The following is a 94,951-nucleotide window of genomic DNA, read 5'->3' as shown; positions in this document are numbered from 1 at the left end:
TTAACCACGCTGGCCGGAGTCCGATATTGATTTGGGGGGTAAACCGGCAGGACGCCGGTTTAGCCGCACTGGGCCAGGGATGGCCCATTGCGGCGGCCCCCCAAATCAATGTCGGAGTACGGGCATGCCGAGCCTAAGCGAGGCACCGAGTGGTGGGGTAAGAGCGTTTTGCTTACTTTTGCGCTGTTCAAAAGTGAGCCGCCGTCAGGCGGAACCATAGGAGGCCGTTACCGCAAAAATGGATATGTACTCGGTCTAATCCAACACCCTGGTGCAACGTTGCACCACAGTTGTGTAGATACCTATGCTGCAGATGTACAGGACAGGTGTCGCTTGCCATGCCAGGTGTAGCGACACTTGCAGGAGACACCTGTTACATCCACCGTCGCGCCAGATGCCCTGCAAGAAATAAATGCATTCCTGCAGGCGCTGTTTTTCCTTGTGAAAACAGCTGGTTGAGTAGCAGCCTGGGTTGCCGCCAGGAGGACTGCGCCATTCGTGGCACCCCAATTGCTATAGCTTGCTTAGCCAGTCGCCGGCATAACGGCCATTGATCCATAAAAACAATAAAGTCAGGAGAACCAAATGAGCGACTTTTCGCGCCGCAACTTTCTCAAAACGGCCACCCTTGCTTCTGCCGCCGTTGCCGCCGCCGGGCTCGGTCTGTACAGCGGCAAGAGCCAGGCTGCCGAGTTCAAGCTGAAGTTTGCCAACAACATGCCCATCAGCCACTCCATGAATGTGCGGGCGCGGGAAATGGCCAAGGCGATTCGTGAAGAAACCAACGGCGCGGTGCAGATCCAGATCTTCCCCAGCAGCCAGTTGGGCAGCGACACCGATACCCTGGCCCAAGTGCGCTCGGGTGCCGTCGACATGTTTGCCCTGTCGCCGGTGATCCTGGGCACGATGGTGCCTTCAGTGCAGATCAGCGCCGTCGGGTTCGCCTTCAAGGATTACGAGCAAGTATGGAGTGCGATGGACGGTGAGCTCGGCGCGCATGTGCGGGCCGAGATCGCCAAGACCGAGACCCTGTTTGCGTTCGACAAAATCTGGGACAACGGTTTTCGGGTGACCACCACCAGTACCCGCCCGATTGCCACCCCCGACGACCTCAAGGGCATGAAGCTGCGCGTGCCGCCGAGCCCCATCATCATGTCGATCTTCCGCGCCTTTGAAGCGGCGCCGACCAGCATCAACTTTTCCGAAGTGTACTCGGCACTGCAGACCCGCATCGTCGAGGGCCAGGAAAACCCGCTGACCCTGGTGGCCTCGGCGAAACTCTATGAAGTGCAGAAGTACTGCTCCCTGACCAACCATGTCTGGGATGGCTTCTGGATGCTGGGTAACAGCGCCTCCTTCAAGCGCTTGCCCGCGGACGTGCAGGCCGTGGTCAGCAAACACATCAATACCGCCGTGCTCGCGCAGCGCGATGACCTGGCCAAGCTGCAGGGCACCATCCGCGATACGCTCAAGCAGCAAGGCCTGGAGTTGGTGGCGGCGGCGCCGGAACCGTTCCGCGAGCGCCTGCAAAGCGCCAATTATTATGGCGACTGGCACGACAAGTTCGGCGACGCCGCCTGGTCCATCCTCGAGAAATATGCCGGGAAACTGGCATGATGGTCGCGCCAGCGGCAGTGGCCCCCACGTCTACCATGCGCCTGCCGGCCCGGGCGCTTGTCTGTCTGAACACATGGACCATGCGGGCAGTCGGGTTGATCACCGTCGCGTTGATGGTGATCGAAACCTGCGTGCTGCTGGCGGGAGTGATTTACCGCTACCTGCTGCACAGTCCGCTGATCTGGTCCGATGAGCTGGCGTCTTCGCTGTTTATCTGGATGGCCATGTTTGGTGCGGTGCTGGCGCTGGACCGCGGCGAACACATGCGCATGTCGGCGCTGGTGAACAAGCTGCCGCAAGCCTGGCGCGGCTTCTGCGAGACGCTGTCGGCGCTGGTGGTGTGCCTGTTCGTGGTGATGATCATCGCCCCGGCCATGCAGCACTCCCATGAGCAGATGTCGATCACCACCCCGGCGCTGGGCATTCCCGATGGCCTGCGCGCAGCGGCCTTGCCGGTCGGTGCGGTGTTGATGCTGCTGGCCGCCGTGTCGCGCATGGCGCGGTTTTCCACGGTGCGCCAGTTCATGGCCGGGATTGCCGTGGTGGCGCTCGTGGCCTCGGTGTTGTGGATCAGCCAGCCGTTGCTGGTGGACCTGGGCAACTACAACCTGATTATCTTTTTCCTGGTGCTGCTGGGGGCCTGTGTCTTCGGCGGGATTCCCATCGCGTTCGCCTTCGGCACCGCGACCATGGCCTATCTGGCGCTGGCCACCCATGCCCCGTTGTCGATTGTGGTCAGTCGCATGGACGAAGGCATGTCGCACATGGTGCTGCTGGCGGTGCCACTGTTCGTGATGCTGGGCGTGGTGCTGCAACTGTCCGGCATGGCGCGCACGCTGATCGACTTCATGGCCTCGTTGCTCGGTCATGTGCGCGGCGGCCTGCAGTATGTGTTGCTGGGGGCGATGTTCCTGGTCTCGGGGATTTCCGGTTCCAAGGTCGCCGACATGGCGGCCGTAGCACCGGCCCTGTTTCCTGAAATGAAAAAACGCGGTTCCGAGCCCGAAGAACTGGCCGCGCTGCTGGCGGCGACCGGGGCGATGACCGAGACCATTCCGCCAAGCCTGGTGTTGATCACCATCGGCGCGGTGTGCAGCGTCTCGATTACCGCGCTGTTCATCGGTGGGCTGATGCCGGCGGTGGTGGCCACCGTGGTGATCGCGCTGGTGTGCTGGTGGCGTTCACGCAAGGAAGCAATGCCCAATGTCCAGCGTGCGCCGCTGTCGGTGGTCGCGCGCACGTTCATGATCGCTGTGCCGGCGCTGGCCCTGCCGGTGCTGATCCGAGTGGCAGTGCTGGAAGGCGCGGCCACCGCGACCGAGGTCTCCACCATCGGTGTGGCATATGTGGTGATGGTCGGGCTGGTGATGCACCTGTTCATGCGCCACATCGAGTTCAAGAAGGTCTACCCGATGATGCTCGAAGCGGCGGCACTCTCCGGCGCCATCCTGCTGATCATCGGCATGGCATCGGCCATGGCCTGGGCACTGACCCAGTCGGGCTTCTCGGCATCGCTGGTGGACCTGATCAGTGAAATCCCGGGCGGAGCCATCGGCTTCATGATCGTCACCATCGTCACTTTCGTGATCCTGGGCAGCGTGCTCGAAGGCATCCCGGCGATCGTGCTGTTCGGGCCACTGATGTTCCCGCTGGCCGAGATGCTTTCGATTCACCCGGTGCATTACGCCATGGTGGTGATCCTGGCCATGGGCATCGGCCTGTTCGCACCACCCCTGGGGGTTGGTTTCTACGCCGCCTGCGCGATCAGCAAGGTTTCCTCCGACCTGGTCATCCGGCGTGTATGGGGCTACCTCGCGGCATTGATCCTGGCGTTGATTATCGTCGCCTGTTTCCCATGGATTTCCATCGGTTTCCTTTAAGAGAGCACTTGTCATGAGCCAATCAGCCAAACAACAACTGCCAGGCGCCGCGGAACTTGGGCGCGTGGCCCTGGTGACCGGGGCCGCCATGGGGATCGGTGCCGCCATCGCCGAACGCCTGGGGCACGACGGGCATACCGTGGTGGTGGCCGACATCAACCTGGCGGCGGCACAAGAAATGGTCGCCGGGCTGGATGCCCAAGGCATAACGGCGATGGCCCTGGTCATCGACGTCGGCGACGCGCAGTCCATAGCCGCGGCGTTTGCCTTGCTGCAAGCGCGCTTCGGGCGCTGTGATGTGCTGGTCAACAATGCCGGGGTGGCCAAGACCCAGGCGTTCCTGGAGTGCGACCTCAGCGACTGGCAGCGGGTCCTGAACATTAACCTGACCGGTTCGCTGCTCTGCGGCCAACACGCGGCGCGGCTGATGCAGGCCAATGGCTGGGGGCGGATCATCAACGTCGCCTCGATCAGCGGTCTGCGCGCCAGCTTGGGCCGCACGGCCTACGGCACGTCCAAGGCCGCGCTCATCGGGCTGACCCGGCAGATGGCCGTCGAGCTTGCCGAGTACGGGATTACCGTCAACGGCATTGCCCCAGGCCCGGTGGATACCCCGCTGACGCAGAGGCTGCACTCGGCCGCGACGCGCGATTCCTATGCCCGCGCCGTACCGATGCGCCGCTATGGCACTCCGGCGGAAATGGCTGGGGCGGTGGCCTTCCTGGCATCCGATGATTCGTCGTACATCAGCGGCCATGTGATTCCGGTGGACGGCGGTTTCATGGCATCGGGCATTCTGGAGATCTGAAGGGGCGCGGTGGACAGGAGCGCGCCTGGGTCCTTATGCTGCCGGGTTCATACAAAAACAAACAAAAAATTATGAACCCCAACGCTCCAACCTCTGTGCTGTGGCACTGGCTCGCGCGTCCGCGGCGCAGTCTGGTGGCGCGCTACACCCTGCTTTCCGTGGTGGTCATGAGCATCGCCCTGATTGCCCTGGCGATTTTCTACGAGCAACTGGCCAAGGATTTGCTCAACCGCTTGACCGGTGAGCGGCTCGATGCCCAGGCGCTGTCCACGGCCAACCGTCTGTCATCGTTTCTCGATGACCGCTTCTACCAGCTGTCGGCGTTGTCCAACCACCCGAACATGCCGGACTTCATCACCGACCAGTCGCGTCCCAGCAGCGATGTGGATTCACTGCTCAAGCTCGAGGGTGACCTGCCGTTCCTGTACGGCGTGCTGTTCTTCGATGAGCACGAGCAGTTGCTCAATGTGCTGCCCGGCCAAGCGGCCTCGGGTGAACCCTACTGGACCAATTCGCAGTGGTCGGTCGCCGGTTTGCCGAGCACCCACGTCGGTGATGTCGAGGTGATCGGGCCGTTGCTGCCCAAGGCCGGGCGTTCCGGTGGATTTTTGATTCGCAAGCTGATTCGCAGCGGACGCACCGATCATGGGGCGAGTATCGCCTTGCACCTGCGCCTGGCGTCGTTGACCGAACTGCTGGTCAGCGCCGGTATGAGTGGAGTGGTCGCACCGTTGTTGCGGGTGCCGGGCGGGGTGTTCATCGATCCCACCGGGCGCGTGGTTCCGGCCCCCACGCAGTGGCGCGAGGGGCCGCAGATCCTGCCGGGTTGGCAACTGGTATTCAGCGTCCAGCCGGGGGCGATCCTCGAACCCTTGAACGATGCTCGCCAGTGGTTGTACTGGGTGGCCGCGAGCTTCATCGGGTTTATCCTCATCGTGTTTTTCACCCTGTCGCGGCAACTGCGCGCACGGGTCAGTACCCTGTTGCAAGGGGCTCACCAACTGTCGATGGGCGACCTCGGTTATCGCCTGGCGGAGCAGCCGCACAACGACGAGATCGGGCATGTCGCCAGGGCCTTCAATGTGATGGCCGAGCGTTTGGCGGCTGTGATGGAAAACACCGTGCGCAGTGAAAACCTGGCGGTGTTGGGTACGTTCGCCACCGGCGTTGCCCATGAGGTGCGTAACCCCCTGGCAACCATGAAGACCACCGTGCAAGCGCTGCTGCGGCGTGAACAGGAGCCGGAGCGGCGGATGCTGTTGAGCGATCTCGGTCAGGAAATCGATCGACTGTCCCATGTCACCAGCGATCTCCTGGAGTACGGCCGGCCACACCCGGCCCAGCCCCAGGCAGTGGACGTGGCGCAGTTGTTCGAGCGCATCGCACGGCAGGTGGCGGCGGATAGCCAGGCGCACAATATCGAGCTGCGCTGTTGGACCGAACCCGGGTTGCAGCTGTACGTCGACCCGGAGCAAGCCCAGCAAGTGCTGCTCAATCTGTGCCTGAACGCGGTACAGGCCAGTCCCGATGACCAGGTGGTGCACCTGCGCGGCGAAGCCTCGGGCGAGCGCGTTTGCATCAGCGTGCTGGACCGTGGTTGCGGGATATCCGAGGCCGACCTGCAACAGATTCGCCAACCCTTTTTTACCTCCAAAGCCCGAGGCACCGGGCTGGGCTTGAGTATTTGCCAACAACTGCTGGAGGCCAACGCCGCCCGCATGGAAATCGTCAGTACGCTGGGGGAGGGCACGCAGGTCACGCTTGATTTCCCTGGCCTCAGTGCACGCGCTAAGTGAGCCGTTGATGTCTGAAATTCACGTTTTGATCGTTGATGATGAAGAGGCGCTGGTGCGCTCTCTCAGCTATGCCTTGCGTGCGGAGGGCATGCGCATCAGCACGGCCGGCAGTGGCGAGGCGGCGCTGGAGCGGGTCAAGGGCGGGCCGGCCGACATCGACATGGTCCTGCTCGACCTCGGCCTGCCGGGCATCGATGGCCTGGCCACGCTCGACGGCCTGCGCGCGCTGCAGCCCGGGTTACCGGTGATCATGATCTCTGCGCACGGCGATACGCGTGCGGCGGTGCAGGCGGTGAAAGGCGGGGCGACCGACTACCTGACCAAACCCTTCGAACTGGATGACCTGTTGGCGACCATCGCCAGCACCCTGGCCACACCCGGGCCCGTGGCCGAGTCGGATGGCCAGCGGATGGACGCCGGCCTGCACGGCCAGAGCCCGGCGATGTGCACCCTGAGTGCGGCGGTGCAGCGCATCGCGCGCAGTTCGGCGACGCGCATCCTGCTGCTGGGCGAGTCCGGTACTGGCAAGACATTGGTGGCGCAGGCGCTGCATGCCCATAGCTCGCGGGTGGCCCACGCCTTTATCGAGGTCAATTGCGCCGCCTTGCCGGAGCAGTTGATCGAGGCCGAGCTGTTCGGCTCGGAGAAGGGCGCCTACACCGGTGCCCATCAAAAGCGTGTGGGGCTGGTCAGCCAGGCCGATGGCGGGACGCTGTTTCTCGATGAAATCGGCGAGTTGCCCCTGGCGTTGCAAGCCAAGCTCCTGCACTTCCTGGAGAACGGCAGTTACCGTGCGGTGGGGGCCAATCGCGCCAGCAACGCCGACGTACGGGTGGTGGCGGCGACCAATCGCGACCTGGCGGAAGATGTGCGCCTGGGGCGGTTTCGCGAGGACCTGTTTTATCGGCTGAACGTGATCACCGTGGACATTCCGGCCCTGCGTGAGCGCGGCGATGATGTGGTGCTGCTGGCCGAGTATTTTGCCCGGCGCCAGGCCCTGGAGGAGGGCGTCGAGGCGATCCGGTTCGAGGCGGACTGTCTGGCGGCGCTGCGTGCCCATCGCTGGCCGGGCAATGTTCGCGAGCTGAAGAACCTCATCGAGCGCCTGACCATCCTGTCCCCGGGCCGGGCGATCAGCGCGGCGTTGTTGCCGGCACCGATGCACGGCCCCGAACTGGCGAGCGAGGCCCAGGCGCTGGGCGATCAGCTGGAGCGCGCCGAGCGCGAGCTGGTGACCGATGCCCTCAGCCGGACCGCCGGGCACAAGGGCCTGGCCGCGCACCTGCTGGGGATCTCCCGGCATGCGCTCAAGCGTCGCTTGCAACGCCTGGGCATCGAGCGCTAACCGCTCAACCTTGCGCGGGGGATGAGCGCTAACCGCTCAACATCCCCGCCACCAACACACCCGCCAAACCCTTGTAGGAGCGAGCTTGCTCGCGATGGGGCAGGCACAGCCAACATCAACGGTGCCTGACACACCGCCATCGCGAGCAAGCCGCAAGCGGGCGCTCGCTCCTACAAGGGTTTGGCTGGTTCGCTTTGCCCATCCTGAGACCTTCCCCAACGCCTCTGGCACAGCCCTTGCTCTAGCAACCCGGCTGTCCAACAAGAGGCGTTGTCAACGCCCAACAGGAATTCATTGTATGTCCCTGCCCCGTCATTGGTTTCAGGTTGCCCTGGCCTTCAGCAGTGTGCTCGTGAGCGTTGCCGCCTGTGCCCAGGTTGGCCGGCTGGAGTTAGGCGTGGCCGCCGGTCAGGCCGACCTGACCATGGGCTGCCTGTACCCGATGACCGAGCGCGCCGCGATCTACGGCCAGGACAGCATCGTCGGCATCCAGGTGGCCCTGGACGAATTGCATGCCCGGCGTGAGGCGGGCGAGTTGCTGCCGCGCCTGCGGGTGATCGTCGATGACGACCAGTCGAAGGCGTCCTATGGCGTCAGCCTGGCCAAGAGTTTTATCCACAAGGACGGCGTGCAGGTGTTGTGCGGCATGGTGTCTTCGGGGGTGGCGCTGGCGGTCAGCGAGCTGGCCTACCAGGAGCGGGTGCTGATGATCGGCACCGACCATGCGTCCTCGCGCATGACCCTGGAAAACGGTCATCCGTATTATTTTCGGGTGACCAACGACACCTGGACCTCGATGGCGGCCGGTGCCCGTTATCTGCAAGCGCTGCAGAAAACCACGGGGTGGAAGCGCCTGGCGTTCATCGGTCCGGACTACGAGTACGGCCACGTCTCCCGTGATGACCTGCATGAAGCCTTCAGCCAGTTGGGCGTGCAATTCGAAGATGTCACCGAGCTGTGGCCACGGCTGTACGAGCCGGACTATTCGGCGTACATCGCCGCCCTCGAGCAGGCCAGGCCCGACATCATTGTCTCGGCCCTGTGGGGCGGCGACCTGCACGCCTTCATCAAGCAGGCAGCCGGTACCCGGTTGTTCGAAACCTCGCGCCTGGCCAACTTCGACACGGGTGGCAACTACGACTTCCTGGTGTCACTGGGAGCCAAGGCGCCGCCGGGGTTGATTCTCTCGGCCCGTCACCACAATAACTGGCCGGCCACCGAGCGCAACCACTCCTTTGTCGAGCGCTTTCGTGCCCTGAGCGGGCGATACCCGACCTACGCCGCCCAGGGCGCCTACACCGGCGTGATGGTGCTGGCCAAGGCCTATGAGAAAGCCGCCGGGGCCACCGACAGCCAGGCATTGATCAAGGCGTTGGAGGGGCTGGAGATTGCCCTGCCGGAAGACCCGGACGGTTTCGCTTCAAGGATTGACCCGATCACCCACCAGATCCAGCAAACCCAGGCGGTTGGCACTCCTGTGGCCAATTCCGATTTTCCTCCGGCGCAACTGATGCTGGGGGACTGGTCGGTGTATTCGGCGCAGGAGCTGCAGCTCGATGACGCCACGCTGGCGCGGCGACTGGCCGCACGTAAACGCAGTACCGAGGGCCAGGCACCTTAGGCCGTTCATTCATCCACCGAGACATCAGCCCATGTACAACTATAAAAAAACCATGATCAAACATCCCCTGGCCCTGGCCATCGCTGCCACGGGCCTGGCCCTGTCCTTGACCACCAGCGTCCAGGCAGCCGAGAACGGCAAGTTCCGCATCGGTATCGTGACCTTCCTCTCGGGCCCTGCCGCCGGCCCGTTCGGCGAACCCTCGGCGAATGCCGCCAAGGTACTGGTGGAAGGGCTGAACCAGGGCAAGCTGCCCGCGCCCTACAACACCATTGGCATCAACGGTGCCGAGATCGAAGTGGTGATCATCGATGAGGCCGGTGGTGCGGCCAAGCAGGTGGAAGAGTTCCGTAACCTGGTGCAGCGCCAGAAGGTCGATGCGGTGGTGGGCTACATCTCGTCCGGCGACTGCCTGGCCATTGCCCCGGTGGCCGAAGAGCTGGGCGCGATGACGGTGTTCTACGATTGCGGCACTTCGCAGTTGTTCAATGAAGACAAGACCCCGCAGTTCGTGTTCCGCACCAGCCTCGATGCGGCCGTGGACAACATCGGCGCGGCGCGTTACCTGGCCAAGGTCCGCCCGGACGCGCAGAAGGTCGCCGGGATCCAGCAGAACTACGCCTGGGGCCAGGACAGCTGGAACGACTTCACCCACTCCATGGAGCAGTTGATGCCCAAGGCCAAGGTGGTCGAGTCGCAAATGCCCAAGGTGTTCCAGGGCCAGTATGGCGCCGAGATTTCCGCCTTGTCGGTCAAGCGCCCGGACATCATCCACTCCAGCTTCTGGGGTGGCGACATGGAGGCCCTGGTACTGCAGGCCAACGCCCGTGGCCTGCTGGAGGATGCGACCGCCGTGCTGACGTGCGGCGAGTCGGCGATTGACCGCTACAAGGACCAGGCACCCAACGGCATGATCATCGGCGGCCGTGGGCCATTCGGTGCGTTTGCCCCGGATAACGAGCTCAACCGCTGGTTCAAGGGCAGCTACCAGGCGGCCTACAAGACCGACCCGACGTACCCGGCGAGCAAGATGGCCCAGGCGATTCTCGGCCTCAAGCACGCGGCGGAGAACGCCAAGGTCGAGTCGGGCAAGGTCCCGGCACCGCTGGAGATCGCCAAGGCCTTCAAGGGCGCGACCTTCGAGTCAGTCTCGGGCCAGGTGCAAATGGCTCGGGCCGGTGGTCACCAGGCGATGCAAGGCATTGCCTACGGCGAGTACCAGTACGACGCGGCGAACAAGAAGGGCGGCGTGCAGAACGTCATCGCCTTCAACGGTGAGTGCGTGACTCCGCCGGACGGTACCACCGCGCTGGAATGGATCAAGGCCGGCTTCCCGGGTGCCCAGTGCAACTGAGCCGCGCCGCGTGATTGATCCACTGTGGCGGGCCTGCGGGCGCCGCCACCTCTTTGCCAAGGTAGGACCCCTATGATGAGTCTTTTTGCGGTGCTGATTGACGGCACCATCTATGCCTCGTGGCTGTTCCTGGTAGCCGCCGGGCTCACCGTGATCTACGGGGTGATGCGCATCCTGAACATGGCCCATGGCAGCTTCTACGCCATCGGCGCCTATACCGCCGCGTCGCTGGTGGGCTGGTATTTCAACAACGGTATCGGGCCGGTGTGGGCGGGGTATCTGTTGATGCTCGGCTGTGCGCTGGTGGCCGGTCTGATCGTCGGGCTGATCATCGAGCGCGGGTTGTTGCGCTTCATGTACGGCCGCGACGAAGTGCTGATGGTGATCATCACCTACGCCTTGCTGCTGGTCCTCGAAGACAGCATGAAGATGGTCTGGGGGGTGAATCCTTACTTCGCCTATCAGCCGTATGCCGAGATGGGCCGCAGCGCCCTGGCGGGGCTCAAGGTGTCCAACTACGACCTGATGCTGGTCGGCGTATCGGTGGTGCTGGGCCTGTGCCTGTGGCTGTGGCTGGAGCGCACCCACCAGGGCAAGGTGCTGCGCGCGGTGATCCATGACCGGGAAGTGGCGATGGCCATGGGCGTCAACGTGCGCCGCATGTTCACCCTGGTGTTCGTGCTGGGCACCATGCTCGGCACGCTGGCGGGTGCCCTGACGGCGCCGGCGATTTCCGTGGTGCCGGGCATGGGCGTGGAAATCATCGTGCTGGCCTTTGCCGTGGTCGTGGTCGGTGGCATGGGCAGCATCGAAGGCGCTGCAGTCGGTGCCTTGCTGGTGGGCCTGAGCCGTGCCGCCGCCGTGCACTACGCCCCGGAATTCGAACTCTTTGTGATCTACGGCGTGATGGCGCTGGTGCTTGCGGTGCGTCCGCAGGGCCTGTTCGGCCGCGTGCTGGCGAGGAAAATCTAATATGCGCCTCAATAGAACCGAACTGATACTGCTCGGCGTCGCGCTGCTGCTGGCCGCCGGCGGCTTGATTGCGCCGCAATGGCTGGTGTTCCTGCTGACGATGGCCCTGGCCAAGTCGATGGTGGTGCAGGGCGTGGTGATGCAGATGCGCGCGGGCCTGGTGACCTTCGGCCAGGGCCTGTACTTCTGCGTCGGCGGTTATGCCGTGGGCATGAGCGGGCACTTCCTGGAGATCTCCGACCTGGCCTTGCTGCTGGTGATCGGGGTGGGCGCAGCCGTGTTGCTGGCGATGCTGCTGGGCCTGTTGATGACCCGCTACCGAGAGATCTTTTTCGCCATGTTGTCGTTGGCGTTCTCGATGATCCTGTACGGCGTGCTGGTCAAGAGCTCGGCCCTGGGCAGCACCGACGGCTTCAACGTCAAGGCCTGGAGCCTGTTCGGCTGGAGCCCGGCCCAGGGCCAGGCGCCGCTCGCGCTGTTCATCATCATCGTCGGCGTCTGCGCGGTGTTGGCGGTGTTGCTGCACCGCTACAGCCGCAGCAGTGCCGGGATGATGTGCGAAGCGATTCGCGAAAACGAAGTGCGCGTCGAGTACCTCGGCCAATCTCCCCGCTGGGTGCTGTACATGAACTACGTCGCGGCGGCTGCGGTGTCGGCCCTGGGCGGCGGTTTCATGGCGTTGTCGGCCGGGCACATCGACCCGGAAATGGCGTACTGGATCACCTCTGGCGAGTTCGTGTTCATCGCCTTGCTCGGCGGTACCGCCCACGTCGCGGCGCCCTTCATTGCGGCGATTGTGTTTGCGGTGGTGCGCACCTATGCGATCGAGCTGGTGCCCCATAGCTGGCAAATGATTCTGGGCTTCACCTTGCTGGCGATCATCGTGTTCCTGCCCAAGGGGTTGTGGAGCCTGTTTACCGGACAAGCGCGGAGGGCCAAGGCATGAACTGCATTCTCGAAACTCAAGGACTGTGCAAGGCATTTGGTGCGGTCACCGCGGCCAAGGACGTCAACGTGCGCATTCGGCCGGGCGAAGTGGTCGGTGTCATCGGTTCCAACGGCGCCGGCAAGACCACCTTTATCAACATGGTCACCGGCTACCTGAAACCCAGCAGTGGCCAGGTCCTGTTCAATGGCCAGTCGATCATCGGCCGCACGCCCCGGGCGATTACCCGCCTGGGCATGGCCCGCTCGTTCCAGGTCGCCCAGTTGTTCCCCCAGTTGAGCGTAATGGACAACCTGCTGATCGCCGTGGCGGCGGCGCAGAACCCGTTTCCCTCGCTGCTGGCGCCGATGCGCACGGCGGCGCGGGTGGCGTTGGCCGACGCGATGCTTGCGCAGTTCGACATCGCCCGCTGGCGCGATACCCAGGTCACCGCCGTGCCGCAGGGGGTGCGCAAGTTGATCGATATCGCCATGGCGCTGATTGGCGAGCCGCAGATGCTGCTGCTCGACGAACCCACCAGTGGGGTCAGTGCCGAGGAGAAAACCGCGCTGATGGACACGGTGATGCGGGTGGTCGCCGAGCGCCGGGTGACGGTGTTGTTTGTCGAGCACGACATGGACGTGGTGCGTCGTTACGTCTCGCGCATCCTCGCCTTCTACAGCGGTGAAGTACTGGCCGACGGGGTGCCGGAACAGGTGCTGGCCAATCCGCGGGTGCAGGAATTTGTCACCGGTAGCCAGAAAGTTCACCTGAGGGCCGCGCTATGAGTCTTGAGATTCGCAACCTGAGTGTGTCGATCGAAGGGGTGCCGATCCTGCACCAGGTGTCGCTGACCGTGGGCGCCGGGCAGATGGTGGGGTTGATCGGCCATAACGGCGCCGGCAAGACCACGCTGATCCGCGCCATCATGGGGTTGCTGGACGCCGACGCGGGTGACATGTCCTTTGCCGGGCAGGACCTGCGCACCCTGCCCAGCTTCAAGCGGGCGGCGGCGGGTATCAGCTATTTGCCGGAGGATCGGCGGTTGATCCCGGCGTTGACGGTCGAGGAGAACATCCTGCTGCCGGTCTGGGCCAATCACTTGGCCGACAGCCAGCGCCGCCTGGAATGGGTGTACAGCCTGATCCCGGAGATCGCCCAGTTCCGCGACCGCAAGGCCATGCAACTGTCGGGCGGCCAGCAAAAACTGGTGGCGCTGGCCCGGGCGCTGATGCCCGGCAACAAGCTGTTGTTGCTCGACGAACCCTTCGAGGGCGTGGCGCCCGTGCTGTCGAGGCGCTTGAGCGAGGTGATCGCCAAGCTCGGGCAGGAAGGTTTGTGCGTGCTGATCAGCGAGTCCGATGACACTCATTCTGCTGACCTGGTCGATGCGTTGTTTCGCATCGAGCGCGGCAGCGTGACAGTAGGGTAGGGAGCACCATGTCGACATTTACCTTTGAAACCACCCCACGGGTGATCTGTGAAATTGACGGCGCCTTGCGCCTGGGCCAGTTGTGTCGCGAGCTCAAAGCCGAGCGGGTACTGCTGGTCAGTGACCCAGGCCTGCTGCGCGCCGGCTTGCTCGATGCACCGCAGGCGGCGATGCGCGAGCAGGGCGTGCAGGTCACGCTGTACAGCGATGTGCAGGCGGATCCGCCGGTGGCCGCGGTGCTGGATGCGGTGGAAGTGGCGCGCGGTTGCAGCGCCCAGGCGGTCATCGGGTTGGGCGGCGGCAGCTCCCTGGACACCGCCAAGCTGGTGGCGCTGCTGTGTGGTCACGAGCAGTCGCTGGAGTCCATCTACGGCATCAACCTGGCCAAGGGGCCACGGTTGCCGTTGATCCAGGTGCCGACCACTGCGGGCACCGGGTCCGAGGTCACGGCCGTGGCAATCGTCACTACCCCCAGCCATGAAAAGAAGGGCGTGGTCAGCCCGCTGTTGTATCCGGACATCGCCTTGCTGGATGCGCGCTTGACCGTCGGCCTGCCGGCGGCGATCAGCGCCATGACCGGGGTCGATGCGATGGTGCATGCCATCGAGGCCTATACCAGCGTGCACAAGAAAAACGTGTTGTCCGATGGCCTGGCGGTGCAGGCCCTGCGTTTGCTGGCGGGCAACCTGGATCGGGTACTGGCCGAGCCGGGTGACTTGGCGGCGCGTTCGGACATGCTCCTGGGTTCGATGCTGGCCGGCATGGCGTTCGCCAATGCGCCAGTGGCGGCGGTGCATGCGCTGGCCTATCCACTGGGTGGGCAATTCCACGTGCCCCATGGCTTGAGCAATGCCCTGGTGTTGGTGCCCGTGCTGAATTTCAACCGTTCGGCGGCCGAGCCGCTGTACGCGCAACTGGCCTCGGCGGTACTGCCGCAGCAGCGCTTTGCCAATGCGGCCGAGGCGTGCGAGGGGTTCATCGATTTCATCACCCGCCTGGTGGCGCGCATGCCGTTCGCCCAGCGTTTGCATGAGGTGGGCGTCACGGCCCAGGACCTGTCCCGGCTGACCGAGGACGCGCTGAAGGTCGAGCGCTTGCTGATCAACAACCCGCGTCCGCTCAACCGCGACGATATTCACGCCATCTACGCCTCGGTGCTGTAGGGCGAAGGAGTGATTCATGAGTTACGAATTCAGAAGCGTACCGCGCATCCTGTGTGAAGCCGGTGCGCTGCAACAGGTCGGGCACGTGCTCAGCGGATTGGGCGCACAACGGGTGATGCTGGTGTGCGACCCAGGCATTGTCAGCCTGGGTTTTGCCGCCAGTGCGCAACAGGCCTTGCACGCTGCTGGCTGCGAGGTGACGGTGTTCGATCAGGTGGTGCCCGACCCTTCGGCCAGTGTGGTCAAGCAGGCCGCAGCCCAGGCGCGCGCGTTCAAGGTCGATGGGGTGCTGGGGTTGGGGGGCGGCAGTTCCCTGGATGCGGCGAAACTGGTGGCCTTGCTGGTCAATAGCGAGCAGTCCCTGGAAGCCATGTACGGCACCGATAAAGCGCTGGGGCAACGGGTGCCGCTGGTGTTGATGCCAACCACCGCCGGCACGGGTTCGGAGGTGACCTGGGTCTCGGTAATCACTGATGAGCAGCAGTGCAAGCAGGTGGTGTACTCGCCGCAATTGCTGCCCGACGTGGCGGTGCTCGACCCCGAGCTGACCCTCGGCCTGCCGCCCAAGGTCACTGCCGCCACCGGCCTGGATGCCATGGTGCATGCCATCGAGGCCTACACCAGCCGCACGCGCAAGAACCCAATTGCCGACAGCCTGGCCACCGCCGCCTTGGCTTTGCTGGGACGCAATCTGCCCAAGGTGCTGGCCGATGGTCGGGACGTCGCGGCACGCACGGCGATGCTGCAAGGTTCACTGATGGCGGGCATGGCATTCGTCAATGCTTCGGTGGCGGCGATCCATGCCCTGGCCTATCCGTTGGGGGCGCGCTTCCATATTCCCCATGGCCACGCCAACGCCCTGGTCATGGCACCGATCATTCGCTTCAACCTCGCCCGGGCGCAGCGCCAATATGCTGAACTGGCAGCCTATCTGCTGCCGGACCAGCTGTTTGCCGATGAGGCCACGGCGGCCGAGGCGTTTGTCCTGGCCATTGAGGCGCTGGTGCGCGACAGCGGCCTGGAGACGCGTTTGTCGAAGCTGCAGGTCGACGAACAGGCCATCCCGTCGATGGCCACGGAAGTGGTGGTAGGCATTCGCCGCTTGATCGACAGCAATCCACGGGACATGACGGAGCAGGATGTAGCGGCCATCTATCGCGCGATTTTCTAAGCAGGAGCGTTGGCCTGGCGCTGAGTGTGAATCCATTCGGCCCAGGCCATGCAACCCGGGTGGTGGTTCTGGCCTGATGCCGGGTGGGCTGGCTGAGCACTCAATGTGAAGCTACATTTTCCTCTTTGAGTGCAAGGAACAATCATGCGGATATGGATGGCAGCGCTGGGGTGTGTGGTGTTGGCGGGGTGTTCGTTACCGGCCTCGCTGGTGCCGGGGGAGCCGAACCTGAGCAAGGAGACTGCCAAGCCGCCCAAGGAATACGCGGCCTGTGTGTTGCCAGCCTGGCAGCGCGAGGTGCCCAAGGCTACCCAGACCCAGATCTCCAACGGCTGGCGGATCAACGCGCCCAGCATCATTACCGCCGATGAGATCGTCGATATCGTCAAGTACAAGGACGGCAGCAAGGTCTCGTTGTACCAGGGACCGCCGTGGGCCAAGTCGGCGGCCTTGCGCAAGGCGGTGCGCGATTGCCTGTAGCTCATGGGCTGGCTTGGGTTTCACAGACGAAATAATTGCTCTGGCGGTTTTTCGCGGTGAGGTCCTTGGTCAATTGTCTGGCCGCCGCGACGCACTGTTGATAGGCATCGGGCTGCACCCAATGTTCAACGGCAATCACCTGGCAGTCGCTGCGCGAAGCGTCGGTGCACAGGTACAGCAGTAAAAAGACCGTCATACACTCTCCCGCACGCTCGCTGGCAGAATCTGTGCCGCCAGTACCCAGTATGTACGTCTTCATGACTTAGGCCAGCCTCGCGGCCGCCATTAGTCCATCAAGGAAGTTTTCATGATCACCACCACTACCCATTCCATCGAAGGTCGGCAGATTGCGGCGTACCTGGACATCGTCAGCGCCGAGTCCGTGCAGGGCATCAATGTGGTGCGGGATATATTTGCCGGCATGCGCGATTTTTTCGGCGGGCGTTCCCAGACCCTCGAGAAAGCCCTGCGTGAAGCCCGTACCCAGGCCACTGACGAGCTCAAGGAGCGCGCCCGCAGCCTGCAGGCGGATGCGGTGGTGGGGGTCAACTTTGAAATCAGCATGCCCTCCGGCAAGGGCAGCATGCTGGTGGTCTTTGTGACCGGTACCGCGGTCAAGCTCAAGTAACCCGACTTGGGCCATTCGTCGGCGGATGGCTTTTTGAATGGGTGGTCCGGGTATGACCGGCTAGTCTGGAATCTCTTGAGGGTCTGTGCTTTTCAGGCAAACGCTTGTTTGTCGGTACCGACCTGTAGGGAGGGACGCAGAGATGAGCAATCCGTACATCGAAGATGATGGCGCTGAGTACCCGATCAACAACTGTGTGCACTGCGGGCAGACAGATTACGTCTCGGGGTTTGGCCAAGCGCCGAGCAAACCGGGTCAGGTCCGTGCGTCCACAGTGAGCAGGACTTCCAGTAAACCGTTCATGCCCAGGGTCACCGTGCCATTGCGCAAGTGATCGAAAACCCGACAGGCCCCGCCGATGTGCGGGGTTTTTTGTGCCTACGGTTTGGCGGGAGGAGGGGTGATATGCAGGTGTGTCATATTTTGTATCAATGTAACCAGGAGTGGTTGGGGTGTTTCACGTTTCTTTCACAAGCCAAAACGTAGGCTCAGCTCATCCGTTAAAAGCAAGTCTTGTCAGCCCGTTCCCCAGCGGGCTTTTTTTTGCCCGCGATAAAACTCTTCGGCTAATTGCTGTCCAACCCACGCGCACAGCAAGGTTGGCGGCATCCTCGTCTGGACACCCCCCTTCAGTAGCAGCCCATTTCTACGATTCAATACTCTGTTTGAGGTTCATGTCATGCGTTTAACTCTGCCTGCTCTGGTTCTGGGGCTTCTGGTCGCTCAAGGTGCAATGGCTTCCGGTGATGGCACCGCGGCGTTGGGTGGCGGCCTGGGTGGCGCGTTGGGCAACGTGGTGGGTCAGAAGCTCGGTGGCAGCACCGGCGCGACCATTGGCGCGGGTGTAGCCGGCGCTGCCGGTGGTGCTGCGGGCGCCCACAAGGGTAATCGCACCAAGGCCGCCATTGGCGGTGGTGTCGGCGCGGCCGGTGGTTCGGTCATCGGGCGTTCGCTGGGCGGCAAGAATGGTGCAACCATCGGCGCCGGCCTGGGCGGTGCCGCCGGTGGCGCGGTAGGTAACAGCATGGGCAAGAAGGGTCACTGATCCTTCGCTGCGATGTACCGGTAGGTGCGGGCGCCGGCTTGCGGCTTGCTCGCGATGAACGCAACGCGTTTATTCAGGCAGCATGGGTAAGCGTTGACGTCCATCGCGAGCAGGGCTCGCTCCTACAGTCAATCTGGCTGTCCGCACATTTTGCGTACGGCCGCCACAAAACCAAGATCAAACGAACGCAGCCCTAGGCAGTTCCCACAGCCAGGGTTCACAGCTCCAGTTGATCGGCGCGGATGCCGAATGCCGTGGCGATCTTTTCTCGGGTGGCGCGGCGCGGTTTGTTGACCGCCTCCTGTTGGGCAAACGCCGGCTGGGAAATGCCCAGGCGCCTGGCCACCTCTTCCTGGGTCAGGTTCAGGTGCTCGCGCCACGCGCGGATCGGGGTGGCCCCGTCGACAATGCGGCTGACCACCGAGTGTGGAATCAGCTCGGCAGTGCCGGTTTGGCTGATGTACTGCTGATAGGGGATGACCACAAAGGCCGGCTCGCCGTCCGGGCCCTTGATGATTTGAATCTCAGTAGGTGCGTTCATCGCGTTTTTTGACCTCTTGAATGCTGATCACCTGGATCGCGCCGTCCCACTCGAATAACACCCGGTAGTTGCCGATCCTGAGTCGATAGCCATAGGCATGAGGGCCCAGGGCTTTGACGTTGCTCACATCGGGCATGCGTTCGAGCAGCGTGACTGCGTCGCGTATTTTCCGTTGCTGGTCACTGTGTATCCGCAGCAGTTGCTTGACGGCTTTGCGGGTCCAGTAGATTTCGTTCATGAGAGTCTAATAAGTCTTCCATAAGTTAATCAACAGTTATCTTATAAAATAATAAGTTAACGTCTCACGCTTTCCCTGCGCTCGAGATTCACCCTGGGCCCTGCTGTCGATGTTGCGACTGGCAAATGGTTGCCCCATGTAAACCAGGCTCGTTATGCTGCTGAACCCTTTCTTCGACCGTTGCGCGGTCGATCAGGGCCATGGCCGTACCTGAGCCGTTCCTGGAATGTTGTGTTGATAACGGATCAGATGCGATGAGTGCACAGCTGGAGTTGGGCCCGATCAAGGCCGTGATTTTTGATATGGATGGTCTGTTGCTGGATACCGAGGGCATTTACACCGAGGTCACGCAGATCATCGCGCAACGCTACGGCCGCACGTTCGACTGGAGCATCAAGCAGAACATCATCGGCCGTGGCGCCGCCGACCTGGCGCGTTATGTGGTGCAGGCGCTAGAGTTGCCCATCAGTGCCGAGGAGTTCCTGCGGATTCGCGAACCCTTGATGCAGGAACGTTTTCCTCTTGCGCTGGCGATGCCCGGGGCCCGGGAGTTGGTTGAGCACTTGCAGGCCAACAACATTCCGATTGCCGTGGGCACCAGTTCTTCGAGTCAGTCCTTCGCGCAGAAAACCACCTTGCACCGTGACTGGTTCGCGCTGTTCGACACCATCGTCACCGCCGACGACCCTGAAGTCGGTGCCGCCAAGCCGGCCCCGGATATCTTTCTCACCGCCGCGCGCCGCCTGGGCGTAGCGCCTGAGGATTGCCTGGTGTTCGAGGATTCGCCATTTGGTGTCACTGCGGCGAAAGCGGCGGGGATGACCGCGGTAGCGGTGCCGGACGCGGCCATGGCTGACGAAAAGTATGCGCATGCCGACAGCATCTTGCGTTCGTTGAAGGCTTTTTCGCTGCAGGCCTATGGCTTGCCGGCACTTGAAACAGCCTGACCAGTGATCCAGGCACAACAAGACGCCGAGTAACCTGTGCAGGGTTACCCGGCGTTTTGTTGTACCTGTAAAGGCCTCAGGCGCCAAAACCACCGTCGATGGTCAAGCTGGCCCCGGTGATGTATCCCGCTTGCGGACCGGCCAGGTAGGCAACAAAACTGGCGATTTCGGCGGCGGTGCCATACCGGCCCACAGCCATCAGCGGGATCAGGCTTTCGGCGAACTCGCCGTGGGCCGGGTTCATGTCGGTGTCGACCGGGCCGGGTTGCACGTTGTTGATGGTGATGCCCCGTGGACCCAGGTCGCGGGCCAGGCCCTTGGTCAGGCCGACCAGGGCGGCCTTGCTCATGGCGTAGGGGCCACCACCGGCGAAGGGCATGCGGTCGGCGTTGGTGCTGCCGATGTTGATAATGCGACCGCCGGCGCCCATGTGCCGTGCGGCTTCCTGGCTGGCGATGAACACGCTGCGCACATTGATAGCCAGCGTCTGGTCGAAGTCTTCGAGTTTGAAATCCTCCAACGCAGCAATGGCCAGCACGCCCGCGTTGTTGACCAGGATGTCCAGCCGCCCAAAGGTTTGCACGGTGCTATTGACCGCCTGGCGGATGGCCACGGCATCGGCGCTGTCGGCCTGGATCGCCAGGGCTTTGCCGCCTGTGGCAATGATGCTGTCCTGCAGCTCCTTTGCCTTGGCGGTGGAGCTGACGTAGGTAAAGGCAACGGCGGCGCCTTCAGCGGCCAGGCGCTGGACGATGGCCGCGCCGATACCGCGGGAGCCGCCCTGGATCAGCGCTACTTTGCCGCTGAGAGGTTGAGTGGTCATGTCGATCTCCAAAGTCCCGAGGCGAAGTGTCCCGGTTGATGGAGCCTAGTATTGATTTCCCATTACCCCCTGAGTAGACCCTGATTGCGATAGTCTGTGTAAACCAAAAGTTTATAGTGGCGATCATGGAAACCTTCAGCAGTATCGAATGCTTCGTCCGTAGCGCCGAGGTCGGCAGCTTTGCCGAGGCTGCACGACGCTTGAGCCTGACCCCGGCGGCGGTGGGCAAGAGTGTCGCCAAGCTGGAGGCGCGCCTGGGTGTGCGGCTGTTTCAGCGCAGTACCCGGCGCCTGACGCTGACCGAGGCCGGTCAGTTGTTTCTCGGTGAGGTCAGCGCCAGCCTGCATACGATCCAGAATGCGGTGGCCAACCTGGCCAGCGCCGAAGGGCGTCCGGCCGGGACCCTCAAGGTCAGTATGGGCACGGTGTTCGGCCGGTTGTACATCGTGCCGTTGCTGGGGGAGTTCCTGGGGCGCTATCCGGCGATCAACCCGGATTGGCATTTCGATAACCGCCAGGTCGACCTGATCGGCCAGGGCTTCGACGCGGCGATCGGCGGCGGCTTCGAGCTGCCCCAGGGGGTGGTCGCCCGTCGACTGACCCCGGCCCATCGGGTGCTGGTGGCGTCCCCGGAGTACCTGGCACGCCAACCGCCGGTGCTCGAACCGGATGATCTGCGCCACCACGACGGCATCCTGATTCGCTCGCCGCAGACCGGTCGCGTACGTTCCTGGCAATTGACCAGTCGCCAGCAGCAACACAGCCCGCTGAACCTCAAGGTGCGGATGACCCTCAGTGACTCGGAAGCGGCCTGTGCCACGGCGACCCAGGGTCTGGGCATTGCGCTGGTGAGCATGCCGTTTGCGCTGGGTTATCTACAGGCGGGAACGTTGCAGCGGGTGTTGCCGGACTGGTACGTCGATGATGGCAACATTGCCATCTACTACGCCGAGCACAAACTGCTACCGGGCAAGACCCGGGTATTTGTCGATTTCATCATCGAGCAGTTTGTGCAGCAGCAGTGGGCTGTGCGATTCAGTGCGGTCTGAATCGCGCGGCGTGATGGTCGCGAGCAAGCTGTGCTCTCGCCAGGATCAGGCTTTCTTGATGATGTTGCCGGCGTGCAGGCCGCATTCTTTCTGGGTGGCCTCTTCCCACCACCAGCGACCTTCGCGCTCGTGCTGGTTCGGCAGCACCGGGCGGGTGCAGGGTTCGCAGCCGATGCTGATGAAGCCGCGCTCGTGCAGGCTGTTGTAGGGCAGCTCCAGCATGCGGATGTAGCCCCAGATCTCTTCGCTGCTCATTTGCGCCAGCGGGTTGAACTTGTACAGCGGGCGCTCGGCGGTGGAGAACGCGCTGTCGATTTCCAGCACGGCCACCTGGCTGCGGGTTCCCGGGCTCTGGTCGCGGCGTTGGCCGGTGGCCCAGGCGCGCACGCTGGAGAGCTTGCGGCGCAGCGGTTCGATCTTGCGGATGCCGCAGCATTCGCCGTGACCGTCCTTGTAGAAGCTGAACAGGCCTTTTTCCTTGACGAAAGGTTCCAGCTTGCTGTGGTCCGGCGACACCAGTTCGATCTGGATGTTGTAGTGCTCGCGGACCTGATCGATGAAACGATAGGTCTCCGGGTGCAGGCGCCCGGTGTCGAGGCTGAAGACCTTGACGTTTTTATTGAGCTTCCAGGCCATGTCCACCAGCACCACATCCTCGGCGCCGCTGAAGGAGATCCACAGGTCGTCCCCGAACTCGGCAAAGGCCAGTTTGAGAATGTCCTGGGCGGATTTGTTGGCATAGGTCGCGGCGAGTTCAGCGACGTCGAACGATGGGCTCATCAGGGCGGTTTCCTACAGGTCTGTGGCGCTAAGCGCTCTATATGCAGGCGATGTTAGCAAAAACCCAGGCCCGCTGGCGCGCTTGTCTGCGTTGCGCAGCGAGTTGCGACTCGCTAGAGTTCGGCAGTCCTTTTGCTCGCTCAACTCAATAATCAGTACAAATGGGAGTGTGTTGTGGAAATTGCCTGTCTCGACCTGGAAGGTGTCCTGGTCCCGGAAATCTGGATCGCCTTTGCCGAAAAAACCGGGATTGAATCCCTCAGGGCAACCACCCGGGATATTCCCGACTACGACGTGCTGATGCAGCAGCGCCTGCGCATCCTCGACGAGCACGGCCTGAAGCTGGCCGATATCCAGGAAGTGATCGGCACCCTCAAGCCGCTGGAGGGCGCCATCGAGTTCGTCAATTGGCTGCGTGAGCGCTTCCAGGTGGTGATCCTGTCCGACACTTTCTACGAATTTTCCCAACCGCTGATGCGTCAACTGGGCTTCCCGACCTTGCTCTGCCATCGCCTGGTCACCGACGAGACCGGTCGGGTCACCGGTTATCAGTTGCGCCAGAAAGACCCCAAGCGCCAGTCGGTCCTGGCCTTCAAGAGCCTGTACTACCGGGTGATCGCCGCGGGTGATTCGTACAACGACACCACCATGCTGGGCGAGGCTGATGCCGGGATTCTGTTCCATGCACCGGACAATGTGATCCGTGAGTTCCCGCAGTTTCCGGCGGTGCACACGTTTGCCGAGTTGAAGCAGGAATTTCTCAAGGCTTCGAACCGGGAGTTGAGCCTGTAACCGTCCTTGAGGACGCTATCGCGAGCAGGCTCGCTCCCACAATGGAATGTGCTCCCTGTGGGAACGAGCCTGCTCGCGATGTTTTTATAGGTTCTGCAGGGTTTCGAGCAGCACCCTCACCTTGGTGATCGACTCCTGATACTCGGCCTGCCACTGCGAGTCGGCGACGATTCCGCCGCCGCCCCAGCAGCAGACTTGGGCGTCCTTGACCAGCAGGCTGCGGATGGCGATCGAGCTGTCCATTTGCCCGCGCACGTCCAGGTACAACAACGAGCCGCAGTACAAGCCGCGACGGGTGGGTTCCAGTTCGTCGATGATCTGCATCGCGCGGATTTTCGGCGCACCGGTGATCGAGCCGCCAGGAAAGCTACCGGCGATCAGGTCCAGGGCGTCCTTGTCGGCTGCCAGCTCGCCGGTGACGCTGCTCACCAGGTGGTGCACGTTGGGGTAGCTTTCCAGGCTGAACAATTCCGGTACGCGCACCGAGCCGATGCGGCAGGTGCGGCCCAGGTCGTTGCGCAACAAGTCGACGATCATCAGGTTTTCCGCGCGATCCTTGGGGCTGGCCAGCAGTTCAGCGGCATTGGCCGCGTCTTCGGCGGCATCGCGTCCGCGTGGGCGGGTGCCTTTGATCGGGCGGGTCTCCACCTGGCGCTGGCTGACTTTGACGAAACGCTCGGGTGACAGACTGAGTACTGCACCGCCGTCGGGCAGGCTCTGGAAACCCGAGAACGGCGTCGGGCACGCTGCCCGCAGTGCGCAATAAGCGGTCCAGGCGTCGCCTTGGCACTGCGCGCGGAAACGTTGGGCAAAGTTGACCTGATAGCAGTCACCGGCCTGGATGTAGCGCTGGATGCGCTCGAATGCCTGCCGATAATCCTCAGGACTGAGGTCGGGCCGCATCGGTCCCTCGAGGCTGAAAGTCGCGCTGCTCGCTGCGGCCGGCTGGCTGAACACGTCGCGCAGGCGCTGGCGCTCGGCCGCGCTGACGTGGGGGTGAAACACCAGTTGGCTGGTGCCCAGCAGGTGGTCGCTGATCAGCGCCCAGCCATACAGGCCGAAGCGCGCATCGGGCAGTTGCAGGTCGTCTTGCGCCTGGTGGGGCAGGGCCTCCAGGTGCCGGCCGAAATCGTAGCTGAGGTAGCCGATCAGGCCGCCGGCGAACGGCAGTTCGAAAGGCGCCGGGATGGTCGCTTCACCCAATTGGCCGAGAGTGCTGCGCAAGCGTTGCAGGAAGCCTGCGCCGCTTTCATCCGGCGCGACCGCCAGCGTCGCCAGCGGCCAGGCGCTGAGCAGGTCATACCGCCCGCGCTCGGCGGTCGGCCGGCCACTGTCGAGCAGCACGCTGCCGGGAGCATGACGGATCGCCGCGAAATACTCGGCGGGGTTGGCGTGATAGGGCAGCGGGTATACGGAACAGGTCGACATGAGCGGGGTAGATCAGCCATTGAGGCGGGGTGGCGATTGTAGTCCTCTGTAGGAAATGCTCCTAGAGGGGATTGGCCATCAACAGCAGGCTGGCTCCCCCACGGACCCAGTGTGGGAGCCAGCCTGCTGGCGACAGGTGCAGCGGTTTCGGCGATCAGCCCTCGACCGCAGGAATATGCCCGAACCGGTCCTGGACAAACCGCACGCGCTCTTCCACGGTTTCGCTGATGCCCTGGGTCTTGAGCTCTTCCAGGCGCGCTTCCACCGCGTGGGTGCGCAACGTCAGCCCGCAGTCGTTGGCAATCTGGATGTTTAGCCCTGGACGCGCGTTGAGTTCGAGGATCAGCGGGCCTTTTTCCTGGTCCAGCACCATGTCGACGCCAATGTAGCCCAGGCCGCACAGTTCATAACAACCGGCGGCAAGCTTCATGAAACCGTCCCAGTAGGGCAGTTGCACGCCGTCCACCGCGTTGGTGGTGTCCGGGTGTTTGGTGATGATGTTGTTCAGCCAGGTACCGCGCAACGTCAGGCCGGTAGCCAGGTCGACACCAACGCCGATGGCGCCCTGGTGCAGGTTGGCCTTGCCGCCGGACTGACGGGTCGGCAAGCGCAGCATGGCCATCACCGGGTAGCCCATCAGCACGATGATGCGGATGTCCGGCACGCCCTCATAGCTGATGCTCTTGAAGATCTGGTCGGGTATCACCCGGTACTCGATCAGTGCACGGTCGCGGTGGCCGCCCAGGGAGTACAGGCCGGTGAGGATGCTGGAAATCTGGTGCTCGATTTCCTCATGGCTGATGATCTTCCCGGAGACGGTCCGGTAGCGCCCTTCGAAACGGTCGGCGATCACCAGGATTCCGTCACCGCCGGCACCTTGTGCCGGTTTGATGACGAAGTCGCTGTGGCCGTCGATGATCTCGCCGAGCTTGTCGATTTCCTTCTCGGTGGAGATCACCCCGTACATCTGCGGCACGTGGATACCGGCCTTGATCGCCCGTTCCTTGGTGATGATCTTGTCATCGACGATCGGGTACAGGCTGCGCTTGTTGTACTTGAGCACGTAGTCGGCGTTACGCCGGTTGATGCCCATGATGCCCCGCGCCTCCAGGGCCTTCCAGGTCTTCCAGAAACCGAACATTACGAGTCAGCCTTGAGGAAGGCTTTGAAACGCACCAGCTCGGTCAGGCGGTAACCGCGATAACGCCCCATGGCCAGCATGAAGCCCACCAGGATCAGCAGGATCGCCGGGAAGGTGAAGACGAAGTACACCAGCTCAGGCACGCTCATGATCAGGTGCGCCAGGGAGGCGGCGAACAGGGTGCCGATCGCCACTTTCATGGCATGGCCACCGCCACGTTCTTCCCAGGTAATCGACAGGCGTTCGATGGTCATGGTCAGGATCACCATCGGGAACAGCGCCACCGACAGGCCGCGTTCCAGGCCCAGCTTGTGGCTGAACAGGCTGATGGCGGCAATCAGCACCACCACGAACGTCAACACCACCGACAAGCGCGGCAGCATCTGCAGTTTCAGGTGCTCAAGGTAGGAGCGTAGTGACAGGCCCAGGGCGGTAATCACGGTAAACAGCACGATCCCGAAGCCCAACTGAGTCTCGCGGAAGGCCAGGGCGATCAGCACCGGGGTGAAGGTGCCCAGGGTCTGCAGGCCGATCAGGTTGCGCAGGATCAGGATCACCAGCACGCCGATCGGGATCATGACCATGATCATGAAGGTCTGCTGGGTTTGCAGGGGCAAGCCGTACAACGAGTACTCGAGGAAGTTGGCGTCGGTGTTCTCGTCGGTCAGCTTGGCCAGGCGAATGGCGTTCATTTCGCTGTTGTTCAGGCTGAAGGTCACGGTGGCTTTCTTGCCGCCATCGACAGTGATCAGGTTGTCATCGCCGGTCCACCACAGCAGGCGGTCGCTTGGCAGGCCCTGCTCGCCAGTCTCGGGGTTGAAGTACAGCCAGTCGGTACCGTTGAAGCTGCGCAGCCAGAGTTCCGGGGTCTGGGGCTGGTCGGCCACCAGGCGAATGGTGTGGACCTTTTCCACCGGCACGTGGGCGATGGACAGCAGCAGCTCGACGATCTTGGCCTTGTGCGCCGGCGCCGGGTCGCCCGCCAGGAGCATCTTGGCGTTGTCGTCGTTGCTGTTGTTGACCCGCTTGATCGCTTCGCTGATGAAGGTCTCGACGTCGGCCGAGTGCTGGCGGATCGGCGCGAGCAGGGCTTCGGCGGCGATCTTCTCCGGACCTTCGATGGCGATGCTGTCGCGGAAGGTCGGGCCCTTGATCTTGGGTTTATCGGCGGTGTAGCGCTTGGTCAGCACCAGGCGGTAGTACAGGGTCTGGTTGCCCTTGGCGCGGCGTGCCGACCAGGTGACCTTGCGGTTGCCGTCGACGCGGTTGACCGCCACCCCATAGTTGTTGGAGATGAAGCTTTCATTGAGGCTGACATAGTCGCGGCTCAAGGGCGGCACGAACATTTGGATCTTTACCGGGTCCTTGGCGCTGGCGACAAACTCGACCTTGGCGTCGATGTTCCACAGGTCGTCGGTGGCGTCTTCGGTCACCGGGATGCCCAGCACGAAAATCTGATAGGCCGTAACTGAAATGCCCAGCACCACCAGGATGGCGATCAGCAGTTTCAGATGAAGGGTAAGAGCGCGCATGGGTATTACTCTGCGGTGTGAACGTCGGTGGCGCAGGCGGGTTTGCCAGCAGCGTATTTAAGGCTAGGGTCGACCAGTGCATCAAAGCGTTTCAGGGCTTCGGAGCCGATCAAGAGCGGGTATTGGAATGCACTTCGGTCGGTCAAGTTCACTTCTATGCTGCGCAAAGCCGATCCCATGCAGATATCCAGCTCGATTACCGGACGTGCGGTGTACTTCTTGCCCTCTTCGGGATCGTAGTCGCCGGCGCGCCGCTTGATCTTGCTGACCCGGGCCAGCGGGCGTTCGATCGGGTGCGAGTGGGCGGCGTCGATAGCCAGGTAGAAGCGCACCCAGGACTCGCCGTTGCGTTTGAAACGCTTGATATCGCGGGCACTGAGGGAGGCGGTCTTGGCCCCGGTGTCGAGTTTGGCCGCGACTTCCAGGTCGATGCCTGACAGCTGGGCGTATTCGTTGAGGCCGTACACGGTCTTTTCACCCGCGTAGCCAAGGCTCGGCAGGCAGGACAGGCAGAGCAATAAAGGGAGGTGCTTGAGTCTCATAAATCCTGGCGCGTTGCTGTCCATTCTTCAGTTCAAGGTGACTGGCATTGCTGCACAAGCGCCTCGTGTGCCTGCCATAAAAAGATGACAGGCAAATGCGGGCGGCATTCTAGCACGGTGGTTTTCTGGTGCCAGCGCCGAGGTGGTCCTTCGATTTCGATTTATCCAAAGGGTTTATTAGACGATTGTCGACAATCACTCTATTTCCTTTGACTGGAAGGCAGGTATTGGCTAGTTTATGGCGCATTGACTCACAAGGTGTCGACAATATGCTGGATCAACTCGATCCCCCGGTGCTGGCCTCGGACGATTCGGAAACCCTTTCCGAGAACGTCTTTCGCCGCATCCAGGCGGCCATCGTCAAAGGTGACATCGCCCCGGGCAGCAAAATCTCCGAGCCAGAGCTGGCGCGCACCTACGGCATCAGCCGCGGGCCGCTGCGCGAGGCCATCCACCGTCTCGAAGGCCAGCGCCTGCTGGTGCGCGTACCGCACGTCGGGGCCCGAGTGGTATCGCTGAGCCACGCCGAACTGATTGAACTCTATGAAATCCGCGAGTCGCTGGAAGGCATGGCCTGTCGCCTGGCCGCCGAGCGCATGAGCAGCGAAGACATCGACGAGCTGCGCCGGGTCCTGGAGACCCACGAGCGCGACGAGGCGTTCCAGGCAGGCGTGGGCTACTACCAGCAGGAAGGTGACTTCGACTTCCACTACCGGATCATCCAGGGCAGCGGCAACCGCACGCTGACCCAAATGCTTTGCGGCGAGTTGTATCAACTGGTGCGCATGTACCGCATCCAGTTTTCCGCCACTCCCAATCGGCCACGCCAGGCGTTTGCCGAACACCACCGAATTCTCGATGCCATCGCCGACCGTGACGGTGAATTGGCCGAGTTGTTGATGCGTCGCCACATCGGCGCTTCAAAACGCAACATCGCCCGTCACTATCAGGACGGCGCCCACCAGACAGTCACTCCACGAGGTGAGTCATGAGTTCCAACAAGAGCACACCAGGCCAGCGTTTCCGTGATGCGGTTGCCAGCGAGCAGCCGTTGCAAGTGGTCGGCGCGATCAACGCCAACCACGCGCTGCTGGCCAAGCGCGCCGGTTTCAAGGCTATTTATCTGTCCGGTGGCGGGGTGGCTGCCGGCTCCCTCGGCGTGCCGGACCTGGGCATTACCGGGCTGGATGACGTGTTGACCGACGTCCGCCGGATCACCGACGTCTGCGACCTGCCGTTGCTGGTGGACGTCGACACCGGTTTTGGTTCCTCGGCCTTCAACGTGGCCCGCACCGTCAAGTCGATGATCAAGTTCGGCGCGGCGGCGATCCACATCGAGGACCAGGTCGGCGCCAAGCGTTGCGGCCACCGTCCTAATAAAGAAATCGTGACCCAGCAGGAAATGGTCGACCGCATCAAGGCGGCCGTGGATGCGCGCACCGATGACAGCTTCGTGATCATGGCCCGCACCGACGCCTTGGCAGTCGAAGGCCTGGAGTCGGCCCTGGATCGTGCCGCCGCCTGCATCGAAGCCGGTGCCGACATGGTGTTCCCGGAAGCCATCACCGAGCTGGAGATGTACAAGTTGTTCGCCAGCCGCGTGAAAGCGCCGATCCTGGCCAACATCACCGAGTTCGGCGCCACGCCGCTGTACACCACCGAGCAACTGAGGGCGGCCGACGTGTCGCTGGTGCTATACCCGCTGTCGGCGTTCCGCGCCATGAACAAGGCCGCCGAGAACGTCTACACCGCGATCCGTCGCGATGGCACGCAGCAGAACGTCATCGACACCATGCAGACGCGCATGGAGCTTTACGATCGCATCGACTACCACACCTTCGAGCAGAAGCTCGATGCGCTGTTCGCGGCAAAGAAATAAGGCAAACCCTGTAGCAGCTGCCGAGCCCGCGAGGCTGTGTTCGAGTCCGAAGGACTCGCCAGCTGCTACACATATACGTTGTTAATCAGAAAGAACTTGCCGATTCCCTAAAAAATTCAAGATTGGAGACAGCAATGGCCGAAGCAAAAGTATTGAGTGGCGCCGGGCTCCGTGGTCAGGTTGCCGGGCAAACCGCACTGTCCACCGTTGGCCAGGAAGGTGCAGGCCTGACTTACCGTGGCTACGACGTGCGCGAACTGGCGGCGGATGCGCAGTTCGAGGAAGTGGCCTACCTGCTGCTGTACGGCGAGCTGCCGAGCCAGGCGCAACTGGACGCCTATGTGGCCAAGCTGAGCAAGCTGCGCGACCTGCCGCAAGCCTTGAAAGAAGTCCTCGAACGCATTCCGGCCGACGCCCATCCGATGGATGTGATGCGTACCGGCTGCTCGTTCCTCGGTAACCTGGAGGCCGAGCACAGCTTCAGCGAGCAGCACGACAAGACCGACCGCCTGCTGGCCGCCTTCCCGGCGATCATGTGCTACTGGTATCGCTTCAGCCACGACGGCAAGCGCATTAATTGCGTCAGCGACGAGCCGTCCATCGGTGGTCACTTCTTGCACCTGCTGCACGATGAGAAGCCGAGCGAGTTGCACGTCAAGGTAATGAACGTGTCGCTGATCCTCTACGCCGAGCACGAGTTCAATGCGTCGACCTTCACCGCGCGGGTTTGCGCTTCGACCCTGTCGGACCTGTTCTCCTGCATCACTGCGGCCATCGGTTCGCTGCGTGGCCCGCTGCACGGTGGCGCCAACGAGGCGGCGATGGAAATGATCCAGCGCTTCTCCTCGCCTGAAGAGGCGATCAAGGGCACCCTGGGCATGCTCGAGCGCAAGGACAAGATCATGGGCTTCGGCCACGCGATCTATAAAGACAACGATCCGCGCAATGAAGTGATCAAGGGCTGGTCGAAAAAACTCGCCGACGAAGTCGGTGACACTGTGCTGTTCCCGGTCTCCGAAGCCATCGACAAGACCATGTGGGAGCAGAAGAAACTGTTCCCCAACGCCGACTTCTACCATGCCTCGGCGTACCACTTCATGGGCATCCCGACCAAGCTGTTCACCCCGATCTTCGTCTGCTCGCGCCTGACCGGCTGGGCGGCACACGTGTTCGAACAGCGCGCTAACAACCGCATCATCCGCCCGAGCGCCGAGTACACCGGCGTCGAACAGCGCAAGTTCGTGCCAATCGAACAACGCTGAATGGTGAGGGTTTGACGCAGGGATCTGAATTCAACGCAGATCCCTGTAGGAGCGAGCTTGCTCGCGATGGAGTGTCATCCACATTGGTGTCGACTGATACACCATCGCGAGCAGGCTCGCTCCTACAGTGGATTGTGTTGTTTTCGAAACTGGCGCCAGGCCCCACCTTTTGAAACTACCGTGACCGAGTCCTGACGATGAACACTGAATTTCGCAAATCGCTTCCCGGCAGCCATCTGGATTACTTCGACGTTCGCGCGGCGGTCGATGCGATCCAGGCGGGCGCCTATGCCACCCTGCCGTACACCTCTCGCGTGCTGGCGGAAAACCTGGTGCGGCGCTGTGATCCGGCGACCCTGACCGACTCGCTCAAGCAATTGATCGAACGCAAGCGCGACCTCGACTTCCCATGGTTCCCGGCGCGCGTGGTGTGCCACGACATTCTCGGCCAGACTGCCCTGGTGGACCTGGCGGGCCTGCGTGACGCGATTGCCCTGCAAGGTGGCGATCCGGCGCAGGTCAACCCGGTGGTGCCGACCCAGTTGATCGTCGACCACTCCCTGGCCGTCGAGCGCGGTGGTTTTGATCCCGAGGCGTTCGAGAAGAACCGCGCCATCGAGGACCGCCGCAACGAGGACCGTTTCCACTTCATCAACTGGACCAAAAAAGCCTTCAAGAACGTCGACGTGATCCCGCCGGGCAACGGCATCATGCACCAGATCAACCTGGAGAAAATGTCTCCGGTGATCCAGGTGCGTGACGGCGTGGCGTTCCCCGATACCTGCGTCGGCACCGATAGCCACACCCCGCACGTCGATGCCCTGGGCGTGATCGCCATCGGTGTCGGTGGCCTGGAAGCCGAAAGCGTGATGCTCGGCCGTGCCTCCTGGATGCGCCTGCCGGAAAGCGTCGGCGTCGAACTGACTGGCAAGCTGCAACCGGGCATCACCGCCACCGACATGGTGCTGGCGTTGACCGAATACCTGCGCCAGCAAAAAGTCGTCGGTGCCTGGCTGGAATTCTTCGGTGAGGGTGCATCGCGCCTGACCCTGGGCGACCGTGCAACCATTTCCAACATGGCCCCGGAATACGGCGCCACCGCGGCGATGTTCTACATCGACCAGCAGACCATCGATTACCTGAAACTCACCGGCCGCGAAGACGAGCAGGTGCGTTTGGTCGAGCAGTACGCCAAGCAGACCGGCCTGTGGGCCGACAGCCTGGCGGGCGCGCAGTACGAGCGCAGCCTGAGCTTCGATCTGTCTTCGGTGGTGCGCAACATGGCCGGCCCGAGCAACCCGCACGCCCGTGTCGCGACCTCGGACCTGGCGGCCAAGGGTATCTCCGGGCAATGGGATGACGTGCCAGGGCAAATGCCTGACGGCGCGGTGATCATCGCGGCCATCACCAGTTGCACCAACACCAGCAACCCACGCAACGTGATTGCCGCCGGCCTGCTGGCGCGCAACGCCAACAAGCTGGGCCTGACTCGCAAGCCGTGGGTCAAGTCGTCCCTGGCGCCGGGTTCGAAGACCGTGGCCCTGTACCTGGACGAGGCCGGCCTGACCGATGAGCTGGAACAGCTGGGTTTTGGCGTCGTGGCGTTTGCCTGCACCACGTGCAACGGCATGTCGGGTGCACTGGATCCGGTGATCCAGCAAGAGATCATCGACCGCGACCTGTACGCCACCGCCGTGTTGTCGGGTAACCGCAACTTCGACGGACGGATTCACCCGTACGCCAAGCAAGCGTTCCTTGCGTCGCCGCCACTGGTGGTCGCTTACGCCATTGCCGGGACCATCCGTTTCGACATCGAAAAAGACGTGTTGGGCGTGGTCGATGGCCAGGAAATCCGCCTGAAAGACATCTGGCCAAGCGACGAAGAAATCGACGCGGTGGTCAAGGCCTCGGTCAAGCCGGAGCAGTTCCGTCAGGTGTACATCCCGATGTTCGCCATCCACGAAGACACCGGCCCGAAAGTCACGCCGCTCTACGACTGGCGCGAGCAGAGCACCTACATCCGCCGTCCGCCGTACTGGGAAGGCGCGTTGGCCGGGGCACGTCCACTCAAGGGCATGCGCCCGCTGGCCGTGCTGCCGGACAACATCACCACCGATCACTTGTCGCCGTCCAACGCGATCATGCTCGACAGCGCCGCCGGCGAATACCTGGCGAAAATGGGCCTGCCGGAGGAAGACTTCAACTCCTACGCCACCCACCGCGGTGACCACCTGACCGCGCAACGCGCGACCTTCGCCAACCCGAAACTGTTCAACGAAATGGTCCAGGAAAACGGCAAGGTCAAGCAGGGTTCGCTGGCGCGGGTCGAGCCGGAAGGCCAGGTCATGCGCATGTGGGAAGCGATCGAAACCTACATGGAGCGCAAGCAGCCGCTGATCATCATCGCCGGTGCCGACTACGGCCAGGGCTCGTCCCGCGACTGGGCGGCCAAGGGCGTGCGCCTGGCGGGTGTGGAGGCCATTGCGGCCGAAGGCTTCGAGCGTATCCACCGCACCAACCTGGTCGGCATGGGCGTGTTGCCGCTGGAGTTCAAGCCGGGCACCGACCGCAAGACCCTGGGTATCGACGGTACCGAAACCTACGACGTGGTGGGCGCTCGCACCCCGCGTGCAACCCTGACCCTGGTCATCACTCGCAAGAACGGTGAGCAGGTCGAGGTGCCGGTGACCTGCCGCCTGGATACCGCTGAAGAGGTGTCGATCTACGAGGCGGGCGGCGTGCTGCAGCGCTTTGCCCAGGACTTCCTCGAATCGGCTGTCGCCGTTTAACAGAACGTGCCGCGCGGGGCGTCAGTCCCGCGCCGGCCCATTAAGGACCATCATGGCTCACGCACCTCAGATCAAGATTCCCGCCACCTACATGCGTGGTGGCACCAGCAAAGGCGTGTTCTTCAGTCTTGAAGATTTGCCCGAGTCGGCGCAGGTTCCTGGCCCGGCGCGCGACGCGCTGTTGCTGCGGGTGATTGGCAGCCCGGACCCTTACGAAAAGCAGATCGACGGCATGGGCGCCGCGACCTCGAGCACCAGCAAGACGGTGATCCTGTCCAAGAGCCTCAAGGCCGATCACGATGTGGATTACCTGTTTGGCCAAGTCTCCATCGACAAGCCGTTTGTCGACTGGAGCGGTAACTGCGGCAACCTGTCGGCAGCGGTCGGTTCGTTCGCCGTCAGCAGTGGCCTGGTCGATCCTGCCCGGGTGCCGGACAACGGCGTGGCCGTGGTGCGCATCTGGCAGGCCAACATCGGCAAGACCATCATCGCCCATGTGCCGATTACCCAGGGCGCGGTGCAGGAAACCGGTGATTTCGAACTCGACGGCGTGACCTTCCCGGCCGCTGAAGTGCAGTTGGAATTCATCAGCCCGGCGGCCGAGGAAGAGGGCGCTGGCGGTTCGATGTTCCCCACCGGCAACCTGGTGGATGAACTGCATGTGCCGGGTGTTGGCACCTTGCAGGTGACCATGATCAATGCGGGCATCCCGACGATCTTTGTCAATGCCGAGGATATCGGTTACACCGGCCGCGAATTGCAGGGCGAGATCAACGGCGATCCCAAGGCATTGGCCATGTTCGAGACGATCCGCGCTCACGGCGCCTTGCGCATGGGCTTGATCGCCAACCTCGACGAAGCGGCCAAGCGCCAACACACCCCCAAGGTAGCGTTCGTCGCGCGGCCCAGCGATTACCTGTCCTCCAGCGGCAAACCCGTGGCGGCGGGCGATGTCGACCTGCTGGTGCGGGCGCTGTCCATGGGCAAGCTGCACCACGCAATGATGGGCACCGCAGCAGTGGCCATCGGCACGGCGGCGGCCATCACCGGCACCCTGGTCAACCTGGCGGCCGGCGGCGTCGAGCGCAACGCGGTACGTTTCGGCCACCCATCCGGCACCTTGCGGGTCGGCGCTGAAGCCAACCTGGTGGACGGCGAATGGACCGTGACCAAAGCCATCATGAGCCGCAGCGCGCGAGTGCTGATGGAAGGCTGGGTGCGGGTCCCGGGGGATTCGTTCTAACCTTGAAACATAGCCCCTTGTGGGAGCGAGCGCCCGCTTGCGGCCTGCTCGCGATGGACGTTAACGATGACGCGTATCGTCTGATTAAACGCGTTGTTCTTGAGTTCATCGCGAGCAAGCTCGCTCCTACAGGGGGGAATATCATAAGAATAGGTTGTCCGTGTTAGCCCTGAACCGAGGTCCCATTTACGAACCACTGCCCGAGTGAATCGAACATGAGCGCCAACGTTGACTTAAACAACCGTCCTGACTATGACCAGGTCCTGCAGGACATCGCCGACTACGTCCTGAACTACCGGATCGAGTCCCGGGAGGCCCTGGACACCGCCCGCAACTGCCTGCTCGATACCCTCGGCTGCGGCCTGCTGGCCCTGCGTTTTCCCGAATGCACCAAACACCTTGGGCCGATGGTCGAAGGCACGATCGTGCCCTTTGGCGCCCGGGTGCCAGGCACGAGTTTTCGCCTGGACCCGGTCAAGGCGGCCAGGGACATCGGCTGCATCGTCCGCTGGCTCGACTACAACGACACCTGGCTGGCTGCGGAATGGGGTCATCCCTCGGATAACCTCGGGGCGATCCTGGCGCTGGCCGATCACCTGTCGCAAAAGCGCCTGGCCAATGGCGACTCGCCGCTGACCATGCGCGCGGTGCTCGACGCGATGATCATGGCCCACGAGATTCAAGGGGTGATTGCCCTGGAGAACTCCTTCAACCGGGTCGGCCTGGACCACGTGCTGCTGGTCAAGGTCGCCTCGACCGCCGTCAGCGCCAAACTCCTCGGCGCCAGCCGCGAGCAATTGCTGGCGGCGCTGTCCCACGCCTTTGTCGACGGCCAGGCCTTGCGCACCTACCGGCATGCGCCGAACGCCGGCTCACGCAAATCCTGGGCCGCCGGTGATGCGTCCAGTCGCGGGGTACGCCTGGCAGACATCGCCCTGCGCGGAGAGATGGGCATTCCGGGCGCGCTGACTGCCACGCAATGGGGGTTCTACGACGTACTGTTCAGCCACACCAACAAGGACCTGGCGCTCAAGCCTGCGGATCAGCGCGCCTTCAGTTTTTCCCAGCCTTACGCCAGCTACGTGATGGAAAACGTGCTGTTCAAGATCAGCTTCCCGGCCGAGTTCCATGCGCAGACCGCCTGCGAGGCGGCGGTGACCCTGCATCCGCAGGTGCGTAATCGCCTGCACGAGATCGACCGGATTGTCATCACCACCCACGAATCGGCGATCCGCATCATCTCCAAGGTCGGGCAACTGGCCAACGCCGCCGACCGCGACCACTGCATCCAGTACATGACCGCCGTACCGCTGGCGTTCGGTAACCTGGTGGCCGAGCAGTACGAGGATCAGTTCCACGCCGCGCACCCGATCATCGATGTCCTGCGCGAGAAGATGGTCATAGTCGAGGACCCACGTTTCACCCGCGAGTACCTGGAGGCCGACAAACGTTCGATCGCCAATGCCCTGCAGGTGTTTTTCAAGGACGGTTCGAGTACCGAACAAGTGCTGGTGGAGTACCCGATCGGCCATCGCCGCCGGCGCGCCGAGGGCATTCCGTTACTCGAGGACAAGTTCAAGGCCAACCTCGCCACCCGCTTCACTGCCCAGCGCTCGGCGCAGATCTTTGCCCTGTGCAAGGATCAGGCAGCCCTTGAAGCGACACCGGTGAACCGCTTCATGGATCTCTTCGTGATCTGACCGCTAATCCTGTCCCGCTGGATGCCGTGGCTGGCTGTTACCTGGCCAGCCACTTCTCCACGGGCAACTTGGTGATCGCAAACCCCATCAGCAGCACCGCCGAGTAGCCGATCAATTCCCGCGAAATCACCTGTCCTTCGTACCAGGCGCCAATCATCACCGCGAACACCGGGAAAATGATGAACACGAAAGACAGGATGATCGGGCTCAAGCGCTTGAGCAGGATGAAATACACGATGAACCCGCCCACCGACGCCACCAGTCCCAGATAGAGCAGGGCACCCCACGAACGCGCGCTGATGGCCGCGAATGCCGGGGTCTCGACCGCCAGTCCCGTAACAAACAGCAGCAGCCCGGCGATACCGATTGGCAAGGTGTTGTAGGTGATGACGCTGATGGCGCTCCCGTGTTTCTTGGTCACTACATAACACAGCGCATGCAGGATCGCCGCCGTGAGAATCGCCAGTACGCCGAACAGTTCGGCGTGGTCCAGGTGCAAGCCCTGGCTGCGGATGATCATGAACAGGCTGGCAAACCCGATGGCGATGCCGAGCACCTGGGAGGCGTAGATTTTTTCCCGCAGGAACAGCGCCGAGAACACCAGGATAAACACCGGCATGCAGCTGAACAGGAGTGCCGTGAGCCCTGACGAAACGTGCATCTCGCCATAATTGAGCAAGTAGTACGGCAGGCTGAAATACGTCAGCGTAACGAACAGGAAGAACCAGCGACTGCCCTTGGGGAACAGCAAGGGTTCGCGGCGCCACGCGGCAAAACTCAGGAACAGCGGGAAGGCGATCAGAAAACGCAGGCCGGCAGCGGTCAGCGGCGGCACGCTTTCGACGGCGATCTTGATCCCCAGCCAGGTCGTGCCCCAGCTCAGGCAGACAATCAGAAACAGCACGCTGGTGATCAATCCAGCCAGCCAGCGGCGGGGGTGTCTTTGCGGGGTATCGACGGCGATGGCGGTGGGCATGCTCGGGCACCTTGGTGTGATGGGAATTGACCGGGTCATGGAAAAGGTCTATCCCTGATTGAACCTGTTTTCAGCACGCTATTCGGGGTGGTAATGGCTGTCAAAGTAAGTATTGCCATGGTGTCAATCCTGCGGGATGCGCTCAGCCATGGAACCGGCATGAAGTACCAGCGCCTCAGCGACGGGGTAGAGCAGGGCATGGCTGACGGCGTGCTCGCGCCTGGCTGCAAATTGCCGCCCCATCGCCTGCTGGCGGACAGCCTCGGGGTAACGGTGGGCACGGTCAGTCGCGCCTATGCCGAGCTTGAGCGCCTGGGCAAGGTGGTCGCCCGGGTCGGTGACGGTACTTATGTCCGTGAGCAGGGCATGGAGCGCCCGCGTGACGGTGGATTCCGCAATGTCAGCGAGCAACCACCGCTGTGCCTGGACATGAGCCGCAATCAGCCGATTCCCGGACGCCAGGCGTTGTGCCTGAGCCAGGGGCTGCAGGCCCTGGCGAGTGATCCCCAGGCCATGCAGCGGATCAGCGGCTACACCGCGGACGCCGGTCTGCCGGAGTATCGGGCGGCGGGCGCGCGGTGGCTCGGGCACGGCGAATTTGTCGCCAGGGCTGAGCAGGTGATTTGCGTCAACGGCGGCCAGCACGGTTTGCTGTGTGCCTTGATGGCGCTGCTCAAGGCCGGCGATACGCTGGTCACCGAGCAGTTGACCTACCCAGGCTTGATCAGCGTGGCGCGCAATCTGGGGATCAAGCTGATTGGCCTGGCCATGGACGCCGAGGGGTTGCTGCCAGCGGCTCTGGACGAGGTCTGTCGCCAACACCGGGTGACGGCGCTGTACTGCACGCCGACCCTGCAAAATCCGACGGCCGCGGTAATGTCCACCGCGCGTCGCGAGGCCCTGGTGGAGGTCTGCCGGGGGTACAATCTGTTGATCATCGAGGATCAGGCCCACGCCGTGCTGGTCCAGGAGCGGCCGTTACCCCTGAGCCATTTTGCTCCGGAGCGTACGGTGCTGATCGCCAGCCTGAGCAAGGCGGTGTCGGCGGGCTTGCGGGTCGGCTATCTGTATGCGCCCCAGGCCTTGCTCAGCCGTTTGTCGGCAGCGGTGCGCGCTTCGTGCTGGATGGCCACGCCCCTGGCCCTGGAGTTGGCCACGCAGTGGATCGAAAGCGGTGTCGCCCGGCAGTTGCTGGAACAGCAAATTATCGAAATCAGCCGGCGCAAAGCGCTGGTCGAGGGCGTGTTGCAGGGCTTGCAGTACCGCACGCACGCACAGAGCCCGCATTTCTGGATCGACGTGCCCGAGCCGTGGCGCGCGTCCCAGGTCGAATCTGAGCTCAAGCGCAGCGGCTACCTGATTGCCACCGCCGAAGCGTTCGCGGTAGGGCATGGGGCCGTGCCGCAGGCGATCCGCGTCAGCGTGTGCAATTCGGTGGGGGATGATCGGTTGTTGCGCGAGGGGGTCGAGGCGGTGGTGTCGGCATTGCGGGAGGTCGGGTAGTCGGTCCGCGCGGGCAAGCCAGGCTCCTGCGAAGAGCCCGGCGCGCCTGCGCTGGCGACTCGGCTGGCTACTTGAAGCGGCGCTCGACGCCTTTTTCCACGAGGATCTTGGCGGAAATCTCTTCCACGGAAAAATGCGTGGAGTTGATGTTCGGGATGTTCTCGCGGCGGAACAGGTTTTCCACTTCACGCACCTCGAACTCGCACTGGGCGTAGCTCGAGTACCGGCTGTTGGGCTTGCGCTCGTTGCGGATGGCGGTGAGGCGGTCCGGGTCGATGGTCAGGCCGAACAGCTTGTGCTGGTGGGCGCGCAGGGCGGCCGGCAGTTGCAGGCGCTCCATGTCGTCCTCGGTCAGTGGGTAGTTGGCTGCGCGGATGCCGAACTGCATGGCCATGTACAGGCAGGTCGGGGTCTTGCCGCACCGCGACACGCCCACCAGGATCAGGTCGGCCTTGTCGTAATAGTGGGTGCGCGCGCCGTCGTCGTTGTCCAGGGCGAAGTTCACCGCCTCGATACGCTCCATGTAATTGGAGTTGTGGCCAATGGAATGCGACTTGCCGACCGAATAGGACGAGTGCTCGCTCAGCTCCAGCTCCAGCGGGGCGAGGAAGGTCGAAAAAATGTCGATCATGAAACCATTGGACGTGGCGAGAATCTCACGAATGTCCTGGTTGACGATCGTGTCGAAGATGATTGGACGAAAGCCGTCCTTTTCGGCGGCCGTGTTGATTTGTTGTACCATGGCCCGCGCTTTATCGACGCTGTCGATGTACGGCCGGGTGAATTTGCCGAAGGTAATGTTTTCGAACTGCGCCAACAGGCTTTGACCCAGGGTTTCGGCCGTAATGCCCGTGCCATCGGAGATAAAGAAAGCAGATCGTTTCATTTGCGCCTTGGGCCTTAAGCTGGTGACGATTCTTGGATATGATAGGCGCGATTTGGCGGCCCGGATTGGCCGGCATTCTCACTTATTTTCCAGGTCCAGGCCATATAGCTGGCAAATGCTCCCTTGAGCGGCCAGTACCCTGAGCTTTTCCAACACAGTTAGTGGAGAGATCACCTTGGTAGAGTACGTAGTTTCCCTCGATAAGCTCGGCGTCCATGATGTAGAGCATGTGGGGGGCAAGAACGCATCCCTGGGCGAGATGATCAGTAACCTTGCAGGTGCCGGTGTGTCGGTCCCGGGTGGCTTTGCCACGACAGCTCAGGCTTATCGTGATTTTCTCGAATTAAGTGGTTTGAACGACCAGATCCACGCCGCGCTGGATGCGCTGGACGTGGATGACGTGAACGCGCTGGCCCGTACTGGCGCGCAGATTCGTCAATGGATCATGGAAGCCGAGTTCCCGGAGAAGCTCAACGCCGAGATTCGCACCGCGTTCGCCACCCTGTCGGCCGGTAACCCGGACATGGCCGTGGCCGTGCGCTCTTCGGCCACCGCCGAAGACTTGCCGGACGCCTCGTTCGCCGGTCAGCAGGAAACCTTCCTGAACATTCGTGGCGTCGAGAACGTCATTCGTGCGGCCAAGGAAGTGTTCGCTTCCCTGTTCAACGACCGTGCCATTTCCTACCGCGTCCACCAGGGCTTCGACCACAAGCTGGTGGCCCTGTCGGCCGGTGTGCAGCGCATGGTGCGTTCGGAAACCGGCACCGCCGGCGTGATGTTCACCCTCGATACCGAGTCGGGCTTCCGTGACGTGGTGTTCATCACCGGCGCCTACGGCCTGGGCGAAACCGTGGTCCAGGGCGCAGTCAACCCGGATGAATTCTACGTCCACAAGGGCACGCTGGCCGCGGGTCGCCCGGCGATCCTGCGCCGCAACCTGGGCAGCAAAGCAATCAAGATGATCTACGGCGACGAGGCCAAGGCCGGTCGTTCGGTCAAGACCGTCGACGTCGACAAGGCCGAGCGCGCGCGTTTCTGCCTGTCCGACGCGGAAGTCAGCGAGCTGGCCAAGCAAGCGATGATCATCGAGAAGCACTACAAGTGCCCGATGGACATCGAGTGGGCCAAGGACGGTGACGACGGCAAGCTGTACATCGTGCAGGCCCGTCCGGAAACCGTGAAGAGCCGCACTTCGGCCAACGTCATGGAACGCTATCTGTTGAAAGAAACCGGCACCGTGCTGGTGGAAGGCCGTGCCATCGGCCAGCGCATTGGCGCCGGCAAGGTCCGCATCATCAAGGACGTGTCCGAGATGGACAAGGTCCAGCCGGGCGACGTGCTGGTTTCCGACATGACCGACCCGGATTGGGAACCGGTCATGAAGCGCGCCAGCGCCATCGTCACCAACCGTGGCGGCCGTACCTGTCACGCGGCGATCATCGCCCGTGAGCTGGGGATCCCGGCGGTAGTGGGCTGCGGTAACGCTACCCAGCTGTTGAAAGATGGCCAGGGCGTGACTGTTTCCTGCGCTGAAGGCGACACCGGTTTCATCTTCGAAGGCGAACTGGGCTTCGACGTCAAGAAAAACTCCGTGGACGCCATGCCGGACCTGCCGTTCAAGATCATGATGAACGTCGGCAACCCGGACCGCGCCTTCGACTTCGCGCAGTTGCCGAACGCCGGTGTGGGCCTGGCCCGCCTGGAGTTCATCATCAACCGTATGATCGGCGTGCACCCCAAGGCGCTGTTGAACTACGACGGCCTGCCTGCGGAAATCAAGGAAAGCGTCGACAAGCGTATCGCTGGCTACGACGATCCGGTCGGTTTCTACGTCGAGAAGCTGGTCGAGGGCATCAGCACCCTGGCTGCCGCGTTCTGGCCGAAAAAAGTCATCGTGCGCCTGTCGGACTTCAAGTCCAACGAATACGCCAACCTGATCGGCGGCAAGCTCTACGAGCCGGAAGAAGAGAACCCGATGCTGGGCTTCCGCGGTGCCTCGCGTTACATCAGCGAAGCCTTCCGTGACTGCTTCGAGCTCGAGTGCCGCGCCCTCAAACGTGTGCGCAACGAGATGGGCCTGACCAACGTCGAAATCATGGTGCCGTTCGTGCGGACCCTGGGCGAAGCCAGCCAGGTCGTCGATCTGTTGGCCGAGAATGGCCTGGCCCGTGGCGACAACGGCTTGCGCGTGATCATGATGTGCGAACTGCCATCGAACGCGATCCTGGCTGAAGAGTTCCTGGAATTCTTCGACGGTTTCTCCATCGGCTCCAACGACCTGACCCAGCTGACCCTGGGCCTGGACCGTGACTCCGGGATCATCGCGCACCTGTTCGATGAGCGTAATCCGGCGGTCAAGAAGCTGCTGGCCAATGCCATTGCCGCCTGCAACAAGGCCGGCAAGTACATCGGCATCTGCGGCCAGGGCCCATCCGATCACCCGGACCTGGCCAAGTGGCTGATGGAGCAGGGCATCGAAAGCGTTTCGTTGAACCCCGATTCCGTACTGGAAACCTGGTTCTTCCTGGCTGAGGGTCAAGCTTCGGCTTGATGGTGTGAACAGGTCGCTCGCTCGCGATGGTCGTCAAGGCGCGTTGCCCTGGCGTCCATCCCTGTAGGAGCGAGCTTGCTCGCGATGGTCGCTAACGATAACGCGCACATGCTGGACAAACGCGTTGTCCCGACGTCCATCGCGAGCAAGCTCGCTCCTACAGGAATAAGAGCGAGCGACCTGTTTTTGAGATTCAAGTAGGGCGGGCTCCTCCGGATGCCGCCCTTTTTTGTGCAAGAGCATTATGCAAAGCAGCAGTAACCTGTTTCCTGTCGCCTTGCTCAGCGCCGAACGTCGCGGCGATCTGAGTGAGGACGTCTATCGCCTGAAACCGGGCAACAGCCCGGACGGCACCGTTGAGCTGGCAGTGACCCGCCTGGGCATGGCCGATGAACCCGCCATGCGCGGGGTTCCGGTGATTTTGCTGCACGGCAGTTTTTCCAACCGGCGTTTCTGGTTTTCCCCCAAGGGCTTGGGTTTGGGGGCGTACCTGGCACGCGCCGGTTTTGATGTGTGGATTGCGGAAATGCGCGGGCACGGCCTGTCGCAGCGCAATCAGCACTACCGCAAGAACCGCGTGGCCGACTATGCCCGCTACGACCTACCGGCCATCGCCGCGTTCGTCCGCGAACAGAGTGGGCAGGCTCCGCACTGGCTCGGCCATTCATTGGGCGGCATCACCCTGGCCGCCGCGCTCGGGGGGCACTACCTGGAAGCGTCCGATGTCGCCAGCGCCGCATTTTTCGGCACGCAAGTGAGTCGCACCTACTGGCCGCTGAAAATTCCCCCGGTGGAATGGAGCGGACGTTTCATCCTCAAGCGTTTTGCCCAACTGTCGGGGTCTCGCCTCAAGCGTGGCCCGGAGGACGAACCGATTGGCCTGGCTCTGGAAAGCATGCGCTGGTTCGGTCTGTTCGGACGTTTTGGAGACGCCGACAAGGACTGGTGGGCGGGCTTGGCCGAAGTGCAGGTGCCGGTCCTGGCCGTCAGCGCCAGCAACGATCACCAGGACCCCGACTGGGCGTGCCGCAAACTGTTCGAGCAAATGGGCTCGACGCACAAGCAATACATTTGCCTGGGCCGCGCCCAGGGCTTTGCCGATGACTTCGGGCATGTGCAAATGCTGGTCAGCAAAGCCGCGCAAGTCGAAGTCTGGCCATTGGTCCAGCGTTGGCTGACAGACCCGCAGGCACCCGTGCAGGCGCAGACGCTCGCCACGGTCGGCGCAGACTGACGTGAACGCTCTATCAAGGGCGTTTCGTTCCTGTCCGCTTACGGCTAAGATATGACGCATTGAGCTTTTCTGGTCACTTTACGTGGCGATGCTGGTGGCGGTGTTCGCGGAAAAACGGCTTTAAACCGCAACCCTCAGCGCTCGTTTCCTTTAAGGTGACATCCTCGATTGTCTTCCTCTTTACAGGAGTTTCTCGATGAATCATTACCTCACTCCCGACCTGTGCGATGCCTATCCGGAACTGGGACAGGTCCTGGAGCCGATGTTCAGCAATTTTGGCGGCCGTGATTCCTTCGGCGGTGAAATCGTGACCATCAAGTGCTTCGAAGACAACTCGCGGGTCAAGGAGCATGCCGAGCTCCCGGGGAACGGCAAGGTACTGGTAGTCGATGGCGGCGGTTCGCTGCGCTGCGCGCTGCTGGGCGACATGATTGCCGAGAGAGCGGCCAAGAACGGCTGGGAAGGCCTGGTGATCTACGGCTGCATCCGCGATGTCGATGTCATCGCACAGACCGACCTGGGGGTGCAGGCCCTTGCCAGTCATCCGAAGAAGTCCAACCGCCGTGGTCTTGGCGAGATCAACGTACCGGTGACGTTTGCCGGTGTGACGTTCCGTCCGGGCGAATACATTTATGCGGACAATAACGGCGTGATCATCTCGCCGAGTCCGTTGCAAATGCCTGAATAAACGGCGACCAGACAGGGGTGAGGATGTTCGAGGAAGAAAACGCGCAGTGGGGGCTGGTCCATGCCCTGGTGCTGGATGGAAAAGGCGGTGCGCGTTCGATTGCCCGGACTGAACTGGATGACCTGCAACTGCAACCCCACGAAAGCCTCTGGCTGCACTGGGATCGCAGTCACCCGCAAACCCAGACCTGGCTGCGTAAATCCAGTGGCCTGAGTGAGTTCAGTTGCGACCTGCTGCTGGAGGAGAACACCCGGCCGCGCTTGCTGGCACTGCCGGACTCCGAATTGCTGCTGTTTTTGCGCGGGGTCAACCTCAACCCTGGTGCCGAGCCGGAAGACATGGTCTCGGTGCGTATCTTCGCCTCGGCCCAGCGGGTCATTTCCCTGCGCTTGCGCCCACTGCGCGCCACCGACGAATTGTTGGTGCAGTTGGCTGAGGGCAAGGGGCCGCGGACGGCTTCCGAACTGATCCTGTATATGGCCCAGTACCTCACTCACAAGGTCCAGGACCTGGTGGGCGATCTCTCGGAAGTGGTCGATGTCGAAGAAGAAAAACTGGATGCCGACGAACGGTATACCCCCGAGCACGGCTCCATTTTGCAGATCCGTCGGCGTGCCGCCGGGCTCAAGCGTTTTCTGGCGCCGCAGCGGGATATTTTCGGACAACTGACGCGGATCAAACTGCCCTGGTTTGTCGAGGATGATGGCGATTACTGGAACGAATTGAACAACAGTCTGACGCGTTATCTGGAAGAGCTGGAATTGACCCGCGAGCGGGTGGGGCTGGTGCTGGAGGCCGAAGACCGGCGTCTGAGCGTGAAAATGAGTCGCACCATGTACCGCTTCGGGATCATCACCGGGATCTTTTTGCCGATGAGTTTTCTGACCGGTCTGCTGGGCATCAACGTCGGTGGCATTCCGTTCTCCGAGAGCCCCTATGGCTTCCTGGTTGCCTGCCTGTTGATGGTCTCGGTGGCGTTGGGGCAGTGGTGGTTGTTCCGGCGTTTGCGCTGGGTATGAAGGAGCGTCATGTGACCCGGGGAATTTTGATCGCGTCTTTCACAGATATCACGAGAGGTGCGTATGCACGATCCGTTTGAACAGTCTTTGCGTGACATGCTCCAGGCATCCCCGTCCACCCGCGACGATGATGCGTGCCTGGGTCGTGTACTGAAAACCGCCAACCGCCAGGTGGGTGCCGGTGATCTGTTCAGTCTGCTGGGCCGCTGGGTGCCGGCACTGATGATTGCCCTGAATAACGGATCGGCCCATGTCTCGCCGGTTTCCCGTCGTAAACCTACCGCAAGCACTGCTGATAAGGCTGATTGAATATGGAACTTGATCTCTGGACTCAGAGCCTCGTCACGGCAATGACTGCGTTGTGGACCAAGGTAGCGAACTTCATTCCCAATCTGTTTGGCGCCCTGGTCGTGCTGCTGCTGGGTTTTGTCGTTGCCAAGTTGCTGGACACCTTGCTGTCCAAATTGTTGGCCAAGCTGGGCCTGGATCGCTTGATGGGCGGTACCGGTTTGACCAAGTTGATGTCTCGGGCGGGTCTGCAGGTTCCGATCTCGACCCTGATCGGAAAAATCGTCTACTGGTTCGTTTTACTTATTTTTCTGGTTTCTGCTGCAGAATCCCTTGGCTTGGAGCGAGTTTCGGCTACGCTCGATATGCTTGCGTTGTATTTGCCGAAAGTATTCGGTGCCGCGTTGGTGTTGCTGGTAGGGGTATTGCTGGCGCAACTGGCCAATGGCTTGGTGCGCGGCGCTGCAGAAGGGGTCGGTCTGGACTATGCTGCGGGCCTGGGGCGAATCGCCCAGGGCCTGGTGATCATCATCAGTATTTCGGTGGCGATCAGTCAGCTCGAAGTCAAAACCGACTTGCTGAACCATGTGATCGTGATAGTTTTGATAACCGTTGGTCTGGCAGTCGCCTTGGCCATGGGATTGGGTAGCCGGGAAATCGCCGGCCAGATTCTTGCGGGAATCTATGTGCGTGAGTTGTATCAGGTTGGGCAACAAGTGCGTGTTGGTGAGGTCGAAGGCCAGATCGAAGAGATCGGCACGGTTAAAACTACATTGCTGACCGACGAGGGTGAGCTAGTATCACTCTCCAATCGGATCCTCCTGGAACAGCATGTTAGTAGCCGCTAACCCGGCAAACCCTGCTAATGTATGCCGCCGCGAAATGCCCGATACCCTTGGGCCGCGGCGGACATTGACCTGACTGTCGGCCCGACTTGTTTTGAATAAACCCCAATCGCTATCCACGCGCTACGACCCCCGCGAGCTCTCTGATGAGGAGTTGGTCGCGCGCTCGCACACCGAGCTGTTTCACGTAACGCGCGCTTACGAAGAGCTGATGCGGCGTTACCAGAGAACTTTATTTAACGTCTGTGCACGATATCTTGGGAACGATCGCGACGCGGACGATGTCTGTCAGGAAGTGATGTTGAAGGTGCTGTACGGTCTGAAGAACTTCGAAGGTAAATCCAAGTTCAAGACATGGCTATATAGCATCACGTACAACGAATGCATCACACAGTATCGAAAGGAACGGCGTAAGCGTCGCTTGATGGACGCTTTGAGTCTGGACCCCCTCGAGGAAGCGTCGGAAGAAAAGACGCCGAAACCTGAGGAGAAGGGTGGACTTGATCGCTGGTTGGTGCATGTGAACCCGATTGACCGGGAAATTCTGGTGCTACGATTTGTCGCAGAGCTGGAATTTCAGGAGATCGCAGACATCATGCATATGGGCTTGAGTGCAACAAAAATGCGGTACAAACGCGCTCTAGATAAATTGCGTGAGAAATTTGCAGGCATTGCTGAAACTTAGTTCGGCGCAAATATCTCTTACGTGTAGGCAAGTTCTGATAGACTTGCCGCCGAGTTGTCCCCCGGTTTGCGGGACTGCTTTACAATCACCAGATGGGGATTTAACGGATGAAACTGAAAAACACCTTGGGCTTGGCCATTGGTTCTCTTATTGCCGCTACTTCTTTCGGCGTTCTGGCACAAGGCCAAGGCGCAGTTGAAGGCGAGCTGTTCTACAAGAAGCAGTACAACGATAGCGTCAAGCACATCGAAGACGGCTTCAACCCAGGCGCTCGTATCGGTTACTTCCTGACCGACGACGTTTCGATCGATCTGAACTACGATCAGACTCACCACACCCGTTCGAACGACGGTACTGGCAACCAGAAGATCAAAGGTGACACCGGCTCCCTGCTGGGTACCTACCACTTCGGTCAGGCTGGCGTAGATTCCCTGCGTCCGTACGTTTCCGGTGGTTTCGGTCACCAGAGCCGCACCAGCGTCAAAGCTGACGGTCACAGCGGTCGCGATCAGTCGACTCTGGCTATCGTTGGTACCGGCGTTAAGTACTACTTCACCGACAACCTGTTCGCTCGTGCCGGCGTTGAAGCTGACTACGCAATGGACAACGGTAAGTGGGACTACTCCGCCCTGGTTGGTCTGGGTGTGAACTTCGGCGGCAACGCCGGCGCAGTAGCTCCAGCTCCAGTTCCGGCACCGGCTCCAGAGCCAGAGCCAGAAGCTCCAGTTGCTGAAGTGGTACGCGTTGAGCTGGACGTCAAGTTTGACTTCGACAAATCTGTTGTTAAGCCAAACAGCTACGCTGACGTGCAGAACCTGGCTGACTTCATGAAGCAGTACCCACAGACCACCACCGTGGTTGAAGGTCACACTGACTCCGTAGGTCCAGACGCTTACAACCAGAAGCTGTCCCAGCGTCGTGCTGACGCTGTTAAGCAAGTTCTGGTCAAAGACGGCATCGACGCTGGCCGCGTTAGCTCCGTTGGTTACGGCGAATCCCGCCCAGTTGCTGACAACGCAACTGACGCTGGCCGTGCTGTTAACCGTCGCGTAGAAGCGCAGGTTGAAGCTCAAGCTAAGTAATTAGCTCGCAGCTCGCGAAAAGCCCGGCTTAGGCCGGGCTTTTCTTTGCCTGCGATTTACTGCCTGGGGTTACAACGCTGCGCTGGACGGCCATGGCAACTGTGTCACGGACGCCGGCAGGCTCTGATCCAGGGCTGCAGAGGCGGCCACGGCACCTATCACCAGGATCGCTGGGCTTTTTAACTGGAAGCTGTAGGCATCTTCTTGCATGGCTGTAAGGTTGCTCCGGCATTCGCGTTGGTTCGGCATTGAAGCGTTTTCAATCATTGCCACTGGCGTATCCACTGCCATCCCGCCGTCCAGCAACTGCTGGCGAATTTCCCCGAGTTTTGCCACACCCATGTAGATCACCAGGGTGGTCCCGCCCTGGGCCAGGGCGCGCCAATTGAGCTCGCTGTCGTCCTGGGTATGGGCTGTCACCAGGGTCACCCCCCGCGCAACGCCGCGCAGGGTCAAGGAAATATCGCACTGTGTGGCCCCCGCCAGGCCGGCGGTGATGCCATTGACCAGTTCGACCTCGATCTGCCGTTCGCGCAACCACTGTGCTTCTTCACCACCCCGGCCAAATATGCACGGGTCGCCCCCCTTGAGCCGCACCACGCACTTGCCCTGGCGGGCATAACGCAGCATCAACCGATGGATAAATGCTTGTGGGGTCGAGCGGCAGCCACCGCGTTTGCCCACGGCAATGACCCGCGCCTGGGGGCAATGTTGCAGCACAGCTGGGTTGACCAGGTCGTCGATCAACACCACTTGTGCTTCGCTCAATGCTCGTACCGCCTTGAGGGTCAGCAATTCAGGGTCACCCGGGCCTGCACCCACCAACCAGACTTTTGCGCTCATGTTGCATTCCTCACGAGGTGATTGCGGCTGGCCGCACTTGGGCGGCCAGCAGACGCTTGATTTCCGGGACACAGGAGCCGCATTGCGTGCCGCAACCCAGTTGTTGTTTCAGGCCTTGCAGGTCCAGGCCACTGCGAATGCCCGCGCACACTGCGCTGTGGCTGACGTTCTTGCAGTTGCACAGGGTTTTCTGCGCGCCAGAGTCGGCACCGGCAGCGCCCGGCGGAGCGCTCAGGGGGGCCAGCAGCCAGGGCCGCAGTTGCGCATCGACGCGACCTTCCAGCCACAGGTTCTGCAACCAGTGCCGGGCCAGCGTTTCCCCGGCCAGGCGGATCGCGGTGATGCGCCCCTGTTCGATACGCACGCGCTTGCCAATGGCGCGACGCGGATCGTCGTAGGCCAATACCGGGCCCTGGTCCAAACCAAGGTGCAGGTCGATCTCCTGCAGCCGTTGCGGGGTCGGCGCCTGGGCGCAGGCGGCGCGTATCAGCAGTGCCGGCCGCTCACGCCCGGCAAGGCTGAGGCTGACGTAGGCAAAGTCCTCGCATAGCGGACGCAGCGCCTCGAAGTGCTGTTGAACATTGCCCTCGACCAGGGCGAAGAACTGCCACGGCAACTCAACGGCTTCAATCCGTACGCCGCTGTGTTTCAGCTCGGGCTGTTTGGACAGCGGGTCGAACGCCGGCTGGGTCAGCACGTTCACGCCGCCCTTGAGGAAGCGGTCGCCCCAGTGCATGGGTAGAAAGGCCTGCCCCGGGCGGACCGAGTCATCACTGGCGAGCTCGACGATCACGCTGCCGCGGCGACTCTTGAGGTTGACCAGGTCGCCGGCATTCAAGTGTTGGCGCTGCAGTTCATCCGGGTGCAGGCTCAGGAGCGCTTCGCTGACATGGCCAAACAGCTGCGCCGCGGTGCCGGTGCGGCTCATGCCGTGCCATTGATCGCGCAGGCGTCCGGTGATCAGGGTCAGGGGAAAGTGCGCGTCGCGTTGTTCCTTGGCCGCGCAAAACGGCTCGGCGATAAACTGCGCCCGCCCGCTAGCCGTGGGAAATATCCCGTTCACGTACAGGCGCGGCGTACCGCGGGTGGCGCCTTGTGGGAAGGGCCATTGCTGCGGACCCAGGCGGTCGAGCAAGGCGTGGCTGATGCCCGACAGGTCCAGGTCGCGTCCGCAGGTCAGCTGTTTGAATTCATCGAACAGTTGCCCAGGGTGATTGAAGGCAAACAGGCTGGCCTGACCCGGACGCAGGTATTTCTCCAGGCGTTGGGCGAAATCCACGGTGATGGCCCAGTCCGGGCGTGCTTCGCCGGGTGGGGCAATGGCCCGGCGAACGTGGGAAATCCGCCGCTCGGAGTTGGTCACCGTGCCTTCCTTTTCCCCCCAACTGGCGGCTGGCAGCAGCAAGTCGGCGAAGGGCGCGGTTTCGGTGGTGCTAAAGGCTTCCTGCAACACTACGAACGGGCACGCCTGCAAGGCCGCGCGCACGTTCTGTTGGTCGGGCAGGGACTGCGCCGGGTTGGTGCAGGCGATCCATAGCGCTTTGATTGTGCCGTTGTTGACCTGCTCGAACAGTTCGATGGCGCTCAGCCCGGGGGTTTCCGGCAGCGTGGGCACGCCCCAATAGGCGGCTACCTCGGCGCGATGCCCGGCATTGCTGGCCTCGCGGTGGCCTGGCAACAGATTGGCCAGGCTGCCGGTTTCTCGCCCGCCCATGGCATTCGGCTGACCGGTAAGGGAGAAGGGGCCTGCGCCTGGGCGGCCGATTTGTCCGGTGGCCAGGTGCAGGTTGATCAGTGCGCTGTTCTTCGCGCTGCCGGCAGTGGACTGGTTCAAGCCCATGCACCACAGCGACAGAAAGCTCGGCGAGGTGCCGACCCATTGCGCGCACTGCTGCAACTGCGCGACGCTGATGCCGCACAGTTGCGCCACCATGGGGGGCGTGTAGTCGCGCACCAGGTTCTTCAGTTCGGCCAGGCCTTCGGTGTGGGCCTGGATAAAGTCGCGGTCGATCCAGTCTTCCCACAGCAGCAGGTGCAAGATTCCGTGGAACAGCGCGACATCGGTGCCCGGCAGAATCGCCAGGTGCAGGTCGGCCAGGTCGCAGGTGTCGGTGCGTCGAGGGTCGATGACAATCACCTTCATCTGTGGCCGACGGGCCCTGGCTTGCTCAAGGCGGCGAAACAGTACCGGATGGGCGTAGGCCATGTTACTGCCGACGATCATCACGCAATCACTCAGTTCCAGGTCTTCGTAGCTGCAGGGCGGTGCATCGGCGCCCAGGCTGCGCTTGTAGCCCACCACCGCCGACGACATGCACAGCCGCGAATTGCTGTCGATGTTGTTGGTGCCCACCAACGCCCGCGCCAGCTTGTTGAAGGCGTAGTAGTCCTCGGTCAGCAGTTGCCCGGAGATGTAGAACGCCACGCTGTCCGGGCCGTGCTCGGCGATGGTTTGGGCAAACACGCTGGCGGCGTGGTCCAGGGCGCTGTCCCAGGTGGTGCGGGCGCGGGCCAGGCCCTTGCCCAGCCGTAACTGCGGGTACAGCGCGCGGGCCGCCAGGTCACCGGTCAGGTGCAGGGTCGAGCCCTTGCTGCACAGTTTGCCGTAGTTGGCCGGGTGCGTCGGGTCGCCGCTGACGCCGAGGATCTGCTCGCCGTCATGCTCGATCAGGACGCCGCAGCCCACCCCGCAATAGCAGCAGGTCGAGGCAGTCGTCTGGCGCTTCATCATGACGCTTCCTGCAGTGTCAGGTCCTGGTCACCGGCAGCGGTCAACGCTGGTTCGCCAAACATCAGGTGATCGCGGATCGCGGCAATGCCCTGCTGTTCGCGGATCTGCTGGAAATACCAGCCGCCATCGACGGTATCGCCGTACAGGCAGGCACCGACCAGCACGTCATCCTTGATCACCAGTTTTTTGTAGATCCCGTCGATCGGGTCGCGCAGGGTGATGGTCTCGGTGCCTTCGCCGCCCATGAAGTCGCCAGCGGAGAACAGGTCGATGCCGGTGACTTTCAGCTTGGTCGAGGTCACCGAGCCTTTGTAGGTGGCAAAGCCCAGCTGTGCCAGGTGGTTGGCGCAGACCTTGGCCTGCTCGAACAACGGCGCCACCAGGCCATAGGCAATGCCGCGATGGCTGGCGCATTCGCCGATGGCGTAGATGCGCGGGTCATAGGTCTGCAGGGTGTCGTTGACCAGGATGCCGCGGTTGCAGGGCAGGCCGGCTTGCTCTGCGAGCTCGCTGGCCGGGCGGATCCCGGCGGCCATCACCACCAGGTCGGCAGGGATGATGTCGCCGTTCTTGAACTGCACTGAGCCGACCCGACCGTTGCCGGCGTCGAGCAGGGCCTGGGTCTGTTCGCCCAGGCGAAAGTGCAGGCCACGCTGTTCCAGGGCGGCTTGCAGCAACTGGCCGCTGGTTTTGTCCAATTGCCGTTCCAGCAGCCACTCGCCGATGTGCACGACGGTCACGCGCATGCCGCGAAGCATCAGGCCGTTGGCCGCTTCCAGGCCCAGCAGGCCGCCGCCGATGACCACGGCGTGACGGTGGGTCCGGGCGGTGTCGATCATGGTCTGAGTGTCGGCGATGTCACGGTAGCCAATCACCCCCTGCAGGGTGTTGCCCGGGATCGGCAGCATGAAGGGCGTCGAGCCGGTGGCGATCAACAGGCGGTCGTATTCGGCGCTGCTGCCGTCGGCAGCGATCACCCGGCGCTTGATCCGGTCGATCTCCACCACTTTGCGGTTGAGCAGCAAGGTGATGTTGTGGTCCTGGTACCAGGTGAGGTCGTTGAGCTCGATATCTTCGAAGGTCTGTTCACCTGCGAGCACCGGGGAGAGCAGGATGCGGTTGTAGTTGGTGTGGGGTTCGGCGCCGAAAACCGTGATGTCATACAGGTCGCTGCTCAGCTTGAGCAGTTCTTCGAGCGTGCGGATCCCGGCCATCCCGTTGCCGATCATCACCAGTTTCAATTTTTTCATCGGGTTCTCCGCAAGCTCAGGCCAGCGTCATCGGGTCGATAGGACTGGCTCGGTGTATTTCGCGCAAACAAAAAAAGGCGTCCCGCTAGTGGCCTAGCGAGGACGCCTTTGTCCTGGTCCCGTTCTCTCGGGCAGCGCACCCTTCGTCGTTGAAGGCTGGGCTTTATGTGTGGTGAAAGGGCTAATGCAGTGGTTGTGCCAAGTGGCGTAGGCCGCCGCTTTATCGGGCCCATCGCGGTGTTCGGGCGCTGCCGGCGGGGTTTTCTGCACCGATTGAAGGCGCGGCGCACAGCAATGGCGCGACGCTCCTGGGTTTGCGCGGCCCAGGGTTAGTGGCGAACAAGGGAAAACAGCAGCACCAGGTTGATCATCAGCAACACCAACGCCAGGGTCCGCCAGACTTTCACCGGCTCACGCTCCAGCAGCGGTCTGGGTCGCACGCTCAAGCTGCCGCGCTCGCCGTGTTCGAGAATCAGCAGCCATTGCTCGGCGGTTTCATAGCGCTGGGCCGGGTCGGCATCTACCCCGCGCTCCAGGCTCTGTCCCAGCCAGTCCGGCAGGTCCGGGCGGTAGCGCTGGGCATTCACTGGCTGGCCGAAGCGCGGACGCTGGAAGGCTTCGATTTCGCCGTAGGGAAAATGCCCGGTGGCCAGGTAATACAAGGTCACGCCGACGGCATACAGGTCTTGTTGCGCAGACGGCGCCTCACCGTTGAAGGCTTCCGGGGCGATGTAGCTCGGGGTGCCGGGCAGCGCGTTGGCCTGGTCTTCGGACAAGCCCGGGCAGTACGCCAGGCCAAAATCCAGCAGGCGCAACTCACCGTCTTCACTGAGCAGCAGGTTTTCCGGCTTGATGTCGCGGTGCAGAATCTGCCGCCGATGCAACAGGCCCACCGCGCGCAACAGGCGCTCGGCCAGTGCCTGCCATTGCGCCAGCGGCAGGGGACCGGTCTGGGCGAAGGCCTGGGCAAGGGTCTGTCCCGGGTATTCGCGCATCAGGTAATACAGGTGCTGACGCTGGGTAGCCGGATGGACCTCGGGAAAACTGCGTCCGGCGACGCGCTTGAGAAACCACTCCTCCGACAGCAGGGCCTGGGCGGCCTGGCTGTCGTCGCTCAACTGCGCCGGCAAGGTTTTCAGCAGCCATGGTTGCTGCTGGTTGTCGTGGACCCGATAGATCAGTGACTGTTGGCTTTGCCCCAGCAGTTTCTCGACCTGCCAGCCTTCGAAGCGCTGGCCGGGCTTGAGGGGAGGCGGCAAGGGCCATTGCTGCAAGTGGATCAGCGCGTCGCCGATGCTCGCTTCGCCGAGGGCGTCGATCCGCACCAACAGCGCGCTGGCATTGTCCTGGCTGCCGGCCAGGTGCGCGGCATTGACCAGGGTCTGTGCCGCGCTGTGCAGGTCCGGTTGATCGCGCAGAATCGCGGCAATCGTGGTGTCGCCCAAGGTTGCCCAGACGCCATCGCTAAGCAGCACGAAGCACTCGCCGGCGCGCAACTCGCCATCGAGAAAATCCAGCACCAGGTGTTGGTCCAGGCCCAGGGCGCGTTTGAGCACATGCTGCATGCCCGGTTGCTCCCAGACGTGGTCCTCGCTGATGCGTTGCAATTGCTCGGCGTGCCAGCGATACACCCGGCAATCGCCGACGTGGGCCAGGGTGAAGCGTTGTCCGCGCAGCACCAGCGCACTGACGGTGGTGAGCAGCGGCAAGCCGCCACCGTTGGCCTGCAGCCAGCGGTTTTGCGCCAGTAGCAGGCGGTCCAGGGACTGCGCCACGCCCCAGGTCTGCGGGGTGGCGTAGTAGTCCAGCGCCAGCGCCTGCAAGGTGGTACGTGCCGCCAGCCCGCCATCGGCGCATTGGCTGACGCCATCGGCGATGGCGAACAGACACCCCTTGCTCGCGGCCAGCTCCGCGGCGGGAGTAACCAGGCGCAGGGCATCCTGGTTTTCCTCGCGCGGGCCGATGGCGCTGGCTTCGGCAAAGCTCAATTGCAGACTCATCGACGCCTCAGACCCGCGCGGCGGTCACGGCAGCCGAGCCCCAGGTGGTTCTCCAGCGGCGCTTGACCCCGTGCAGGCCGAACCACGCCAGGACGCCCAGGCTGGCGAACAGCCACAAGGCCAGTTGATAACTGCCGGTGCTCTGCTTGATCGCCCCCATGCCGGCGGCGAGGGCAAACCCGCCGATCCCGCCCGCCATGCCGATCAACCCGGTCATCACGCCGATTTCCCGGCGAAAACGCTGGGGCACCAACTGGAACACCGCGCCATTGCCGGCGCCAAGGCCAAGCATGGTGCAGACGAACAGCGCCAGTGCCGCGTAGGAGTTGGGCAGGTTGAAGCCGACGGCGGCAATGCACACGATCGCGACGCCGTACATCAGCAGCAGGGTGCGGATCCCGCCGAAGCGATCGGCCAGGGCGCCACCCAGTGGGCGCATCAGGCTGCCGCCAAACACGCAGGCGGCGGTGTAGTAGCCGGCAGTCACCGGGCTCAGGCCGTACTGGTCGTTGAAGTAGCCGGGCAGGGCACTGGCCAGGCCGATGAAACCGCCAAAGGTCACGCAGTAGAAGAACATGAACCACCAGCTGTCGCGATCACCGAGGGCCTTGAAGTAGTCGCTCATGGATTTGGCCTTGGGCCGTTGCGGCGCGTTTTTCGCCAGCCAGGCGAAGACGATCAAGGTCAGGATCAGCGGGATCAGGGCGAAACCGAATACGTTGCTCCAGCCAAACGCGGCTGCCAGCACCGGCGCGATCAGCGCGGCGAGCACGGTGCCCGAGTTGCCCGCACCGGCAATGCCCATGGCCTTGCCCTGGTGCTGCGGCGGGTACCACTGCGAGGCCAGGGGCAGGGCGACGGCAAACGAAGCCCCGGCCATGCCCAGGAACACCCCCAGCAGCAGGGCTTGCTCGTAGCTGTGGATGCCCAGCTTCCAGGCGCCGAACAGCGCGCAGATGACGATGACCTGGCCGATCAGGCCGGCGGTCTTGGGCGACAGGCGGTCAGCGAGCAAGCCCATGACAAAACGCAGCAAGGCCCCGGCGAGGATCGGCGTGGCCACCACCAGCCCGCGCTGTTGGGTGGTCAGGTGCAGGTCGGCGGCAATTTGCACCGCCAGGGGGCCCAACAGGTACCAGACCATGAAGCTCAGGTCGAAATACAGGAATGCCGAGAACAGGGTCGGGGTATGACCGGATTTCCAGAAGCTTGAATTCATCGCGCACCTCAGCGGTTAAGAGTCTCGAAGGAAGTCGTGAGCTTGGCGGTGGCGCGCCGCGACGGCCGCACCACCGGCCCCGGGCTGTGGGGCCAAAACGAAAAAACGCCGCAACCCGCTGCGCTTGCGCGAAAGGGGTGTGCGACGTCGTTGTCGTAGGTGGGGCAACCGCCGTTGGTTACCTGTACCGATTACTTAGCGATATCTGTGCCAACATGTTTGAGCGAGGTAAACCACTGTAGGAGCGAGCTTGCTCGCGATGGACGTCAACGATGACGCGCCAAGCCTGATTCAGCGCGCGTTCATTCCAGCAGTTCACTCATGGCAATGATCTGCTCGGCCACCTGGATCAGCTTCTGCTGGCGGCTCATAGCCTGGCGGCGCATCAGGGTGTAGGCCTGTTCTTCGTTGCAGGCCTTCATTTTCATCAGTAGACCCTTGGCCAATTCGATGCGCTTGCGCTCGGCCAGTTGCTGGTCACGGGCAAACAGTTGGGCGCGCAGGGCCTGGTCGCTTTCAAAGCGCGCCATGGCCACATCCAGGATCGGCTGCAGGCGGGCGGCATGGATGCCTTCGACGATGTAGGCACTGACGCCGGACTTGATCGCCTGGCGCATCACGCCGGGGTCATGTTCGTCGGTGAACATCACAATGGGCCGTGGTTGGTCGCGGCTGACCAGCACCACTTGTTCCAGCACATCGCGGCTGGGTGACTCGGTATCGATCAGGATCACGTCCGGGCGCACCGTTTCGACGCGCGCGGGCAGGTCGATGGTCAGGCCGGATTCGTCGATCACCTCAAACCCGGCTTCAGTCAGGGCGGACTTCAGGCGTCCGAATTTTTTTGCGGTGTCGTTGATCAGCAGGATTCGCAACATGCTCATGCTCTCCTGTCAGGGCTGGGCGCGCAGAGTGGGGGTGTCGGTCATGGCGTGCAGGCTGAAACCGCGGGCATAGGCCGCCGGGTCCACACCGTCCCAGATCTTGCCGTCGATCAGTTGGCTGCTGCGCATCTCATGGCTGTCCGCGGTTATGCCCAGGGCCCCGGCCGCGTCGCGGTACAGGCCCAGTTGCTGGACCTGGCGTGCCACGCCCAGGTAATCCGGATCGTCGCGCAGCAAGCCCCAGCGGCGGAACTGGGTCATGAACCACATGCCGTCGCTCAAGTAGGGCATGTTCACCTCGCCATGGCCGTGAAAACGCAACGGGTGCGGGTCCTGCCAGCGATTGCCGAGCCCGTCGGCGTAATCGCCCAGCAAGCGCGGTGCAATGTTGTCCACCGGGGTGTCGAGGTAGTCGGCGGCGCTGAGCAACTGTGCGGTGCTGCGGCGGTTTTCCGGGCTTTGTTCGATGAACCGGCTGGCTTCCAGGATCGCCATCACCAGCGCCCGGGCAGTATTGGGGTATTGCTCGACGAAGGCGCGCGTGCAGCCGAGGACTTTTTCCGGGTGGTCAGGCCAGATGGCCTGGCTCGTCGCCAGGGTAAAGCCGAGGTTCTGTTGCACCGCACTGGCGCTCCAGGGTTCGCCCACGCAAAACCCGTCGATCCGCCCGGCCTGCAGGTGCGCGACCATTTGCGGCGGTGGCACCACCACGCTGGTGACATCCTGCAGTGGATGAATACCCTGGCTGGCCAGCCAGTAATACAACCACATGGCGTGGGTGCCGGTGGGGAAGGTCTGGGCGAAGGTGAGTTTTGGGCGAGTTTGGTGCACGTGCCGATCCAGCGCCTCAGGACTGGTCACGCCCAGGCTTTGCAGGCCGTGGGAAAGGTTGATGCTCTGCCCGTTCTGATTCAGGCCCATGAGCACGGCCATGTCGGTGGCGGCCACGCCGCCGATGCCCAGGTGTACCGCGTACACCAGGCCATAGAGGCTATGAGCGGCGTCCAGCTCTCCGCTGACCAGCTTGTCCCGCAGGTTGGCCCAGGACGATTGGCGCTTGAGGTTCAAGGTCAGGCCATAAGGCTGGGCGAAGCCCTGGGTGGCGGCTACGACCACCGAGGCGCAATCGCTCAGGGCCATGAAGCCCAGGTTGATCGAGGTCTTTTCCGGCGCGTCGCTGCCGTTGACCCAGGCCAGCGGGCCGACTGATGGTTCGTTCATGGAGAGTGCACCTTGCAAAAAAAAGCGTCGCCCCGGGCCCCTGTGCAAGCCAAGTCGGATGACGACGCCATGGTCTTTCGACTCATCCCGGCGCTGGCATGAGTACGGATAGGGTTCATGGTGCAAGGCATATGCCATTGCCGAGGGATTTGTACATGTACCTCGCCTGCGACCCCGATGCCCGGCTATAATCGCCGCCTTATTTCGCCGCCGACCGAGTCAAGCCCGCCCATGTATACCCTGGCCCGCCAACTGCTGTTCAAACTCTCCCCGGAAACCTCCCACGATCTGTCCCTGGACTTGATCGGCGCGGGCGGACGCCTGGGCCTGAACGGCTTGCTGTGCAAGGCGCCGGCCCATGTGCCGGTGAATGTCATGGGCCTGGACTTCCCCAACCCGGTCGGCCTGGCTGCAGGCCTGGACAAGAACGGCGCGGCCATCGACGGCTTTGCCCAACTCGGTTTTGGTTTTGTCGAAATCGGCACCATCACCCCGCGCCCGCAACCGGGAAATCCCAAACCACGGATTTTCCGCTTGCCGCAAGCCGAGGCGATCATCAATCGCATGGGGTTCAACAACCTCGGCGTCGATCATTTGCTGGCCCGGGTCGCGGCGGCCAAGTACAAGGGCGTGCTGGGGATCAACATCGGCAAGAACTTCGATACCCCGGTCGAGCGTGCGGTCGACGATTACCTGATCTGCCTGGACAAGGTCTACGCCCACGCCAGTTATGTCACGGTCAACGTCAGCTCCCCCAATACCCCGGGGCTGCGCAGCCTGCAGTTCGGTGATTCGCTCAAGCAACTGCTGGCCGACCTGGCCACGCGCCGCGCCGAGTTGGCCCTGCGACACGGCAAGCATGTACCCCTGGCGATCAAGATCGCCCCGGACATGACGGACGAAGAAACCGCGCAGGTGGCGCAGGCGCTGATCGAAACCGGCATGGACGCGGTCATCGCCACCAACACCACCCTGAGCCGCGTGGGCGTCGAAGGCATGGAACACGGTGACGAGATGGGCGGCCTGTCGGGCGCTCCGGTGCGCGAGAAGAGCACTCACACGGTCAAGGTGTTGGCGGCGGAACTGGCTGGGCGCTTGCCGATCATCGCGGCGGGCGGGATTACCGAAGGACGGCACGCGGCTGAGAAAATCGCCGCGGGTGCCAGCCTGGTGCAGATCTACTCGGGCTTCATCTACAAGGGCCCGGCGCTGATCCGTGAATCGGTCGACGCCATCGCTGCTTTGCGCTAATACCGCGCCGAACGCAGGCTGCGCCAGCTGCTACAGACAGCAATAAAAAAGGGCCCCTCAAGGGAGCCCCTGGGCCGAAGCCCGCCGTCCGGAGAGGACGTGCATGGTTAAGTCGTTACGTAATCAAGTTGTCGTGTCGGAGTGTGTGCCCTGTTTAGCCGACGGCGTGAAGTTCGTTGAGTCTATGGATTCCCGCAGTGCCGGTCATACCGTCCCAGTTGTCGCCGCGTCCTTCTCGCCAGCCGTTAATCCAGGCTTGGCGTACCGACGGTAGAGTAAATGGGCAAAGCTCACGGGATTTGCCACCAACGCCATATTGATATCCGCGCAAAAATGCTCTTTCCAACGGATCACGCTTAAGTCTTCTCATAGGGTGTTTCCCTCACTTGTTGACTGTATGTGTCGCGTCGACCTCTATCGAGGTCAGGCAGAAAACGCTCTGCCAATGGCGGCTCGCTGCCGGCGTGGCGAGCCAAGGTGTTGACGTCATTGCGGCGTCAACCTGTGTTGAGTTCTAACCAATGCGTCACATCGAGGGAATGATCGTTTTGTCATAAGGACGTAACGATAAAGATGTTAAGGCCATAAGAAACATCGAGGGTTTTGCCGGGTGGTTGGCCAAACCCCGCTATGATCAGGCTCTCAAAGAATGATGAGGCTAATGCTTCCAGCCTCATGTCCAACCGATGCACTCAGTTACTATTCGACGAAGGGTCGAGTTATGACATTTTGTTGCATCGAATTTTTTATCTGCCCGGGCATCTAAGCTCATTCCAGCCGGTTGGCTGGAATAGCCGCCAGGGTGGGACGGCACACCTTCGTGCCACGCGAGCGCTCTTTTAGAAAAGCGCTTGATTGAAAACCGAGCGGTCAATGCGTTGCCCGTTCACTTATTGCTAAAGGCCCTGGAATTCCCATGTCGGATCGTTACGAACTCTTCCTCACTTGCCCAAAAGGCCTTGAAGGCCTGCTCATCGAGGAAGCCGTCGGGCTTGGCCTTGAGGAAGCGCGCGAGCACACCTCGGCTGTGCGCGGCATGGCCACCATGGAAACCGCTTATCGCCTGTGCCTGTGGTCGCGCCTGGCAAACCGCGTGCTGTTTGTCCTCAAGCGCTTCGCGATGAAGGACGCCGAAGACCTCTACCACGGCGTGCTGGATATCGAGTGGCAAGACCACATGCTGGCGGATGGCACCCTGGCGGTGGAATTCAGCGGCCACGGTTCAGGCATCGACAACACCCACTTCGGCGCCCTGAAGGTCAAGGATGCGATTGTCGACAAACTGCGCACGCCAACGGGCGAACGTCCGTCGATCGACAAGCTCAACCCGGACCTGCGCATTCACCTGCGCCTGGACCGTGGCGAAGCGATCCTGTCCCTGGACCTGTCCGGGCACAGCCTGCACCAGCGCGGCTATCGCCTGCAGCAAGGTGCGGCCCCGCTGAAGGAAAACCTCGCGGCGGCGATCCTGATCCGTTCCGGCTGGCCACGCATTGCAGCCGAGGGCGGCGCCCTCGCTGACCCGATGTGCGGTGTCGGTACCTTCCTGGTCGAGGCGGCGATGATTGCCGCTGACATGGCACCCAACCTGCGTCGTGAGCAATGGGGCTTCACTGCCTGGCTCGGCCACGTGCCGGCGCTGTGGAAAAAACTCCATGAAGAAGCCAGCGCACGTGCCGCTGCCGGCCTGGCCAAGCCGCCGCTGTGGATCCGCGGTTACGAAGCCGATCCACGCCTGATCCAGCCAGGTCGCAACAACGTCGAGCGTGCGGGCCTGAGCGAGTGGATCAAGATCTACCAGGGCGAAGTGGCCACCTTCGAGCCGCGCCCGGACCAGAACCAGAAAGGCCTGGTGATCTGCAACCCTCCGTACGGCGAGCGCCTGGGCGACGAGGCGAGCCTGCTCTACCTCTACCAGAACCTCGGCGAGCGCCTGCGCCAGGCCTGCTTGAACTGGGAGGCGGCGGTGTTCACCGGCGCGCCGGACCTGGGCAAGCGCATGGGCATTCGCAGCCACAAGCAATATGCCTTCTGGAACGGTGCTTTGCCGTGCAAGCTGCTGCTGATCAAAGTGCTGCCCGACCAGTTCGTCACCGGCGAGCGCCGGACACCCGAGCAGCGCCAGGCCGAGCGGGAACAGGCGATCTACGATCAGGCACCGGTCGAGCCGCAAGAGCGCCAGTACAACAAGAATGGCAATCCGATCAAACCCGCCCCGGCCCCGGCACCCGTGGTCGAGCAGGCCCGCCTGAGCGAGGGTGGGCAGATGTTTGCCAACCGTCTGCAGAAGAACCTCAAGGCCCTGGGCAAGTGGGTCAAGCGCGAAGGGATCGACTGCTACCGCGTGTACGATGCCGACATGCCTGAGTACTCGATGGCCATCGACCTGTACCACGACTGGGTGCATGTGCAGGAATACGCTGCACCGAAGTCGATCGACCCGGAAAAAGCCTCGGCGCGGATGTTCGATGCCCTGGCTGCCATTCCCCAGGCCTTGAACATCGACAAGAGCCGTGTGGTGGTCAAGCGTCGCGAGCGCCAGAGCGGTACCAAGCAGTACGAGCGCCAGAGTGCCCAGGGCAAATTTGTCGAAGTCAATGAAGGCGGGGTCAAACTGCTGGTCAACCTGACCGACTACCTCGACACCGGGCTGTTTCTCGATCACCGTCCAATGCGCATGCGCATCCAGAAAGAGGCGGCCGGCAAACGTTTCCTCAACCTGTACTGCTACACCGCGACCGCCAGCGTGCATGCGGCCAAGGGTGGCGCGCGCAGCACCACCAGCGTCGACCTGTCCAAGACCTACCTGGACTGGGCGCGCCGCAACCTGTCGCTCAACGGTTTCTCCGACAAGAACCGCCTGGAGCAGGGCGATGTCATGGCCTGGCTGGAAGCCAACCGTGATGAGTTCGACATGATCTTCATCGATCCGCCGACCTTCTCCAACTCCAAGCGCATGGAAGGCATCTTCGACGTCCAGCGTGACCACGTGCAGTTGCTCGACCTGGCCATGGCGCGCCTGGCGCCGGGCGGGGTGCTGTACTTCTCCAACAACTTCCGCAAGTTCCAGCTCGAAGACAACCTCACGGCGCGCTATGCCGTCGAGGAAATAACCGCGCAAACCATCGACCCGGACTTTGCCCGTAACGGCAAGATCCACCGCGCCTGGAAAATCATGGCGCGCTAAGGTTCGACGGGCCCCATAGAGCCTTGATGCGTCTCGGTTCTATGGGTGTTCGGCTGGCAAAGCTAATGGCGAATAGCTATAACTTCAGACAAGGCCCAGGTGACGCCGAAGCTCGCTGGCGTTTGAGTTTTGCTTATGCCGTTGCATGCCGCACGACCAAAAATCCTGGGCTTCATCAATGAAGATGTCTCGGCCTGGCTGGTAGCACTGCTGGCGTTGTTGGCCGGTGGCGTGCTCACGGGCCTGCTCGCCTGGACGGCCCTCAATGCCCACCAGCAACAGGTGGCGCAGCGTTTTCAGTTGCTGGCCAGTGAACGCAAGAGCCGGATCGCCGAGCGTTTCGCCGATCAGGAACAGCGCCTCGATAGCCTGCGACGTTTTTTCCTCAACTCCACTGCGGTTTCCCGCGAAGAGTTCGACGGCTACACCCATCCCTTGTTGCAACGCACCCTGGCCTATGGCTGGGCGCCGTTGATCGCCGGCGACCAACGCGTGGCCTTCGAGCGCGAGGTACGACAGCAAGGCCTCGACGATTTTTCCATTCTCGACCTCGATCCTGCAGGCGGCACGCACGTGGCCCAGTGGCGCGCCCAGTACGCTCCGCTGCTGTACAAGCAGACTTCAGGCATCCAGGGCGCACCCCTGGGCGTGGACTTGCTGGCCCAGCCCGCACGCCAGGCAACCCTGGACAAGGCCCGCGAGCTGGGGGTGATGGTGGTGTCGCAACCGCTGCAGTTGCCAGGTGTCGCCGCCGAGTTCGCCAGCGGTGTGTTGCTGGCAGCGCCCGTCATGCGCCAGGCCGCAACTGCCGATGGCAGTCCTGCGTTGCGCGGGTATGTGCTGGCGGTGCTCAGTATCGGGCAGTTGGTGGCCGACGGGTTTACCCAGCAGAACCAGGACAACCTGGTGGTGGAGATCGCGGGGCGCAACCTCGACCAGCAGCCCGAGCGGCTCTACCAGTCGGCCAACGCGCCGGCGCACCAGCCGCTGCACGAGCGTTCGCTCTTGCGCCTGGGGGATCGCATCTACGATCTGGAGGTCCGCACCAGCGCTGCCTTCGAGCAAGCCAACCGTTCGGCCATCACCAGCCTGGTGATCATGGGCGGGTTGTTGAGCCTGCTGCTCAGCGCCTTGCTCTATATCCTGGTCAGCCAGCGCCAGCGCGCCTTGTCCCTGGTGGAGCAGCGCACCCGGGAACTGGGGGACCGCGAGCAGGAATTGCGCGCAGCCCACGCGCAATTGCGCGGAGTGCTCGATGCCGCGACCGAGGTGGCGGTGATTGTCACCGACTTGCGTGGCGTGATCACCACCTTCAACGCCGGTGCCGAACACATGCTCGGTTATCCCGGCAGCGAGGTGCTGGGGCATGTCACCCTGGAAAGCCTGCATCTGCCCCGAGAACTGGAAGAGCGAGCGGCCGAGTTGAGCCTGCGCTATGGCAAGCCGGTGCCGGCGTGCCAGGCGATGCTGGTGCCGGACGCCAAGGAACTCGCACATGAGCCCCGGGAGTGGACGCTGGTGCGCCGCGATGGCAGCCATCTGCTGGTGAACATGCTCGCCACCGCAGTGCTCGATGACCTGGGGTTGTGGGTCGGGCACCTGGCGATCTGCATTGACATCACCGAGCGCAAGCGTGTGCACGAAGCCCTGGCGGCACGCGACCTGTTGCTGAAAAAACTCAGCGCCCACGTACCGGGTGGCATCTATCAATTCAAGATGGCGGCGGACGGGCGCTTCAGTGTGATCTACGCCAGCGACGGCATTCGCGATATCTACGAGCTCGATCCGCAGGCGTTGCTGGAGAACGCCGAGGTGATTTTCGAGCGTATCCATCCGCTGGATGTGAGTCGGGTTCGGGCCTCGATCCGTACTTCCTCGCAACGGCTGAGCCCCTGGCGGGAAGAGTACCGGGTGCTGCTGCCGGTGCGTGGCCTGCGCTGGGTCAGGGGCGAAGCCACGCCGGAAGAATTGCCCGGTGGTGGGGTGCTGTGGCATGGCTACATCTCGGACGTTTCCGACATGAAGCGAGTCGAGGAGGAGTTGCGGGCCCTGTCGGTGACCGATGCCCTGACCGGGATCCACAACCGGCGCTACTTCCAGGAGCGCCTGACCCTGGAAATGGCCCGGGTGTCGCGGGGCAATGGTGAATTGGCGGTGATCATGCTGGATATCGATCACTTCAAGCGAATCAACGACCGCTACGGCCATGCCGCGGGCGACCGGGTGTTGCAGGCGGTGTGCCAGCGGATTGCCCATCGTCTGCGCTGTACCGATGTGTTCTGTCGCCTGGGGGGCGAGGAGTTCATGGTGCTGTGCCCGGACACCGACGGCCAGCATGCGTATCACTTGGCGGTTGAACTCTGGCAAAGCCTGCGCACCACGCCCATCGACGGCCTGGGCACGGTGACCGGCAGTTTTGGGATTGCCAGTTGGCGCCCGGGGGAGGGCGCCGATGCCTTGCTGCTGCGCGCCGACTCAGGGGTGTATGCGGCCAAGCAGGCGGGCCGGGATCGGGTGGTCGAGGAGTTGCCGTAGTTGTCGAAGGCTGCGCACCCTGCGGCGCGCAGCCTTTACTCGTGGCCTAGAGGACCGACGCGGTGGCTGCCAGTTTTGGCTGGCGATACAGGTCCAGCAACACTTGATCGAGTACCGACGAAGCACCAAAGGGCGCCTTGTCGTTGAGGATCGCGACCACGGCCCAGGTGTTGCCATTGTTGTCGCGGCTGAAGCCGGCAATCGCCCGGACGGTGTTCAGGGTGCCCGTCTTGACGTGGGCTTCACCGCGCATCGCCGTGGTTTTCAGGCGTTTGCGCATGGTGCCGTCCATGCCGGCAATCGGCATCGAGCTGACGAATTCGGCCGAGTACGGGCTTCTCCAGGCGGCCTGCAGCATGCTTGCCATCTCACGGGCGCTGACGCGCTCGGCACGGGACAGGCCGGAACCGTTCTCCATCACCAGATGCGGCGCAGTGATGCCTTTTTTCGCCAGCCACTGACGTACGACCCGTTGGGCAGCCATGGCGTCGTCGCTGTCGGCGCCAGTGCGGAATTTCGCGCCCAGGCTGAGGAACAATTGCTGGGCCATGGTGTTGTTACTGTATTTGTTGATGTCGCGGATGATCTCCGCCAGGTCCGGGGAGAATGCCCGGGCCAGGACCTTGGCGTCCTTGGGCACCGCGCCTTGGCGATCCTTGCCCTGGATGCTGCCGCCCAGTTCCTGCCAGATCGCCCGTACGGCGCCGGCGGTGTAGGTGGCGTGGTCGAGCAGCGAAAGGTAGGTCTGCGAGCTGCAGCCGTCGCCCAGTTGGCCGGCCACGGTCACGGTGACGCTGCCGTCGGCCTGGGTTACCGGGTTGTAGCGCACGCCGCCGGCGCACTGCTTGGAGTTGACGGCCTTGACCTGGTTTTCGATGCGGATGCTGGCAATCGGCGGTTCGACCGATACCAGGACCCGGCCCGAATCATTACGGGCCACGAAGCGCAGGGCCTTGAGGTTGACCATGGCCGCGTCGGGCTTGACCAGGAACGGCTTGTTGTCGTCATTGCCGTCATCGTTGAACTGCGGCAATTGCGGTTGATTGAAGAAGCTGCGGTCCAGCACCAGGTCGCCGGTGACTTGCTGCACGCCATTGGCCCGCAGATCGCGCATCAGCAACCAGAGTTTTTCCATGTTCAGTTTCGGGTCGCCACCGCCCTTGAGGTACAGGTTGCCGCGCAGGATGCCGCCGCTGAGGGTGCCGTCGGTGTAGAACTCGGTTTTCCACTGGTGGTTGGGGCCGAGCATTTCCAGGGCCGCGTAGGTCGTCACCAGTTTCATGGTGGACGCCGGGTTGACCGAGACGTCGGCGTTGAACACGGTCGGGGTGCCCGGGCCGTTCAGGGGGATCATCACCAGCGACAGCGCACTGTCGGGCAGCTTGCTGGCCTTGAGGGCTTTTTCGACGTTGGGGGTGAGGGCGGTATTGACGGGTGCAGCAGAAACGGTAAAGGCCAGGGGGATAAGCAGGCCGGCCAGCAACAATGGACGCAAAGATCTGATCATATGAAATAAAACCCTACAGCCGAGGGGAAAAAAGATGAGGGCATGAAGATAAATTCCCTCAGTGGTCACGAAATTGTCGGCATTATGCCCAAGGTATAGCGCTTTGTGCCGCAAGCAGGTGAGCTAATCGGCTATTTTTTTTAGCGGAACCAAGGCGGGCGCCCAGAGAGTTACTTATGAGGATCGTTCCCCATGCTTAATCACGGACAGTGAGGGAGCTGAATAGGGGAGAGATTTCGGGGGGGGGGGGAGGACTCAAATCGACGATAAGGGTTCTTTTCTTGAACCAGAATCAAAAAGGGCCATCACGATGGATGGCCCTTTGAACATCAAGCTACCGGATTGATCGGCTTTTCCGGGTACCAGACGTCCAGCAACGGGCTGACGGTGACTTCAGTCAGTTCGCTGCGGCCTTTGAGCCAGGCTTCAACAGCAGCACGCTGCTCTTCGGAAACCGAGCCACGCTTCTGCAGGCAAACCAGACCGTAGTCGTCGCCGCCAACATAGCCCAGGCCGTTGGCTTCCATCGCTTCTTTCAAAAACGCGTCGAGGAATGCATCGATTGCCTCGTCAGCCAAATCTTCCTTGAAGTCCAGGTTCAGCTCGAAGCCCAATTCCTGGAACTCGTCTACACAGAGCTTTTTACGCAGACGCTGGGAGCGGTTAGTGGCCATGAAACAATCCTCTTGAGTAATAACGCCGCGCATCTTATCAGCTACGCGGCACCTCTGCCTGATTGAGTGAGGCGCTGGCCACGCGAAGCAGTTGCTCCCTCGCATTTTAGCTCCGCCATTTTCGAGGATGGCCGGTTGCTGGTGGCGCAGATGTTCATGGTCACCAGCACCAAGACCGCGTTGGCGATGGCTTTCGAGATTAGTTATGGCGCGCAACTCAATTCGGTCCTGATTCTGTGCGTGCATTCGATTTAGCTCCCGCAAGGAATGCCGGGGGGAGAATACTCGATTCTGCGGTTTGTACTGTCCGCGGACTCACCTATCAACGTTGTCGATCGAAGTATCTGCGCCGATAGCGGCATTCCCACGTACCGCGAAAAACTGTCTGGAGTCTGGGCGGGAAACGATCCAAGGGATTTAGAGATGAGTGCAGATAATAAAAATCGTTTGGGAACAATGACATCTGTCTCGGAGGTTCGTAGCGTGCTCGAGCCTTCAATCGCTGCAGCACTTACCTATCTGTTAACAAAGTGCTTAATCAGCATCCTGGTATGCATCGAAAGGCGTTAATTGCCCTGCCTGAATCGCCCCGCATTACCAGATACAGCTATTTACCGGTATTGGCTGAAAGTATAAAAGTTGCTGCCGATTAGTATGTCGCAAGCACGAGAGCATTCCAGCACCGATACAGAAGTCTGTGCCCGGACAATGAGCAGCCTGTAAGCCTCAGCCTCGTTGGCGGCTTGTCTCAGCCCTGCAGCGATGCGCATCAACTCGACAGCCGAGCATTTCACGTCGCAGGCGAGCCCTTGAAGGGTTGACGAAAGGGCGGCGCCATAAAAATAGCATCGTGCGTCATATTTTAGTCGTCATTAATATGGCGATAAACTTGCAGCGCTTAAACGGTTTATCTGCCGTAAATATATTGTCGTCATAAAGCTGACAACTAACTTTGTCTTATTATTCAATTCCCTTGCTGCCGTTGTTTTGGCGCCATTAAGTCAAAATCATTATTTGTGGTTTATTTTTAATTGCACTATTGCTTTGCGTTGTCCAAGTGCTCACCATGTGTCCGGCTTGGAGCTACGGACCAAGGGTTTCGTAGCTTTGGGAATGCTGTACTCACTGTTCTATCGTCTGTCTTGTGCTTGCTAGTGCCGTTGTTTGTTATGACGGCAAGTTGCTTTCGCGTGGGTTTTCGCAAGAGATATTGAAGTTTCTAAAGTTGATTTATATAGGGCGCTGCCAATAGCTGCCGCCCTACTGGTTACAGGTCGTGGATTCAAGTTACCTGTAAGTGGATATGGGAATGTTATAGGGACATTCCATGACCTTAAGTTGCAAGGAGCGTTCGTAGCATGCGAATCAGCATATTTGGTCTGGGTTACGTCGGCGCGGTATGTGCCGGATGCTTGTCGGCAAGAGGGCATCAGATCATCGGGGTCGATGTTCAGGCTCTCAAGATCGATATGATCAACAGTGGCAAATCGCCCATTGTCGAGCCGGGTCTGGGAGAGTTGCTGCAGCAAGGGGTCGCCAGCGGCATGCTGCGTGGCACCCTGGATGTTCGCGAGGCCGTCCTCGAAACCGATATTTCCTTCCTCGCACCGCCGACGCCGAGCAAGCGCAACGGCGACCTCGATGTGTCCTACATCGAAGAGGTGTGCCGGCAGATCGGCCAGGTTCTACCGCTCAAGACCACCCGTCACACGGTAGTGGTACGCAGCACGGTGCTACCGGGCACTCTGCGCAATGTGGTGATTCCGACCCTGGAACAGTATTCCGGGCTCAAGGCCGGCGTCGACTTCGGCGTGGCGGTGAACCCCGAGTTCCTGCGCGAGAGCACCGCGATCAAGGACTACGATTTTCCAGCGATGACGGTGATCGGCGAGCTGGACAGCACCTCTGGCGACCTGCTGGAAGAGATCTACCGCGAGCTGGATGCGCCGGTCATCCGCAAGACCATCGAAGTCGCGGAGATGATCAAGTACACCTGCAACGTCTGGCACGCGGCCAAGGTCACCTTCGCCAACGAGATCGGCAACATCGCCAAGGCGGTCGGCGTCGACGGCCGCGAGGTGATGGAGGTGATCTGCCAGGATCGCAAGCTCAACCTGTCCAGTTACTACATGCGCCCGGGCTTCGCCTTCGGCGGCTCCTGCCTGCCCAAGGATGTGCGCGCGTTGAGCTACCGCGCCGGCCAGTTGGACGTCGAGTCGCCGCTGATCGAGTCGCTGATGCGCAGCAACTCCGCGCAGGTGCGCAAAGCTTTCGACATCATCGCCAGTTACGACAAGCGCAAGGTCGCGCTGCTGGGGCTGTCCTTCAAGGCCGGTACCGACGACCTGCGTGAAAGCCCGCTGGTGGAGCTGGCCGAGATGCTCATCGGCAAGGGCTTCGACCTCAGCATCTACGACAGCAACGTCGAGTATGCCCGTGTTCACGGCGCCAACCGCGACTACATCGAGTCGAAGATTCCCCATGTTTCGTCGTTGCTGCGATCCAATTTCGACGAAGTGGTCGCCAATGCCGACGTGATCGTCCTGGGCAACGGCGATGAAGCCTTCGCGCCCCTGGTAGAACGGGCTTTCGCCGACAAGAAGGTCTTCGACCTGGTGGGGTTTATGCGCCAGTCCAGCGGTGGCGGGTTAGAGGGTATCTGCTGGTAGAGCCATTGCAGTGATGCTCGTGGGGCGCCCTGACAACAGGCACGGCGCTCCTGTTGCCATATTGTTGATAAGTCATACAGGTCCGAGACATGGATGTTTTTCAGAGTCGCCTGCGCACCGCCGCAGGGTGGTTACTGCTGGTAATCACGCTCATGGGGATGGCAATGCTGCTGCCGCGCAGCACATTCGACCCGGAGTCCGTCGATTTCATTCTTCTGCTGGGTGTTATTGGCATCTGGCGTTATTCCATGGGCGCCGTGCATTTCGTGCGGGGGATGATCTTCCTCTATCTGGTGTTCCCCTGGTATCGGCGCAAAGTGCGGCAGCTTGGTGCGCAAGCGGCCCCGTCCCACGTGTTCCTGCTGGTCACCAGCTTTCGCATCGAAGCGCTAACCACCGCTCAGGTCTACCAATCGGTGATCCGCGAGGCCATCGCCTGCGGCTACCCGACCACCGTGGTGTGTTCCATCGTTGAGCGTTCGGACGAACTGTTGATCGAGAGCCTGTGGCGGCAGATGAACCCACCGCAGCGGGTCAGTCTGGACTTCGTGCGCATCGCCGGAACCGGCAAGCGCGATGGCCTGGCCCACGGCTTCCGCGCCATTTCCCGGCACCTGCCTGACGACGATTCGGTGGTGGCGGTGATCGATGGCGATACCGTACTGGAGCAGGGCGTAGTGAAGAAAACCGTGCCCTGGTTCAAGCTTTTCCCCAATGTCGGTGGCCTGACCACCAACGAGTTCTGCGAAGTGCGCGGCAGCTACATCATGAGCGAGTGGCACAAGCTGCGCTTCGCCCAGCGCCACCTCAACATGTGCTCCATGGCGCTCTCCAAGCGTGTGCTGACCATGACCGGGCGCATGTCGGTATTCCGCACCAGCGTGGTGACCAATCCCGGCTTCATCGCTGACGTCGAGACCGACCACCTGGAACACTGGCGCCTCGGCCGCTTCCGCTTCCTCACTGGCGACGACAAGTCCAGTTGGTACAGCCTGATGCGCCTGGGCTACGACACTTTCTATGTGCCGGACGCGTCCATCAACACCGTTGAGCACCCGCCGGAAAAAAGCTTCATCAAGGCCAGTCGCAAGCTGATGTTCCGCTGGTACGGCAACAACCTGCGGCAGAACTCCCGTGCCCTGGGCCTTGGCCCGAATCGTTTGGGCTGGTTCACCTGCCTGGTGCTGGCCGACCAGCGCGTATCCATGTGGACCAGCCTGCTGGGGCCCACCGTGGCGATCATCGCCAGCCTCAAGTACGGCTTCGCCTTCTTGATGGTGTACCTGCTGTGGATCGGCCTCACTCGCCTGGCGCTGACTTTGCTGCTGCTGGCCTCGGGGCACAAGGTGGGGCCGGCTTATCCGCTGATCCTCTATTACAACCAGATCATGGGCGCGCTGGTGAAGGTGTACGTCTTCTTCCGCCTCGACCGGCAGTCCTGGACCCGGCAGAACACCAAGCTTAATCGCGACCTGGCGAGCTTTTCGCGCTGGTTCAACACCTGGTCTTCGCGCGCGATGACCTTCTCCGCGGGCAGCGTCTTTCTTGCCCTGCTGATGTTCGTGGTGTGATCGGCGAAAAGGACCCAAATACCTTGAAGCCAGGTTCAACTTACTAATTTGAAAGGAGAAAAATTATGAGTGCAGTGATCAGCCCGGTGGGCAACGCCAATATGGTGCATGAGTCCGAGGCGCAGCGTCAGCATGCGCGCCTGAAGCTGCCGGCGAAGATCCGGTTCCAAGGCCAGCAGGGGGGCGTCCAGGAAGTCGAACTGATAGACCTGTCCGCTGGCGGTTTCAGCTTCGAGCAGGGCAGCCAGTCGGTGGTCGAGGGCAAACTCTATCGCGGCAAGCTGATGTTCAAAGTGGAGGGCATCGGCTTCGCCATGGATGTCGAATTCCAGGTGCGGTCCATCATTGGCGGCAAGCGCGTTGGCTGTGAATTTCACAACCTGCGTCCGCGCGAGATGTCGGCGCTGCGCTACATCATCAGCTCCTTCATCGGCGGCGAGTTGGTGAATGTCGGTGGCCTGATCAGCATTCTCCAGCGCGAGAACTTCACCAAGGCCCGTGGCGGCAAGGGCAATGAAAGGCTCAGCCTGCTCGGCCGCCTGCGCGCCATGAGTTTAACCCTGGTGATCCTGGTCGTTGGCCTGGGCGCCTTCGCCTACGTGCTGTACCAGTTCTACGACATCTACTTTGTTACTCACGCGGACTCGGCCCAAGTCAGCGTGCCCGGCACGCAGGTCGCGATGCCGCGCGAAGGGACTGTGCAAAGCCTGGTCACCGTTGGTAGCACGGTCAGCAAGGGCGCGCCGGTGGCCACCTTTACGGCGAACATGCTGGATGCCCTGAAGGGCGCCCTGCCGGAATCGGAGATGACCCCGGACAACCTGGAGCGCCTCTTCAACAAACGCTTCCAAGGCACCCTGACCAGCCCCTGTGACTGCAAAGTGGTCAGCCAACTGGTGGGTGATGGCCAGGTGGCGCCCAAGGGCACTCCGGTGTTCATGCTGGCGCCGGTGGACAGCGTCGCCACCGTCGAAGCACGCTTCCCGTACCGCGCTTTCAACAAGCTGCAACCAGGCACTCCGTTGACCTTCCTGGTGGGTGGCGAAACCACTGAACGCAGCGGCCGGATCGCCAGCATCGCCCTGCAGGACGGCGGCCTGGCTTCGGACATCCGCGTGCACATCCAGCCAGACGAGCCGCTTGCCAGCGATCTGGCCAAGCGTCCGGTGGACGTGCGCATTCGCCCGTTGAACGGCTTCTTCGCCAATAACAGCCTGAACAGCCTGGTGTTCGAAAAATGAAGAGCACCGGACTAGCATGCGGGCTGCTGAGCTCGCTCAGCCTCGGTCTGCTGGCCGGTTGCGTGGCGTTGCCCGACCTGCAGTTGGCCAAGACGGCCAAGGGCAGTGGTGACCTCGCGACCGCGGAACAGAATTACCGCGTCCTCGCCAGCGAAGGTTACGTCGAGGCCCAGATCGGTCTCGCCGACCTGCTGATACGCAGTCCTTTGATCGAGCAGCGGATGCAGGGCGAGACGCTGTACCGCCAGGCCCTCGATCGCTCTCCGGCGGCGCCAGCGCGGCTGGGTAAATGGCTGGCGAGCAAGCCGCAGGCGAGTCCTGCCGAGCGCCGGGAGGCCGAGCAGCTGTTGCGTCAGAGCCTGGCGGCCGGCGACAACAGTGCACTGCTGCCACTAGTGCAGCTGCAACTGCAGGATCCGCAAAAGCTTGCCAGCGGCGAGCTGGAACGCGAGCTGGAGCAATGGCAGGCGCAAGGCATCAGCGAAGCCCGGCTCGGCAAGGTGCTTCTGTACCGTGTGCGCGGCAACTACGAGCAGAAGCTGGACGAGATCGAAGCCATCTGTGAGGGCTGGCTGGACCAGGCCAGCGAATGCTATGTCGAACTGGCCGAGATCTTCCAGCGGCGTGGCAACAAAGACCGTCAGCAGCAGTTGCTGGCGCGGCTGGACTCGGCCTACCAGGCCGGCCTGGTGTCGCCTGAACGTGTGATGAGCGTTGCCAAGGTCCTGGCCGACAGCAGCCTGGGCGAAGCTGATCCAAAGGCTGCCCAGGTGCTCTACACGCGTATTGCGCCGGCCTACCCGGATGCCTGGTGCGGTTTGGCCGAACTGGTCCTGCGCTTCCCCGACCTGGGGGATGGGGCCGTACTCACCGGATACCTGAACAAGGGTATCGAGGCGGGTTCCAGCCGCGCGGCACTGATGCTCGGGCAGCTGTACCTCAAGGGCCAAGTCGTACCGGCCGATCCGCGGGCGGCGGAGCAGTACCTGCTACAGGCCGCGCCCGGCCACCTCAAAGCGCACCTGCTGCTGGGCCGGTTGTACCGGGATGGCGCGCTGGGCGACATCGAGCCGGAAAAGGCGCTGGAGCATCTGCTGATTGCCGCCCGTGCGGGCGACCCGAGCGCCAACATCGCGCTGGCCCAGCTGTTTGGCGAGGGCAAGGGCGTGCGGATCAACGCCGTCTACAGCTACACCTTCGCCACGCTCGCGTCGCGTCAGGGCGTGGCCCAGGGGCAGGTCCTGATGGAGCGCCTGGCGCCGAGGCTGCAAGCGCAGGACTACCAGCAGGTGGAGAGCCTGCTGGCCCGTGAAATCGAGGCTCGCGGTGGCCAACAGGTCACCGCCAGGAATCAAGCTGATCAAGCGCAGGAAGTGCTATGACTTCGAAATACCGTCCAGTCACCACGCTGGCCTGCATGGCCGGATTGCTGGCCAGCTCCGTCGTCCTTGGGGCGCAGCCGCAACCCGGCTTGTCTTATGGCGCCAATCTCAAACTCACCGCGCAGTCGATCGATGACCTCGATCTGGGTACCCGCGACGGTGGCGACTTCAATGGCGTCGGTCTCAGCGTGCGGCCCTGGGTCTACAACCGCCAGGGCGACTGGAGCGCCTTCGCGCTCGGCGAGGCGTTCCTCGCCACCGACACCATCGAGTCGGACACCAGCGAATCCGACACCTTCGACCCCAACGACGCCCGCGAGCGAGAGGACCAGTTCCTCGCCATGCACGAGTTCTGGGTCGACTATGGCGGTCTGAGCGCTTATCCGGGAGAGTCCTTGCGACTCGGTCGGCAGAAGATCCGCAGTGCCGACGGCCTGTGGTGGGACAGCAATATCGAAGCCTTGCGCTGGAATTTCGAGACAACCCTGCTCAGTGCCCACGTCGGCATTGCCGAACGTTTCAGTGACTACCGCACGGACCTGGATGAACTGGCGCCCGAGGACGAGGATCGCCTGCACCTGCTCGCCGACCTGTCCTGGCAGTGGCAGCCGGGTCACTGGGCCGGAGTGAAGCTCCATCACAGCGATGATGGCGGCAACCTGCCGGGGGTGGGTGAGTCGGTGGACCAGATGAGCAAGACCACGACCGGCGACCTCACCTGGTTGGGGGCTGAACTCAATGGCGATTTCTACAACGAGCGCAGCAACCTGCCGCTCAATTACTGGGTCGCCGCCACGTGGCTGACCGGTAATGTCGACACCTTGCGCACCAACACCGTCAACGGCCGGCGCCAGGCCAACGGCCAGGTCAGCCAGGATGTCGATGCCTGGGCGGTCGACCTTGGCCTGCGCTGGAACATCGACCAGAACTGGCGCGTCGGTACCACCTACATGCGTGCCAGCGGCGGCTCCGACGGCGACGACTCCGAGCAGTTCCAACAGACCGGGCTGGAGAGCAACCGCTCCAAATTCACCGGCACCGGCAGTGCCATCAACCGCTTCGGCGAAGCCTATCGCGGTGAGATGAACAACCTGCAGGCGGCCAGCGTGTTCAGTGGCTGGCAGTTGGCCGAGGACTACGACGCCAGCCTGGTTTACCACCGCTTCTGGCGGGTGGATGACCAGGCCGACAGCAGCAGCGGCCTGAAGGCCCAGTTGGTGCCTGGCGAGAAAGATATCGGGCAGGAAGTCGACCTGGTGGTGACGCGCTACCTGAACCGCGGGCAGATACCGGCCGGGATGGAGTGGCTGAAGGCATCCTCCGCGCTGGTCCGCTTCCGGGGCGGGCTGTTCTTTCCGGGCGATGCCTTCGGCAAAGGCACGGATTCGAGTATGCACCGCGCATTCGTTGATTTTGTCTGGCGCTACTGAATGCCGCCTGCCGAGCTGACCATGGAGTTGGACGCTATGTATTTACACACAAGAAACAGGCACCGCTGGGTCGCCGGCATGGTCCTCGCGGCTAGCCTCGCGTGGGCGCTCGTGGCACCGGCCGGGGAAGACGCCGCACCCGCTTACCAGGTCTCGAGCATTCCCGTCGAGTCGCTGCTGATCGAGCCGCCGAAGCTGCCCGATCTGTCGCCCTATACGGCCGAGGCGGCCAATGCCCGGATCGTTCGCAAGCCCGCTGGCAACGTGGTGCTCAAGCGCATGATCGGCCCGAACCAATTGGTGGAGTTCACCGGTGGCGACGAGCGTCTGCGTGAGTGGGTCAAGCGCCAGGGTGAAATGCCCCAGGCGATTTTCATCGAGGGTGGTTATGTCACGCTCAAGGATCTCGCCCGCAGCCTGCCGAAGAAGTATTTCGAGGAAACCGAGCCGGGTATCTACATCGCTCGCCTGCCGATCGTCGTCAGCCAGGGCGCGACCCTGCACGTTGGTGCCGAAACCCGCGACTTGCGCCTATCCAGCGAGCGCGGCGCGTTCCTGATCAACGACGGCAAGCTGTTCATCATGTACACCCGCCTTACCGCCTGGAGCGAGACGGAAAACCAACAGGACTGGTTCAAGAAGAAGGGCAAGTTCCGCCCCTTCCTCAACGCTTGGGGCGGTACCGAGACCTACATCGTCAACTCGGTGGTCTCGAGTCTTGGTTACACCGCGAGCAAGTCCTATGGCGTATCGATCTCCCAGTACAGCCCGGCGATGCATCCGACCATGCAGCGCGACCATCCCAGCGGCTGGCTGATTGACTCGATGTTCGACGACATGTGGTACGGCTTCTACTGCTACGAAGCCTATGACGTGGTACTCAAGGGCAATACCTACCGCAACAACCTGGTCTACGGTATCGACCCGCACGACCGCTCGCGACGCTTGATCATCGCCGAGAACACCGCCTATGGCACCCGCGAGAAGCACGGCATCATCGTCTCCCGCGAGGTGAATGACAGCTGGATCTTCAACAACCGCTCCTACGAGAACACCCTCTCCGGGATCGTGGTCGACCGCTCCAGCGTCAATAACGTGCTGGCCAACAACGAGGTTTATCGCAACGGCTCCGATGGCATCACCATCTACGAGAGCGGCGACAACCTGTTGTGGGGCAACCGGGCGTTCAACAACGCGCGGCACGGCATTCGTGTGCGCAACAGCGCCAATGTCGGGCTCTATGAAAACCTCGCAGTGGCCAACGGTCTGCTCGGCATCTACGGGCACGTCAAGGACCTCGTCGGCACTCCCCGCGACCTGATACTCGATCCCTTCGACATGAACCTCTCCATGACCGTGGTCGGCGGTCGCCTGATCGGTAACCAGTCGGGCGCCATCTCCGTCGTGTCACCGCAAAGCGTGAAGCTCTACGGTGTGGAAATGCTGATGCCGACCCAGCCCAGCGGCATCGGCATATTCGGTGCGCTTGCCAAGGAGCAGAGCCGAATCATCGACCTGCTGGTGCGACAGAAGCAGGCCGTGCTGGTCCTGCCGCTCGACAAGTTGGCGCAACTTCAAGTGAGTGACAAACAATGAAACGGAGTTCAATGGGCCGCTTAGCCCAAGGGTGGCTGGCGTGCGCCTCGGTTGCGACGCTCTTCACCAGTTCCCTGAGCCTGGCCGACGAGGCGCCCGTCTACGAGATCGAGCGCTGCTGCCAGATCTGCCCGCAGGCGCTGCAGGACAGCAGCTACACCGGTGATCTGGGCGATTTCAGCCGACTGGCGCAGGGGCAGGAAGATTGGCTGTTTCGCAGCAAGATCGACTTGATGACCAACATCGGCACCACGCCCGAAGGTTTCAAGTTGCTGGAAGATCTGCGTGATGCATTGAAAGCCAGGGGCGTGGAACTGGTGATGGTCTACCTGCCACCGCGGGGCCTGCTCGTCACTGAAATGCTCAACCCGCAGGAGCGCAGCAGCTTCAATGCCGAACTGTCGCGCAGCAATTACCTGGCGACCATCGAGCGCCTGCGCAGCCTGGGTATTCGCGTGCCGGATCTCACCGCACTGCTGGATCTGCCGGCCGACGTGCGCAGCAAATTTTTCTTCAAACGCGATAACCACTGGACGCCGCAAGGCGCTGAGTTGACCGCGCAATTGCTGGCCGCCGAGCTCAGGAAGTCGAAGGTCTTCGAGGGGATTGCGCGCAAGGAATTTGCCACGCGCACCGAGGGCAGCCTGTACAAGGCCGGCTCTCTCAACCAGGCATTCGGCAAAATCTGTGGCAGCGGGTACGCCAATGAATATTTCACCCGCGCCGTGACCGAGCCCAAAGAAGAGAGCACCGAGCTGTTTGGTGATACCGAGCGGCCCGACGTGGTGCTGGTCGGCACCAGTTTCAGTTCCGCACAGTACAACTTCGACGGCTTCCTCAAACAGTACGCCAACGTCGACGTGGATAACCGCTCGGTGACAGGCGGGGGCTTCCACAGTGCCATGCTGCAGTACCTCGGCACCCAGGACTTCCAGGACAAACCGCCCAAGGTACTGATCTGGGAGGTCAACAGCTATTACGACCTGGCCATGGCGACGTTCTATCGCCAGGCCATGCCCCTGCTGGATAACGGTTGCCGGAATGTAACGGCGCAAATAGACCAGAAGCTGACCCTGCGGCCAGGCAAGAACGAGGTGCTGGTCAACACTGGGGTCAAGCCGATCCGCAGTGAGGACGCGGTCGTCGAGATCCAGTTCAGCAAGCCCGAGATCAGCGATTTGCGCAGTACCGTCTGGTACATGAGCGGCTCGAGGGAAAACCTGTTGATCAGCCGGTCGCGGGAAGTCGAGTCGAACGGCCGCTTTGTTTTCCGCTTGCGTGAGGACGCCGAGTGGGGGGGGCAGACGCTGCTCTCCCTGGAAATCGATATGCCGGCAGACATGCCCCCGGGGCTGCAGGTCGAGGCGAAGATCTGCCGCAGGGCGGACAAACCCGCAAGCGTGATGCAAGCCAAGGCCGATTGACCTGATTGAGCCATGCGCCGGGCTGCACCTGGCGCATGGACTCCTTAGGGCAACGACGATCATTCAAAAGGAGATTGAGAGCGTGGTTTTTTCTTCCAACGTGTTCCTGTTCCTGTTCCTGCCGATTTTCCTCGGCTTGTACTACCTGGTCGGAACGCGCTATCGAAACCTGTTGTTGCTGGTCGCTAGCTACATCTTCTATGCCTGGTGGCGCATCGACTTCCTGGTGCTGTTCGCTGTCGTGACAGTGTTCAACTACTGGATTGGCCTGCGCATCGGCGCGGCCGGAGTGCGTACGAAAACTGCGCAGAAATGGCTGCTCCTCGGCGTGGTGGTGGACCTCGGCGTACTCGGCTATTTCAAGTACGCCAATTTCGGCGTCGACAGCCTCAACGCCATCATCACCTCGTTCGGCATGGAGCCCTTTGTGCTCACGCACATCCTGCTGCCGATCGGGATCTCTTTCTACATCTTCGAGTCCATCAGCTACATCATCGACGTCTACCGCGGCGACACCCCAGCCACCCATAACCTGGTGGACTTCGCCGCCTTTGTGGCGATCTTCCCGCACCTGATTGCCGGCCCGGTACTGCGTTTTCGCGACCTGGTGGACCAGTTCAACCACCGTACCCACACGGTGGACAAGTTCGCCGAGGGCTGTACGCGCTTCATGCAAGGCTTCATCAAGAAGGTCTTCATCGCAGACAGCATCGCGCCCATCGCCGACCATTGCTTCGCGCTTTCCGACCCCACCACGGGCGACGCCTGGCTGGGTGCGCTGGCCTATACCGCGCAACTGTATTTCGACTTTTCCGGGTACAGCGACATGGCCATCGGCCTGGGCCTGATGATGGGCTTCCGCTTCATGGAAAACTTCAAGCAGCCGTACATCAGCCAGTCCATTACCGAGTTCTGGCGACGCTGGCACATCAGCCTTTCCACCTGGCTGCGCGACTACCTGTACATCAGCCTGGGCGGCAACCGCGGAACCGCTTTCCAGACCTACCGCAACCTGTTCCTGACCATGCTGTTGGGCGGTCTGTGGCATGGCGCCAACTTCACCTACATCCTCTGGGGCGCCTGGCACGGCGTCTGGTTGGCCATTGAGCGTTTCTGGGGCGTGAACGCCGCGCCACGGGTGCTCAACCCGCTGAAGTGGATCTTCACCTTCATGCTGGTGGTGATCGGCTGGGTGATTTTCCGCGCCGAGAACCTCGACGTGGCCTGGCGCATGTACGTTGCCATGTTCAGCTTCGCCGACTGGCGGCTCTCCGAGCTCAACCACGCTCAGCTCACCAGCCTGCAGATCGCCACCCTGGTGCTGGCTTATGTCGTGCTGGCCATCTTCGGCATCCGTCAGTTCTACGCCCAGCCGCTGGCCGGCGGAGCCAAGGACCGCGCCAGCGAAGACCACGGCATGATGATCAACGCCAACAGCGCAGCCGCCGTGGCGCGCCTGCGGATAGGCGCCGTGGCCTTCCACGCTGCCGTGCTCCTGCTGTTCGCCGTCTCGGTGCTGAAGCTCTCGGCGCAAAGCTTTTCGCCCTTCCTGTACTTTCAGTTCTGAGGGGAACCGACTATGAACAGAACCCTGAACCTGCTCTACAGCGTGCTCTTCTGCAGCCTGCTGCTGGCGCTCTGCCTGTGGTCCCTGCGCGCGGTATTCGGCTTCTCCGCAGCCAGTGAAACCAGTGTGCTGGACGGCAAACTGGCGCTGGCCTTCGAGAAACACTACGACGCCCAGTTTCCGGTCAAGCAACTGGGCACCAATCTCTGGGCGCTGGCGGACTACACGCTTTTCGGCGAAGGCCGCCAGGGCGTGGTCATCGGCCAGGACGGCTGGCTGTTCTCGGACGAGGAGTTCAAGCCGGCGAGCAAACCCGATCAGTTGCAGGACAATTGGCGGTTGGTGAACGCCGTACGGGCCGAGTTCGAGCGTCGTGGGGTGACGCTGGTGCTGGCGCTCCTGCCAGCCAAGGCTCGACTCTATCCGGAGCATCTGGATGACGAGCGACCCGTGCTGACTCAGCAGAGCCTGTACCCGAAGGTCCTCGACATGATGCGCCAAGCCGGGTTGAGCGGGCCGGATCTGTTGCCTGCGCTGCAGCAGGCGAAGGCGCAGGAGCCAGTGTTCCTGCGTACCGACAGCCACTGGACCCCCTTCGGCGCAGAGGTCGCGGCCAGGAGTCTGGCCGAGCATCTGGCGCGGCAGGGTATCTGGCAGCGTGGCGACCAGACCTTCGTCACCGAGGCTGTCGCCAGCCGGGAGCACAAAGGCGACCTGTTGAGCTTCCTGCCCCTGGAGCCGTACTTCGCCGACCTGCAACTACCGGCCGAGCACCTGCGCCCACGTCTGACCCGGGCCGCCGAGGGACAGGAGGCGAGCGCCGAGGATGAGTTGTTCGTCGACGCCCTGCCATCGATCGCGCTGGTCGGGACCAGTTACAGCGCCAACCCGGACTGGAACTTCGCCGGTGCCCTGAAACAGGCCCTGGGCAGCGACCTGCTCAATTACGCCGAAGAGGGCAAGGGCCCACTGGTGCCCATGCTGAACCTGCTGCAGCAGGGGGATAAAGAGCTCGCCGGGCTGCGCCTGGTGATCTGGGAGTTCCCCGAGCGCTACCTGATGCTACCCAGCGATCTGTCCGGATTCGACGCGGCCTGGCTCGCCCGGCTGCACAACGGCGAGGAGCCGGTCAGCCGCGCGCTGCACACCGCCACCTCCACCTCCACTGAGCCCGTCCTGCAATTCTAGGAGTACCTGTATGTCCCTTTTTTCCTCGATGTCCTACACCCTGCGCTTGGGCAGCCTGCTGCTTGGCCTGTCCGCCCCGTGGGTGATGGCTGACGAAGCGGCGCTCTATGGTCCGGCGGCACCGCATGGCTCGGCTTTCGTACGCGGCTTCAACGCCGCAAACAGCAGTTTTGACGCTAACCTCGGCCCTGTCCGCATCAATGACCTGGGCGCCAAAAGCAGCAGCGATTTCGCCTTCCTGCCGGCCGGTAAATACACCGTCAGCGCAGATAGCAAGAGCCTGGCGGTGAAGCTCGACGCCGAGCGCTACTACACACTGGTGCAGATGCCGGATGGGGCGCTGGAGCTGGTGGAGGAGCCGCCGTTCAAAAATCGCCAGAAGTCCCTGCTGCGCCTGCAGAATCTATCCGATACCGCCCTGTCGATTAAAACCGCCGACGGTCGTACCGAGGTCATCCGCCCGGTCTCGGCTAACGCCCGTGGCGAGCGCGAGATCAACCCGGTCAAGGTGCGCCTGACGCTGTTCGCTGGCGACCGCAAGATTCGTGACCTCGACCCGCTGGTGCTGGAGCGTGGCGAAGTGGTCAGCCTGTTCGTCACCGGTTCCGCCGACAAGTTGTCTCCGGCCTGGGTCAAGCGTCCGGTTGCGACCAACTGAGGAATGGCTATGAAACCCTGGCAGATCTGCTCGCGGATGGCGCTCACCGGCCTGGCCCTGTTGCTGGCCGGCGGCTGCAGCAAGCCCCTGGAGCGCAACGCCGGCGCCAACCTGGTGCCGCCCAGCGGCTACTACCTGGCCGCTCCGTCCCCCAAGGACAAGGTGTCGGCCTGTCCCGAGGTACCCGCGCCCTATTCGGGCGACCTGCTGTTCCCGAGCAAGTACGAAGGCTCGGACTCGGCCAGGGACAAGCTCAACCCGCAAGCCGCTGCGCGCTACAAGCGGCTGACCGGCGATGTGCGTACGCTGGAAAGCGGCGTGAGCAAACTGGTCGGCAAGTATCTGGAGGATGGCCGTCAGGAATACGCCGACTGCGCCCTGACCTGGTTGAGCACATGGGCCGAAGCCGACGCGCTGCTCAGCCGAACCTACAACCACACCGGCAAGTCGGTGCGCAAATGGGCGCTGGGCAGCCTGTCTTCCGCCTATCTGCGGCTACAGTTTTCCGGCTCAGAACCCTTGCGTGGGCATGAGGCCGAAACTCGCGCCATCGAACAGTGGTTCGCCCAGCTCGCCGATCAGGTGGTGCACGATTGGAACGAGCAACCGCGTGAGCGGCGCAACAACCACCAGTACTGGGCTGCCTGGGCGGTGATGGCAAGCGCCGTGGTGCTCGACCGCCAGGACCTGTTCGACTGGGCGGTCGAGCAGTACCGCCATGGTATGGAGCAGGTCGACGCCGATGGCTACCTGCCGCTGGAGCTGTCCCGGCAGACCCGGGCGCTTGCCTACCACAACTACAGCCTGGGGCCGCTGGTAATGATCGCGGCATTCGCCGAGGCCAACGGGCTGGATCTGCGTGGCGACAACGGTGGTGCCCTGCAGCGGCTCGCCCAGCGGGTCGAAAGTGGCGTGCACAACCCGCGCCTTTTCGAGGCCCGGTCCGGCTACCCGCAGGAACTGGAGGATATGCAGGAGGACGGCAAGTTCGCCTGGCTGGAGCCCTACTGCGCACTTTATCGCTGCTCGGCCGAGACCGATTCGTGGCGGCGCTCTCTGGAGCCGCTGGAGACCTATCGGCTAGGAGGGGATATCACCCAGTTGTTCAACCCTTGATCGCATCGATGCATTCACTCTCCCGGTAGTCCGAGGCAGGGCCTCGGCGGGGACAAGTATTAATTTGAAATGGAACTTTAATGAGGCTTCTCCCATGATTCCGGTAATTCTTTCTGGTGGTAGTGGTTCGCGCTTGTGGCCCCTTTCGCGCAAGCAGTATCCAAAGCAGTTCCTCGCCCTGACCGGCGAGCATTCGCTGTTCCAGCAGACCCTGCAGCGCCTGGACTTCGAAGGTATGCAGAGCCCGCTGATCGTGTGCAACCTTGAGCACCGCTTTATCGTCAACGAGCAACTGGAGCGGATCGGCGTCGAGGGGCACTCGACACTGCTCGAACCCTTCGGCCGCAATACCGCGCCGGCCGTGGCTATGGCCGCCTTGCAACTGCTGGCCGAGGGCCGCGACGAACTGATGCTGGTGCTGCCCGCTGACCATGTGATCGAGGACCAACCGGCGCTGCGCGAGGCACTGGAAGTGGCGCGCGCGGTGGCCGAGGAAGGGGAGATGGTGTTGTTCGGCATCCCGGTCGAGCGTCCCGAGACCGGCTTCGGCTACATCAAGGCGACCCGTGCCGGTGACGCCGGCGGGATGCATCCCGGCGTCTACCGGGTCAGCCACTTCGTCGAGAAGCCCAATGCAGAACTGGCCCGCGAGCTCGTCCGCACGGGTGGCTATTACTGGAACAGCGGCATGTTCCTGTTCCGTGCCAGCCGTTATCTGGACGAGTTGCTCAAGCATGCGCCGGGCATCTACGACGCTTGTGCGCTGGCCCTGGAACGCAGCCACCGCACCGGCAATGTCATAACCATCGATAGCGGCACCTTCGAGTGCTGCCCGGACAACTCCATCGACTACGCGGTGATGGAGAAGACCACCCGCGCTTGCGTGGTGCCGCTCGCCGCCGGCTGGAGCGACGTGGGCAACTGGTCCTCTCTGTCGGACGTGCATGAGAAGGACCAGGCCGGCAACGTGCTCAAGGGCGATGTGATGATCCACGACAGCCGCAATAGCTTCGTCCACAGCAGCAGCAAGCTGGTGGCCTTGGTCGGTGTGGACGATCTGGTGGTAGTGGAAACCAAGGATGCGGTGATGATTACCCACAAGAACTCGGTTCAGGACGTCAAAGCACTGGTCAACCGCCTGGATCTGAAGGGCCGCTCGGAAACCCAGAGCCATTGTGCGGTCAATCGACCTTGGGGCTGCTACGACTCGGTGGACAACGGTACTCGCCATCAGGTCAAGCGCATCACCGTGAAGCCCGGCGCGCAGCTGTCGCTGCAGAAGCACCACCACCGCGCCGAGCACTGGATCGTGGTATCCGGCATCGCCCAGGTGACGTGTGACGATAAGGTGTTCCTGCTGGCCGAAAACCAGTCCACCTACATCCCGATCGCCTCGGTGCACCGCCTGGCCAACCCCGGGAAAATCCCGCTGGAGATTATCGAGGTGCAGTCCGGCAGCTACCTCGGTGAGGACGACATCGAGCGCCTGGAGGATGTCTATGGGCGGACTGGCGAGGCGCTGCCGGCACCCAAGCTGGTGGTCGGCGTTTGAGCCAAAGCACCCGGGTCAGCCGGTGGATCCCTGCACACCGACCCCTTGGCTGATTACCGATGCACGTCAGGTGCTGCTCAAAGCAGCGCTTGAACGTTGCTTGGCATAGCGCAGTGCTATCACCTGGCGCATAATCGGGGCATGTCCGGGTGTGCTATCCCCGTTTCAGTTTTATACATCGATAACAGGGACGTTTACCGTTGTTAAAAAAGAAAATAGTGTCCGCTTTGATCTTGGTTGGTGCGTCGGTCTTTACAGTATTCAATTTTTTCAGTCTGTTTTTTTCTGGATATTAGCCATCCATTCGGCGATCAGGACGCCTGATCGGCGAGCGCGAACTTATGTGCGGTGGTTGTGGCTGAGCAGTCGTTAATGGCTGATTCTGGAAGACTTGGAACTTGATGATTTAAGGAATTCAATTGCTTGTCAGCGTTAAATATGGAGTTGAAAAGTCAGTATGGATACCGAGCACGCTGTACAAGTTATCGCTATCGCCAGCGGTAAGGGCGGTGTAGGCAAAACTACTGTGGCGGTGAATCTATCATTGGCGCTGGCGGAGCTTGGGCGCCGCGTCGTTTTGCTGGATTCAAACCTTGAGTTCCCGAATGTCGACGTCCAATTGGGGCTTGTGCCACGGTATACGCTTGTCGATCTGATCGAGGGCCGCTGTGAATTGTCCGATACCTTGATGGACGGGCCGGGAGGAGTGCGCGTAGTCGCATCTGGTTCAGGTGTCCCGAGTATGGTGCGCCTGTCGCGGGCTCAGCATTCAGGCCTGATACAGGCATTCAGCGAGATAGCGGACAGCCTGGACGTGCTGGTGATCGACACCGCCACGGGTATTGGCGAACCGGTAGTCAGCTTCATTCGAGCTGCCCATGAAGTCTTGGTGATTGTATGCGATGAGCCGGCGTCCATCTCCGGGGCTTACGCGTTGATCAAAGTACTTAATCATGAGCACGGAATGAAGCGCTTCAGGGTGTTGGCCAACATGGAGATCAACCCTCTGGAAGGGCAGAATTTGTTTGCCAAGCTTATTAAGCTCACGGACCACTTCCTGGATGTTTTCCTGGAGTATGCGGGAGCAATTCCTTACGACGAATATGTACGTAATGCGGCGCAGACACGGCGGGCGGTTTACGAGAGACATCCGCGATGCAAATGCAGTAAAGCCTTTCAGGAGGTAGCACTCAAGGCTGACGCGTGGCCATTGCTGGGCGCTCCAAGAGGGCATGTAGAGTTTTTTGTCGAGCGACTTGTTAGCCACTCAAAAAGGTAATAACACTCTGCTGCTTCGTGTGAATTTTTTTATTGCATTGGGTCAGAGTGTTTATACAGTTTTTACTCCCTGGAGCTACATGAATAAGTTGAAAAAAACGGCGACCCTCGGGTCGCCGTTTTTTATCTATCAGGCTTTGCGCCAATTCAGAATCATCAGCGTCACCACCCCCGCGACAATCCCCCAGAACGCCGAGCCAATGGAAAACAGCGTCAGCCCCGATGCCGTGACCATGAAGGTGATCAGCGCCGCTTCACGCTCCCGGGTTTCACTCATGGCAATGCTCAGGCCATTGATGATGGAACCGAACAGCGCCAGTGCGGCAATCGACAGCACCAACTCCTTGGGCAGGGCCGCGAACAGCGCCGCCAACGTTGCCCCGAAGACCCCGGCAATGCCGTAGAAAATCCCGCACCAGACCGCCGCGGTGTAGCGCTTGTTGCGATCTTCATGGGCGTGCGGCCCGGTGCAGATTGCTGCGCTGATGGCCGCCAGGTTGATCCCGTGGGAGCCGAACGGCGCCAGTAGCAGCGAGGCAACGCCAGTGGCGGTGATCAGCGGCGAGGCCGGCACGTCATAGCCATCGGCGCGCAGCACCGCGATGCCGGGCATGTTCTGCGAGGTCATGGCCACCACAAACAGCGGGATGCCGATGCTGATGGTCGCGGCGAGGGAAAAGTGCGGGGTGGTCCATACCGGCGTCGCTACTTCGAGGTGGAAGCCGCTGAAGTCCAGCAGGCCCATGAACCCCGACAAGGCCGTGCCGATCAACAGCGCCGCCAGCACCGCGTAGCGCGGCGACAGGCGCTTGACCACCAGGTAGGTGAAAAACATCCCCAGGACCAGGCCGGTACGGTGTTGGGCAGCGACGAAGATCTCGCTGCCGATCTTGAACAGGATCCCGGCCAGCAAGGCTGCGGCCAGCGACGCCGGAATGCGTTTCACCAGGCGTTCGAAGCTGCCGGTCATGCCGCAGATCGTTACCAGCACCGCGCAGGTGATGTAGGCCCCAATCGCTTCGCCGTAGCTGACCCCCGACAGGCTGGTGATCAGCAGCGCAGCGCCCGGCGTCGACCAGGCAATGGTAATGGGGGTGCGATAACGCAGGGACAGGCCGATGGAGCACACCGCCATGCCGATCGAGATGGCCCAGATCCACGAGGAAATCTGCCCGCTGGTCAGGCCGGCGGCCTGTCCGGCCTGGAACATCAGCACCAGGGAGCTGGTATAGCCGGTCATCATTGCGATGAAGCCGGCGACAATGGCCGAGGGTGAGGTATCGGCCAGCGGGCGGAGCTGGGTGCGGGTGGCGTCGTTCATGACAGCGCTGTTCCTTGTGTCTTGTAGGCCGCGAGTGAAGCGGGCAGGCGTTTTGCGAGTTCAAGCCTAAACTCAAACGTAACTGATCGTTGCAATACAGCCGGGGGCGTATATGGCCGTACAGTCGTGTTGCCACCTGCAGTTGTGTACAATATGCCGTGTTTTTTACGCGATACTTGCCAGCGACCCACTGTGACGTATTACAGTCACGGTCTCTTCGCCGCAGTTCTCCCAACTCGAGTGCCCATGAACGAACAGTTGCAGCCCCTCAAGAAACAACCGCGAGCAGGCAAAGCCGGCCGCAGCGGAACCCAGGACGATATTGTCTATGCGCATATCTTCGAGGCCATCCTCGAACAGCGCCTGGCGCCCGGTACCAAATTGAGCGAAGAGGCGCTGGGAGAGATTTTCGGGGTCAGCCGCACCATCATTCGCCGCGCCCTGTCGCGTCTGGCCCACGAAGGCGTGGTGCTGTTGCGCCCGAATCGTGGCGCCGTGGTTGCCAGCCCGAGTGTCGACGAAGCGCGCCAGGTGTTCATGGCCCGACGTCTGGTGGAGCGGGCGATTACTGAACTGGCGGTCGAACACGCCAGCGCCGAAGAGCTGAGCGAGTTGCGCCAGATGGTCAACGACGAGCGCGACAGCTTTTCGCGCGGTGACCGCGGTGCGGGTATCCGCCTTTCCGGGGAGTTTCACCTGAAGCTGGCCGAGGCGGCGAAAAACGCGCCGTTGATCAGCTTCCAGCGCAGCCTGGTGTCGCAGACTTCGTTGATCATTGCCCAGTACGAAAGCGGTAACCGCTCGCACTGTTCCTACGACGAACACACCCAGTTGATCGATGCCATCGAAGCCCGCGACGCGACGCTGGCGGTGAACCTGATGATGCATCACATGGATCACATCGACAGCAAGCTCAACCTCGACGAAGAAAGCGCCTCGGACGACCTGCACGCGGTGTTCTCCCATCTGCTGCAGACCAAGAAGCCAGGCCGCTCACCCGCCAAGCTCTGATCCGAAATTGTGTCGCGCCAATCGCGGGCAAGCCCGCTCCCACAAGGTCTGTGGTGTACTGGAATTTTGTAATCACCGAAGATCACTGTGGGAGCGGGCTTGCTCCGGGCGGCGTTCCGACGATAGCAATCTGACAGACAAGAAAAATCCCCCAGGCTGCAAAGCGCAGGGGGATTTTTTATGCCTGTGGAAACCTAGCGCTGATGCACCAGATTACCCGCCGCATAAGTCTGCAGCACCGTCCGGTCATCCCCCAGGGTCATCAATACAAACAGGGTTTCGGCGATGTTGTTCGCCTGTTGCAGGCGGTAGCTGAGCAGCGGTGTGGCGTGATAATCGAGCACCAGGAAGTCGGCGTCGGTGCCCGGTTGCAGGGTCCCGATCCGGTCTTCCAGGCGTAGCGCGCGGGCGCCGCCGAGGGTCGCCAGGTACAGCGACTTGAACGGACTCAGGCGTGCGCCTTGCAGTTGCATGACTTTGTAGGCTTCGTTGAGGGTGTGTAGCAGCGAGAAGCTGGTGCCGGCACCGACGTCGGTACCAAGGCCGACGAGGAGGTTGTGTTTCTCGGCCATCGGCAGGTTGAACAGGCCGCTGCCGAGGAAGAAGTTGGAAGTCGGGCAGAACGCCACCGCCGAGCCGGTCTCGGCCAGCCGTGCACATTCGTCGTCACACAGGTGCACGCCATGGGCGAACACCGAGCGCTCACCCAGCAACTGGTAATGGTCGTAGACATCCAGGTAGCCCTTGCGCTCCGGGAACAGCTCCTTGACCCATTCGATCTCCTGCAGGTTTTCACTGATGTGGGTCTGCATGTACAGGTCGGGGTACTCGCTGAGCAACTGGCCGGCGAGGGTCAGTTGCTCCGGGGTGCTGGTCGGCGCAAAGCGTGGGGTCACTGCGTAGTGCAGACGGCCCTTGCCGTGCCAGCGCTCGATCAGCACCTTGCTTTGCTCGTAGCTGGATTCAGCGGTGTCGGTCAGGTATTCCGGCGCGTTGCGGTCCATCATCACCTTGCCGGCGATCATCCTCAGGTCGAGTTTTTGCGCCTGCTCGAAGAACGAGTCCACCGATTGCGGGTGCACGCTGCCGAACACCAGGGCAGTGGTGGTGCCGTTGCGCAGCAGTTCCTTGATGAAGATCCCGGCGACTTCTTCGGCGTGGGCCTTGTCGGCGAACTGGCTTTCGCAAGGGAAGGTGTAGGTGTTGAGCCAGTCCAGCAATTGTTCGCCATACGCACCGACCATGCCGGTTTGCGGCAGGTGGATGTGGGTGTCGATGAAGCCAGGGGTAATCAAGGCGTCTTTGTGGTGGACCACTTCAATGTCCGCCGGCAGGCTGGCCAGCAGCTCGCTGGCATGGCCGAGGGCGCTGATTCGGCCGTTTTCGGTGACCAGCAAGCCATCTTCGAAATACTGGTAAGAGGCTTCAATGCCGACCACGGCAGGGTCGGCGATGCTGTGCAGGATGGCGGCGCGGTAGGCTTTGCGAGTCGAAGGCATGGGGGTTCTCAGTTCGTGGCTTGACTGCGGCGTGAGGCGGGCAGCAGTTTGGCAATGGGTTCGGCGCGAGCGGTGCCCTGGCCGAAATTCGCGTTATAGGTGGCGATGATTTCGCCGGCGATGGAGATGGCAATTTCCACAGGCAATTTGCCTTTGACTTCGCCGATGCCCATCGGGCAACGCATGCGTTGCACGGTGCTGGTGTCGAATCCGCGATCGCGCAGGCGGTGTTCGAACTTCACGCGCTTGGTCTTCGAGCCGATCAGGCCGAAGTAGGCGAAGTCGTTGCGCTTGAGAATGGCGGCCGTGAGCTCCAGGTCGAGCTGGTGATTGTGGGTCATGACGATGCAGTAGCTGCCCGCCGGCAGGTCGTCGATTTCGTCCACCGGGTCTTCGCTGACGATTTTACGCACGCCATGGGGAATGTGTTCCGGGAACTCAGCATCCCGCGAGTCGATCCAGCGCACCCGGCAGGGCAGGCTGGCGAGCAGGGGCACCAGGGCGCGGCCGACATGACCGGCGCCAAACACGGCGATCTGTGCCTGCACCTGGCCCATGGGTTCGAACAACAGCACGGTGGCGCCGCCACAGCACTGGCCGAGGCTAGCGCCGAGGCTGAAGCGCTCCAGGTGGGTGTCCTGCTTGCCGCTGGACAGCATCTGCCGGGCGATTTGCATCGCCTTGTATTCCAGATGCCCGCCACCGATGGTGTCGTAGGTGTGCGTGGCGCTGATGACCATTTTCGAGCCAGCGTTGCGCGGCGTCGAGCCGAGCTCTTCGATGATGGTCACCAGGACGCAGGCTTCGCCCTGGGATTGCAGGTCGGCGAGGGCGTCGATCCAGTTGTACATGTTCACCTCGACATCTGTGTGTCTGTTAGTCCGCTATCGCGAGCAAGCTCGCTCCCACATTGGATTTGTACCGGTCCATCAGTCAGCACATGACCCTGTGGGAGCGGGCTTGCCCGCGAAGGGCGCGACGCGGTCTCAAAGCGGAGCCAACTCAGACTCAGTTTCGACTGGCTTCACCGCCTTCAACTGGCGCATCTGTTCGCAGCCCCACAACACCCGCTCCGGGGTCGCCGGGGCGTCGATCTTTGGTTGATGCCGGTAGTCGCCCAGGCTCGCCACCGCGTCCTTGATCGCACACCAGGCGGCGATGCCGAGCATGAATGGCGGCTCGCCCACGGCCTTGGAGTGGAATACCGTGTCTTCCGGGTTCTTGCGGTTTTCCACCAGCTTGACCCGCAGGTCCAGCGGCATGTCGGCCACCGCCGGGATCTTGTAGCTGGCCGGGCCGTTGGTCATCAGCTTGCCCTTGTTGTTCCACACCAGCTCTTCCATGGTCAGCCAGCCCATGCCCTGGATGAAGCCGCCTTCGACCTGGCCGATGTCGATGGCCGGGTTCAGCGAGGCGCCGACATCATGCAGGATGTCGGTGCGCAGCATTTTGTATTCGCCGGTCAGGGTGTCTATGAGCACTTCGCAGCAGGCCGCACCGAAGGCGAAGTAGTAGAACGGACGGCCGCGGGCCTGGCTGCGGTCGTAGAAGATTTTCGGAGTCTTGTAGAAGCCGGTGCTGGACAGCGAGACCTGGGCGAAATACGCCTGCTGGATCAGCGCTTCGAAGGTCAGGATGTGATCCCGAATCCGCACGTGGCCGTTGTGGAACTCCACGTCGGCTTCACTGACTTCATACTTGCGCGCGGCGAACTCCACGAGGCGCTGCTTGATGATTTCTGCGGCATTCTGCGCCGCCTTGCCATTGAGGTCGGCACCGCTGGAGGCTGCGGTCGGCGAGGTGTTCGGCACCTTGTCGGTGTTGGTCGCGGTGATTTGTACGCGATCGATTTCCACCTGGAACACTTCGGCCACTACCTGCGCGACCTTGATGTTCAGGCCCTGGCCCATCTCGGTGCCGCCATGGTTGAGGTGGATGCTGCCGTCGGTGTAGACGTGGATCAGTGCGCCCGCCTGGTTGAGGAAGCTGGCAGTGAAGGAAATGCCGAATTTCACCGGGGTCAGCGCCAGGCCCTTTTTCAGGATCGGGCTGTTGGCGTTGTAGCGGCGGATCGCTTCGCGACGCTCGGCGTACTGGCTGCTTTCTTCCAGTTCCGCGGTCATTTCCTCGAGCATGTTGTGCTCGACGGTCTGGTAGTAGTGGGTGACGTTGCGCTCGGTCTTGCCGTAGTAGTTGGCCTTGCGCACGGCCAGCGGATCGAGCCCCAGGTGACGGGCAATGGCGTCCATCACTTCTTCGATGGCGACCATCCCCTGAGGGCCGCCGAAACCACGGTAGGCGGTGTTCGAGGCGGTGTTGGTCTTGCAGCGGTGACCATTGATGGTCGCATCGCCCAGGTAGTACGAGTTGTCGGAGTGGAACATCGCCCGGTCGACGATGGAGGCCGACAGGTCCGGCGAGCAACCGCAGTTGCCCGCCAGGTCGAGGGCGATACCGTGCAGGCGCCCGCTGTTGTCGAAGCCGACGTCGTACTCGACGTAGAACGGGTGGCGCTTGCCGGTCATCAGCATGTCTTCGACCCGCGGCAGGCGCATCTTGGTCGGTTGGCCCGTCAGGTGGGCGATCACCGCGCACAGGCACGCCGGGCTGGCGGCCTGGGTTTCCTTGCCGCCGAAACCGCCGCCCATGCGGCGCATGTCGACCACGATCTTGTTCATCGACACGTCGAGGACTTCGGCCACCAGCTTCTGCACTTCGGTGGGGTTCTGGGTCGAGCAGTAGACGATCATGCCGCCGTCTTCCGTCGGCATCACCGAGGAAATCTGGGTTTCCAGGTAGAAGTGTTCCTGGCCGCCAATGTGCAGCGTGCCCTGGATGCGATGCTCGGCGGTGGCCAGCGCAGTGGCCGAGTCGCCGCGCTGGTGAGTGTGGCTGTCGAGTACGAAGTGGCGTTTGCGCAGGGCTTCGACCACGTCCAGCACCGGTTCCAGGTCTTCGTATTCGATGATCGCGGCCATGGCGGCCTTGCGCGCGGTTTCCAGGTCTTTCGCCGCGACGGCGAGCACCGGTTGACCGACGAATTGCACGTCATCGATCGCCAGCAGCGGATCGCCCGGCAACAGCGGCCCGATGTCTTTGAGGCCCGGCACGTCTGCATGGGTAATGGCAATGCGCACGCCTTCGAAGGCGTAGCAGGGCTGGGTGTCGATGCTGATGATTTTTGCGTGGGCGCGGTCCGACAGGCGTGCATAGACGTGCAACTGGTTAGGAAACTCCAGCCGGTCATCGATGTACTGGGCTTCACCGGACACGTGTTTGGCGGCGCTGTCGTGCTTGACGCTACGGCCGACCCCGGTGGTCAGGTCCTTGGCGAACAGTTCAGCCAGTTCGGCCTGGGTCTTCTCTACGGCGTGATGATTAGACATAAGCGGTCACCCGGGTCTCGATGTGCGGTGTTTGCAGCTCGATGAAATACTTGCGCAGCAGGTTCTGCGCGCTGAGCAGGCGGTATTCCTTGCTGGCGCGAAAGTCCGAGAGCGGGGTGAAATCTTCGGCCAGGGCCGCGCACGCGGCTTCGACGGTGGCATGGTTCCAGGTCGAACCGAGCAGTGTCGCTTCGCAGCTTTTGGCTCGTTTCGGGGTGGCGGCCATACCGCCGAAGGCGACGCGGGCGTCAGCGATCACGCCGTTGTCGATGCGCAGGTTAAAGGCGGCGCAGACCGCGGAAATATCATCGTCCAGGCGCTTGGACACTTTATAGGCGCGGAACTGCTGCACGGCACTGGCGCGCGGCACAATGATCTTCTCGATGAACTCGCTTTCCTGGCGCGCGGTAACCCGGTAATCGATGAAATAGTCTTCCAGGGCCAGGGTGCGGCGGGTGTTGCCTTTGCACAGCACGATCTGTGCGCCCAGGGCGATCAGCAGCGGTGGCGAGTCGCCGATGGGCGAGGCATTGCCGATGTTGCCACCCAGGGTGCCCTGGTTGCGGATCTGCAGCGAGGCGAAGCGTTGCAGCAGTTCGCCGAAGTCCGGGTATTGGGCCTTGAGGGCCTCGTAGCAGTCGGAGAGGGCGGTGGCCGCGCCGATTTCCAGGCGATCGGCAAAGTGTTCGATGCGCTTCATTTCGGCGACATTGCCGACGTAGATCATCACTGGCAGGGTGCGGTGGAACTGGGTGACTTCCAACGCCAGGTCAGTGCCGCCGGCCAACAGCCGGGCTTGCGGATAGGCGTCATAGAGGTCGGCCAGGTCAGCCACGGTCAACGGCACCAGGCAACGTTTGTCGCCGCAGTTGAGTTCACCGATGTCGGTGGGGGCGATGGCCTTCAGGCGGGCGATGGTCTCGGCTTCACGGGCATCGAACTGGTCGGGCTGTTTGCCGCAGCAGGACTGTTCGGCGGCTTCGAGAATCGGCCGGTAGCCGGTGCAGCGGCAGAGGTTGCCGGCGAGGGCTTCATGGGCCTTGTGGGCGTCGGGTTGGTCGCTGTTTTTCTGCAGGGCGA

The 94,951-nt window shown here is 62.1% G+C and carries 77 protein-coding genes and 1 pseudogene (1 of these 78 only partly in view); 52 read left to right on the top strand and 26 right to left on the bottom strand.

What is annotated here, in order from left to right:
* The first annotated feature begins 585 nt into the window (after nt 1-585).
* The 14 genes from ACIOVD_RS10390 (at nt 586) to ACIOVD_RS10325 (ending at nt 16,564) form a co-directional block, all read left to right on the top strand.
* Nucleotides 586-1,617: a TRAP transporter substrate-binding protein gene (locus ACIOVD_RS10390; protein ID WP_401127455.1), complete on the top strand. Its 1,032-nt coding sequence runs from the start codon at nt 586-588 to the stop codon at nt 1,615-1,617.
* On the top strand, nt 1,614-3,497 hold the full coding sequence (locus ACIOVD_RS10385) for a TRAP transporter large permease subunit (RefSeq protein WP_095165555.1): 1,884 nt from the start codon (nt 1,614-1,616) through the stop codon (nt 3,495-3,497). The genes ACIOVD_RS10390 and ACIOVD_RS10385 overlap by 4 nt, the downstream gene beginning before the upstream one ends.
* Nucleotides 3,498-3,510: 13 nt before the next feature.
* Nucleotides 3,511-4,305, top strand: a complete 795-nt coding sequence (locus ACIOVD_RS10380; protein WP_159997153.1) for an SDR family NAD(P)-dependent oxidoreductase — start codon at nt 3,511-3,513, stop codon at nt 4,303-4,305.
* Nucleotides 4,306-4,376: 71 nt separating this feature from the next.
* Nucleotides 4,377-6,101, top strand: coding sequence for a sensor histidine kinase (locus ACIOVD_RS10375; RefSeq protein WP_401127453.1), 1,725 nt, complete (start codon nt 4,377-4,379; stop codon nt 6,099-6,101).
* Nucleotides 6,102-6,108: 7 nt separating this feature from the next.
* Nucleotides 6,109-7,446 carry a sigma-54 dependent transcriptional regulator gene (locus tag ACIOVD_RS10370; RefSeq protein ID WP_095165552.1) on the top strand — a complete coding sequence of 446 codons (1,338 nt, stop codon included), beginning with the start codon at nt 6,109-6,111 and terminating at the stop codon, nt 7,444-7,446.
* A gap of 298 nt (nt 7,447-7,744) precedes the next feature.
* Nucleotides 7,745-9,067: an ABC transporter substrate-binding protein gene (locus ACIOVD_RS10365; RefSeq protein WP_401127452.1), complete on the top strand. Its 1,323-nt coding sequence runs from the start codon at nt 7,745-7,747 to the stop codon at nt 9,065-9,067.
* A 31-nt stretch (nt 9,068-9,098) separates the two neighbouring features.
* Nucleotides 9,099-10,421: an ABC transporter substrate-binding protein gene (locus ACIOVD_RS10360; protein ID WP_095165548.1), complete on the top strand. Its 1,323-nt coding sequence runs from the start codon at nt 9,099-9,101 to the stop codon at nt 10,419-10,421.
* Nucleotides 10,422-10,493: 72 nt separating this feature from the next.
* Nucleotides 10,494-11,393, top strand: a complete 900-nt coding sequence (locus ACIOVD_RS10355) for a branched-chain amino acid ABC transporter permease (RefSeq protein ID WP_095165546.1) — start codon at nt 10,494-10,496, stop codon at nt 11,391-11,393.
* A 1-nt stretch (nt 11,394) separates the two neighbouring features.
* Complete coding sequence (locus tag ACIOVD_RS10350; RefSeq protein WP_095165544.1) at nt 11,395-12,339, top strand: branched-chain amino acid ABC transporter permease; 945 nt, start codon at nt 11,395-11,397, stop codon at nt 12,337-12,339.
* On the top strand, nt 12,336-13,106 hold the full coding sequence (locus tag ACIOVD_RS10345) for an ABC transporter ATP-binding protein (protein ID WP_401127449.1): 771 nt from the start codon (nt 12,336-12,338) through the stop codon (nt 13,104-13,106). Before ACIOVD_RS10350 ends, ACIOVD_RS10345 begins: the two co-directional genes overlap by 4 nt.
* On the top strand, nt 13,103-13,750 hold the full coding sequence (locus tag ACIOVD_RS10340) for an ATP-binding cassette domain-containing protein (RefSeq protein ID WP_095165540.1): 648 nt from the start codon (nt 13,103-13,105) through the stop codon (nt 13,748-13,750). The genes ACIOVD_RS10345 and ACIOVD_RS10340 overlap by 4 nt, the downstream gene beginning before the upstream one ends.
* A gap of 8 nt (nt 13,751-13,758) precedes the next feature.
* Nucleotides 13,759-14,913, top strand: a complete 1,155-nt coding sequence (locus tag ACIOVD_RS10335; protein ID WP_401127446.1) for an iron-containing alcohol dehydrogenase — start codon at nt 13,759-13,761, stop codon at nt 14,911-14,913.
* Nucleotides 14,914-14,929: 16 nt separating this feature from the next.
* Nucleotides 14,930-16,084, top strand: coding sequence for an iron-containing alcohol dehydrogenase (locus ACIOVD_RS10330; RefSeq protein ID WP_401127444.1), 1,155 nt, complete (start codon nt 14,930-14,932; stop codon nt 16,082-16,084).
* A 144-nt stretch (nt 16,085-16,228) separates the two neighbouring features.
* Entirely contained in the window at nt 16,229-16,564 is a 336-nt protein-coding gene (locus ACIOVD_RS10325; RefSeq protein ID WP_159997143.1) for a hypothetical protein, read from the top strand.
* A gap of 1 nt (nt 16,565) precedes the next feature.
* On the opposite strand, the gene ACIOVD_RS10320 is transcribed toward ACIOVD_RS10325, so the two are convergent.
* Nucleotides 16,566-16,760, bottom strand: coding sequence for a hypothetical protein (locus ACIOVD_RS10320; RefSeq protein ID WP_095165532.1), 195 nt, complete (start codon nt 16,758-16,760; stop codon nt 16,566-16,568).
* Nucleotides 16,761-16,871: 111 nt separating this feature from the next.
* Between ACIOVD_RS10320 and ACIOVD_RS10315 the strand changes: the two genes are divergently transcribed.
* From ACIOVD_RS10315 to ACIOVD_RS10305, 3 genes are all read left to right on the top strand, one after another.
* On the top strand, nt 16,872-17,192 hold the full coding sequence (locus ACIOVD_RS10315; protein ID WP_401127442.1) for a YbjQ family protein: 321 nt from the start codon (nt 16,872-16,874) through the stop codon (nt 17,190-17,192).
* Nucleotides 17,193-17,334: 142 nt separating this feature from the next.
* Complete coding sequence (locus tag ACIOVD_RS10310) at nt 17,335-17,526, top strand: hypothetical protein (RefSeq protein ID WP_095165528.1); 192 nt, start codon at nt 17,335-17,337, stop codon at nt 17,524-17,526.
* A 345-nt stretch (nt 17,527-17,871) separates the two neighbouring features.
* Entirely contained in the window at nt 17,872-18,237 is a 366-nt protein-coding gene (locus tag ACIOVD_RS10305) for a glycine zipper domain-containing protein (protein ID WP_095165526.1), read from the top strand.
* A 217-nt stretch (nt 18,238-18,454) separates the two neighbouring features.
* Here the strand turns inward: ACIOVD_RS10305 and ACIOVD_RS10300 are convergent, their stop codons facing one another.
* A complete protein-coding gene (locus ACIOVD_RS10300; RefSeq protein ID WP_095165524.1) occupies nt 18,455-18,778 on the bottom strand; it encodes a helix-turn-helix domain-containing protein in 324 nt (107 codons plus the stop codon).
* Nucleotides 18,762-19,016, bottom strand: coding sequence for a type II toxin-antitoxin system RelE/ParE family toxin (locus ACIOVD_RS10295; RefSeq protein ID WP_401127439.1), 255 nt, complete (start codon nt 19,014-19,016; stop codon nt 18,762-18,764). The genes ACIOVD_RS10300 and ACIOVD_RS10295 overlap by 17 nt, the downstream gene beginning before the upstream one ends.
* Nucleotides 19,017-19,270: 254 nt before the next feature.
* Here ACIOVD_RS10295 and ACIOVD_RS10290 point away from each other — a divergent pair, with 254 nt between their 5' ends.
* Nucleotides 19,271-19,963: an HAD-IA family hydrolase gene (locus ACIOVD_RS10290; protein WP_401127437.1), complete on the top strand. Its 693-nt coding sequence runs from the start codon at nt 19,271-19,273 to the stop codon at nt 19,961-19,963.
* A gap of 76 nt (nt 19,964-20,039) precedes the next feature.
* On the opposite strand, the gene ACIOVD_RS10285 is transcribed toward ACIOVD_RS10290, so the two are convergent.
* Nucleotides 20,040-20,786, bottom strand: coding sequence for a 3-oxoacyl-ACP reductase family protein (locus tag ACIOVD_RS10285; RefSeq protein ID WP_401127435.1), 747 nt, complete (start codon nt 20,784-20,786; stop codon nt 20,040-20,042).
* 125 nt (nt 20,787-20,911) lie between these two features.
* Between ACIOVD_RS10285 and ACIOVD_RS10280 the strand changes: the two genes are divergently transcribed.
* A complete protein-coding gene (locus ACIOVD_RS10280) occupies nt 20,912-21,835 on the top strand; it encodes a LysR family transcriptional regulator (RefSeq protein WP_095165517.1) in 924 nt (307 codons plus the stop codon).
* 45 nt (nt 21,836-21,880) lie between these two features.
* On the opposite strand, the gene ACIOVD_RS10275 is transcribed toward ACIOVD_RS10280, so the two are convergent.
* Nucleotides 21,881-22,615 carry a phosphoadenylyl-sulfate reductase gene (locus ACIOVD_RS10275; RefSeq protein ID WP_095165515.1) on the bottom strand — a complete coding sequence of 245 codons (735 nt, stop codon included), beginning with the start codon at nt 22,613-22,615 and terminating at the stop codon, nt 21,881-21,883.
* A 174-nt stretch (nt 22,616-22,789) separates the two neighbouring features.
* Here ACIOVD_RS10275 and thrH point away from each other — a divergent pair, with 174 nt between their 5' ends.
* Nucleotides 22,790-23,407 (top strand): bifunctional phosphoserine phosphatase/homoserine phosphotransferase ThrH, encoded by a 618-nt coding sequence (thrH, locus tag ACIOVD_RS10270; protein WP_095165513.1) that lies wholly within the window; start codon nt 22,790-22,792, stop codon nt 23,405-23,407.
* A gap of 84 nt (nt 23,408-23,491) precedes the next feature.
* On the opposite strand, the gene pabB is transcribed toward thrH, so the two are convergent.
* From pabB to ACIOVD_RS10250, 4 genes are all read right to left on the bottom strand, one after another.
* Nucleotides 23,492-24,835, bottom strand: a complete 1,344-nt coding sequence (gene pabB, locus ACIOVD_RS10265) for an aminodeoxychorismate synthase component I (RefSeq protein WP_401127432.1) — start codon at nt 24,833-24,835, stop codon at nt 23,492-23,494.
* 154 nt (nt 24,836-24,989) lie between these two features.
* Nucleotides 24,990-25,976, bottom strand: coding sequence for an alpha-L-glutamate ligase-like protein (locus ACIOVD_RS10260; protein WP_320332703.1), 987 nt, complete (start codon nt 25,974-25,976; stop codon nt 24,990-24,992).
* Nucleotides 25,976-27,508, bottom strand: a complete 1,533-nt coding sequence (locus tag ACIOVD_RS10255) for an inactive transglutaminase family protein (protein WP_095165507.1) — start codon at nt 27,506-27,508, stop codon at nt 25,976-25,978. The genes ACIOVD_RS10260 and ACIOVD_RS10255 overlap by 1 nt, the downstream gene beginning before the upstream one ends.
* A 5-nt stretch (nt 27,509-27,513) precedes the next feature.
* Nucleotides 27,514-28,050, bottom strand: coding sequence for an ATP-dependent zinc protease (locus tag ACIOVD_RS10250; RefSeq protein ID WP_095165650.1), 537 nt, complete (start codon nt 28,048-28,050; stop codon nt 27,514-27,516).
* Nucleotides 28,051-28,319: 269 nt separating this feature from the next.
* Here ACIOVD_RS10250 and ACIOVD_RS10245 point away from each other — a divergent pair, with 269 nt between their 5' ends.
* The 6 genes from ACIOVD_RS10245 (at nt 28,320) to prpD (ending at nt 36,923) form a co-directional block, all read left to right on the top strand.
* Nucleotides 28,320-29,042, top strand: a complete 723-nt coding sequence (locus tag ACIOVD_RS10245; RefSeq protein WP_095165505.1) for a GntR family transcriptional regulator — start codon at nt 28,320-28,322, stop codon at nt 29,040-29,042.
* Nucleotides 29,039-29,929, top strand: a complete 891-nt coding sequence (prpB, locus tag ACIOVD_RS10240) for a methylisocitrate lyase (protein WP_095165503.1) — start codon at nt 29,039-29,041, stop codon at nt 29,927-29,929. Before ACIOVD_RS10245 ends, prpB begins: the two co-directional genes overlap by 4 nt.
* Nucleotides 29,930-30,063: 134 nt before the next feature.
* Entirely contained in the window at nt 30,064-31,191 is a 1,128-nt protein-coding gene (gene prpC, locus ACIOVD_RS10235; RefSeq protein ID WP_159997130.1) for a 2-methylcitrate synthase, read from the top strand.
* A 197-nt stretch (nt 31,192-31,388) separates the two neighbouring features.
* Entirely contained in the window at nt 31,389-33,980 is a 2,592-nt protein-coding gene (acnD, locus tag ACIOVD_RS10230; protein ID WP_401127428.1) for a Fe/S-dependent 2-methylisocitrate dehydratase AcnD, read from the top strand.
* A 52-nt stretch (nt 33,981-34,032) separates the two neighbouring features.
* Nucleotides 34,033-35,223 carry a 2-methylaconitate cis-trans isomerase PrpF gene (gene prpF / locus ACIOVD_RS10225; protein WP_401127426.1) on the top strand — a complete coding sequence of 397 codons (1,191 nt, stop codon included), beginning with the start codon at nt 34,033-34,035 and terminating at the stop codon, nt 35,221-35,223.
* A 215-nt stretch (nt 35,224-35,438) separates the two neighbouring features.
* Entirely contained in the window at nt 35,439-36,923 is a 1,485-nt protein-coding gene (gene prpD / locus ACIOVD_RS10220) for a 2-methylcitrate dehydratase (protein ID WP_401127424.1), read from the top strand.
* 37 nt (nt 36,924-36,960) lie between these two features.
* Here the strand turns inward: prpD and ACIOVD_RS10215 are convergent, their stop codons facing one another.
* The gene (locus ACIOVD_RS10215; protein WP_162530231.1) at nt 36,961-37,848 is read right to left on the bottom strand and encodes a DMT family transporter; all 888 of its coding nucleotides are present in this window, start codon (nt 37,846-37,848) and stop codon (nt 36,961-36,963) included.
* A 144-nt stretch (nt 37,849-37,992) separates the two neighbouring features.
* Here ACIOVD_RS10215 and ACIOVD_RS10210 point away from each other — a divergent pair, with 144 nt between their 5' ends.
* The gene (locus tag ACIOVD_RS10210) at nt 37,993-39,402 is read left to right on the top strand and encodes a PLP-dependent aminotransferase family protein (protein WP_401127422.1); all 1,410 of its coding nucleotides are present in this window, start codon (nt 37,993-37,995) and stop codon (nt 39,400-39,402) included.
* Between the two features lie 67 nt (nt 39,403-39,469).
* Here the strand turns inward: ACIOVD_RS10210 and ACIOVD_RS10205 are convergent, their stop codons facing one another.
* A complete protein-coding gene (locus ACIOVD_RS10205; RefSeq protein WP_095165490.1) occupies nt 39,470-40,288 on the bottom strand; it encodes a pyruvate, water dikinase regulatory protein in 819 nt (272 codons plus the stop codon).
* 175 nt (nt 40,289-40,463) lie between these two features.
* Between ACIOVD_RS10205 and ppsA the strand changes: the two genes are divergently transcribed.
* From ppsA to ACIOVD_RS10165, 8 genes are all read left to right on the top strand, one after another.
* A complete protein-coding gene (ppsA, locus tag ACIOVD_RS10200; protein ID WP_095165488.1) occupies nt 40,464-42,839 on the top strand; it encodes a phosphoenolpyruvate synthase in 2,376 nt (791 codons plus the stop codon).
* A gap of 244 nt (nt 42,840-43,083) precedes the next feature.
* Nucleotides 43,084-44,073, top strand: a complete 990-nt coding sequence (locus ACIOVD_RS10195; RefSeq protein WP_401127419.1) for an alpha/beta fold hydrolase — start codon at nt 43,084-43,086, stop codon at nt 44,071-44,073.
* Nucleotides 44,074-44,269: 196 nt separating this feature from the next.
* Nucleotides 44,270-44,761: a ribonuclease E activity regulator RraA gene (rraA, locus tag ACIOVD_RS10190; protein ID WP_401127417.1), complete on the top strand. Its 492-nt coding sequence runs from the start codon at nt 44,270-44,272 to the stop codon at nt 44,759-44,761.
* Nucleotides 44,762-44,784: 23 nt separating this feature from the next.
* On the top strand, nt 44,785-45,780 hold the full coding sequence (locus ACIOVD_RS10185; RefSeq protein WP_095165483.1) for a zinc transporter ZntB: 996 nt from the start codon (nt 44,785-44,787) through the stop codon (nt 45,778-45,780).
* A 63-nt stretch (nt 45,781-45,843) separates the two neighbouring features.
* Nucleotides 45,844-46,089, top strand: a complete 246-nt coding sequence (locus ACIOVD_RS10180) for a CrfX protein (RefSeq protein ID WP_095165481.1) — start codon at nt 45,844-45,846, stop codon at nt 46,087-46,089.
* A gap of 2 nt (nt 46,090-46,091) precedes the next feature.
* On the top strand, nt 46,092-46,916 hold the full coding sequence (locus ACIOVD_RS10175; RefSeq protein ID WP_095165479.1) for a mechanosensitive ion channel family protein: 825 nt from the start codon (nt 46,092-46,094) through the stop codon (nt 46,914-46,916).
* A 91-nt stretch (nt 46,917-47,007) separates the two neighbouring features.
* On the top strand, nt 47,008-47,598 hold the full coding sequence (sigX, locus tag ACIOVD_RS10170; protein ID WP_095165477.1) for an RNA polymerase sigma factor SigX: 591 nt from the start codon (nt 47,008-47,010) through the stop codon (nt 47,596-47,598).
* 107 nt (nt 47,599-47,705) lie between these two features.
* Nucleotides 47,706-48,680 carry an OmpA family protein gene (locus ACIOVD_RS10165; RefSeq protein ID WP_095165475.1) on the top strand — a complete coding sequence of 325 codons (975 nt, stop codon included), beginning with the start codon at nt 47,706-47,708 and terminating at the stop codon, nt 48,678-48,680.
* 69 nt (nt 48,681-48,749) lie between these two features.
* Here the strand turns inward: ACIOVD_RS10165 and cobA are convergent, their stop codons facing one another.
* The 7 genes and pseudogenes from cobA to ACIOVD_RS10130 form a co-directional block, all read right to left on the bottom strand.
* Nucleotides 48,750-49,523, bottom strand: a complete 774-nt coding sequence (gene cobA / locus ACIOVD_RS10160) for a uroporphyrinogen-III C-methyltransferase (RefSeq protein ID WP_095165473.1) — start codon at nt 49,521-49,523, stop codon at nt 48,750-48,752.
* 10 nt (nt 49,524-49,533) lie between these two features.
* Complete coding sequence (locus ACIOVD_RS10155; RefSeq protein WP_401127461.1) at nt 49,534-52,251, bottom strand: molybdopterin-dependent oxidoreductase; 2,718 nt, start codon at nt 52,249-52,251, stop codon at nt 49,534-49,536.
* A 26-nt stretch (nt 52,252-52,277) separates the two neighbouring features.
* Nucleotides 52,278-53,504, bottom strand: a pseudogene (locus ACIOVD_RS10150) (NAD(P)/FAD-dependent oxidoreductase); the annotation flags it as partial.
* A 329-nt stretch (nt 53,505-53,833) separates the two neighbouring features.
* Nucleotides 53,834-55,504: a protein kinase gene (locus ACIOVD_RS10145; RefSeq protein WP_401127413.1), complete on the bottom strand. Its 1,671-nt coding sequence runs from the start codon at nt 55,502-55,504 to the stop codon at nt 53,834-53,836.
* A gap of 7 nt (nt 55,505-55,511) precedes the next feature.
* Complete coding sequence (locus ACIOVD_RS10140; protein ID WP_159997116.1) at nt 55,512-56,723, bottom strand: NarK/NasA family nitrate transporter; 1,212 nt, start codon at nt 56,721-56,723, stop codon at nt 55,512-55,514.
* Between the two features lie 302 nt (nt 56,724-57,025).
* A complete protein-coding gene (locus ACIOVD_RS10135; RefSeq protein WP_401127411.1) occupies nt 57,026-57,601 on the bottom strand; it encodes an ANTAR domain-containing response regulator in 576 nt (191 codons plus the stop codon).
* 15 nt (nt 57,602-57,616) lie between these two features.
* Nucleotides 57,617-58,828, bottom strand: a complete 1,212-nt coding sequence (locus ACIOVD_RS10130) for a CmpA/NrtA family ABC transporter substrate-binding protein (protein ID WP_401127409.1) — start codon at nt 58,826-58,828, stop codon at nt 57,617-57,619.
* 231 nt (nt 58,829-59,059) lie between these two features.
* On the opposite strand from ACIOVD_RS10130, the gene ACIOVD_RS10125 reads away from it, so the two are divergent.
* On the top strand, nt 59,060-60,079 hold the full coding sequence (locus ACIOVD_RS10125; protein ID WP_095165464.1) for a quinone-dependent dihydroorotate dehydrogenase: 1,020 nt from the start codon (nt 59,060-59,062) through the stop codon (nt 60,077-60,079).
* A gap of 154 nt (nt 60,080-60,233) precedes the next feature.
* Here ACIOVD_RS10125 and rmf read toward each other — a convergent pair whose 3' ends face one another.
* Nucleotides 60,234-60,449 carry a ribosome modulation factor gene (gene rmf / locus ACIOVD_RS10120; RefSeq protein WP_003223300.1) on the bottom strand — a complete coding sequence of 72 codons (216 nt, stop codon included), beginning with the start codon at nt 60,447-60,449 and terminating at the stop codon, nt 60,234-60,236.
* Between the two features lie 546 nt (nt 60,450-60,995).
* Here rmf and rlmKL point away from each other — a divergent pair.
* Both rlmKL and ACIOVD_RS10110 read left to right on the top strand, forming a co-directional pair.
* Nucleotides 60,996-63,266 (top strand): bifunctional 23S rRNA (guanine(2069)-N(7))-methyltransferase RlmK/23S rRNA (guanine(2445)-N(2))-methyltransferase RlmL, encoded by a 2,271-nt coding sequence (gene rlmKL / locus ACIOVD_RS10115; RefSeq protein ID WP_095165463.1) that lies wholly within the window; start codon nt 60,996-60,998, stop codon nt 63,264-63,266.
* Nucleotides 63,267-63,401: 135 nt separating this feature from the next.
* Nucleotides 63,402-65,801 (top strand): diguanylate cyclase, encoded by a 2,400-nt coding sequence (locus ACIOVD_RS10110; RefSeq protein WP_401127406.1) that lies wholly within the window; start codon nt 63,402-63,404, stop codon nt 65,799-65,801.
* A 46-nt stretch (nt 65,802-65,847) separates the two neighbouring features.
* On the opposite strand, the gene dacB is transcribed toward ACIOVD_RS10110, so the two are convergent.
* Together dacB and ACIOVD_RS10100 are read right to left on the bottom strand one after the other, a co-directional pair.
* Nucleotides 65,848-67,308: a D-alanyl-D-alanine carboxypeptidase/D-alanyl-D-alanine-endopeptidase gene (dacB, locus tag ACIOVD_RS10105; RefSeq protein WP_095165459.1), complete on the bottom strand. Its 1,461-nt coding sequence runs from the start codon at nt 67,306-67,308 to the stop codon at nt 65,848-65,850.
* Between the two features lie 329 nt (nt 67,309-67,637).
* Entirely contained in the window at nt 67,638-67,982 is a 345-nt protein-coding gene (locus ACIOVD_RS10100) for a YggL family protein (protein WP_095165457.1), read from the bottom strand.
* A gap of 1,358 nt (nt 67,983-69,340) precedes the next feature.
* Between ACIOVD_RS10100 and ACIOVD_RS10095 the strand changes: the two genes are divergently transcribed.
* From ACIOVD_RS10095 to ACIOVD_RS10035, 13 genes are all read left to right on the top strand, one after another.
* A complete protein-coding gene (locus ACIOVD_RS10095) occupies nt 69,341-70,651 on the top strand; it encodes a nucleotide sugar dehydrogenase (protein WP_095081201.1) in 1,311 nt (436 codons plus the stop codon).
* A gap of 89 nt (nt 70,652-70,740) precedes the next feature.
* Nucleotides 70,741-72,222 carry a glycosyltransferase family 2 protein gene (locus ACIOVD_RS10090; protein WP_401127403.1) on the top strand — a complete coding sequence of 494 codons (1,482 nt, stop codon included), beginning with the start codon at nt 70,741-70,743 and terminating at the stop codon, nt 72,220-72,222.
* Nucleotides 72,223-72,287: 65 nt separating this feature from the next.
* Nucleotides 72,288-73,463, top strand: coding sequence for a PilZ domain-containing protein (locus ACIOVD_RS10085; RefSeq protein WP_401127401.1), 1,176 nt, complete (start codon nt 72,288-72,290; stop codon nt 73,461-73,463).
* Nucleotides 73,460-74,845 (top strand): SEL1-like repeat protein, encoded by a 1,386-nt coding sequence (locus ACIOVD_RS10080; RefSeq protein WP_095081204.1) that lies wholly within the window; start codon nt 73,460-73,462, stop codon nt 74,843-74,845. Before ACIOVD_RS10085 ends, ACIOVD_RS10080 begins: the two co-directional genes overlap by 4 nt.
* Nucleotides 74,842-76,275 (top strand): alginate export family protein, encoded by a 1,434-nt coding sequence (locus tag ACIOVD_RS10075; RefSeq protein ID WP_218274097.1) that lies wholly within the window; start codon nt 74,842-74,844, stop codon nt 76,273-76,275. Before ACIOVD_RS10080 ends, ACIOVD_RS10075 begins: the two co-directional genes overlap by 4 nt.
* Before the next feature lie 36 nt (nt 76,276-76,311).
* Nucleotides 76,312-77,871 carry a mannuronan 5-epimerase AlgG gene (algG, locus tag ACIOVD_RS10070; protein ID WP_095165645.1) on the top strand — a complete coding sequence of 520 codons (1,560 nt, stop codon included), beginning with the start codon at nt 76,312-76,314 and terminating at the stop codon, nt 77,869-77,871.
* 11 nt (nt 77,872-77,882) lie between these two features.
* A complete protein-coding gene (locus tag ACIOVD_RS10065; protein ID WP_401127398.1) occupies nt 77,883-79,295 on the top strand; it encodes an alginate O-acetyltransferase in 1,413 nt (470 codons plus the stop codon).
* Between the two features lie 82 nt (nt 79,296-79,377).
* On the top strand, nt 79,378-80,862 hold the full coding sequence (locus ACIOVD_RS10060) for an MBOAT family O-acyltransferase (protein WP_401127396.1): 1,485 nt from the start codon (nt 79,378-79,380) through the stop codon (nt 80,860-80,862).
* A 12-nt stretch (nt 80,863-80,874) separates the two neighbouring features.
* Entirely contained in the window at nt 80,875-82,050 is a 1,176-nt protein-coding gene (locus tag ACIOVD_RS10055; protein ID WP_401127394.1) for an alginate O-acetyltransferase, read from the top strand.
* A 10-nt stretch (nt 82,051-82,060) separates the two neighbouring features.
* The gene (locus ACIOVD_RS10050) at nt 82,061-82,708 is read left to right on the top strand and encodes an alginate O-acetyltransferase AlgF (RefSeq protein WP_095165445.1); all 648 of its coding nucleotides are present in this window, start codon (nt 82,061-82,063) and stop codon (nt 82,706-82,708) included.
* Between the two features lie 9 nt (nt 82,709-82,717).
* The gene (locus tag ACIOVD_RS10045) at nt 82,718-83,824 is read left to right on the top strand and encodes a mannuronate-specific alginate lyase (RefSeq protein ID WP_401127393.1); all 1,107 of its coding nucleotides are present in this window, start codon (nt 82,718-82,720) and stop codon (nt 83,822-83,824) included.
* Between the two features lie 94 nt (nt 83,825-83,918).
* A complete protein-coding gene (locus ACIOVD_RS10040; RefSeq protein WP_401127392.1) occupies nt 83,919-85,376 on the top strand; it encodes a mannose-1-phosphate guanylyltransferase/mannose-6-phosphate isomerase in 1,458 nt (485 codons plus the stop codon).
* Nucleotides 85,377-85,833: 457 nt separating this feature from the next.
* Nucleotides 85,834-86,655 carry a MinD/ParA family protein gene (locus tag ACIOVD_RS10035; RefSeq protein ID WP_159997092.1) on the top strand — a complete coding sequence of 274 codons (822 nt, stop codon included), beginning with the start codon at nt 85,834-85,836 and terminating at the stop codon, nt 86,653-86,655.
* Between the two features lie 129 nt (nt 86,656-86,784).
* On the opposite strand, the gene ACIOVD_RS10030 is transcribed toward ACIOVD_RS10035, so the two are convergent.
* Nucleotides 86,785-87,975: a benzoate/H(+) symporter BenE family transporter gene (locus ACIOVD_RS10030; RefSeq protein WP_095165439.1), complete on the bottom strand. Its 1,191-nt coding sequence runs from the start codon at nt 87,973-87,975 to the stop codon at nt 86,785-86,787.
* 246 nt (nt 87,976-88,221) lie between these two features.
* On the opposite strand from ACIOVD_RS10030, the gene ACIOVD_RS10025 reads away from it, so the two are divergent.
* A complete protein-coding gene (locus ACIOVD_RS10025; RefSeq protein WP_095165437.1) occupies nt 88,222-88,986 on the top strand; it encodes a GntR family transcriptional regulator in 765 nt (254 codons plus the stop codon).
* 194 nt (nt 88,987-89,180) lie between these two features.
* On the opposite strand, the gene guaD is transcribed toward ACIOVD_RS10025, so the two are convergent.
* The 4 genes from guaD to xdhA form a co-directional block, all read right to left on the bottom strand.
* Nucleotides 89,181-90,485: a guanine deaminase gene (gene guaD / locus ACIOVD_RS10020; RefSeq protein ID WP_401127389.1), complete on the bottom strand. Its 1,305-nt coding sequence runs from the start codon at nt 90,483-90,485 to the stop codon at nt 89,181-89,183.
* A gap of 8 nt (nt 90,486-90,493) precedes the next feature.
* Entirely contained in the window at nt 90,494-91,336 is an 843-nt protein-coding gene (gene xdhC / locus ACIOVD_RS10015; protein ID WP_095165434.1) for a xanthine dehydrogenase accessory protein XdhC, read from the bottom strand.
* Between the two features lie 135 nt (nt 91,337-91,471).
* Nucleotides 91,472-93,871 carry a xanthine dehydrogenase molybdopterin binding subunit gene (gene xdhB / locus ACIOVD_RS10010; RefSeq protein WP_401127386.1) on the bottom strand — a complete coding sequence of 800 codons (2,400 nt, stop codon included), beginning with the start codon at nt 93,869-93,871 and terminating at the stop codon, nt 91,472-91,474.
* Nucleotides 93,864-94,951: the 3' portion of a xanthine dehydrogenase small subunit gene (xdhA, locus tag ACIOVD_RS10005; RefSeq protein ID WP_401127384.1), read on the bottom strand. 367 nt of this gene lie beyond the right edge of the window; the window shows 1,088 of its 1,455 coding nt (coding positions 368-1,455); the start codon falls outside the window, past its right edge; the stop codon is at nt 93,864-93,866. The genes xdhB and xdhA overlap by 8 nt, the downstream gene beginning before the upstream one ends.

It is taken from the genome of Pseudomonas sp. NPDC087626 (assembly GCF_044743405.1).
GTDB lineage: Bacteria > Pseudomonadota > Gammaproteobacteria > Pseudomonadales > Pseudomonadaceae > Aquipseudomonas.
This window is presented reverse-complemented; position numbering and strand designations above follow the sequence as displayed.

Bases quoted from the DNA above. Each gene is read 5' to 3' on its own strand.
- ACIOVD_RS10390 (WP_401127455.1), top strand. From the start codon at position 586: ATGAGCGACTTTTCGCGCCGCAACTTTCTCAAAACGGCCACCCTTGCT.
- ACIOVD_RS10385 (WP_095165555.1), top strand. From the start codon at position 1,614: ATGATGGTCGCGCCAGCGGCAGTGGCCCCCACGTCTACCATGCGCCTG.
- ACIOVD_RS10380 (WP_159997153.1), top strand. From the start codon at position 3,511: ATGAGCCAATCAGCCAAACAACAACTGCCAGGCGCCGCGGAACTTGGG.
- ACIOVD_RS10375 (WP_401127453.1), top strand. From the start codon at position 4,377: ATGAACCCCAACGCTCCAACCTCTGTGCTGTGGCACTGGCTCGCGCGT.
- ACIOVD_RS10370 (WP_095165552.1), top strand. From the start codon at position 6,109: ATGTCTGAAATTCACGTTTTGATCGTTGATGATGAAGAGGCGCTGGTG.
- ACIOVD_RS10365 (WP_401127452.1), top strand. From the start codon at position 7,745: ATGTCCCTGCCCCGTCATTGGTTTCAGGTTGCCCTGGCCTTCAGCAGT.
- ACIOVD_RS10360 (WP_095165548.1), top strand. From the start codon at position 9,099: ATGTACAACTATAAAAAAACCATGATCAAACATCCCCTGGCCCTGGCC.
- ACIOVD_RS10355 (WP_095165546.1), top strand. From the start codon at position 10,494: ATGATGAGTCTTTTTGCGGTGCTGATTGACGGCACCATCTATGCCTCG.
- ACIOVD_RS10350 (WP_095165544.1), top strand. From the start codon at position 11,395: ATGCGCCTCAATAGAACCGAACTGATACTGCTCGGCGTCGCGCTGCTG.
- ACIOVD_RS10345 (WP_401127449.1), top strand. From the start codon at position 12,336: ATGAACTGCATTCTCGAAACTCAAGGACTGTGCAAGGCATTTGGTGCG.
- ACIOVD_RS10340 (WP_095165540.1), top strand. From the start codon at position 13,103: ATGAGTCTTGAGATTCGCAACCTGAGTGTGTCGATCGAAGGGGTGCCG.
- ACIOVD_RS10335 (WP_401127446.1), top strand. From the start codon at position 13,759: ATGTCGACATTTACCTTTGAAACCACCCCACGGGTGATCTGTGAAATT.
- ACIOVD_RS10330 (WP_401127444.1), top strand. From the start codon at position 14,930: ATGAGTTACGAATTCAGAAGCGTACCGCGCATCCTGTGTGAAGCCGGT.
- ACIOVD_RS10325 (WP_159997143.1), top strand. From the start codon at position 16,229: ATGCGGATATGGATGGCAGCGCTGGGGTGTGTGGTGTTGGCGGGGTGT.
- ACIOVD_RS10320 (WP_095165532.1), bottom strand. From the start codon at position 16,760: ATGACGGTCTTTTTACTGCTGTACCTGTGCACCGACGCTTCGCGCAGC.
- ACIOVD_RS10315 (WP_401127442.1), top strand. From the start codon at position 16,872: ATGATCACCACCACTACCCATTCCATCGAAGGTCGGCAGATTGCGGCG.
- ACIOVD_RS10310 (WP_095165528.1), top strand. From the start codon at position 17,335: ATGAGCAATCCGTACATCGAAGATGATGGCGCTGAGTACCCGATCAAC.
- ACIOVD_RS10305 (WP_095165526.1), top strand. From the start codon at position 17,872: ATGCGTTTAACTCTGCCTGCTCTGGTTCTGGGGCTTCTGGTCGCTCAA.
- ACIOVD_RS10300 (WP_095165524.1), bottom strand. From the start codon at position 18,778: ATGAACGCACCTACTGAGATTCAAATCATCAAGGGCCCGGACGGCGAG.
- ACIOVD_RS10295 (WP_401127439.1), bottom strand. From the start codon at position 19,016: ATGAACGAAATCTACTGGACCCGCAAAGCCGTCAAGCAACTGCTGCGG.
- ACIOVD_RS10290 (WP_401127437.1), top strand. From the start codon at position 19,271: ATGAGTGCACAGCTGGAGTTGGGCCCGATCAAGGCCGTGATTTTTGAT.
- ACIOVD_RS10285 (WP_401127435.1), bottom strand. From the start codon at position 20,786: ATGACCACTCAACCTCTCAGCGGCAAAGTAGCGCTGATCCAGGGCGGC.
- ACIOVD_RS10280 (WP_095165517.1), top strand. From the start codon at position 20,912: ATGGAAACCTTCAGCAGTATCGAATGCTTCGTCCGTAGCGCCGAGGTC.
- ACIOVD_RS10275 (WP_095165515.1), bottom strand. From the start codon at position 22,615: ATGAGCCCATCGTTCGACGTCGCTGAACTCGCCGCGACCTATGCCAAC.
- pabB (WP_401127432.1), bottom strand. From the start codon at position 24,835: ATGTCGACCTGTTCCGTATACCCGCTGCCCTATCACGCCAACCCCGCC.
- ACIOVD_RS10260 (WP_320332703.1), bottom strand. From the start codon at position 25,976: ATGTTCGGTTTCTGGAAGACCTGGAAGGCCCTGGAGGCGCGGGGCATC.
- ACIOVD_RS10255 (WP_095165507.1), bottom strand. From the start codon at position 27,508: ATGCGCGCTCTTACCCTTCATCTGAAACTGCTGATCGCCATCCTGGTG.
- ACIOVD_RS10250 (WP_095165650.1), bottom strand. From the start codon at position 28,050: ATGAGACTCAAGCACCTCCCTTTATTGCTCTGCCTGTCCTGCCTGCCG.
- ACIOVD_RS10245 (WP_095165505.1), top strand. From the start codon at position 28,320: ATGCTGGATCAACTCGATCCCCCGGTGCTGGCCTCGGACGATTCGGAA.
- prpB (WP_095165503.1), top strand. From the start codon at position 29,039: ATGAGTTCCAACAAGAGCACACCAGGCCAGCGTTTCCGTGATGCGGTT.
- prpC (WP_159997130.1), top strand. From the start codon at position 30,064: ATGGCCGAAGCAAAAGTATTGAGTGGCGCCGGGCTCCGTGGTCAGGTT.
- acnD (WP_401127428.1), top strand. From the start codon at position 31,389: ATGAACACTGAATTTCGCAAATCGCTTCCCGGCAGCCATCTGGATTAC.
- prpF (WP_401127426.1), top strand. From the start codon at position 34,033: ATGGCTCACGCACCTCAGATCAAGATTCCCGCCACCTACATGCGTGGT.
- prpD (WP_401127424.1), top strand. From the start codon at position 35,439: ATGAGCGCCAACGTTGACTTAAACAACCGTCCTGACTATGACCAGGTC.
- ACIOVD_RS10210 (WP_401127422.1), top strand. From the start codon at position 37,993: ATGGCTGTCAAAGTAAGTATTGCCATGGTGTCAATCCTGCGGGATGCG.
- ACIOVD_RS10205 (WP_095165490.1), bottom strand. From the start codon at position 40,288: ATGAAACGATCTGCTTTCTTTATCTCCGATGGCACGGGCATTACGGCC.
- ACIOVD_RS10195 (WP_401127419.1), top strand. From the start codon at position 43,084: ATGCAAAGCAGCAGTAACCTGTTTCCTGTCGCCTTGCTCAGCGCCGAA.
- rraA (WP_401127417.1), top strand. From the start codon at position 44,270: ATGAATCATTACCTCACTCCCGACCTGTGCGATGCCTATCCGGAACTG.
- ACIOVD_RS10185 (WP_095165483.1), top strand. From the start codon at position 44,785: ATGTTCGAGGAAGAAAACGCGCAGTGGGGGCTGGTCCATGCCCTGGTG.
- ACIOVD_RS10180 (WP_095165481.1), top strand. From the start codon at position 45,844: ATGCACGATCCGTTTGAACAGTCTTTGCGTGACATGCTCCAGGCATCC.
- ACIOVD_RS10175 (WP_095165479.1), top strand. From the start codon at position 46,092: ATGGAACTTGATCTCTGGACTCAGAGCCTCGTCACGGCAATGACTGCG.
- ACIOVD_RS10165 (WP_095165475.1), top strand. From the start codon at position 47,706: ATGAAACTGAAAAACACCTTGGGCTTGGCCATTGGTTCTCTTATTGCC.
- cobA (WP_095165473.1), bottom strand. From the start codon at position 49,523: ATGAGCGCAAAAGTCTGGTTGGTGGGTGCAGGCCCGGGTGACCCTGAA.
- ACIOVD_RS10155 (WP_401127461.1), bottom strand. From the start codon at position 52,251: ATGAAGCGCCAGACGACTGCCTCGACCTGCTGCTATTGCGGGGTGGGC.
- ACIOVD_RS10145 (WP_401127413.1), bottom strand. From the start codon at position 55,504: ATGAGTCTGCAATTGAGCTTTGCCGAAGCCAGCGCCATCGGCCCGCGC.
- ACIOVD_RS10140 (WP_159997116.1), bottom strand. From the start codon at position 56,723: ATGAATTCAAGCTTCTGGAAATCCGGTCATACCCCGACCCTGTTCTCG.
- ACIOVD_RS10135 (WP_401127411.1), bottom strand. From the start codon at position 57,601: ATGTTGCGAATCCTGCTGATCAACGACACCGCAAAAAAATTCGGACGC.
- ACIOVD_RS10130 (WP_401127409.1), bottom strand. From the start codon at position 58,828: ATGAACGAACCATCAGTCGGCCCGCTGGCCTGGGTCAACGGCAGCGAC.
- ACIOVD_RS10125 (WP_095165464.1), top strand. From the start codon at position 59,060: ATGTATACCCTGGCCCGCCAACTGCTGTTCAAACTCTCCCCGGAAACC.
- rmf (WP_003223300.1), bottom strand. From the start codon at position 60,449: ATGAGAAGACTTAAGCGTGATCCGTTGGAAAGAGCATTTTTGCGCGGA.
- rlmKL (WP_095165463.1), top strand. From the start codon at position 60,996: ATGTCGGATCGTTACGAACTCTTCCTCACTTGCCCAAAAGGCCTTGAA.
- ACIOVD_RS10110 (WP_401127406.1), top strand. From the start codon at position 63,402: ATGCCGTTGCATGCCGCACGACCAAAAATCCTGGGCTTCATCAATGAA.
- dacB (WP_095165459.1), bottom strand. From the start codon at position 67,308: ATGATCAGATCTTTGCGTCCATTGTTGCTGGCCGGCCTGCTTATCCCC.
- ACIOVD_RS10100 (WP_095165457.1), bottom strand. From the start codon at position 67,982: ATGGCCACTAACCGCTCCCAGCGTCTGCGTAAAAAGCTCTGTGTAGAC.
- ACIOVD_RS10095 (WP_095081201.1), top strand. From the start codon at position 69,341: ATGCGAATCAGCATATTTGGTCTGGGTTACGTCGGCGCGGTATGTGCC.
- ACIOVD_RS10090 (WP_401127403.1), top strand. From the start codon at position 70,741: ATGGATGTTTTTCAGAGTCGCCTGCGCACCGCCGCAGGGTGGTTACTG.
- ACIOVD_RS10085 (WP_401127401.1), top strand. From the start codon at position 72,288: ATGAGTGCAGTGATCAGCCCGGTGGGCAACGCCAATATGGTGCATGAG.
- ACIOVD_RS10080 (WP_095081204.1), top strand. From the start codon at position 73,460: ATGAAGAGCACCGGACTAGCATGCGGGCTGCTGAGCTCGCTCAGCCTC.
- ACIOVD_RS10075 (WP_218274097.1), top strand. From the start codon at position 74,842: ATGACTTCGAAATACCGTCCAGTCACCACGCTGGCCTGCATGGCCGGA.
- algG (WP_095165645.1), top strand. From the start codon at position 76,312: ATGTATTTACACACAAGAAACAGGCACCGCTGGGTCGCCGGCATGGTC.
- ACIOVD_RS10065 (WP_401127398.1), top strand. From the start codon at position 77,883: ATGGGCCGCTTAGCCCAAGGGTGGCTGGCGTGCGCCTCGGTTGCGACG.
- ACIOVD_RS10055 (WP_401127394.1), top strand. From the start codon at position 80,875: ATGAACAGAACCCTGAACCTGCTCTACAGCGTGCTCTTCTGCAGCCTG.
- ACIOVD_RS10050 (WP_095165445.1), top strand. From the start codon at position 82,061: ATGTCCCTTTTTTCCTCGATGTCCTACACCCTGCGCTTGGGCAGCCTG.
- ACIOVD_RS10045 (WP_401127393.1), top strand. From the start codon at position 82,718: ATGAAACCCTGGCAGATCTGCTCGCGGATGGCGCTCACCGGCCTGGCC.
- ACIOVD_RS10040 (WP_401127392.1), top strand. From the start codon at position 83,919: ATGATTCCGGTAATTCTTTCTGGTGGTAGTGGTTCGCGCTTGTGGCCC.
- ACIOVD_RS10035 (WP_159997092.1), top strand. From the start codon at position 85,834: ATGGATACCGAGCACGCTGTACAAGTTATCGCTATCGCCAGCGGTAAG.
- ACIOVD_RS10030 (WP_095165439.1), bottom strand. From the start codon at position 87,975: ATGAACGACGCCACCCGCACCCAGCTCCGCCCGCTGGCCGATACCTCA.
- ACIOVD_RS10025 (WP_095165437.1), top strand. From the start codon at position 88,222: ATGAACGAACAGTTGCAGCCCCTCAAGAAACAACCGCGAGCAGGCAAA.
- guaD (WP_401127389.1), bottom strand. From the start codon at position 90,485: ATGCCTTCGACTCGCAAAGCCTACCGCGCCGCCATCCTGCACAGCATC.
- xdhC (WP_095165434.1), bottom strand. From the start codon at position 91,336: ATGTACAACTGGATCGACGCCCTCGCCGACCTGCAATCCCAGGGCGAA.
- xdhB (WP_401127386.1), bottom strand. From the start codon at position 93,871: ATGTCTAATCATCACGCCGTAGAGAAGACCCAGGCCGAACTGGCTGAA.